Below are 115343 nucleotides of genomic sequence, written 5' to 3' on the forward strand. Positions count from 1 at the left end.
GGTCAGTGGATCACGATAAGAAGCTTCTTTCATGAATTGCAGGGTATTGTTCGCATTCCATTCGGCTGGGATTCGAGTCTCTGCCGTTCTCCCGGAATTCAATGACCACTTTAATATCGTGTCTGTTACGCCATCTGCTGACGTGGATTTCACAAGCGATACATCTTCACCACTCAGAATAAAGACCGTCTCACCACGAGCATTCACTCGATACATCGAAGATTTGGGATACTTCTGATGTATCTGCTTCAACCGTGTGCTAACCTCTTCATCTGAAGCACCATCGAGCTTCTCCGCTTCACGTGACCAGAGGTTACTGATCCGGGTAACGTCACCATATGGTGCCGCTTGATTCGGATTCGTATTATTCACCACCACAACATAAATGATGGATATGATCGGAAGAACGACGGGCACGAATAATACTGCCGCCAGAATCAGGATAATATACCTGGACATCAAGGACCGCCCAAAGCGAAGCTTGCGACGCCCATACTGCTTTTGATCCATGCTTCGTTCTCCCTTCTGTTCTCCCTTCATGATTTTCCGTTCCCTGAACCGCCGAATCATGGCTTCTTCACCCGATATCCCACACCGCGGACCGTCTGAATAACTACAGGATTGGCCGGATCAAGCTCCAGCTTTTCGCGTAGATGCCGAATATGTACCATCAAAGTCTTGTCCCCATCCAGATAGGGCTCGTTCCAGACGGCTTCATAGATCTGCTCTTTCGTTCGAATCATGCCCATATGTCGTAGCAGGTAGGCGAAGATGTGGAACTGTTTTCCCGATAAAATAATCTCATCCCCCGTCTCCTCATTGATGATCCGGTTGTCCTTCTCATAGATGGAGAGATGATCCAGCTTCAGGGCTGTATCCGATGAGACCGCAGTTCCCGCCTTACGCAGTTGAACCTCAATCCGGGCAGCCAATTCATCGGGGTGAAATGGTTTGGTCACATAGTCATCGGCAAAATCGAGACCATGCAGCTTGTCGTCAATGGACGTTCTGGCCGAGAGCATGACAATGGGCACGGCGGGAAGTTCTTTTTTCAGTCGCTGACCCACCGTAAATCCATCCAATCCTGGCAACATGACATCCAGAATAATGAGAGAGCAACCCACAGCAGCCTCCGCTGCACCTTCACCACTTCCGAGCCATTGCACCTCATAACCGCGTTCCTCCAGATCGGCTCTGACCCATGTTGCAATTTCCGTATCATCTTCAATGTATAACAGTTTGGTTTTCATTCGAATGTTCGTTTCCTTTCTGCCCCCATTGGGTTAATGATATATCTGAGCATCATCATGATAAAAGCTGTATATAACCTATGAATTCATGTCTTATTGCAATGTTTAGATCTCTTACGTTAACACGCATTCTAATTATAGCTTATCCATTACCTTGGATAATGTCATATCCATCAAGTCTATCAAGTACATATTATACCTACACCTGACGGGAGGAATTTCATTATGCTGCTGGAAGCCATCTATCATCAACCGAAACGGAACTGGGCCTATGCCTATGACCAAGATACAATCCATCTGCGCCTGCGTGCCAAAAAGAATGACCTGACCGAGGTACATGCCCTGACTGGGGACAAATATGCGTGGGATGCAACCAAAGCGCTGGTTACCTTAACCAAGTTTACCTCTGACTCCATGTTCGATTACTACGAGGGCGAAGTGAAACCTCCTTACCACCGACTGAAATACTCTTTTCTACTCAAAAGCGGAGACGAACAGATCTGGATGACCGAGACTGACTTCCAGGAAGAAGAACCGGACGATCCGGGTCGTATGTTCCAGTTCCCTTATATTCACCCCGGAGCCGTCTTCACACCCCCTGCATGGGTTAAGGATGCGGTGTTCTATCAGATTTTCCCCGAAAGATTCGCCAATGGTAACCCGGATATTAGTCCGGAGAAGGTTGAGCCGTGGGGCGGTGAGCCGACCCCTTTCAACTTCTTCGGTGGTGACCTTCAGGGCGTGATCGACCATCTGGATTACATCAGCGAGCTGGGCATTAATGCGATCTACTTCACACCTATCTTCGAAGCCACCACCAATCACAAATACGATACCGAGGACTATCTGCGGGTAGATCGTCACTTTGGTGACGCAGATACCGTAAAACGACTGGTTGAGCTATGCCACGCACGCGGAATTCGCGTACTGCTGGATGCTGTGTTCAACCATTCCGGGAAGACGTTTGCGCCGTTTGTAGATGTACAGAAGAACGGGGAGAAATCCAAATACAAGGACTGGTTCCATGTACATGAATATCCGCTGGACGTGAAGGATGGCATTCCTACGTATGAGACCTTCGGATTCGAAGAACACATGCCGAAGCTGAATACGGAGAATTCCGAGGTGAAGGCCTATCTGTTAGAGGTTGCCGAGTACTGGATCAAGGACGTAGGTGCGGACGGATGGCGGCTGGATGTCGCAGACGAAGTGGATGATGCATTCTGGCGCGATTTCCGGCGTGTAGTCAAGGCCGCTAATCCGGATGCCTATATTCTGGGCGAAGTATGGAACGAGTCTTCCTCCTGGCTGCAAGGCGACCAGTTCGATGCGTCCATGAACTATCCGTTTACCGATGCCGTGAATGCTTTCTTTGTGAAAAATACAATGCACGCCGAACAGTTCGCGAACTCCATCGGGCGACAACTGTCCCGTTATCCGCTTCAGGCCAGCGAAGTGGCGTTCAACTTGCTGGACAGCCACGATACACCGCGGCTGCTCACACTGTGTGAAGGCGACCAGCGCAAGATGAAGCTGGCTGCGTTATTCCAGTTCACTTATATGGGCGCTCCGTGCATCTATTACGGAGACGAGATTGGGATGGACGGAGAGCATGATCCAGGCTGCCGTAAATGCATGGAATGGGATGAAGCGAAGCAGGACCGGGAGCTGTTCGACTTTTATCAGAAGCTGATCTCCCTGCGTCATGCTCATCCTGCCCTGCGTGCAGAAGGCACCGTTCGTTTCTTGCAGGCTCGTCCCGATGGCAGCCAACTGGTATTTGAGCGGCGAAATGAGGAGGAACGCATTCTGATTCTGTTCAATCGCTCAGAAGAGACGGCTATTGTCGAGCTGGAGGCTGGTGACGAGGAATGGACTGAGTTATTCGGCGGAAACCATCGTACCGCCAAGGAAGATGGCGTACTCGCGATTGAATTGCCCGCGTATGGATATGCCGTACTGAGTACGGCTGTGGGCCAGGACTAGATTCATAATACACATACATCTGAAGTCACTTATAAGTAACCTAGCTTCGTATCATTTGGCAGCATAAAACAAGCGTCCAGCAGAACCGGGATTCGGTTCGCGGACGCTTGTTTTTGTATCGCCGTTATACATCATAATCTCATTGCTTATATCTAGGTGTTCCCGGTTCAGATTACACCTGAGGTTCCGTGTCCACGTGAGCATTGTCCGCCCCACTTGTAGTTGTGTCAGAATTCGATGTGTTCGACTCCGTCTCTGGCTCTGCACGCTTTGCCTTTGGTTTAGCCAACTTCTGCATCATTTTACGGCCTGTTGGCGTCTGGGCCAACCCGCCCTGGGCTGTCTCCCGATGGCGGCTCGGCATCGCACTGCCTACTTCCAGCATGACATCGATGACTTCATCTGACGGAATAGCACTACGCACTCCGGCCAGGGCCATGTCAGCCGCAGCCAGCGCCGTAACTGCACCCAGTCCATTACGGACGATGCACGGGATTTCAACAAGGCCTGCGACCGGATCGCAGATAAGGCCCAGTGTATTTTTTAACGCCAAACCAACGGCATGAACGACCTGTTCCGGTGTACCTCCACGCAGTTCAACCATGGCACCTGCAGCCATGCCAATCGCGGAACCCACTTCCGCCTGACAGCCACCTTCGGCACCGGAGATAAATGAATTGTTGGCAATAACATAACCAATCGCTCCCGCACAGAACAACCCGTTCACCAAATGTTCGTCCGTCCAGCCAAACCGCTCCTGTGAGCTGATAAACACCCCCGGGATAATGCCGCAGGAACCAGCTGTTGGTGTTGCCACGATCCGACCCATGGAGGCATTCACTTCAGATACACACAGGGCATAAGCCATGGCAAGTGCGGAAGCATCTCCCGAGCAAGTCTCACCCTTGCGAATGTATTCAGCCATTTTTTTGCCGTCTCCACCCGTTAATCCACTGCGTGAAGTGGTATCTTCCGTTAACCCCTTGCGTACCGCTTCCTTCATCACTTGATAATATTCAGACATCTGCTGCACAACATCCGCTTCAGGCGTATTCGTTTCTTGGACCTGCTCCTCAATCATCAGCTGAGCAATCGTTTTGGATTCCGCTGTACAGATCGTGTTCAGTTCGTGCAGATGTTTAAACCGCATCCGAATCAACTCCTCTCTTCAAATCAATGACACGAATGTCCAGTACATGGTCGAGCGTACGCAGACGCTTCAGCATATCAGGGTTCGGCACGCCGTCCATCTCCATTGCCGTCAGCGCTTCACCATCCCGAGCTTTCCGATCCACCTGCATATAGCCAATGTTAACCCCTGATGAGCTGATCGTGGACGTCACTGATGCTAGCACGCCCGCTTTGTCTGCATGTCGCAGAACGAGTGTTGGGAATTCACCACTGATCTGGACACGAAAATCATTCATCGCATGCACCGATACACTACCACCACCAATAGATGCGCCGATCAATGAGCAGGCACGTTCACCATGCCATAACTCAATCTTGACGGTATTTGGATGAGGAGCAGGCAGGCCGCTTGTATAAAACTCAACCTCCATGCCCGCTTCTTCTGCGTATTGTTCTGCATCCGGGATACGCGGATCGTCTGTGACATAGTCCAGCAGACCGCCGATCAATGCCAGATCCGTGCCGTGCCCCTGATACGTATCTGCAAATGAACCGTACAACGTCAGTCGTGCCCGATCCGGCGTGCAACCAAGCCACTGGCGAGCAATTCTCCCTAATCTTGCTGCTCCAGCTGTATGTGAACTTGAAGGTCCCGTCATGGACGGACCAATAATTGAAAAAACATCTTTAAATCGCACCTTGTAACCCTCCAATTGTATTCGTCATTTCCATCCAGAATCTAATCCATATTGTTCCTTATTTACTGAATAATGACATCAAAAAAGGACAGAAGAAGGCCTCAGGCCCTCTCTCTGTCCTCGATACCTGAGAGTTTCACGATCAGCAGTGTCTCACGACAAGGTACATTGCCTGCAATTAAAGACAAGATCACCGGACTGACTGATCATATACCCCTTGGGTGGCGCAGTTCGCGCACTCTCCAGAGTTGCGTCCAACGATGGTACATTTACCTGAGAGATTAACCACTGCGCCGGGTGCGCAGCAGCTTGCTCCTTCGGTGCCTGAACTCCAGCCATTTTACTTGGCTAACCCAGGTCTCTCCCGCTCGTTATCATCCGCTGTATGGAACCATTCTGAGCTTATGTCAGAACAGTGATGGAAGTCGTTGATTTCTTCTTCATTAAGATTAATCGACCAGAAGATCAGTGTCAACAAACTTAACGATTTCTTTGGGTATATTTCCTTCATTTCCGATTGAACCGATAATAACCAGATTATTTTGTTAGCTTTCATTACATTAATGTGGTAAAAAGAGCTTTCAAACAGGTTATTTCGTTCCACATCAATTAGTAAAGTGCTCACTACTATTTATGATATTGTCCACGAAACCGTTCGGGTATTCAGGCAACCATCTATTTTGAACCACACTACTCAGTAGCCCATCCGGATCTGCGCATCTGGATCATAATTCACAGTTCGTAGAAGATACTATCGTTTTGTACATAAGGTCTGCAATACTTGCTGCATAGCTTCGGCATGCGATCTTTCATCCATTCGTGCCTCGACTCGTTCGCCATCTGGAAAGCATAATAACCCAGCGTAAAGATCAACATGAACCCTTCCATTAATCGGATATCACGATCTGTCAGTGGTGCGATCTGTTTCGTGTAACCGGATAAAAATATGTCACGTTCCTCCCGATTGAACATCAGCGCTGCCCCTCCGGCATCGAAAAGATAATAACCATAACCGTGTAGACAAAAATCAATCATGGAGATTCCCTGATCCGTTATCAGCAGATTGTTGCGAGTAATATCCCCATGAATAACTCCCCATGTCTTTGCATCGTGCGGGTATTTTTCCAGCTGCTCATTAATGTTCTCGAACATCTCTCGAAGCAGATCAAAGTCTTCCGTTGTAAAAATTCCAAGTCGGACGCCTTCCTCCAACTGCCCTAGCATGACCAAATTCTCATGGGTGTTACCATATGCCGGCCGTACCTTCGTTCGATCTAGCTGGCTCATCTCTCTTCCTGTCCGCTGATGATCGTTGCCATCCACCTGTACACGTCCATATTGATGAAGCGTCTGCAGTTGGACACCTAGGTCATAGATTTGCTCTGTTGTCAGGCGTTCTCCCTGCTGGATGTCCCTGCCCTCAATCCACTCTAGTACGGTACAGCAGATTTCTTTACCCGCTTCACTTGTCCATACCGTGACCCAGTCTCCCGACACATTGCGTACCGGATGCTGCACGCGCAATGTTGTCGTTGCATTTAACTCATGAAGCAGGTTCATCTCCGCCTCCAGTGCAGGAAGCGTATGCTGAATGCCTGTCATACTTGCATATGCGGCTTGATGGATACGTAGTAGATACTTCTGCCCACTAGCTTCATCAACGACATGATACGTCAGATTCTCATTGTGGCGAATATAGGAAACGACAGGTTTCTCCATGTTATAGTTCTGTATAATCTGAGCTGCCATATGGTCGTAAGACGTCTGATCCGTAGTGATTATCAACATCTCCTTCGAAGTTATGTAAACGCTATCTTAATATTAAGTATCGTAGCATAATGTTTATCCCGCATACAGAAAACCCCACTAAAATTATAAATAAAAAAAAGCACAACCCCCGAACAACCGTTCAGGCATTGTGCTTTCTTTTGTCTCTATTATTTCTCTATCTCTCTGTCTGTTACTCTATGTGACACTCCATGATCCAATTAACCGAAACGACCCATAATGTATTCTTGCGTCAGACGGTTGTCGGGGTTCGTGAAAATGTGCTCCGTATCCCCGTGCTCAACCATAGTGCCCAGATAGAAATATGCCGTGTAATCCGAGATGCGTGCCGCCTGCTGCATATTATGGGTAACAATGACGATCCGCAGATCTTTCTTAAGCTCGGTAATCAATTCCTCAACTTTACCTGTAGATACCGGGTCAAGTGCAGATGCCGGCTCATCGAGCAGCAGAATCTGCGGGTCAACAGACAAAGCGCGAGCGATACACAGACGTTGCTGTTGTCCGCCGGAGAGAGACAGAGCTGACTCATGCAGTCTGTCTTTCACTTCGTCCCAGAGCGCAGCACGGCGCAAGCTTTTTTCCACAATTTCATCCAGTGCCTTCTTACTCTTCGTACCACGGTAGCGGGGGCCAAACGCGATATTGTTGTAGATGGACTTATGAAAAGGGTTCGGCTTCTGCCATACCATGCCAATCTTCTGACGAAGCTTGATTACATCGGTTCCAGGCTCATTCAGATCGTTACCGTCCATCCAGATATGTCCCTCTGTGCGGGAACCTGCGATCTCATCATTCATCCGGTTCAGCGACCGGAGGAACGTGGATTTACCGCAACCAGACGGCCCAATAAGCGCCGTTACGCTTGCTTCAGGAAACGTCAGACTGATCTGCTTGACCGCCTGGAAATGTCCATAATATATGCTTAACTGTTCCGTACCAAAAGGTATGGCCATGTTGGTTCCTCCTTATTTCGAAGCTGTCATGCGGCGGAATACAACCCGACCGATCCAGCGTGCACTTAGATTGAACGCCAGCACGAGAATGACAAGCACGGCGGATGCCCCTGCTGCCACTTCTTTGGAATCTGGCCCAATGCCTTCACTATTTACTTTCCAGATATGGACAGCAAGTGTCTCTGCCGGACGGAAAGGATTAAGCGGTGATCTTGGACTCGTCGGATTCCAATCTGTAAAGTCCAATGGTGGGCTACTCATACCTGCGGTGAACATCAGCGCGGCTGCTTCACCGAAGATCCGGCCCGATGCCAGGATCGTACCCGTAATCAAGCTCGGCAATGCCACAGGCAGCAGAATGGAAGTGATAATCTTCCACTTGGACAGTCCAAGCGCCAGACCTGCTTCCTTTTGTTCCTTCGGAACGGCCCGGAAGGCCTGCTCCGTTGTCCGTACCATCAGTGGCAAGTTAAAGATCGCCAGAGCCAAGGCACCCGAGATCAGGGAGAAACCAAGACCAAATTGATTGACTAGCAGTAAGAGACCAAACAAACCAATAACGATGGATGGGAATGATGACAATACTTCAACGACCAGACGAATGAAGCTGGTAATCTTACCTGGCTTGGCGTATTCCGCCATGTAAATTCCGCCGCCCCATCCGAGTGGAATGGTAACAATCAAGGTCAGAACAAGCAAGAATACGGAGTTAAAGAGCTGTGGACCAATTCCGCCGCCACCCTTAAGCAACTGTGGTGCGCTCGTCAGGAAGTTCCAGCTAATATGTCCAATTCCTCTATACATGATGAATCCAAGCAGACCGAGCAATAGAATAACAATGAATAGGGCCAATACAACGATAACGGATGTTGCAATCTTATCTACCGTTTTTGCCTTCATTTTCATACCCGGTTCCTCCTTTCAAGCAGGCGAACCAGAATGACGAAGACAAATGTCATCACCAACAGGACAAGCGCCATACTCCACAGTGCATTGTTATGAACAGAACCCATCGTGGTGTTACCCATGCTGAGTGTAATTACACTTGTTAATGTTGAAGCCGATTCGAGCAAGGATGTTGGAACATGCGGTGCATTACCGATAACCATCTGCACAGCAAGTGCCTCACCAAAAGCACGGGCCATACCCAAAACGACACCTGTCAACAAAGCTGGCAAAGTCGTTGGAATAATGACACGGTAGATGGTTTGCCAACGAGTGGCACCCAGTGCGTAGGAGGATTCACGCAATCCTTTGGGCAACGCGGACAATGCATCTGCCATAATACTTGTGACCGTAGGAAGAATCATTACCGCGAGAACAAGACATCCGGCTGCAATCCCGACGCCTGTTCCACCAAAGATACTGCGAAGTAAAGGTACGATGACACTCAGACCGATAAATCCGTACACAACGGACGGAATTCCAGACAAAAGCTCAATCGCAGGCTGCAATATCTTTTTCCCTTTACCTGGTACAATCTCTGTCATGAAGAGTGCTGCACACAGACCAAGCGGACTTGCGATCAGTGCTGCAAGCAAGGTTGTGATGAAAGAACCTGTAATGAACGGCAATGCCCCGTAGAAAGCAGGTTCCCCCGTTGGATTCCATGTTTTCCCACCAAGGAATTCACTTATGCTTATTCCATTTTGGAAAAATGTTGATAGTCCCTTGGACGCTACAAAATAAACAATGGAAAACATGACAACGATCAGGAAAACGACACAAATCGACGTATAGATCCGTCCCGTCCACTCTTCCCAATAATGTTTCTCTTTTAAGGGCCGGCGCGGTTTCAACTTGTTATTCATTACCGTTCCCCCTTCGGTCTGTTCCATAACAACCATCCTTCTATAGTAGAATTAGTGCAAAATATGGGATTATTTCAGAGCAAACCGCGTAAAGAGGCGGGACCTAAGTCCGCCTCTTTCGCTGTATGCGCAAGTCAAAGATTATTGAACCACATTACCTGCTACATCGCGTTTTACTTTCATACCTGACATTGGAATGTATCCAAGTTCAGTCACGTCATTTTGTTGAATTTCGTCACTCAAGATGTAATCCAAGAATGCTTGTGTTGCTGCATCTGGCGTACCTTTCGTATACATGTGCTCGTAAGCCCATACTGGATAAGTTCCTGCTTCCACGTTCTCAACTGTTGCTTCTACACCTTCGTATTTCAGAACGGTCAAGCTGTCATCCAGGTAAGACAAGGCCAGGTAACCAATAGCGCCTGGTGTTTCAGCTACCAATTTTCTTACGTTACCTGAAGAATCTTCTTGAATGGAACCTTGGATATCACCCATTTTTTCACCCAATGCATACTTCTCGAAAGTTGCACGAGTACCGGAACTACTCGGACGGTTTACAATAACGATTGCTTGATCCGCACCGCCAACGTCTTTCCAGTTCGTTACTTTACCAGAGAAAATGTCGATCAGTTGTTGCTTCGTCAAATCTTCTACACCTGTATCTTTGTTGCTAACTGGCGCCATAGCTACTACTGCTACCTGATGGTCAACCAATTCTTTTACTTTGGCTTCGTCCTCCAGCTTCTCTTCTGCAAATACATCAGAGTTACCGATTGTAGCTTGTCCGTCAGATACTTGTGTCAAACCAGTACCACTACCGCCACCTTGAACTTGAACCGTTACGTTCTTATATTCATCAACTGCCATAAATTTCTGTCCAGCTTGTTCTACCAGAGGTAGCAATGCTGTCGATCCGACTGCCAGAATATTACCGCTAAGCTCAGTAGCAGCCTCTCCTGATCCATTGCTTGCAGCACCCTCTGTACCAGCGTCATTTTTCGATCCGCATGCAGCGAGCACCAGTACGAACGTTAAGGTCATCAAAATAAACGGCAACTTTTTAAACATGTTTTGTTTTCCTCCCCCAATGTGGTGATGGCGTTTTGTGAATTTGTTTGTTCACCATCAACTCTTTACTCATTGTAGTTTCGGTATGTCATCTTAAAATCAGTGTTTTGTAAACGCAATGTTAAAAATATCGGCATCATTTTGAAATATTTGGGATTTATTTGGTGCTGAAGTGGCCGCTCCGGGAACGGACGTTGTTTCAATCCGTATTGTGTCCAGATTTCCATGAAAAAAATTTACTTATAGAAATATTAAGTAGCTGATACCCTGAGTGGCCGTTCCGGTTACGGATCGTTCTTCTGATCGCTGTTGTCTCCAAATTTCTTTGATCAATAATTTTAATTGTTGTAATTAGGAGACAAAGGCGAACGCTTCGCTTCTTCAGAATCGATTCCGTCCCCTCCACTACGATTGCGGTTTCCCTGCGTTGTGTCAGCGCTCGTTGGATCTCAGGCATTTCAAGCTCCTGCCTGGGGTGTAGGCAAAGAAGGCCAGCCCTATTGTAGGCTGACCTTGTGTAAATGCTTAGGTGCTTAACAGAGAAACAGAATTTATTTCTTCTATAGAAGATGCAAAAGCAGGAAATAAAAAAAACTGCCTCACTGCCAGTGCGTAGGCACCAGCAGAGAGAGCAGCCTTTTACATTAAAACAGATTATCTTATTACAACTTAATGTAAAACATAATTTTACTAACCCAGAATCCATAACCATAATGCCAATCCGGCCAAGGTAATTAGCAATGTCGGGATCGTCAGGATGATGCCTGCCTTGAAATAATACCCCCATGTTATCTTCACACCTTTGCGGGACAACACGTGTAGCCACAACAATGTGGCAAGTGATCCAATTGGGGTCATTTTGGGACCCAGATCGGAACCAATAATATTGGCATAGATCAATGCCTCTTGAACGATACCTTCGGTATGTGCACCCTGGATGGCTAGCAGGTTAATCAACACGGTCGGCAGGTTGTTCATCACTGATGACAATACGGCAGCGATGATGCCCATTCCGAGGGAGGCAGCCAGTAGGCCATGCTCCGCTATGGCATCGAGCCAACGGCTCAGATGATCCGTTAACCCTGCATTACGCAGTCCATATACGACGATATACATGCCCACTGAGAACACCACAATTGACCACGGTGCTTCCTTGATTACCCGTTTCAGATCAACCGCCTCACTCTTGCGTGCCAGTAAGGCGAATAGCAACGCAACGGAGCCAACGATAACCGACACAGGAATCGGCAGAAACTCACTGGATGCATAGGCCACCAGTAACAGCCCCAGCATGAACCAAGCGATTCGAAACATCCGTGGATCACGTATCGCTTCCTTCGGGTCACGTGCCGCGGAGATGTCGTAGCGAAGGGGTATGCTTTTATGATAAAACAAGAACAGCATCCCCGTACTCGCTACGATTGAGAACAGATTGGGTACGACCATGCGCACCGCATATTCCACAAATGTAATACCAAAGAAATCAGCAGACACAATGTTAACCAGATTGCTGACGACCAGCGGCAATGATGTGGTATCGGCGATAAATCCACTCGCCATCACAAAAGCCAGCACCATGCGCTCATCAAACTTCAATGCACGCACCATTGCCAGTACAATTGGCGTCAGAATGAGCGCCGCACCGTCATTCGCGAACAGCGCAGATACTGCGGCACCCAGCAAAATGGAGTAGAAGAACAATCTGCGACCGTCCCCTCCAGCCAGCCTTGCCATGTGAAGAGCAGCCCATTCGAAGAAACCCGTCTCGTCGAGAATGAGAGAAATCATAATAATGCCGACAAAAGCCAACGTTGCATTCCATACAATGGATGCCACATCCGATGCGTCGTTCAAGCTGACGACTCCACACAGCAGGGCAAGCAATGCCCCACCCGAGGCAGTCCAACCAATACCCAATCCGCGAGGTTGCCAGATCACCAAGGTGATCGTTACTGCAAAAATCAATATTGCTACGTATACCATAGAGCCTCCTGCTGTACCCTGTCTCGATATATTTATACAGGGCCGCAGGAGCAATGTCTATCTTTATTTTGTTTTATAGAATCTGTAGTAAGTTTCGCTATCCAAATGTTAGGATTTATCGTTACCCTTATCCTTCGGTGTATCCTCTACCATCTTGAACATGCCAAGCAGTCCTTGTAATTGTTCTGCCATGCTATTCAGATGTGCCGAGGATGATGCAATCTCTTCTACCGACGCCAATTGCTCTTGTGAAGATGCAGACACGGATTCTGTATTTGCAGCAGATTCCTGAGTCACATTCGAAATATCGCTCATCGCTTTGGCAACGTGGGATGCACCGTTCTCCAGTTGCTTCGTTGTTTCGGACAGGTCATCCAATGTATGAACAGCATCTTCCACTGCCTCCCGAATCTGGGCAAACGATTGTCCGGACGTATTCACGGCCTGAATTCCTTCTCCCACCCGAGTCTGGGCGGCATTCATGGCGATTAGGGCGGCATCCATATCCTGACGGATATTGTGAACCACCTCACCGATCTGTGCTGCCGAGCTACCGGATTCTTCTGCCAGTTTACGCACTTCTCCTGCTACAACAGCAAACCCACGACCCGCATCACCCGCTCTTGCCGCTTCAATGGAAGCATTCAATGCGAGCAAGTTCGTTTGTTTGGAGATGGAGGCAATGACATCAACCATGCTGCCGATCTCTACCGAACGGGCATTCAGTGACTGAACCACTGTTCCCAGCTGCTCCACCGTTTCCTGGATGCTGTTCATCTGCTCTACAGCCTGTCCAGCTGCCTCATTACCAGAAGAAGCTGCTCCAGACGTATTCCGCATATTCGCCGTGATCGATTGCACACGCTCCGACATCATTCGAACATCTTCTGCCATTCGGCTCATCTGTCCAGATCCGTCTTTCACGCTGTTCACCTGTTGCTCAGCACCTTCAGCCAGTTCCTGAATGGCTAGTGTTGAATGTTCAATCGCTTTGGTTGTTTGTTCTGCACTAGCAGACAATTCTTGAGAAGAAGCGGATACCTGCTCTGTCGTTTCCTGTACACCCAGAATCATCATCCGCAGGTTATCAACCATACGCTCGAAATACTTCGCCAGATCACCGACTTCATCTTTACGCCCTGTTTCCATTTTCACGGTCAGGTCACCTTTACTCACGGCTCTGGCAGATTCCTGCAATCGTTTGATCGGACGTAGCATGGAACGAGTAAACCAAATAATAAAGATGAGGGTAAGGAACGTGGCCGCAAGAATAACAGCAAACGTCGCCATGCGAATATCCTTACTTGCATTGGTTATTTCACTCTTGAACATCGTACCAGCAATCTTCCAGCCCGTTACTTCATTCGTTGAGAAAATCATCATTTTCGGTTGCTCGTTGAATTCGTAATCGAATTGGCCTTCTTGACCCTCGTACATTTCATCCAGCAAGCCGCTAGTTTCCTGCGTACCTGCATCAACTACAGGAGAAACGACATAATTTTTGTCGGCATCCATAATGATGACATAGCCTTCTTTACCCACCTTAATGGATGCCTGTTCCTGCAGGTCTGTCAGATCAAGAGACAAACCAATAACACCCGATTGATCCTTTAATGTTTTGGAGATAAATACAACCGCTACCCCATCCGTATTAATGGAGACATCTGAAACAACGACTGTACCTGGCTTCTCCATCGCAAGCGTGTACCACTCCCGCTCCCGTGGATCATATGCATCTCCCCGCGTGCTGCTCGCTGTTGGTTTACCTCGAACCATGACTCCTTCTGTCGTTCCCACAAAAATGTTCATGGCATCCAGATGTAAGCCCAGATATTGCTCCAGCTTCACCTGAACCTCAGGACTATCGTTCTCCCCTTTAATCAGGCTCGGATCAAGGGCATCCGCAAAATAGTTAATGTCATGAATTTTATAACTCACTTGGCTTTCTACAATTGTATTGGCCGTGTTCACACTTTGCTGAGCGCTGTCCACTAGTTGTCCCTGTACGCCACCTTCAGCCATCGTTAGCGTGATCAAACCTATGGCCAGACTCGGCAGGAGTAGAACTGCCAGGAAAGAGACCAATAATTTGTTCCTTATATTCCAGACGAAACCTTTCTTTTTATTCTTCTTTTTATTTTTATTTTGTTTTGGTTTGGCAGGTTTCGCTGCTTTCATTGTTTTAGTATCCTGAGCTTCACTCATGAATTTCTCCCCCTCTAAATGTAAAAATGCCCTCTTTCTTTGTATGTATGAATCAATCTAAAAGGCTTATCTTATATATCGGCTGGGTGAGGGTATTTATTTGAGAGAAAAATGTGCAGGCACGCCAAACAAGCCACTTCTTACTTAGAAGTGACTTGTACAAGGTAAGGGTTACTAATTATTTCATAAATTTAGATCAAGTGTTGGAACATGTACCGTCTGGAGGTTGTGCCGCAGGTTTACCGAAATAGTAACCTTGCGCAAGCTCAATACCGATAGAACGACAGAATTCAAACTCCTCCATTCGTTCAATCCCCTCGGCAAGTACTTGACCCCCAAATCGACTGGACATCTCAACAATATGAAGGATCTTCTGTTGTTTGGTCGAATCTTGATCACAACGGTCAATAAGACTTCGATCTATTTTGACAAAATCCGGTTCTAATCGACTCATCAACTCTATTGTCGAATATCCGGCACCCACATCATCCAACGCAACCGACATTCCGCGTGAACGATACACCTCAAAGATGTGCTGCAAGATGGACATATGCTGAATCTGCTCTGTTTCCACGACTTCAAACACAAAATCTTTAGGGTCAAGTGAAAGACGTTCAATCGCTTCAAACGTATGTGTCAGACAATAGTCGGGGTTATATATGGAGGAAGGCAGGAAATTCACGAAGCGTTTGACACCATGCGGCAGAAAAAGGGCACTGGTCTCAATGGCGGTAATACGCGCCGTTCGATCCAGAAAAGAGTGTAATCCGGTCTCTCGCGCAACTTCAAATAATTCATAGGAACTGAAGGATTTTCCATTCTCAGCAGGACGAAGTAAAAACTCATATCCAATAATCTGCTCCGAGGCATCAACAATGGGCTGCATATGACTGCTGAATTGATGCTCCAAAATAATGGAAACGAGCTCCGCATGCTTGAAACGGGACTCCTGCATGGTTAGACTGATCCAGCCTTCTTCATTAGCCTGTTCGTATAAAGGCGTAATCTGAACGGTTAGGGAATCACGTAAAGTGGGATCAATTATACCGATCTCTTCTATTAAGCTCTGAACCGCCTCAATATCCGTAAAATGCATCCACATCATGTCATCCGACGTCTCGATATGTCTTCCCGGCGTTTGCAGCGCTTCCAGCAAAGCGGGGGAAATGGGACGCAGGTACAAGGTACCTTCACCCTCTATAGGATAGATTGGACTGCAGCCACTGCAATTCATGTAGGACCCCCTTGCCAATTTATGATTCCATGTCCATTAATGTTCACTGGTATATACCCAAAGTTTGTAAATATTATATCATGGGTCTAGAAATTAATCTCTACTGTTTTGATGACTTCCTGTATGACGGTTATTGAAACAAATATATTCAAAATTGCAGAAAAAAAGACCGGCAGTCTGATGACTGTCGGTCTCCCCCTCACCGCTTATTAAACTTAAGAAGCGGGAATCACGATTTTCTGTCCAACTTTCAGGTTATGCACATTTGAGATTTTGTTCGCTGTCGCAAGCTTGCGCCAGTCCACACCATATTTCAAACCGATGCGGTACAGGTTATCCCCTTTTTTCACCACATATACAACCTTGTTGTTGGTTGCCGGTTTCTCAGGTTGTGGCTTAGGTGTCGGCGTTGGTGTTGGTTTAGGCGTCGGAGCTGGCTCCGTACCTGTTTCAGGTGTTGTCGTTGCTTCACCTGTCAATTTCAAGCCGTACTCTGCAAAACCTTCTTTGTTCGTACCGATAAATGACATTGCCGGATTCGCTTCAACCAGATCTTTCGCATCTGGAGAAGAAGCAAACACAACTTCAAGATCGTTCAGCGCTGCTGCAGTTACACCAGCAGAAGGTTTGATTGGTGCAAGGGACCAGTTGCCGTCCGCTGCTGGATTAATCGTTTTATTCTCACGGATGTAGTCGATGATCACTTGACGGTTCTCATCCGGTGCAGCCAGAACGATGCGTTTGCCGTCCGGGTTAGCCAGTTTGGATGAAGAAGCACGGTAGTTATTCGTCGCTACAATGAATTTTTGCGCTGGGTCAATTGGTTTGCCGTTAAAGCTCAGATCCTTGATCCGGCTTGCGGATGCATTAACGATCGTAGCTTTGCTATCGTATTTGGCTGGTTGAGTTACATCAATCTGATACGTTACGCCATCAATAACATCGAAGTTGTACGTTGGGAAGTCATTGTTGATCAGTTGTTGTTGTCCACCTTTGGCCGGGTCGATCTGGTTGAATTGGCCTGCAGACCATTCCAGCCATTCTTTCAGTTCTGCGCCGTTAACCATTACAGCATGTACCGTATTTGGATACACGTACAGGTCAGCAACGTTTTTGATTGCAATGGTGCCTGTAGGAATATTCGTGTAATACGAAGCGCCTGAACGTCCACCGGCTTTGAATGGAGCACCTGCGGACAATACAGGAATTTTCTCATATTCCGTACCTTGCATATGTTTTTCAACATACCATTTCTGTGCATTCGTTACGATCTGAATGGATGGATCATCCTGAACCAGAGCGAAGAAGCTGTTGATTGGTGCAGTCGTTTCGCCCACCGGACCACGAACATACTCCAATGTGCCTTCATGCTCTTCGTGAACCGCATCAATGATGTCCTGATCCGCTTCTACCAGTGCCTTTTTGTTGGCTGTGTCATAGATTGGGCGTGCTTCCGTTTTGGAATCCACCACTTTCCATTTACCATCCACTTGTTCTAGATCCAGATCAATAATTCCCAGGTGATCCCCCCAGAATCCTGGCTCAACCGCAGGAACGCCATTGATTGTACCCTTCTCCAGGTCTACCCCTTTTTTGCCAGCAAAATCAGCACTTGGGAACACTTTGTGGGCATGTCCAAACAAAATGGCATTAATGCCTTCAACTTGGCTCAGATACAATACGGAGTTCTCCATCAGATCCGTTTGAGGAATTTCCTCAAATCCGGAGTGAGGAATAGCTACAATAATGTCGGCACCTTTTGCTTTCATCTCAGGAATGAATTTTTTCGCAGTAGCGATAATATCTTTGGCGATGACCTTACCTTCAAGGTTAGCACTGTCCCACTGCATGATCTGTGGCGGCACGAATCCGATCACACCCACTTTGATCGTATGTTCCTTACCCGTTTCGTCCGTTACTTTCTTATCCAAAATCTCATACGGTGTGAAATAATTCTTGTCATTTGTCTCATCATCATCACCATCGTCTACATAGACATTGGCATTAATGTAAGGGAAGTTTGCTCCCTCCAGCGTCATGTCCAGGAAATCCAGACCATAGTTGAATTCATGGTTACCGATGTTCCCTGCATCATAATCGAGCAGATTCATCGCTTTATATACAGGGTGAGTCTCACCCTTTTTCAGTGGATCAATTTTGGCAGCGTAGTCTCCCAGCGGATTCCCCTGAATTAGATCCCCGTTATCAAACAGCAGGCTGTTCTTCGCTTCGTCACGGGCTTTCTTAATCAGTGTTGCTGTTTTGGCGAGTCCATATTGGTCTGTCTCTTTGTCGGAATAATAATCATAGTTAACCAGATTGGTATGAATGTCTGTGGTCTCCATGATCCGCAGTTTAACTTTGGCAGCATCCGCAGCCGACACAGGTACCGGAAATACCGCAAGCACGTTTAATGCAACCAAAGCGGCAGTCAGGCTTGATAATACTTTTTTTCTCATTTTCAAAATAACCCCTCCCGGTTATGTACATTGAATCATGCATTAATGGGCAAACGAAGAGCGCAGAAAAAAGATAGATTTCATGGGTTGTGCGTACTGACGCTCTGATGACATGCATCGGAATTTCAGGTAAGTTTATCTCACATGAACATCTATTTATGTCTGTGCTTGTCGTTTACATTCCAAATCATAACGCAATGTTCAGCCATTGAAAAGCATTATTTTTTACATTACCCGCACATACCAGGCCGAGTTTACATTATCATGCGTGATTTCGACATTTTTTTCAACATTTTAGTAGGTATTTAGTGCTTATTCGTTTCAAAATACGTATATTACATACGCCTTACATCTATATCCAATTCAGCGTTCTTCATTCACAACAAAAACCGTGAAGCCTGAACGGCTTTCACGGTTGGATTGAACTCTGCGCGATTTTCCGCATAAGGACGCTACTTCGCAGAGGTTATTTTCATATTCGACTTATTGTTCCCACACGTGATGTTCATGATCTTTGCCCGTATACTCAATACGAGCAGGCGTGATATCCAGGATGACATAGTTCGGATCATTAGGTCCATCGAACCAGGCCTTCAGTTCGTCGTTCCACACTTGCTCACGCAAACCTTCGTTCTTCGTCACTTCACAGGTTCCTTCAATCTCAACCACTTCCTTGGAACCACCAGCCTCATAACCAAGTAGTAGGCTAACATTCGGATTATTCTCCAGTTCCTCTACTTTGTGTGTACGGCGGTTCGTTGCCAGATGAATGTTCAGTCCATCGTTGAAAAGCGCCATATAGCGGGATTTCGGTTTACCATCCTCCACAGTGGAGAAGCTGCAAAAAGGGTTGTTTTCCAAAGCTTTTACAATGTTTTGTTCCAATTCAGTCTGGTTCATGAGAAGTGCTCCTTTCGGTTTTGGGGGTATATTGGAAGGACTCTTGTAGGCGGCCGTTTCGGGTACGGATCGTTCTTTGGATCGCTGTTATCCCCGGATTTTTTTGATTCCCTTTTCTCAAAGGGAAAATCCGTTGATAGCGTATGCTTCCGATGTAGCTTTCTTTCAGAAAGCTTTTAGGCGAACGCTTTGCTTCCTCAGAATCGATTCCGTCCCCTCCACTACGTCTACCGTTCTCCCAATTTAGTGTGAATAATAAAAGTACAAAGAGTAGTGTAGTTGTTACTACCTCTTTGTGTTTAATGACAGCTCATTATTCTCGTATTACTATAAACAGCTTAATGCAAATGCTTTTGTAATAAGCCTGTACTTATAGTGTACCCACCTCACCTATGGTGAATCCAATGAACCTGTATGCAAACGTGACAAAAATGGAAAAGTTCTTTATAAAAATGTTTACATAAAGGGATTAGTACGAAATTTCTGCATGGCTGATTTAATTCAGATCTCCAAGATAGATTGATGAAGAATCTGATTTAAGCAGCAGCTCACCTATGGTTTTTGGATATAAACGAATCTTGGACAGGTCTTCAAGGGCAATCCATTCCACGGCAACTTGGTGGTCGTCTGGATTAGAGCCTTCAAAAACGGTTGCCTCCGGATCTATCAGGCTGCACGCAAAATAAAATTCAACCTGGTGGATATCTGCATCCCACTCGGCGAATTCATGATTTTTTCCGATATACTCTCGGATATGTAACAGCTCTCCCACGTTCACAGCCTGACCAATCTCCTCCAGACATTCGCGTGCGACCGCATCCTTGAGTTCTTCACCTTTCTCCTGTCCTCCACCCGGGAACACATAAGCGGTACCATATTGGTCTTCCAGCCGGATGACCAGCAATCGTCCATCCTGCACAATAACGGCTTTCGCCGAGTTGCGTATGGGTTTCATTCTGTTCATTCACTCCTTGTCATTCTAAATTTCAAAGTTCAATTTAACAAAACAATGTATAAACTGTTGTTCTGCTGAACAGGCATATCATCCAGCTGTATGAGCGGATAATTTAATGTCTTCCGATTCCAGCACACGACGAATTTCTTGAGCAAATGCGAGAGCGTTCGCTCCGTCACCGTGGATACAGACCGTCTCTGCCTTAATGGGAACTAGCGTACCATCCATGGATACAACCACGCCGTCTTTCACCATCTGGAGCACTTGCGCAATCGCTTGTCCCGACTCTTCAATGATGGCTCCGGCTTGGCTGCGAGGGGTTAGCCTCCCATCCTCCCCATAGGTTCGATCCGCAAATACCTCGCTCACACTACGCAGACCGATGCGATCCGCAGCGTGAATCAGCTCACTACCCGCCAGACCATACAAATACAGTTCAGGCTGTACTTGATAGATCGCCTCTGCAATCGCTTCAGCAAGCTTCGCATCTTCTACGGCCATATTGTATAAGGCACCATGTGGTTTCACGTGATGCAGATGCCCTCCGCTTGCCCGGACAAAGGCATTCAGCGCTCCGATCTGATACACAACCATGTCATATGCTTCCCGTGGCGTAATGTCCATACGTCTTCTGCCAAACCCCTGTAAATCCGGCAACCCGGGATGGGCTCCAATCGCAACCTGATGCTCCAATGCCATCTCCACCGTCATCCGCATCGTAGCGGGGTCCCCTGCATGAAACCCGCAGGCTATATTGGCTGACGTAATTAAGGGCAGAATGGCTTCATCGGATAGCGTGCGATATATACCATAACTTTCGCCCAGATCACAATTGATATCCAAGGTTTTCGAGGTATTCATTAAGCGCCCCCCATTCCTGCCATTCTCCTGCGTATCAGTTTATCGATGAGCTGCATGTTGCGTTCCTGTTTCATATACAACTGTCCGGCTTGATCATGCGTAATCTGTTCAAAAGCAATTCGAGTTCCTGGCTTAGCCTGAGCCAAAATTGGCATATCCACCCGGGCTACCTGTGCAATCACAGGGTAACCTCCAATCGTCTGATGGTCTGCCATCAAGATGATGGGTTGCCCATCCGGAGGCACTTGCACCGTGCCATAGGTAACGGCATCAGACAGCCGATCCAGCGGCTGTTCCAGCTCCAATCTTGAACCTTGCAATCGATAACCCATCCGATCCGATTGCGGAGAAATCACGTATTTTTCCACGTAGAACTGCACCAGACTTTCTTGGCTGAACAGCAAACTGTCCTTGCTCTCCATCACACGAATAACAGATCTCCCATAATAGTCAGGTCTTTCCCGCTCAGACAAGAACCACGCAGGCGCCAACATTCGGTGGTCCAGCGCACTCTCCTCAACTTTTCGCTCCATACGCTGCATCCAACCTTGCGCTTCACCAGAATTTTCACCTGTAGATAACAGATCCCCCACGCGCAAGGCTCGCCCCTCCACACCGCCAAGACCTGTCTTGAGATCCGTACTTCGACTGCCCATCACTTCAGGCACAGCTATTCCGCCCGCAATCGCCAGATAAACACGCAAGCCATGACGACATGGGCCAAACTTCAGTACACTTCCTGCCCGCACCAGCACAGGACGCCACAAAGGTACAGGCATATGATCCACGGTTGCCGTCAGATCGGCTCCACATAATGAGACTAGCTGGCTCTCCTGAAATCGAAGCTCTGGCCCCGTCATCGTCATCTCCAGTACTACCGCATGTCGGGAGTTGCCCACAAGCATATTGGCTGCTCTGGCTGCAAAGGTGTCCATGACCCCGCCAGGATGAATACCATACCGGCGATAGCCGGTTCTGCCTTCATCCTGAACGGTAGATAACAGACCAGGGCGAATCACTTCAATACTCATCGTTCGCCCTCCTTCCGCTTCAACGCCAGATAGTCCTGCATCGTAATCTGTTTGAATCGAACCCGATCACCTGCTGCCAGCAAACTCGGTACGTTCTCTTCCGGCCGAAACAACCGGAGTGGCGTTCGTCCAATACATTGCCATCCTCCGGGTGTGTCCACCGGATAGATTCCCGTCTGTTTGCCACCGATACCTACTGTGCCCGCCTCAACCCGGAGCCTCGGCGTCGCTCTTCTGGGCGTAGCAATCCGTTCGGATAACCCGCCGAGATAAGGAAAACCCGGTGCGAATCCAATCATGTGCACAAGATAGTCCACAGATGTATGAATCGCAATAACTTCCTCTGCGGTCAGTCCATGTTCACTGGCAACATAGTCCAGATCAGGGCCCCACTCACCACCGTAACATACGGGAATCGTGACCGTTCTGGGCTTGTTTTGTACGGATTCCTTCATTTGATTCAACTGCTGAAGCAGAATCAGGCATAACTCGGGGTACGAGGAGATGAACGGATCATAGAACAGCGTAACCGACGTGTAAGAAGGCACCCATTCGATCATGGCTGGCAAAGTGCTTCTTTCCAGCAAAGCACAGACAGACATCACTCTGCGCTGCACAGCGTCAGACAATTGATCCCCGCACTGGATGATAACCGCTGCCTCACCCAGCGGAGATAGGATCTCTTCCGTCCATGCATACGTCTGTTTGGTCATGCGCCATCTCCACCTTTGTCCACAAAGTTTAGCGTATCGTTATTTATCTCTCTCCAATGCCTGCAATACCAGTGAACGAGCCGCCGGAAACGGCTCATCTTCTTCTGTACGCATCACAAGATACAGTGTCTGTAAAAACAGACGCACATTCAGATTCCTATGACTGGTTTCCAGAAGTGATCTGTTCATCGCCTGGTCTCCTTGATGAAGAGAATCGATCCACGCCGTAATATCCTTTGGCTCCAACAGATTGCGACGAAGAATGGTAATTACAGCATGCGCTATTCGCTGATCTTCATCATGGATGTAAACTACACTTGATTCCGTTATTTTTACAGCGAGTGCATGCAGAAGTTCCAGCAGATCCGTTCGCTCCAGATATGGCGATTGTGCCAAGTCTTCAACCGCATCCGCCGCGTGTGCCGGAGCATGCGCCCAGCCCTTATCATCGGCGTAGCCGCGAACATCTTTTTCACGTTCCAGATATGTAGTCAACCGATGATGAATCCCTGCGATATCCTCTTTGTCCAAGAAAGGCCGCTCACGATCCACATTCAGAATGGGAGGCAGTAACAATACGGAGAACGTTCGCGTAAACACACTATCCGTTCCCTGCTCTCCGATCCCATAGAACAGGTGCTGATCGTCCAGCGCCAACTGCAACACATCCCTTAGCTGATCTTCCGAAAATACACCCTGTCCAATCCAGGTTGCAAACGTAACATAGATCAATTCATCCCGCAGGACAGGATCAGTACTACCAATATGCTTCATCATATGCAGTGCCAATTCGTAGGGCTGTTCATCGTGATCAATGGAATGATTAGACGACTGAATATGCTGTAATTTTTGTTTTAACGTCAGAGCATCCATCTATTGAGACTCCCTTGACGAATCCAAATGCACGCTGCAATTGTACAGTTCGCATTGCCACGCATTCTCATTCTTGACGATCCGGGTAATGGATGTGTTGGACAGCTTCACGCTGATATCAAGCTCAGGCACCAGACCTCGCAGTGTATTCCGCAGGACAGCTCCATGACTGACAACGATCACTCTTCCATCAGGGTGCTGCTGTACAATATCCTCAAGCACCGCACTGCCTCGAACAGTCCCTGCATCTGCAAGCTCCCGTCCCAGATCCAGAGTACTCCAGTCCGCTCCCCACTTGGCTAACCGTTCCTCTTCCGTTGTTCCTTCGACCTGTCCCCCGCCCATCTCGCGAAGCCTAGGGTCCAGATGAATCTCCTGAATGCCCAAGCGATCACCAATGATGCGAGCCGTCTCACTTGCACGCTCCAAGTCACTTGCATAGATGGCATCCCAGGATTCCTCGGCCAGTCTCGCAGCAAGCAATACCGCCTGTTCTCTTCCATCCTGATCCAGCGGATTATCCGTCTGTCCCTGCGAACGTTTTTCCTTATTCCACGCTGTGCTTCCATGGCGAATCAATGCGATTTCAGTCATTGTTGCTCCTCACCTTTTTCTATATGAAGTTCATCTTCTGTAAAATGTTTGCGTGCCTTCGGCTTGGCAAATTTGCCGCCATTATATTGAGAAGACCCGTTTCTCGGAATGGAGAGACTGTCCCAAGCTGTTTCTTTAAGCATTTTCGCGGCAAATACAATCTGCCCGACATGATACGGATAATGCGCCAATTGCCTAATAATTGCCTCCATGACGGTATGACCTTCATTCCGAATATATATGATATGAGACAATTGTTCCGGGGTAAACGAACGAATGGATTCGAGTAGACAATTCCAGCCTTCCTCCCATTTGGCGAGCAACTCTTCCCGGGATGCAATATCATTCACGAACTCGGCGTCCCGTTCACGCCACGGTTTCTCACCATCTGTCGTCAGTACATCCGTCCAACGGGACAGCATATTGCCCCATAGATGTTTTACGATTACCGCAATGCTGTTCGCGTCTTCATTCCAGGATTGAAACAATTGCTCAGACTCCAGTTGTGCCATGGCTTTTTCCCCGAGCTGCTTGTAATACAAGAATTGCTTCTCGGCTGTCTCCAGAAAAACCTGATTCATATCCATCCGTTAACCACCCTTCGAAAAAGTATAATGTCCCCAGATCACGTCCAAATAGAAGCGTCACATGTTACTTTATTCAGGAAATGAGAATGTACCGTCTGCATTCGGTTCAAATGGAATGACTTTGCGAACCGCATCCAGATTGAGCTCTCCATAGATATGTGGATATAGTTCATTTAATTCGTAGAGATCCTCATACACCAGTTCCGGCTTCAACGACTTCTCATCAATACTAAGTAATAACAGATCCGTGCGGCCTGCATAGTATTGCCCGGCTACCCATGGAATCTGTTCCTTGGTGGAACAATGAATGAATCCGTCTGTCTCCAGGCTATCTGGTGCATACTCAGTCCCCTTTGACACTTGCTCCCACAACGAACGGGAAATAATACTATAGATCATGGTTCCGCCTCCTTCAATTTCTGCGATGTACCCTATGTGGCATTGGAAGTATTATAGATCATCCCGGATACGGGAGTACAATTTTTGATCCGTGAATACGCCTTTGATCTTCAACTGTTTGCGTAGCAAACCTTCGTACGACATGCCCAGCTTCTCCATTACGCGTGCAGAGCCTATGTTGTCTGCATTACATTTCCCCTCCAACCGATTGCAGTCCAGTTCCCGAAAGCAATAATCCACGATAGGTTGCATCGCTTCTGCTGCGAGACCCTTACCCCATTGACTGCTGGCTATCGCGTACCCTAGTTCAGCACTCTGCATGGGTTCGTTGAGATGAAAAATGCCACCCCTCCCGATCAAGGTCCCTGTTTCCTTCAGGATAAAAGCCCAGATATAGACCATTTTCCTTTCATAATTATCCAGTACCCGCTGAATATATTGAATCGAATCCTCCGTCGTCTCATGGCATTTCCACAAGCTTTGCTGACTCACTCGTGGATCAGAGGCAAACGCATAATATTCATCAAGATCATCCATCGCAAGGCGTCTCAGCTTCAGCCGATGGGTTTCGAATTCGGGCGATTCGGCAAAAAGTTTCTCTCCATTCACTCAGAACACCTCCATGACTCAAACTGAGTGCATCATCTAGTCATCTTATTTCTCAGGAAATAACGATCGATTACAGCCATACACAGAATACCGACCGTATATCGAATCAGATCGCTCACCAGAAATCCATGTCCTAAAATAAGAGCACCTAATACGGTAGAGCGTAACTCAATCAGCCAAGGCGTCTGAATCAACTGCGAGAACTCAATCAACCAGCTGAATATACAGCTAAAACACATCGCCCATACCAAGCTGCAATGAGGCCATATCATGCGAACTCCGAAATAAATCATGCCTGCCCAACATGCATCACCGAAATGTTCATGCACCCAATCCGGCAATCGTTCACCATAGTGTCTGGATGCCAGTCCTGCCGCCATGGTCATCATGACTGCGAAGAAATAGATCATCCTGTCTCTGATGAGTACGCTTTTCAATCCATCACACGCCTTCATCAAGTACTTGTAAAATAAATTGCGTTTTGGCAGCGGTATACGATTCCCTATCTTCTTTATTCTCATCAGCAAGCTTCGTCTTAAGGGCGGCATATGTTTCCACCAGATCTGGGCGTTTTCTCAGCACATCCCGAAACCGAATTTGACGATCCCAACGGTCCTCTCCCGGACGCATCAGATGAAGGTGTACAGCTCTCTTCCCATCCTTAACCCTGACCCAGAATCGCCTATAATCCCGGCCATCGAGTTCAGGCGGAACGTAGTTCCAGCCCAATGGATTCAGCTGATCTGCAATCAGATCCATGTCATCCCATGACTGTACCTCTGCCATCAGATCAATAATGGGTTTGGCGGGTAACCCTGGAATGGACGTGCTTCCGATATGTTCGAATTGATGGATATTAAACTGCTGCAAGCTGTGTTTGAGTTGCCGAATTTCTTCCTGAGCCTGCGCATTCCAATTGGGGTTGGCCTGAGCAATCTCTACCGACTCCGTCGCCCAGGTAGGCCAGTTTTCCGGTTGCATTGGATCTGTCATTAACAAGCTCCCTCCTTGATTTCGTCAGAGTTCTATATATCCAAAAAAGAAGCGTATGTCTACGCCCCTTGGTTGTCTGTTACCTTGATGATATTGATGATTTTAACCATGTCATGTACTGAATTAATCTTTGGATTGATACAGAATGCTTCATTATATAAATATTTATTTTACCGTAACAGGTATGGTCACTTTTTTGTTGCCCCACTTGGCCGTTATGGACGTTTTACCTTTGCCTACAGCTACGATCTTGCCATTTGTTACTGTTGCTACGCCCGGCTTTGTGCTACCCCACACCGCGCTGTTAGTCACAACAGTGGTTTTGCCTGTATCATACTGAGCCATAACACTCAGCGTTGTACTTCCCTGCGGAGACAAGACCAGTTTTTTCTGGCCTGTAATCAGCTTTTTAAGCAAAGGCACAACGGTAACCTCTGCCTTTATTGTCTGATTTTGATAAGTTCCTGTCAAGGTCGCTTGTCCTTCTGTCAGCGTCTTGACTGCTCCATTTTTCACAATAGCTACATTTGTATTGGAAGAGGTCCATATGACCTGTTTCGAAAGGTTAATTGTTTTGCCGTTCGCGTAGGTCCCGATAACCTTCAACGCCTTGGACTTCTTAATGTTTAGCTGCATTGTGGCAGGAGTGACCTCGACTTTGGTAATTTCGTCCGTCACAGCAACAGGGACTTTCACAATCGTTGTTCCGTACTTGCCTTGCAGCAATACTCTGCCGGGTGTAACGCCTTTGATTTTGCCGTTTTCCAGCACAGCCGAAGAAGTGGATACGGACCACACAATCTCAGACGTCACATCCTCTTCCTTACCATTTGCACGGGTAATGCTTACTTTGGGAAGGGTGCTTTCACTGCCTTTAACGAAACTGTAAGAGTTCGGTGAAGCTTTGATGCTTTTGATCTTCTCCTGCACCTGCACAACCAACTGAGCTTTAGCCCCGTCTACCTCTGCATAAATGGTTGCTTCGCCCGTGGCCACAGCCTTGACTTTGCCTTTCACCATCGTGGCAACTGTTGCGTTACTGGTAGACCATGTTACGCCTTCGGTAACATCCTGTTTGTTATCAAAACCTTCTACCGTTGCCATCACCTGAAGCGTAGCTGTTTCGGATACACTCATCTTCTGTGGACTGCTATTGGTTATTTCAATCGATGTCACGTCACCTGTAGCCGCCAAGGCCAACGAAGGGACCAGTACGGTTAATGCAATAATTAGAGCAAGTGTGCCTCGAAGCGCCAGTTTGATTCTATTCATCTCTATCTCCATCTCCCATAATCCAATATTTTACTTCTATTATATTATATCGGATATGAATTGCATAAAGTTGAATAACATGAGTGAGAGTCTTGGAACAATTCATGATTTTCATTGTATAATATGGGAAGGCCGCGTAATACTGTTTTAATAAACCTAAAAGATGGGGGTGGGGTATGTATGATCGAAAAGAATTTGCTTGATATGGTTTCACCTAAAAATAACCGTAAACGTATGAAAGCTATAGTCACTTCGACATCCACCAAGATTCGTCCTGAAGACGAAATGGTTCTATTGATGAAAACAGCCCGCAATCGTTTTAAAAAAGCCCTTGAATCTGGACAAATTGAAATCATTAACGAGCGTGAATGGAAGCTGCGTTAAAGAATATAGGTGAACCATGGAACGTATTCAAACACCAGAAATGCAGGAAAGAATTAAATGGGCTAAACGAAAATTGAAGGAACTTGCAGCTGATGTGACCAAAAGTGATTTAAAAGAGTTCTATGTGATGGGTATTATTACTCCTATTCTTGATGAATTAGATGCAGATCCGGCCATTATTGTTGGAGGACACGCTGTTGAACTATATACTTCTGGAAGTTACAAGACAGCTGATGTTGATCTGGTCATGATCAGAGATGATTTGGCCCGCAGTTTATTTGATCATCTGGGTTTCGTCCGCGAAGGAAGACATTATTATGTCTCTGAAATGGACATCCCTATCGAAATACCTTCTGATACTCTGGAAGGTTCAAAAGACAAGATTATCAAATTATTAACACCTGAAGGCTACTGTTACGTAATTGGAATAGACGACCTAATTTTGGATCGATTGAGAGCCTCCGAGTACTGGACAGATGCCCGAAGCTTGGAGTGGGCACGTTACCTGATTTACAGTCAATTTGATACGATTGATTTAACATACATGAGAAAAGTTGTAGCCGAGGAAGATCCCAAATTGGCTGCTCGACTCGAACAAGAGTATCAGTGGGTAACAGATCATATGTTTAATTAGAAGGAACCCCGATCAAGGGGTTCCTTTGCTGATTCTTCACTTCCTAAAGCGTTAACTAACCTCTCTACTTCACTTCATCCTGCTCTGGCAAAATCAAGCTCTCGGCCCCGCCCATATATGGCCGCAGGGCTACCGGAATGCGAATGCTTCCATCCTCCTGCTGATGATTCTCAAGCAAAGGAATCAGGATACGCGGCGACGCCACCGCCGTATTATTCAGCGTGTGACAATAGGCCAACTTGCCTTCGGCATCCAGGCAACGAATGTTTGAACGGCGAGCCTGAAAATCATGCAGATTCGACGACGAATGGGTTTCTCCATAGGCATCGCGGCTCGGCATCCAGGTCTCGATGTCATACTGTTTGTACGTTTTTTGAGACATATCTCCGGTACATACAGCGACAACACGATACGGCAGTTCTAGTAATTGCAGCAATTCTTCGGCGTGTCCCGTAATCTCTTGCAGCATGCGCTCCGATTCTTCCGCATCAGGAGCACAGAGAATGACCTGCTCAACTTTGGCAAATTGGTGCACACGATACAATCCGCGTACATCACGTCCGCCGGAGCCAACCTCACTGCGGAAACAAGTCGATACCGCGGCCAGCTTCACAGGCTCTTGAACATCGACAATCTCATCCGCATAATACGAGACCAGCGGCACTTCAGAAGTTCCCACCAGCCACTTGTTCTCCCCTTCGAGTTCATAGACCTGATCTCGACCGGTTGGGAAGAATCCGGTGTTCACCAGCGCATCCTCTCTGACCATCAGCGGAACCTCCATTGGTGTAAACCCGTGCTTCAGTAACAGATCAAGCGCAAGTTGCTGTACAGCCCGATGAAGTAACAGGCCAGCGCCTTTTAATACATAGCTTCGCGTCCCGCCAATCTTAACTCCACGGGGAATATCGATCAGATCATGCAACTCCCCAAGTTCCACGTGATCTTTGGTGTTATACTCGAACGTTGGCACCTCTCCCACACGTCGCAGCTCTACATTGTCTGCGTCCGACGAGCCATCGGGGGTATCCGGTGATACGATATTGGGTACCAGCCATTGCAGCTTGGTTACTTCCTCCTGCACAGGGGCGAGCCTCGCTTCCACATGTTCCAACTGTTCATTGATCTGTTTCACCTGAGCCCGCAAACCCTCGGCCTGTTCCCGATTCCCGGATTGCATGAGTCTGCCAATGTCCGCGGATAACGTATTGCGCAATCTGCGTCCTTCTTCCGATTCCTGCAAAAGTGCTCTGCGTTCTTCATCCCGCTCTAACAATGTGCGAATGTTGATCTTGATTTTTTTCCCGTCTGCTGCGGCCTGAACCTCTTCTGCATGTGCCCGAATCCATTTCATTTCTAACATGGTCACCGTCTCCTTTGGCTGTAAAAATGCAAAAAGCGCCCTCATCCCTTGGGACGAGGAGCGCTCTGCTCGCGGTGCCACCCAACTTGCTGAATCAGGATATCCTGCTTCCAGCCTCTTGGTCCGCGATAACGGGCGGTTCCGGTTAACTTGGGGAAATATCGCTCCCCTGACGAAAACGCCTCCGAGTTGGATGCTCTTCAACGGCATGGTCCGATCTGTAATTGTTGTGTCTCAGTATATACGAACGTCAGACCAAATTGCAACCTTCTGTATCTATCCGGAATTCATGGCACAACTTGACATGTCCTGTTATGATAGACTTTGTCTCCATGATTACGCTTTATTGTGATTCTCAATTTATGTATATATGTAGAAGGAGTTCGTTATGAAAAAATTACTGTGGATCGGGTGTCTATCCTATTTCCTGATTGGACTGGCACACGTTGTACTCGGCTCCATTCTGCCGGTTGCACTTGAACATTACGGGAAAGATTATAGCCAGGGCGGGACGCTGATCTTCGCTCAATTTGCCGGATTCCTGGGTGGTGTATTGTTATCTCCATTCCTGAACAGACGCTTCGGTAAACGGGGAGGCCTGTTAATTGCCACAGCATTACTCTGTATTGCAGAATTATCCTACATGCTGTTGCCACCGTGGGGTTGGATGTTCGTCATTGCACCCGCAGCCGGCTTCGGATTTGGAATGGTTGAAGCTGTCATCGGCACCATTATCATCGCTGCGATCAAAGACAATACAGCCGTTGCCATGAGCCGACTGGAAGTGTTATTCGGGATCGGGGCAATGGTCATGCCGCTCATTGCCAGCGGTCTGATTGCTGCCGGCTACTGGCGTCTGTCATTTCTCGTTGTTGCGATCTGCGCGGCGCTGACTTTTGTGTTCTGGGCGAAAGGATCATTCGGTGAGCTAGATCAGGTGCTGGATCGACGGGGTTCAAATCATGCTTCGGTACACACGCACAGTGCTGGGGCACCAACTGAACTGCATTCCGCAGCTGACAGTACATCTAGTCCAACCTATCGCGGACGTAACCTGACTCTTCTGATACTATTCGTCCTGTTCTTCTTCCTATACGTTGGCACCGAGATGAGTCTTGCGAACTTCATGCCAGCGATCCTGATTGAGAAAATGAACATGAAGGAAGCCGGAGCAGCGCTTAGTGTTACCTGTTTCTGGATTGCCATGTCCGTGGGACGGCTCTTCGCCGGATATATCGCAGAGAAATTCCAATACCGCGTGTATGTCCTGTACAGTTGTCTCGCGTCTGTTCTTTTGTTAATGGTATTCCCTTTCACAAACCAAATCTGGTCTGCATTTCTCATTATCTTGCTACTTGGACTTGCGATGTCGGGAATTTTCTCCATTGCCCTTGTCTTCGCCAGTAAACTGCTGCCTGGAACCGAAGAATCCACACCCAGCATATTAATTGCCTCAGGCGGAGTTGGCGGTGCCATTCTGCCTTTGACGACGGGATGGAGTCTTGATCATCTGGCGGTTAATCAGTCTGCATGGATGCTTGCCATCTTTGCAGTTGGCCTGCTTGTCATTAGCGTGATCACATATCAATGGCAGAACAAACATGTGGTCGATCCAGCAATTTAACAGTTATGCATCAATCCAGTTCTGAGAATTAGAATTACCTATTAAAAAAATGAAATGTCTACTGTCATGACTTGACGGTGGACATTTTTTTGTACCGTTACTCTGTTCTAACGAACTTGGCACACGCTATTCATCTCCATTTCTGTATGTTTGAAATCTAACGAATCCTAGAAACTTTATTGTTAGGTAGTTATCTAAAATTTAAGGTCTCGTTGCAGTTTTTTTGCATAATAACGCGTTCTTGATTCGTTAACGCTATAATACGATTTATTCATTTGCACAAGATTGCCCAGGAAATACTTTCTCCACTGCAAGACATTGCTGAACACCTTAGAAACCAACATGCCTTATTCCATTTTTAAGACACGACGACAGTAGCCTTTTCCCTAATGAATTTACCGAATACATACCGCACGAGTGGTCCCAGAATAATTAACTGATATGGAAGCGCCAGGATGAAGTTACGAGCGATCGTATGAAGGTACGTATGGAATATGGAACCCCCACTTAACTGATTCGCAAGATAAGCCGAAATCATCCCATACAAGGACATGATCAGAACCATGCCAATCACCATGAAAAATGACATGGCGAGCACACCAAGAATTTTGTTGGACTTGTCAAAGGGCAAGGAGAATGCAATCTTTCTCGCCACAGGTCCTACAATGAAAGACTCCACGAGAAACGCGATGACAAAACATAATATGAATTGAAGCAGTATTTCAAGCGGGGACATCTTACCGAGTAACCCACTGTGCCATAGATTGAAGAACATCATGACCACGACCATCCCTGTACACATCATTAATCCGAAAATAATTTGTTCCTTCTTGCTTGTTGGCAATTCTCTCATCCTCTCTGTTTACTTTGACAATTATAGAGATCATGGATACTCCCACATAAGTGAACGTTCTGTGAACTACAAAATCATTGGATGGTTACTACAGCTCAATTTCACACGTGCATATATCAATAATCCCCACTTGACAACTAGGTTTTATAAATCTATCATACTCCTTATTATGTAAGGGAAATATTGGACGAATACATTCACGGATCATAAGGGGGATTACTTCGATGAGTTTTCAAAAGCGCATCGACCACGTCGGCATTGCCGTTCGTGATCTGGATACTACACTCCGTTTCTATACGGAGGTTGTTGGACTGGAACTGAAAGACCGGGTAACGCATACAAACGGCGTCATTCAGCTTGCCTTTCTCGGCTTCAATGGCAGCAATGAGACAGAGATTGAGTTAATTCAAGGGTACAGCGACAAGCTTCCTGCCGAAGGAACTGTGCACCATTTTGCCATCCATGTGAATGACCTTGATTCTGAGTACAAACGCATCCAAGCCACCGAAGCCGAATTTATCGATGGAGAAATCATTACACTGCCTAACGGTTACCGTTATTTCTTCATCTATGGTCCGGAGAAAGAATGGATCGAATTCTTCCAACGTTAAGTACATCAGCTAGAGCGTGAACAATTAGGACGGTTCAATAGTTGTCGGTGTAATCACTTTGATGGATGGCAATCTCCACTCGACCGCACGCTATCCAGTTCCTGACTGGACACGTTCCACCCACTGGCCTATAATAACACCTAGTAATGCCCGTAACTTCATAGTTTCCCAGGGGAGTCGGAATTGGCCGGCTGAGAGTGTATCCCACCAAGATACTAACCCTTAGACCTGATCTGGATCATGCCAGCGTAGGAATCGGAGTATATCGAAATGGCACAGCCCTATGGCTGAACGCCACCTCTCTAACGCCTGCACGCGTCCCGGAATACGGGGCGCTTTTTTTGTTACTATCAGAAAGTGTAAGCTTCGAAACATCACCTTCCTGATACGACAAGAAAAACTGCCGCTAAACGCGGTCTGGCTTCCTTGAATGACATCGATGGACGTTTTACTTACGTTCAAAAATAACGTCATCCAGATCTCAACTGGTATAAATCTGTCGATTTATGCAAGATGATTGGATATGAAGCCAAGGAGTACCCCGTGCCAATCGGCCGGACATACCGAAGGAGAGAATCAAAGATGAATTGGCGTAAAACAATGGGACTGTTGCTCTTATGCGTACTACTGGTGACGGTAGCCGCATGTGGCGGCAAAGAAGCTGCCCCGGCAGCACAGAACAGCAACACCAATACGGAAAGCAGCAACGAAGGTGACACTGCCGCCCTGAAAGATATTAAAGTGGTGCTCGACTGGACACCGAATACGAATCATACCGGCTTGTATGCGGCCGTGGATCAAGGTTTTTACAAGGCCGCAGGCTTGAATGTTGAGATTGTTCAACCAGGTGCCGGTGGCGCAGATACGATGGTCGCATCGAATGAAGTGCCTTTTGGTGTAAGCTATCAGGAGAGTGTAACTCAAGCCCGCACACAGGGTGTCCCACTCGTCTCCATTGCAGCAGTTATTCAGCATAATACATCCGGGTTCGCTGCTCCGGCGGATCGGAATATCAAATCGCCGAAAGATTTTGAAGGTAAAACCTATGGCGGTTGGGGCTCTCCTGTCGAAGAAGCCGTGATGCAATCCATTATGGAAGGCGAAGGCGCCGATGTATCCAAAGTAAAAAACATTAACATGGGTGACGCTGACTTTTTCACCGCAGTAAAACGGGACATTGATTTCGCGTGGATTTTCTACGCTTGGACAGGTATTGAAGCCGAACTGCGCGGGGAACCGATCGACATGTTATACGTGAAAGATTATTCAGATGCACTGGATTATTACACGCCTGTCCTTGTGACAAACGAACAGACGATTCAGAACGACCCTGAGCTGGTGAAAGCATTCCTGAAAGCCACTTCCGAAGGGTATCAATATGCGATTGATCATCCCGAAGACGCAGCGAACATTCTGATCAAAGCTGTACCGGATTTGGACAAGGAATTGGTACTGGCAAGCCAGAAGTGGCTCAGTCCCAAGTACACAGATGACGCCCCGCGCTGGGGAGAACAAAAGCAGGAAGTGTGGCAGAACTACACCGACTGGATGTTTAGCAAAAAACTGCTGGATGAACAGATCGATGTGAGCAAAGCATATACGAACGAGTTTTTACCCCAATAAAGATTGCTTAAGTTTAACTTTTTTACACAGGAACGAAGAGTGCAGAACCCATCTGAAGAAGCGAAGCGTTCACCTAAAAGCTTTCTGAAAGAAAGCTGCATCGGAAGCATACGCTATGCCCGGATTTCCTCCGTTAAAATTCATTAAAGAAATCCGGGGATAACAGTGATCGGAAGAGGGTACTGCAATCGGAGCGATAAGTGTAAATCTGATTTAACTACTGCAATTTAACCCGAAAGGAAAAGTGATCTCTCATGGCAAGCACATTACTTAGCATTCAAGTTATTCCGAAAACGCCAAATGGCGAGAACTCTTATCCTTACGTAGATCGCGCCATTGAAGTTATTCAACAATCTGGCCTGAAGTATCAGGTGAACGCGCTCGACACCACGATGGAGGGGGAACTGGAGGAACTGCTGGAGGTTGTCCGTAAAATGCACGAGGTACTCGTGGAGGCTGGGAGCCCAAGCATCATCTCCCAGATCAAGATTGCCCATAGCCCTTCTGGCTTCAGCATGGATACCCTGACGGAGAAATATCGCTAATGCATGCCTACTTCAAAAGCGTATGGCCGCCCATTGTGGCGGTTATTCTCTTTATAGCGATATGGCAGGGAGCCGTCTCCCTGTTCCATATTGAGAAATGGATGCTGCCCGCACCGTCCGATATCGCCCGCGAAGCGGCAACACAGGCCGAGCGACTTGTCATGCACGCCTCTGCTACCATTCAGTTAACCCTGATCGGATTCGCTGCTGGAACGACGGTCGGATTACTGATCGCGATGGTGCTGCATTTAGTCCCTTTTCTCAAGTCAGCCCTGTACCCTTTACTTATTCTTAGTCAAAATATTCCGACCATCGCGCTCGCGCCGCTCCTGTTAATCTGGTTCGGATTCGGGCTGTTGCCCAAACTGATTACCATCATCCTCGTCTGCTTCTTCCCCGTTGCGGTGGCGGCCATGGATGGCCTGACACGCACTGACGCGGCCATGATGAACTATATGCGCATGGCTGGTGCCAAACGTCGTCAGATCTTCTGGAAGCTGGAGTTACCCCATGCCCTGCCATCCGTGTTCTCCGGTGTCAAAATCGCCGCTACCTATAGCGTGATGGGTGCCATCATCGCCGAATGGATTGGTGCAGACAAGGGTATTGGTTATTATATGATGCTGCAAAAGTCAGCTTATCGCACGGATCGCCTATTCGTGGCGATCATGATTATTGTCGCGCTCAGCTTGCTGCTCTTCCTGTTCATTGCGTTGCTGGAGAAGCTGCTCGTACGCTGGCGACCACAGAAGCGGTAGTAAAGCATGTATTCTGTATATTAGGAAGTGATGATCATATGAATCGGCAACAGGACGAACAAGTCCAGCTTGGACGAGGAACAGATGTATTGGAGCCAAAGCACGGTGAAAAACCTCACACAGCTACACCCGATCGGCCTGCCAATTCTACTCCTGCTCCGGTTCCACCTGCACTGGACGTCGTTGATGTTCATGCATCATTCCGCGAGCGACGGAGTAGGCTATCGGTTCTGGACGGCCTGTCCCTGACTGTCGAGCAAGGTGAGTTTGTCGCTATCGTTGGTCCTTCTGGCTGCGGCAAAAGCACCCTGTTCCATATCGTCGGCGGTCTGCTGAAGCCACAGGAAGGGCAAGTGCTGATGAATGGTCATGATGTGACGGGACAGCGTGGCAAGATTAGTTATATGCCTCAACAGCCCGCTCTTTTCCCATGGCGTACCATTGAAGATAATGTACTACTTGCTGGTGAAGTAGCGATAAATGCTCCCCCTAGGGCAGAAGCACTTGCAGAGGCTCGAAAGTGGTTAAGCAGCGTGGGTCTTGCCGGGTTCGAGCAGGCCTATCCTCATATGCTGTCGGGCGGAATGCAGCAGCGTGCTGCCTTTTTGCGTGCCCTGCTCAGTCCGCAGGAACTGATGCTGCTGGACGAACCTTTCAGCGCGCTGGATGCACTGACACGTAGTGACATGCAGCGCTGGCTGCTCGATATCTGGGAACAGAACCGCCGCTCGGTGCTGTTCATCACCCACAACATCGAAGAAGCATTGCTGCTTGCGGATCGGGTCTATGTGTTATCCAACCGACCTGCAACGGTGTTGCATGAGGTACATGTTCCTTTTGATCGCCCAAGACGAGAAGAAATTACGGAGGAATCCGCATTCCTTGAACGTAAACGGCAGATTGCACAGTGGATGAGAGAAGAACAGCAGAAAGCCCGCCTATCATAATAGCGCGGGTTTTTAAGTTATTATTTTCCTTTAATGGGTGATCCACCATGAGATATTCTGCGTAACATAGTTAAAATACATATGATCCTAAGGAGGAATTCCCTCATGCATTCTCAAGCTTTTGCACCATTGATTGACGCTCACATTCACTTCGATCAGTATACCCCTGACGAACAACGTGAGATGCTGCTATCATTCCCGTCTCAGCAAGTCGAAGCAGTCATCGCCGTGTCCATGAACCTCTCTTCTGCCCACGTCAATCTGGAGCTTGCAAAGCAACATCCACGCACCATCTATCCGGCTTTCGGTTTCCATCCGGAACAGGAGCTGCCTTCCACTGCAGAAATGGATCTGTTCTTTCAATGGATCGAGAAGCATATGGGACAAGCCACAGCCATCGGAGAAGTCGGTCTTCCCTATTACAACCGTCAGGAGGCTGAGCAGGCAGGGCAGCACTTCGATCAGAGCGGGTATATCGAACTGCTCGAACGTTTCATCCAACTCGCCAAAAAGCATAACAAACCACTTGTCCTGCATGCGGTATACGAAGATGCGGATATCGTCTGTGATCTACTGGAGCAATACCAGTTCCGACGTGCTCATTTCCACTGGTTCAAAGGATCTCGCGAAACCGTAAGGCGCATAGCGGACAACGGCTATTTCATCTCCTTCACGCCGGATATTCGGTATGAAGAAGAGATTCGTGAACTCGCCCGGCAGTATCCAGCGGAACAAGTGATGGCCGAGACTGACGGACCCTGGCCCTTCGAAGGACCTTTTCAGGGAAGAATGACACACCCGGCCATGACCAGACAGGTCATTCAGGCTTGGAGTGAGATCACCGGCATGGGAACTGAGCGGGCCGCCCGTCTCTTTTATCAGAATACGAAGCGTTTCTACGGCTTAACTTAATTCAAAATTAGGTAGAAGCAAGCACACTCGCTTGCCCTGCCAACTCAGCACAACACATTACAGCTCAGCACAAAGAAGCCAGTCGGCTGCGCACCGACTGACTTCTAATCTATATATAAATCTTAACGCTTCAAAAATCCTTTGCCTTCCAGGAACGGTCTCACCTGCAACCGTGTTGGCTCAGTCAGGCGCTTCGCCATTAGCTCGGACCATGGGGTCGTTCGTTCTCCATTGGTCCGTTCTTTCATATACGCTGTCGTAGTCTCATCATACTGCTCAACACCTTTAATGCTCTGCTCGGCATTATAGCGATTATGATGCAGGACTGCATCCAATGGCAGACGTGGTCGAATTCCCGTTTCCTGATCTGCAACACCAATGCACATGCCGTACACCGGATATACGCCCTCCGGCAATCCCAACAGCTCAGCGACTTCCTCAATTCGAGTACGAAGCCCGCCAATATATACAATTCCAAATCCCAGTGACTCTGCTGCAAGAGCGGCATTCTGGGAAGCCAGTGCGGCATCAATTGTGGCTACCATGAAATTCTCTGTGGAATCGGCATACGATTCCTTCTCAGGAAGATGACGTTTCGCAGCATCACTCAACCGATACAGATCGGCACACCATACAAGAAACACCGGACATTCATTGACATAGGCCTGGTTGCCTGCCAATTCAGCCAACTTGGCTTTTTGCTCTAAGTCAGTCACAGCAACTACGGTATATGCTTGCACACTACTTGAAGAAGAAGCCATCTGTCCAGCCGCTACGATGGCTGCAAGCTGCTCATCACTTACTGGGTCTGGCTTGAATTTGCGTACAGAACGGTGTTTCATCATCAACTCAATGGTTTCATTCATGGCTGTTCACTCCCAATCCTCGAAGTACGAACTCAATCGTCTGCTCAGCGAGCTCGTCTGTATTCATATCCTGATAATCAAAGCCAAATCGTGAATTCTTGGCCCGTTTGTGTGCCAAAGCCACTCCCATAACCTGAAGCATTGCATAAGATACGGACTCGATCTGGAACAAGCCCTGGTCTTTTCCTTCTTGCAGCAGTTCTCTCACTCGGGTCCAGACAGGGTCCAGAAAACGAAATACGGTAGCTGTGCGATGTGTACGCAGTGTAATTTCAAGCTGTACAATATCGCTCATCTCCCGGTCCGTCATCGTGAACTTCACAACTTCACCAATAATTCGCCGGATACCTTCCACAGGCGAGGACATGGACTCTTCAGCCAGCGAATTCATCATATGATCCGGGAAGAAATGCTCAAATAATGCTTCGAACACCTTTTCTTTTCCGCCAAAATGGTACGAGACCAGTGACACATTCGCACCCGCCTCATCACAGATTTGACGAACACTCGTCCCGTCATACCCCTGCTGTGCAAAAAGCTTCTTGGCTGCAAGCAGTATCCTCGTTTTGATATCCAACTCCGGTTCCGTCATTCCGTCCCGCTCCCTCTTGTCCGTTCATTTCAATCGCTCCAGCTCAAGAGCTGTAATCAGGTAATCTATCTGTCTATTATATTACACCAAGCACCCCGATGAAAATCATCGGGGTGCTTGTCCTATCCTATGAAGCAATGATGTGCATCTTATACAACTGCTGTATTAGCTGTTCGCTTGAGCCGGGCTTGGCGCCCCAGCTGGCATGCGTTGTTTTTTCAACAACGTCACGACCAGTGATAAAGCAACTGCAACCAACAATACAATCACGATAGAGCCCGCAGCAGACTGAACTCCTGGGCCTCCCAACTGCACGCTCAGAATACCCTGAACGGCGTATGTTGCAGGCAGGTACTGCCCGATGCCGCTATAGAAGCTGTTCAGCAATTCACGCGGTACCATTGCACCGGAGGATACCAGTTGCAAGGACAGTGAGATGATGTTGAACAGACTTCCTGCCGGTCCGAAGCAGATCAGGAAGAACTGGGAGAAGAACATGAACGTGCACAGGAAGAGCGCCTGGAACAACCAGAATGCGACGAATCCTTGTTCAATCTGTCCGCCCAATGCCACGATCAATGATGATCCCAGCAAGGAAACAACCAATGCAGAACCCACGTTAATGACTACTCTTGCGCCAAACAAAGTCAAGCGGGAATAGGTAGAGGACAACATGCCCATCGCTGTCTGGAGATTCATCCCCATGATCATGGCTCCTACATACGAAGCCAGTACCATCATCATTGGCACCATCTGATTATTCATCCCGTTAACCGGGTTGATGGACGTTGTCGTTCCTTCGACTCGGTTAGTCAGGTTCGTAGCAGCTTCAGCAGCTTGATCCGCAGGTGCACCTGAAGCGGTCAACACTGTCTGCACGCCTTGTGCTGTAGCTTGTTTGTTAATCGTGTTTGTCACACTTTGTGATACACCTTGCATCATGCTTTTAATCGTAACCGGGTTCGCTTCATTAATGGTGTATTTAATCTCAGCGGTGGAGCCAGCCGTTTGAAGCAATTCGTTAAATCCAGCCGGGATATCCAGCACCATGTGTACTTTGTGATGATTCAGCTGATCCAACGCTTCAGCCGCACTCAGATTGGATACGGTGTGGAAAGGTAGTGTTCCTGCGAGTGAATCCACGATTCCTTTGGACATTTCGCCGTCCTCGTTCACAATCGCGACCGTCAATTCTTTCGTACGGTCATTTACTCCAGAATATGCGGTCATCCAGATCACGCTAAAGATCACTTGGAACATAAGTGCTGTTACGATCCCTACAATCACTGGCGGTTTTTTAAACAATGTACGTAAAGCCTGTAACATAAAAGGTGTCCTCCATTACTCAATTAGTTCTAATTTGATTTAAACAGTTGTTTGAATCAAACGATCGTTTAAATTTTATGTGAATATGACCATAATGTCAACTGATTTTTGAAATATTCAGAAAACGTAAGCTTTATTCATGAATACAATCGATCTATTTTCACAAAAGAGCATTATGCTATCTTTTCCCGAAGGAAATAACATCTATACCAGCGATTCAGAGCTTACTTTTTAGCGACGTTACTTTATTTTTCTAAACAAAAAAAACACGGTCCGCCGCAGCGAACCGCGCATTTGTATATCCACTCTTTATTACAATGAGACGTTAAATATATCTCCAAACAAAGGTCGGTCAGTCATTTCTCTTCAGCTTCATGCGTTGCAAACGCAGGGAATTCAGTACAACCGATACGGAGCTGAACGCCATCGCCGCCCCTGCCAGCCATGGAGCCAAGAAGCCAACTGCCGCAATCGGAATACCAATAACGTTGTATCCGAGTGCCCAGAACAGGTTTTGTTTGATGTTACCCATCGTGCGCCGGCTCATCTCAATCGCATCTGCAATGCTGTTCAGATCACCACGCATCAAGGTAATATCCGCCGCTTCCATCGCTACATCCGTTCCTGTTCCGATGGCCATCCCAATATCCGCTGTAGCGAGTGCCGGAGCGTCATTAATTCCGTCACCTACCATCGCAACTTTCAGGCCACTCTCCTGAAGTTTCTTCACTTCCGCAGCTTTACCTTCCGGCAGCACCTCAGCCAGTACTTTACCGATCCCTGCCTGTTCTGCTACAGCGCGAGCTGTTCGCTCATTATCTCCCGTGATCATGATGACATCAATCCCCATCGCCTGAAGACGACCGATGGCTTCACGAGAGGTATCCTTGATGGTGTCAGCCACAGCCACGATCCCTGCCCACTGACCATCCACCGCTACCAGCATCGCTGTACGCCCTTGTTCCTCCAGACGGTTCATCTGCTGAACGGTTTCCTCAGAGACATTTACCTGTGCATCCGCAAGCAACCGACGTGTACCGACCAGAATTTCCTGCCCTTTTGCTGAAGCTCGCACACCGTATCCCGGTATGTTCTCGAACTTCTCTGTTGGGGCCAACTCCAGACCCTTGGCACGGATACCTGCAACAATCGCCTCTGCCAGCGGATGCTCCGAACTCTGTTCGGCCGCTCCCACGCGCTCAAGCAGATCAGATTCCGTCCAACTTGGAGCCGTGATAACATCCGTAAGCACCGGTTTACCTTGGGTTACTGTACCTGTTTTGTCGAGCACCACGGTCTGAATCTGTTGTGCCGACTCCAGATGTTCGCCACCTTTGAACAGAATGCCATATTCAGCGGCACGTCCCGATCCAGCCATGACGGAGGTCGGCGTTGCTAGCCCCAGTGCACATGGACAGGCAATGACGAGTACGGCAATCGCTTTTTCTAGGGAACCGGCGAAGTCACCCGGACTTGCGAACAGATACCAGATCAAGAATGTCAGCGCGGCAATACCCACGACAATCGGAACAAATATACCGGATATGACATCTGCGATCCGCTGGATCGGTGCTTTGGAGCCCTGAGCTTGCTCCACCACTTTGATAATTTGGGACAAAGCCGTGTCCGATCCCACTCGGGTCGCACGAAGTCGTAATACCCCGTTTTTGTTCAGCGTAGCACCTGTAACGGCATCTCCCGGTTTTTTATCCACGGGAAGGCTCTCGCCGCTTAGCATGGATTCATCCACAGAGGATTGCCCCTCTTCAACGATACCATCCACCGGGATGCTGTCCCCCGGCTTCACCAGGACCAGATCACCCACCGCAACATATGTGGCAGGAACCATAACTTCCTGTCCATCACGAATGACACGGGCTTCACGTGGAGCCAGTTCAATTAGGCTTTTGATCGCCTGTGAAGAACGACCTTTCGCCACAGCCTCGAACCATTTTCCCAGTAAAATTAACGTAATTAGAATTGCACTTGTCTCATAATAAAGTTCTACCGAAGGCATGGCGGCTGTGCTCGTTCCCATTGCCCCATGATCCATTGTTGTAGAAGGTAAGTACCCACTGGATAGCGTCAGATACAGACTGTAGAAAAACGCTGCGCTGGTACCCAGTGCGACGAGAACGTCCATATTGGCGCTGCGGTTGCGCAGTGCTTTGTACGCACCCACATAGAACTGCCACCCAATCACGAACTGTACCGGCGTTGCCAGCAGCAGCTGGAACCAAGGGTTCATGAACAGCTCGGGGACATAGATTCCGGATGTGAACGAGAAATGCCCGACCATTGCCCACAGCAATGGAATCGATAACAAAGCAGATATCATCCATTTCCACTTTTTGCGTTGCAGCTCACGTTCACGAACAGATTTGGTCTCTTCTTGCGTCAATTGCAGTTCGGCACCGTAGCCCATCTGCTTGATCTTGGCGGTAATATCCGAAGGTTTGAGTGCGCCAGCGGCATATTCGATATGCCCTGTTTCCAGCGCCAGATTCACATTCGCCTGTGATACCCCCGGTAGTCGGGAAAGACCTTTTTCAATCCGGGCAGAACATGCAGCACACGTCATACCCGTGATGTTCAGATCAACTGATTCGGACACCGTACCGTAGCCAAGCGCCTCTACTTTATCCCGCAACGCATTCACGTTGGTTGTCTTCGGATCATAAGAAACGGTTGCCTGTTCGATCGCAAGATTCACATTGGCCTGCTGCACCCCTTCCATACGGGACAAGCCCTTCTCAACTCGTGTGGAACACGCAGCACAGGTCATCCCCGTGATGTGCAGTGTTGTCTTTAGTCCTGGTGCTTCTGCCATAGGTGGCATTGGTGTGGGTTCAGATGATCTATCCGTTGGTTTATTCGTTGAGTTATCCATCATGTCAGCTCCTTTCATATCGATTCAATTTATTGTATGTGCATTAACATACCCCTTAGGGGTATATATTAGACAGAAAATTAGGCTTAAACCTGGCTCGTGGGAAAGGCCTTTGACCTCTTTTTCACCCATGAGCATGTTCGGTTTAAGCCTGTGATGCCGTTAGACTACATCGTACCCCTGATCTTCAATCGCTGCCTTGATCTGATCCACGTTCACCGTCTGCTCATCATATTCCACAGCTACCGTTCCCGCTGCCAGATCCACCTGACCACTCGCCCCAGCATTCTTCACAGCTTCTTCAACCGATTTCACACAGTGATTGCAAGACATTCCAGTGACACTCAGCGTAACATTAGACATTGTAAATTCCTCCTTGGGGTATATTAAAATGATAACTTGATTTGGTAAATTGATATAACTTACTTCATTAACTTCCGCATCGTAACCAGCAATTCATCCACAACCTCATGTTCACCAGCCTGAATACGCTCAACGATACAGCTCTTCATATGTCCTTCAAGCAGAAGCTTGCCTACGGAATTCAGAGCAGACTGAGCCGCCGCAATCTGCGTCAGCACATCATCACAGTACGTATCCTTCTCAATCAATCCCTTGATCCCGCGAATCTGACCTTCCACACGGTTCAAGCGAGAAACCAGGTTACCCTTCATCTCCTGCGAATGGTGACTCTTGCGCACATGCTTCCCATCACTGCCCTCGGAATGACAAGATACCGCTTCTTGAACTATATCCGAAGCTTCAGTTGTTGAATCAGTTACAGAGGATTGCAAAGGTTCCTCGGGATGGCTCTGATGATCCATCATGAACACCCCTTTTCTTTCGTTCTTTTCTAAGATTAACATACCCCATGGGGGTATTCAAGAGTATTCTGATATTTTGTTTAAATTGGATGAATTCTTCCTGATTAAATAAAGCATGAGCCAGCTCAGCTGCTTCGAATGACATCTCTTTCTGAATAGTTATGATCTGGGCACGGGTACTTATTTTCTGATCAAGCTCCTCATTAATATCTGAAGCAGTACATGACTGCTCCACCCATTTTAACCACTCAGGAACTTCCCACATACTTCGAGCTGCAACTGCAACACAGTAGCCATACCTTGCAAGTTTTTCATCGCCCATCCACCCTGCTGTCCGAAGTCCATATATGTAGCGATCGAACACTTCTTCTTTAACTGTAAATATGTCCTCTGCTAAAATATGCCCAAAACTTGTGTTAACCCCAAATAGCTTCCCTAATTCTTCACCAACACCAGAAATACTCATGAATTGCCAATCAATGAGAGTAAGTACGCTATCGTCCAGACGTTCTGATGGCAAAAATATATTGCCTTTACCCAAATCCTGATGTGACAGAACTCGTGGCAATTGTTCAAGTGTAATTAAAATCTTGTCCATCTGTTCGCTATATTGGTTGAACCACTGCCAGATCGAATGGGCCTGCTCCTGTTTACTTCCCCCACTGGCATTCCTCTGCGAATCTCTTATGCCAATATGCCTTCCTCCAGCTCTAGTACCATCAACACCATGTCCACTTTCCAATTTAGGCTCTTGGATTGAAGGGGCATACTGACGACACCCCCTAACCCAAGATTTGAGCCAATACGGACAGATCCATTCTTGTTGAGGTAGTGAAGTTCCCGTGAGATAAGCTCCGTGAAATTCACCAAGGCGTTCGGCGATCCATCCCCAATCATCCAGATGCCAGACATGATCAAACCTCGAATGACGAGACACATCTTCCATCCACAACCCAATGGTGTAGTCCGGTCTATCCTGTATAGCGAAACAACGCGGAGCTATGATACGCCCCGGTAAATGATCGAGTAGCCCTGATGAGAATATCTCTGCTTCTCTTTTCCAATAGTTATGGTATGTAACATCTTCCTTCTCTTCTGAGTCCGGTTTAATGCATTTCAAAATAAGTGACCATGACAGTGATGCTCCAACTATGGTAGCCGTTCCACGTATTCGATAAATACCTGATGTGGTGAAATTAAGTAGCCCCAGATTGATGCGTTCAACTTCCCATGATTGTATTACTGCGTCAGGCTCCTCCAACAGTTTTTGCACACTGCCAACAAGATATTCCACATCCTGAGAAGATTGCAGAATACTATTCTGGCTCAGTTGTTCTTGTTCATTAACGCTTCCCATATTCTTCACTCACCTCCCACCCCTCCATGCCAATGTTCCTTTCACTCTACTGGTCCTGCCTTACAAGGTATACTCCATCCTGCTGCTGCGAACGACCAGACCCATCTGTTCATAGAAAGCCTGTGCGCCAGAGTTAAACGTCGACACGGATAATTCCACACTGTTTGCCTGAAGCTCTCTCCCTAGTTCGATGAATGCTTGTAGTAACTGTTTGCCTGTTCCTTGTCCCCGATGTTTGGTATCCACTACAAGTTCATGGATGTACAGCATCTTGCGATCCACCATCAACGAGTTATCTTGAATAACACTTAACTGGGCACTCCCGTAACCCAGAATCAAGCCCGTTTCCGAAGACTCAGCAACATACAGGTAACGCTTGTCCGTTTCCAGCAGTTCGGTGAACTCCTTTTCCTCCATTCTGGTCTCTAACGCTCTGTATAGATCCGGGCGTGCCTCGACATGCATTTGGTGCAGCTCATTCATCATCAATGACACGCCCGAGTAGTCCCTCAGTTCTGCCTTTCTGATGTTCATCGTACCCGTACTCATCCCCATCACTCTTTCGTCTACTGAATTTTACATTATTATACAACCAAAAAGCAGATACCATAAGGGTACCTGCTTCGCTAAATTTATCTGCATACCATCAAGTTCATATGATGCTCATTTTGTTTATTTTTTCGAAGAAGCATTTCCTTCATTAAAGGCAACAGGTGATGGCTTGGCTGCCCATTCGTCCGCCTGCGGCTCAATGTCCACTCCGCTCAAAATCTTCTTTTTCTCCATCAAGGAATCCCCGTCTTCATCCAGCTTGTTGCGAATTTCCGCCTCGTCCTGAGGTTGATTGTTCTGTGTCATCGTAGAGTCCTCCCTTGTTTTCGTATTCATGTTGCTGTTCCTTTATATAACGTGCCCACTTTCTGCATTATCATTCTCCATGAGGGACAGGCGTCAGAGCTAACGAATCGTACACACCTTATACGGGCAAATATAGGCGCAAGAAAAATGTAATGAATCTCAGACAAGTTATATCACAGTAATTCATCGAGTTGGTTGGAAAAAAAGGGGCCTATCCAGGCTTTAGCGTGCCTAAGATTCGTTAGGATTTCATACTTGCGATTTCCACCCGAATAAGATGTGCTGAGTTCGTTAGAAAATATAAAATACAGATAGCTGTATCGCTTGTCTGGCAGTGTTGATTATTGTCCATCATAACCAAGTGGATACAACACATCATTTATGTCCCACTCTTCCTTAAACTCTCGCTTTTTTAGAAAAGTCCATATTCACCTAAAAATCTTAACTGTACTGTTCCAAGCACTCCTTTCAGCACAAAAAAGGCATCCCGTAAGGTCATTTTCATGACCTTACGGGATGCCCTCTTTCCTTATGTCCACCTCAGGTGGACGTTTAACCGATTAAATTACTAGCTTCGTCCTACGCCTGATCCTGACGAGCAAGCACCGCTAGCGCACGCAGAGCTGCATTAATCTCGTGCTCTACCGCTTGTCCAACCGCATCCGTATGCGGATCATACTCGGCAGCCAGATCGCTGTCCGCGAATCCATCAATTGCGACAATCGCTCCGGCGCGAGCACCACGCAAGGTGCTGACGATGTAGAGTGCCGCAATTTCCATCTCAGCCGCAAGTGCTCCAGCCTGCTTATACTTGCGGTGTGGAATCTCTTCCACCCCTGCAAAGAACGCATCCAGCGTTACGGTGATACCAACGCCCACTTTGCCTGCAAACGTTGCAGTATCTGCGCTCCCTTGCTCACGAGCAGCCTCGATCAGTGCTTGCGTCACCCCAATGTCCGCTACCGCTGGGAAACCATCCGGCACCAGTTGGCGAGTCAACCCGTCCGTACGAACGGCCGCTGTACTCACAATCACACTGCCTGCCGGATAATCGGCTGTATACGATCCCGCTGTACCTACACGAATCAGAGTCGTTACACCCGCCCGAATCAATTCCTCGAAGCAGACAGCTGCTCCAGGTGAACCTACACCATGGCTGACCACAGCGATCTGTACCCCTTCATACAATCCAACAAATGTGCGATACTCCCGACTGAACGCCAGCTCTCTCGCCTGCTCCAGCTTGCGGGAAATCTTCTCCGCACGTGCCGGATCACCACAGACGATAGCGTATGCGGGCATGTCTTCCGAATGAATCTGCAAAATAGGCATCAACATATCAATCAAACTCCTTCTTCGTCCACTCGTCTTCCGGAATCGGCAGATCTTCACCCGAGAAGCGTTGTTCCTTGAACGGATCGGCAAAATGGTGGAAACCATTCACTTCCCAGAATCCGTTACGGTCTTCTGTCATAAACTCCAGACCACGTATCCACTTCGCACTCTTCCAGAAGTAGAGTTGTGGCACGACCATACGCAGCGGAAAACCATGCTTGGGTGTCAGTGGCTCGCCGTTATATTTGAATGCAAGCAATACATCATCATGCATCAACTCTTCGAGCGGTACATTCGTTTCATAATCATGATCCGCGTGGATCATGACGTATTTGGCTTCCGGTTTAACCCCTAGAATCTTCACAAAATCAGAAAAGCGAATACCTTCCCACGGCGTATCAAATTTCGACCAACGGGTAACACAGTGAATATCACTCACCGTGTTCACCTGAGGCATCGCCTGAAGCTCAGCTAGGGAAAACACCTTCTGCTCTTCCACTTCACCGAATACCTTCAAGTCCCACGTGGACAAGTCATATTCCGGCACTTCCCCTTCATGCAGAATCGGGAACTTCTCCGTCAGCATCTGTCCCGGCGGCAGACGATCTCCGTGATCGTTGCCTGTTTTGGGTGCCGGGGTTTTACTTTTTTTCAAACGTTCAGCCTTGTTATGCAAGTGGAATCCCTCCTTCTTTTACTGTCTCTAGCATAGACATTCATGAATTAACGCGAGCTTCCGCCCGCTTTCAGTGCATCCTGTGCATAGGTACGGTCTTTGAAAAAGAACATCGCGACCAGCGTCACAATATACGGCAGCATCAACGTGAAATGCGTTGGCAGGGAGAATCCTTGCAGACGAATACTCAATGCTTCCATGAAGCCGAACAGCACACTGGAGCCCAGGACACCAAGCGGATTGGCTTGTCCAAGCATCGTTGCCACCAGCGCGATAAAACCACGCCCAGCGGTCATGCCTTCGGTAAACATCGTCACCTGACCGAGCGACAACTGTGCCCCAGCCAGAGCACACAACACGCCGCACATCAGAACGGCACCATACTGGATGCCGCGTACTTTGATTCCGATGCTCTGTGCTGCAATCGGGTTCTCACCGACCGAGCGCAGACGGAAGCCGGATACACTTTTGAACAGATAAAATTGCAATGCAATCACGAGTACAATGCCGAGATAGACCAGCGGACTATGTCCAGATATGACATCGCCCACCCACGGAATGTCCTTGATCAGCGGAATATCCCACTTGGGAAGTCCCACCATGTCTTTATCGTAGTATGCACCTTTTACATCAAAAATCGCACGCAATGCAAAGGTAGTCACCCCCGCAGCCAGAAAGTTCAGCGAGATCCCGACCACGATGGCGTTCGCCTTCAGATTAATACTTATAAAGGCAAAGAGCGCCGAGAATAACATCACAATAATAATCGAGAACAGTACAGCCAGCAGCACATTACCAAACAGATAATTACCGACAATAGCGGAGAACGCACCGATCAGCACCAGTCCTTCGAGACCCACGTTGAACAGACCTACACGGGAACATAAAGCCCCACCGAGCGCTGCAAGCAGGATTGGAGTCATAATCCGCAAGGTTGAGCCAAACATGGCTGCATCAAACAGTTGTTGCATTGGACTTTTTCTCCTTTCTCCGCTTCAGGAATGAATAACCGATCTGAGCTGATACAAATAACGTCAATACCGCCTGGATGACACTGCCGACTTCCAGCGGCACATCCGTGTTCCGTTCCATACCCATGGCACCCGTCTGTAACGCAGCCAGCAAAATAGCTGCCACAGCTGTACCGAGCGGATGCGAGCGGGCAAGCAGCGTAGCCATAATACCACTCCATGCATAACTTGCCGATGACAACGAGCCATCAAGGAAACGGTATTGTGTACCAAGTACTTCCCCTGCACCCGCGAGTCCAGCAAGTCCGCCACTAATGACCATGGACAGCATCATCATGCGAATGCGGCGAACACCGCCATAGGTTGCAAAGGACGGGTTGCTGCCGAGCATGCGGATCTCATAACCGGTCACCGTTTTATGTGTGAACCAGTAGATCAGAATAGCCGCTACAATGGCAATAATGAAGCCGGCATGCAGTCCCATGCCTTGGAACAACTTCGGCAACCAGATACTCTGATCAATCATCGGAGTCTGTGCCATTGCTGCCGATCCAGTTCGATCCTTGAATGGATAAGAGACCATGTATCCGCCAAAATAAATCGCAATATAGTTAAGTAATAAGGTTGTGATCAGCAGGTTCATACCGAAGCGTGCATCCAGCCAGCCTGCAAACAGGGACCAGATTCCCCCAGCAAGAATACCTGCCACAATCGCAGCAATACACACGAACCAGCCTGGCCCTGGCAGATAGAGCGCCGTGAGCGCAGCACTGAGCCCGCCAAGAATCATCTGGCCTTCGGCTCCCATGTTGAAGAATCCCGCACGGAATGCAAGCGCCACACCCAGTCCTGCCAAGATGATTGGTGTGGAACGAGCCAACGTATTGGTGAAGAAGTAGAAGTTGCCGAAGGCCCCTTTCCACATCTCCGCATACGTATCCACCACATTACCGCCAACGATCAGAATCGCCACAGCCCCTGCAAGCAGACCGATGAATACGGCAAGCAGCGGCTGTACGAGTCCGCGAAGTGTTTCTTTTACCCGATTCATATCCGCTCTTTCCCTCCTGCCATTAACAAGCTGATCTGTTCCTCAGTCGCTTCCTCTGCTCTCAGTTCTCCGGCAATTTCGCCTTCATACATGACAATAATCCGATCAGATAATTGCAAAATTTCGGACAACTCGGATGAGATAAGCAGAATGCCCGCACCTTCACTACGTTTGCGCAGCAATTCAGCATGAATCGTCTCCATCGCTCCGATATCCACACCACGAGTCGGTTCGGCTGCAATCAGAAACGGTGTATCTTGTGCAAATTCACGGGCAGCAATCAGCTTCTGTAAGTTTCCTCCCGACAAAAACTGTGCCTTGGTCTCCGCAGAACCCGTCTTGATGCTGAACTGTTTGATCCAGCTCTCTACCATCGTTCTTGCTGCTTTGGCTTTGATAATGCCACGTGATTGCAAGCGATGATGATGTCCCATCAGTCCGTTCTCACGAACGCTTGCATCCTTGGCCGCTCCCCACATGTAGCGATCTTCCGGGATATGAGCAAGTCCATGCTCCCGAATGCGCCGCACAGGCCAGTTCGTTGTATCCTGACCTGAAAGCACGACACGACCACTTTCCGCCTTACGCAGTCCAGCAATGACCTGAATCAGTTCCGACTGGCCGTTACCCGAGATGCCTGCTATACCCACGACCTCACCTTTTCGTACCTCCATGTGGATGTCCTTGAGTGCCGAACGATCCTTCGCTCCGGACAGATTAACCCCTTCGACCTGAAGCACCGCCTCAGCCGGAACCGATGGCTGCTTGTCCATACGCACAAGTTCACGACCAACCATCAGACGAGACAATTCCTCCACATGTGTATCTTTGGCTTCCAACGTGCCTGTCACCTGACCATCCCGAAGAACCGTGATCCGGTCAGCTACATCCATGACTTCTTGAAGCTTATGTGTAATCAGTACAAAAGTTTTGCCCAATTTGGCGAGCGATTTCATGTTCGCCAGCAGTTCCTTCACTTCCAGCGGTGTCAGTACCGCCGAAGGTTCATCCAATATAATGATGTCTGCGCCCTGATGCAGCACCTTGAGAATTTCAACACGCTGCTGCATGCCAAGCGGGCACTCGGACACTTTTTTCCATGGGTCAACTGGCATGCCATATTGTCTGCCAAGCTCGTTCACCTGGGCTGCTGCTTTTTTGCGGTCAAATGCACCTGCCTTAGCCGGTTCGCGTCCGATCACGATGTTCTCCGCCACCGTAAAGGAAGGGAACAGCATGAAATGCTGGTGCACCATGCCGATGCCACTGGCCATCGCCTGGGACGGCGTGGCAAAGCTCACCTCACGTCCGCTGACTTTGATCGTGCCTGACGTGGGCTGTTCCATACCGTACAGCATGCGCATCAGGGTTGTTTTACCGGCTCCGTTCTCACCTACCAGGGCATGAATCTCTCCCTCACGCAAATTAAAACGGATGTCCCGGTTAGCGGTGAAGTCGCCGTACTTCTTCGTAATCTGCTCCATCTCCAACAGCATATCTTGCGTTCGCTCCCCTCGGTCTCGGTCATTTAATAGCAGCAAAACCGGCTGCCTGATCGGGCAGCCGGCTGATCCATTCCATCACTCATTCATTGTAAAGAACATTAAAAACATTCGTAACTATTGTTGTAATGGATCTTTGACTACGATTTTACCAGATACGATATCATCGTTGATTGCTTTAACTTGGTCGATCACTTCTTGTCCAACAAAAGCATTCAGCGGAGATTCGCTATCACGTGTAACGTAAGTCAGGCCTACACCGTCTTCTTTCAAACCGTAGTTAACAGCGCCTGCTTTGAAGTTGCCTTCTACGAAATCTTTCACGGTCTCATAAGCAACGGTATCCGTTGATTTCAATTGAGACAATACGATATGTTCTGGATCTTCAACTGTGCGGTCCGTATCCTGACCAGAAGTGTAGAAGCCTTTTTCTTTTGCTGCTTCGAACACGCCGAGATCGCCTACAGCAGATGCGCCAGCGATGAAATCAGCGCCTTTGCCGAATTGTACCAGCGCCAATTCTTTCGCTTTGGCTGGGTCATTAAATCCACCTACATAGTTCACGAAGAATTCTGCACTCGGATTCACGGATTCCAATCCAGCTTTGAAACCTTCCGTATATTTCTTGATCAATGGCACATCCATTGCTGCGATCATGCCGACTTTATCTGTTTTGGTGGACAATCCGGCAGCTGCACCAAGTAGGTACGCCCCTTCATATTCACGGAAACCAACGCTACGAACGTTAGGCAGATCAACGGTTGTATCTACAATCGCAAAGGACTTGTCCGGATTTTCTGCAGCGACTTTCTTCAATGCATCTTCTGCCTGGAAAGTTGCTGTGATAATCAGATCATAATTCTCGGCAACTGCAGCACGCAGATTTTGTTCAAATGCTGCCGGGTCTGTTGATTCAATCGTTTTGGTATCTACTTTGAATTCTTCGCCTGCTTTTTTGAAGCCTTCATCCATCTGTACAAAGAAAGGGTTAACCCCTATTTTTTCGGGAAGTACGAGGGCCATCCGAAGAGTTTTCTCCGAATCACTGCCTTGGGCGGATTGTTCGTCTTTGGAAGCCGAAGTTCCACAAGCTGCCAACAAAATAGCCAACATGATGATCGATAAGACGAACGATAAACCTCTTTTCATTTTGAAAATACCCCTTTTCAACATTCTTTTTTTCTTATCCTAGCGGATACTGTCGATCCTTGTCAATAAATCTTTGAGCGTATACACTTAATTAGAATATAATTGACGATTCGCTTTCTTCCAAGCTCTGGAAACCGCTCTGTATCAAGCTTTTTTTTCGTTGACATCCAGCGCGTCTCCGTGCTAAAGTCAATCCAATTATTCTATTCATATAGGATTTGTCAGAATTATAACCCAAAGCTGATTATTTTCCAACCCATTTTAAGGAGGCTATTCATTTGAAAAAAATCACCCAGATCACGCTGGCGGCCCTGCTCGCCGCTCCGGTAACACTCGGCAGCCTAAGCTTGCCCGCTTCTGCTTCTGCAGCATCTGCAACTCCGGCTAAAACAACCACCTCACAAAGTGTCAAAGGACCAGTAGCTCAGGCTCCAGTTGCTTATACGGAAAGCGCAGCGGATTTTGCTCAATTCTTGCAAGCGAAATACAGCATTCAATTGCCGCAACAGATTACCAAAGGTGATTTCATTCAAGCCATTGCAGCCATCACGACAGCAGCTCAAGCAAGCGACAGCGCAGCTGAGGCCCCGGCCTTTACCGATCTGGCGTCTGGTGATTCTTCCTATGATGCTGCCGTATCCTTATACAATAATGGGGTTCTTACAGGTACAGAAGTACGTGCCAAGGATCAACTGAGCGCCTATGCAGCAGTTTTCATCGCTGTGAAAGCAGCTGGATTCAAGGAACTCGCCTATACGTATCCTGCTGAGAAAACAGCCAAAGCGCTTGCCAAAGTTGGCATTAGCCCGAACCGTGTTCAGGGACAAGCCGCACAGGAGCTGGCTGCAGCGATTGATACAGGTCTGATTCCCGAAAGCCTGTACCCTGCTCTCCTTAAGGGTGGCGTAGCAAGTAAAGATTTTGCTAATACATTGCTTGGACGCGTCCTGATCAGCCAAGGAAAATATAAACACGAGATCGGACGTTCCGGCGATGCAGACATCTACTCCAAATTGTATGCTGCATATCGCACAGCGGATCTGATCGAGTCACCTGAACTGAGAAAAATTGTGGATCAGGCCCTTCGAGATGATCTCGTAACAGGTTACAACTTGAAGGATAGCCGCTTTGATTCCAACTTTATCGATGAGCTGACACTTACTTACGGCCACGATAATATCCAGCATGCTGTACAGTTGGTTGGTCTGCTGCGTAGCGAAGGCATTGACGCCGATGTGCAATTCCAGCCGAAGACATCTGCCTTCATTTATTTGAAGGAATGGGGCGAGCCGAAAGAAACGCCTGACTATAAAGTGACACAGATCGAGAATGGCAACTATATTGCTTCTGCGAAGGAATATGACATTCAATTCGAGTTCAACAATGTAGCTGACAAAGTTCGCTTCAACGACATTGTTCTGAAATATGCCAAGAAGAACAGCGACAGTACATCTCCACTGATTCTCAGCTCCTGGTGGCAGCCGCTGTATTATTCACCAACTGCTTTGGCGAACTATCCGGTCATTTCCAATAATAAGATTGCGCTTGGGAATTACTATGCTCAGTCCTTCTCTCTGAAAGAGAATGCTAAAGCCATTCGGGAAGGCTTCCTGAAGCTGGCGCCTGATGCGGATATTACGACGTATGACTTCTGGGTGGACCAGCCTTTCTTCAATTATCTGAACGGTGGTTCCGAATAAAATAATTTTCATCTTCAACCGAATTAAAACTCATATTTTAGCATCATAAGTAGCCGTCTTTACCGAATCTTACAAGGGTTTCGACCCATAGGTTCGTAAAGACGGTTTTTTATTTAGTATATTGCAAATTTCTTCCTAATATTCATTTTCCCCATGCAGGAATTACCAATATCAAGTCGAATGTCTTAAGTACATAAACACGCAATCAACTTGCACATTTCCGAACGAACAGGAGTTACACATGGTATACGACGGTATTCTTCTAAGCTTAATCGTTGGATTTTTTCGGGGCGGGTTGCGGCATGGGCTCAATCAGTTTGCAGCACTCAAGCTGCGAAGTGGTTGGATTTTCCCTGTATTGCTGCTAATCCAGTTCTTTATTTTCTATTTGCAGGAACGATTCGAATGGGTGGCATCCATTAATGGTTATCTCTTTGCTGCCGTCTACATTACAGGTCTCGCATTTCTGTGGCTAAACAGGCACCATACCGGTTTCATGCTCATCTGGATTGGTGTATTTCTCAATTTTGCCGTAATGGCTGTAAACGGTGGGCGCATGCCGGTTTCTGTGGAAGCTTCCGCTGTATTGGGACCCTATTATGTAGACATGCTCCGGGAAGGCGGCGCCGTATCGAAGCATTTCATGATGGATGCGTCTACACACCTGCCCTTTCTCGGTGATATCATCCCGCTGTCCAGCCCATATCCACGGACTCAGGTGATTAGCATCGGTGATGTGGTCATGAATGTTGGCATATTCCTGTTCATCCAGTACATGATGGTGAATCGGGACAAAAAGGCTGTTCAACCAGCTAAAACTCATCAGGCTTGAAGAAGTTCAGTCAGACTCCAAGGAAGGGAGGTCTTCTCCATGAAAAAATTTGAAGGTGTGAAATATTCCCGCATTGTCATCAACGCAATCATCGTGGCTTCTGTCGTTGTGGCATTAACTTCAGGATACAAGCTGGGCGGCTAGTATCCATACCGCCAAACAAGACAAACAGGCTGCCCGCGGCCTGTTTTTTCTTTCTGGATTTTTGGTAGGCAACTTGATATGTTATACATCTATATAGTATACCTCAATACAATAACACCAATTATATATTGAACTGAACATTTACACGAGAACGGAGAGGACAGAAATAACCTGAAGAAGCGGAGCGTTCGCCTAAAAGCTTTCTGAAAGAAAGCTACATCGGAAGCATATGCTATCCCGGGATTTTCCCTTTTGGAAAAAAAATCAAAAAATCTGGGGATAACAGCGATCGGAAGGTTGTTCTGTCATCGAAGTGTAAGTGTTAATACCTATCAGCTCAATTTATATACACATCAAGAGTAGACTAAACCCAAGCAGGAGATTTTTTATGAACTTTATTCGTAACCTTATCCATAAGGCAGATCGAAGCAGTCTGTATGTTATTTTGCTTAGCTGCACCGGTATCGGTGTTTTTCTGTACATGAACAAGTGGTCTTATCTTCATCTATCCACGGCAGATTGGGTTATGGTCTACACCATGCTGGGTGCAGCGTTGATTCTGGATTATTTTACGTTCCAGATTCCACCCAAAGGCAATCAGCAATCCATGGACTCATCGGTATACCTCGCCTGTATATTCATGTTTGGCGGGGCTTTCAGTCTATCGGTGTTGCTGCCTGTCTCCATCATCCTGCTAATCAAAGAGCGTAAACTCACCTGGTGGAAACATATCGTCAATTTCAGCATCTACAGTCTTATGATTACGGGAGCAGCTGCCGTGTTTGAGTGGACGGGTGGTCAATCGGGTACGTTGAATGGATATAACCTGTTTCCTTATTTCGCAGCGCTCGCAGCCTACTTCATTATTAACACGATCACGCTCGGCTTGTTCTTTCATTTCTCGACGAAGGATGCATTACAGCAGATGAAGCGGGCATTCGTTACCGAATCCCTGCTGGTTTATCTGTGTACGCTGATTCTGGCGCTGGTCCTGACAATTCTGGTTGTGCACAATGGCGTACTTGGCCTGTTGTTGTATCTGAGTCTTAGCATTCTGCTCTCCCATGCATTCAGGCAGTTGTTCGTGATGTATCAGACGATTGAGGAAAAGGCCAACACGGATCAACGTACGGGTCTGTTCAACCATAGCTATTTCGAAAGCATGTTAGAAAGCGAACTGACTAACGCTCGAACGCAGGGAACGCCGCTCTGTCTGGGACTTATTGATATCGATGATTTCAAAAAGTATAATGACCGGTTTGGTCATCTTCAAGGTGACAGCCTGCTAGCCCTGCTTGGGGATTTTCTGATGCGAAAAACGGAGGGTACACCTGTTACCGCATTTCGTTATGGAGGGGAAGAGTTCACGTTGCTCATGCCGGGCATGGAGTTGGACGAATCCTACAAGTTCATGAACAAGCTGCGCAAACAACTGAACGACACGCCGTTTGAAGGTGTTGAAGTGTTTCCGCACGGTTGTCTCTCCTTCTCGGGTGGCATCGCACCCTATGAGGTGGATATGTATAACAAATCCCAACTCGTGGATCAGGCCGATAAAGCACTGTATTATGCCAAGAAACAAGGTAAGAACAACGTGCACCGTCACGGCAGCAATGATGGCATGGAGCATGAGATTGATCTGGTACAGGATGTTCGTGACATCGAGCAGCAGCTCAATCTGTTCAGATACAAGGATATGGATACGTTCAAACATTCCAAACGGGTTTATAAGTATGCTCTGGATATCAGTGAATTGCTCAAGCTGGACAATGCAGAGAAACGGCGTTTCGTGCTGGGGGCGTTGATTCATGACATCGGCAAACTGGAGATTCCCTGGTCCATTCTGAACAAGAAGGACAAACTCACGGCAGAAGAATGGGAAACGATTAAAGGTCATGTCACTTGGGGCAAAAAAATGGTGATTACGAACGATCGCTTCGCCGATCTGATTCCGTATATTGAACTACACCATGAACGCTATGATGGCAAAGGCTATCCCTACGGTCTGAAGGGTAACGAGATCCCCCGGCTGTGCCGGATGCTGACCGTGATCGACTCCTTTGATGCCATGACGACAGAGCGACCGTATCAGGAGACCAAGAACGTGGAGGAAGCCATTCGGGAGCTACGCGCGTGTTCGGGTTCACAGTTCGATCCGGAGCTTGCGGAGTTGTTCATTCGATATATTGAGAAAAGAACCGCTCAGCAACAGCTGCTGTGAGATGAACGTAGCTGATTCCATATCCCCTAAAAAAGTCAAAGCGCTATCCCCGGTCTGATCGGAGATAGCGCCATTTTCATTTTCATGGAATGAATCGTACACCAGACAACTTCATTCTCGTGCAGATTCTACATTAAGATTTGGTATTCAGTTCATGTGAGGTCTGATGCAGCTCTCTAATCATCTGCTGCAAAAACATGTTGTCTTGGCGACTGATACCGTGCTGATTGTCTTGAACAAGCATCTGATGAATGTTCTTTTTGAGCAATTCACTGCGACGTTCCAATACTTCTTGACTCATGTTGTTGCGTCACTCCTTAACATGTTTTGTAATGAATTCACGTTCTATATTAAGTATAGAGGACCTTCTCCGATAGGGAAAACGGACTCAGCCTTCCTCAGCTGTTCACACCAACCCTCACCTAGCGTGACAACATTTCACCACTTGTTGTTCTTAGATATCCTTCTAAATACTCCCTGATCCTCCCCAAGTTCCTCCAGAGATACAGACTAGGGTCTTGGGCAAGCTTGCGCTATAATGGTCCCATCCCTGCATAAATAAAGTACGTTATTAAGCTAATCCTAGATCAAAGGAGTTCTGCATTCATGTCCTATAAACAAATCAAATGGATGATTCTGCTGATCCCCACTTTCACAGTAGGCATCTGGGAATATATTCGCCATCAATTCCTGATGCCGTACCTTTCGATGGATGCCGGGAACTGGTTAACCCCCGTCATTGTGTACCTTGTCAGCGTGACACTGCTCAGCCGCTTGTTCCGCATGCTCGAAGGCGCCAGGGCTGCTCTGGAGCAAGAGCGGGCTGCCAAAGCCGCACTGGAAGCCCGAGATCAATTGGCCCGGGAACTTCATGACGGCATATCCCAGTCCCTTTTTCTGCTATCGGTAAAGACGGATAAAGCGGGGCGTAGTTTGGCCGGAAGCGGACATGAGTATGAGATCCAGGAGATTCAAAAAACGGTGCATGAAGTCAATACATATGTGAGACAAGCCATTGCCCAGTTGCGCTATGTTCCCTCCTCTACCGCGGCACCCGAGATTATCTCACTACATGCGCAGGTCGAAGTGCTCGTCAAGGAAACAGTACCTGGTGCACAGATTCACTGGGACCTAAGCGGTGTAACGTTCTCTGCCAAGGAGCAAGTGGAGATGCTGGCCTGTATCCGGGAGGGTTTATTAAATGTACGCAAACATGCGCAGGCTACACACGTTCAGGTTCACGCAGAAGGTAACCCGATTGCCTGGTTCATCTATATTCAGGATAATGGGAATGGACTAAGTGGAGATCCTCTTCATCTGAAGGATCGGTACGGACTGCGAATTACGAAGGAGCGTGCTGCCGAGATGGGATGGTCTTTTACCCTCGATTCAAGACCGGGGCATACACGAATGACGATTGGAAAGGAGCATGCCTAACATGGAACATGTACGTGTATTGGTTGTTGATGATCATGCGCATGCGCGTGAAGCGATCTGTAGTATTTTATCCGAGGACAGTCTGTTTGAAGTGATTGGCACAGCTCAGAATGGACAGGAAGCGCTAGAGCTCACCGGACAATGGATGCCTGACCTGATCCTGATGGATGTGCAGATGCCCGACATGGATGGACTGGAAGCCACCCGTCAAATCAAGTTGCGCTTCCCTTATGTTATTATCGTGATGGTCACGGTGTCGGATGATGTGACCTTTCTGTTCGAAGCACTGAAACAAGGCGCTCAAGGCTATTTGCTTAAAAATCTAACGCCTTCCACCTGGCTGGAGTACCTGCGCGCCATCGTCAGTGACGATGCACCACTCAGCAAGGAACTGGCCTACCGGATTTTGCAGGAGTTTCCCGCACCACGCAGTGAAGATGTGCAAGATAACCCGCTAACGGCGCGGGAGCTTGAGATTCTGCAGTGGGTATCCGCAGGATATACCAATCGGGAGATCGCTGATCAGCTCGGCATTTCCGACCAGACAGTGAAGAATCATTTGAAGAACATTTTGCAGAAGTTGCAGCTTGAAAATCGGGTACAACTCACCCGCTATGCACTGGAGAGCGGGCTTGCAGGCCGCAAGCTTCGCAAATAAACTTTTGCTGCTTCGAATCAGGATACATAAGCAACAAGTGACATATCATTCATGCTTTTGTCACATTTATGTAGACTTAATCGTTTTTTATAGCCCAATGTAGTCATACGCAATCATTTTGGACAAAGTTATAATGGGTTAGATTGTGTTTAAAACGCCATGAATGACTACAAATCTATAACCTGAGGGTGATGATTTTTTGATTTTTACAAGCTTTACCCTGAAATGGGGCAAACGGCACTGGGCATTGGTCATCAGCCTGTTGCTCGTATGCTGCCTTGTTATGCCACAGTGGGCATCTGCCCATGCTTATATTGTTAAGGCCTCGCCTGGAGAGAACGAGATACTCGTAACTGCTCCGGAGCGGCTGACGCTGGAGTTCAACGAATCCTTGCAGACGGCCTTTTATGATATCAAAATTACCGGGCCTGACGGCAATCAGGCAGACGATGGAAACGTGCAGATTGATGCGGATCGCCCTCATATTCTGGAGACTGGCCTTCTGGCCGGACTTGGCAACGGAACGTATGCCGTCAACTGGAAGGCTGTATCTGCCGATGGGCATCCTATTCAAGGAGTGTATGTTTTCCATATCGGTGAACCTTCCGGATCGCCTGCCGGGCTGAGTGATCTTACATCCGGTTCCGGTTCAACAGGTGGACCGCTGAAATGGATCGTATCCCTGACCGACTGGATTCAGTATCTCGGACTTTCCATCATTCTGGGTACACTCGCGTTCATGCTGCTGCGGATCGCTCCGACTTCCATGACAAGAGAACCTATGGACGTTCCGGGGAGCTACAGACTGTTATGGATCAGCTATGCTGCCGCTTCTTTTGCCGCACTGGTCAGCCTGCCACTGAACACGTTATATGAATCTGGCGTGGCGCTGGGCGAGTTAAGTTGGGGACTAATCGGAAGTGCGCTCAAGCTGACATCCTTTGGCCAGATCTGGATGGTGCAGATGCTGGTCGTGATGCTGCTGGCAGTCACTATTCTGTCCGGATATGATCGGGATCGCTCCATCCGTGTGCGCATCTGGTCTTCCTATGGCTCACTTGTGCTCGTGCTCGGCTGGTTGTTCACACATGCCATGACCGGACACCCTGCTGCTGCCGATCAACGTGGACTCGCCATTGCTATGGATTTCGTGCATCTGATCGGTGCCGCTTTCTGGATTGGCGCATTGACGGCCATGGCGATATGTCTGCCTCCACTGGCGGATAAGCTACCATCGAAGGTTCGAGGGGAAGTATACTGGGTTGCCATTCGCAGGTTTACCGCCTGGGGGATTGGTGCCGTAGCCGCTCTGGTCGCTACAGGAATATACAGCAGTCTGATTATTCTGCCTGCACCCGTGCTGACCTCCTTGTTCACAACAGCCTATGGTCTTGTCCTGATCGGCAAGATTGTCCTGCTTATTGTGATGCTTGTCTTCGCGTGGCGTCATGCCCGATTGGCAAGAGCAGCAACGGGAAGCAGATTATCCGGTAGCCTAAAAGCCGAACTTGCCACCGGCGCTGTGATTCTCGCTCTGGCCGCCGTACTGACCCATCTGTCCCCAGGACAACCGGCAGCGGTCGGACCGTATCAGGAGACGACGACTACAGAAGATGGCTCAGCGATCACACTTCAGGTGAGTCCCAATGTAACGGGAGAGAACCAATTTGAAGTGGACGTCAAAGGTGCAGATGGCAGTATCGTCAATGATCTAGAACAGATCACCCTGTCACTCACACATCTGGACATGGATATGGGGATCTATGAGATCACCATTCCGAAAAATGACACCGGTGTGTACAAGGCTGAAGATTATATCTCGATGCCTGGACGTTGGAATATCAAGGTACATCTCCTGACCAAAACGTTGGATGCACTGGATGCCGAATTTGAGATCGACACCGCCAAGCCATAGTTACACAACGTTTATATTGAAAAGTGACCCAATCTAAAATTAGTGTTTCTATAAACTGCAAATGTAGTGAAGGAAACGAAATTGATTCTGGAGAAGCGAAGCTAAAAGCTTTCTGATCTACACGAGAACGGAGAGGACAGAAATAGCGTGAAGAAGCGAAGCGTTCGCCTTTATCCCCGGATTTTACCCTTTAAGAAAAAGGAATCAAAAAATCTGGGGATAACAGCGATCGGAAGGTTATTCTGTCATCGAAGTAGCAAGTGTAACCTGCTTTTAATCACTCGAAAGAACCATTCGTAACTGAAACTGTGCTTTGCAGAACGTAGACACTTATTTAAGAAAATGGGCCGCATCATATATGATAAGAACTGAGAGGGGTTTTTTATTTTGAAGAAAACATCATGGATTTCCAAACTAACATCCACTATCGCAACAGGTACCGCAGCATTCATGTTATTCGCCGGATTCGCGAGCGCTCACGTTACCGTTAGCCCATCCGTTGCACAGACAAGCGCATGGCAGACGTACACGATTAAGATTCCATCCGAAAAAGAACTGCCTACAACCAAAATCACAATGAAAGTTCCAGAAGGTGTTGCATTCAAGCAATACCAACCACTGGCAGGCTGGAAAATCACTACAGAGAAGAACGATTCCAATGAAGTAACATCGATCACATGGGAAATTGAAGGCGATAACGAGGGCATTCTGGCAGGACAATTCCAACAGTTCAACTTTGTTGCACAGAACCCTAAGGCTGAAGCTGAGGTGGCTTGGGATGCATTCCAATACTACAGCGATGGTAGTATCGTAGAATGGACAGGCCAACCAAGTGACGCCAACCCACACAGTATCACGACGATTAGCGAAGATCCGGCTGCTGCTGGTAATGCTGCGGCAGGTGGAGGTCATGCCAACGATGGACATGATAGTGCAGGTACAGAAGGAGCAGCCACTGGGGATAATGCAGCTACCGATGATAACAAAGCAAACGATGACACCACGCTGGGTGATGCACTCAATGACACCGTTACAGGTGAGCCGAACAACACGGATACAGACCCGGGTACGCTGAAGCTTCAACAAGCAACATTGATCGTATCCATTCTGGCCCTGATCCTGTCCTTCCTGGGAATCGCTTTGGCTACACGTCGCAAAAAACGTTAAGAACTAACTTCCAGTTTTACGATAACTTGAGACAAATTAAGATCACAAAAAAGCCTATGGTATCGGGATTAATCCCGATGTACCATAGGCTTTTTTTCTGGTATTCATACGTTTTACTCCGCGGTCTATACTTTCAATCATACTATTTGTACTCAAAATTACATACAATCGCGCGACATTTCTCCACGGTTTTACACTCATCTTAACGCTGATGCCATCCGCAATATGGCATCAGCCTTACCACTCTTTAGCGTTCCTGATCCGTCTGGATCATAATCTCAATGTATTGCAGCAAGCTTTTCTTCTGCTGTTCAATGGATTGAATGCGTCTGGACAGGCCCGCAAAAAACTCTTCAATCTGCTGCCTTGTATGATCTGCAGACTGCCCTTTCCAATCGTTCAGGCGACTGTATAGCGCCCTCGCTTCCTGTTCATCGGCTTGCAGACGGGCAAGCAGCTGTGTCAGTTCTTTTTCCGCAATCCGAAGATCATTCAATTCCACCAGCAATTGTCCACCCACTCGCGTTCCCCTCCCCCTATGTACGTGATATCAACGCTAACCACCCAAGAATCCTAATTAAAATGAACCGGACTCTCGTCCGCCTGCCGGAAGGCTTCCGCCTTCTCATCAATAAAGTTCAGGAACTGGCTGGTGTGTTTCATATGCCATGTGCCAAGCTCATGAATGGATGCGTCCAGTTGGGTGACAATCGGCTCCAATCTGCGACTGCGACTCGTATGCAGATATTGCGCCATGCGGGTTCGCACCTGATTCAACTCCGCATTGCACTGTTGTGCATTCTGCTTCCACCGCGAAGCGACACTTTTCAGTTCTTCCGGCGTTACCTGAATCAGACCGGAAGCCGCAGCAGCCGAAGCCATACCTCCACCGCCACCAGACTTGGAACGTAACGGACCGAAGTTCTTGCTGAACGGCCCCATGTGATCCATAAGGCGCGGTGAATAGCGGATTCTTTCTCCAGTAATCGGATCATACAGGTCATTGGATATGTAACCATTTTTGAAATCATATTGATCCAGACTGTGGTAGTTTTCCCCGCCAAACGAGTTCTTGGCTTTATCGATAATGCTCACGCCATCATTCGCCGAATCATAATCGGAGTTGATGTAATAGGTCGATCCCACATGCCGATCATATCCTCCGAGCGTTCCGCTAGCTACCAGATCACTGGGATTTGCATAGTTCACAACCTGCCCGTCAAATGCACCCGCTTCAGCCTGGCGCCGCACTTCTGGCGTCAAATTACCCATTACAGATGGTGCACTAAACGTCACGGCTGGAATTCCGGTATAAGCGGATGCATATTGTGCATTTCCACCGCCCAGGGAATGTCCGGTCATCGAAAAATTCAGATCCTTATGCTTGTTCTGCATGTGATTTGCATAGTCTTCGGATTGATACATCTGGTTGGCCCAGCCTGTAGGGGAGATAGTTTTTTCAATATCTTTTACACGATCACCCGTCCAGTTCTCTACGCCTCTTACCCTGTCACCAGCCCAATCCTCCACTTTGGATATGCCGGTGAAGTCCTTGACGCCTTCGACCCCTTTGTCGAGCCAATCCGGCGTAAGATTATTGACAAAGTTTCCGGCCTCCTGCTGGCCCTTACGAATTAACTCTCCGCCCCCGATGCGCCCATCCATGACAAAGTCAGGTACAGAGCGATCCAAGGACGCACTCCCTTCTGTACCACGATAAGCAATGACAGCTTCCTTGGTCTCGGGATTATAAAATGTTACGGCATCAAAACCGGAAAAATTGTTACTTTCCGTCCCCTCAAGGACCTCCCATCCGGGAAGTTCCGTTAATCGATCTCCAGCCTTTTGATCCTGATAGGCTAGATCAGACATCGTTTTATACGTTTCATCATCAATATTGGACCCGTTACTCAATACCTGCACCTCCCTTTATTTGACGTATGGATCGTGTCCCTTGGCCATCATCACTTCCTCAATTTCAGGGCTGATAACCAGGTTCTTGGTGACCTTCTTTTTGTAGTCGTACGAAATGCCAAAACTCTGATCTTCATGATCTTTCACATGCCCTTTCAGTCCAATCTGGGACACTGCCATTTCCGGCAACAACTCTTTGCTTGTAATCACAACATCCAGTTCGAACTTCTGTTTGAAGTGCTGGATTACGGTTGCTTCAGCCTCTTGGTATAGAGCTTCCTTCTCACTTGCATTCATGTTCTGACAACCTCCCAGAATTATAGTTAACACCATCATCAGTGTGAATAAACTCATTAGCGATCCTGCACGTTTAATACCGATCCCCCCTCTTGGTAGAATGAAGGCACTCACGATATGTGAAGCACGCCCTATTCATCTGTTACCTGCATCATAGTACAAAATCAACATGACCACATCGGCTGAGAGCATCGTTTTCATGTAACTTTCTTCCTATATGATTCAAATCAGACACTTTGGTGTACATTACCCACTTTCCTAATTCTTGCATCATATACATGGTAATTTTTCCTTCCACGACAAAAAGAGCCTGCTCTTCGAAAGAGCGGCCCTTTATTTTACCATGTTGAACTGTTATGCCAATGCCATCTGCAGCGCAGTCAGCGCAATCCCGATAACAAATCCGGTAACGGCTCCGTTGATCCGAATCCATTGCAGATCCTGTCCAACCTTATCTTCAATCATCGAAACCAAAGTAGCATTGTCCATTTTGTCCACATTTTCGCGTACCAGTTTACCGATTTGGGAATGGTTTTTCTCCAGCAGTGTAGTAACGCCATCCACAATCTTGGCATTCATACCCGTCATCAACTCGTGATCTGCCCGCAGATCAACCAATACCCGCTCAATGGCAGGCAGTGCATACGTATCTACATACTGTCCATCTTCCATCGCGGCGAGCGCTTTGTCTCTCAGTTCGGTGAGCTTATTCAGCACGGTTTCCTCGGCGTTCCAGCCATCCAGCATATTGTTCTTCCAGCTGTTGATTCCATCTTGCACACTATCACTTATCGCGAGCCTTATTGTCTGGGTACGCACCAAATCCAGCACTTTGTACCTTAGCGCGCTACCTTCACGTTTCATATCCTCTACCCGATCGAAGAGATATCCTTGCAAAATGCCACCCAGGCGTTCCTCGTTCATGTAACCAAGGAACGCATTCATCGCAAACTGCATCAACCCATTCATCTGAATACCGCTGATGGCTTTCATGCCGCTTTCACCCAAAAACATGATCGTCTCGGGCTTAACGAGCCACTCCTCGGCTTGCTTCAGTCCGTAGTCCAACGCTTTGGCGTCGTAACCCCGCTCTGTCATCTGGTGGGCAGCCCGTTCCAGAATCGGCCCCAGATCGAAGGCACCCGCCTGTGACTTGATCTCACCCGCTACGAGTGGAGCAATCTGCTCTAACGGCAGACCCGCCAGAATTCGTTTGCAGAGCGTATCAATCATCGTCTTGATCCCGTCATTGTGAAGCTCACGCGTCAATGTATCGAGCACCGTCTCAGCTGCTTTGAAATCTGCAATTTTCTCGGTAATACTGTCTTTGTTGAGTAGGTTATTCTCTACTGCGGAGACCAGACCTTCGGTCATTTTATCCCTATTTTTTGGCAGCAATGCTGTGTGAGGAATGGGAATGCCCAGCGGGTGACGGAATAGCGCCGTAACTGCGAACCAGTCCGCCAGTCCACCCACGAGTCCTGCTTCAAATGATCCTACCAGCAACTTGCCCACTGGAACGCCCTGGAACGGCAAGGATGCAGCAAATCCCGCTCCCATCACCACGAGAGACCAGGCTGCTGCTTTTTTGGTTTGTTTAGGTTTAGCCATTGTATTCTTGCTCCTTTATCGTTAATCGCACGGCCGGCGTGTACCCGATTCCGCACTTCTTCGTTTCTTATGTAAAATCTCCAATAGTACAGTCTTGACTTCCATATTTCGTATACTTCATCTTATCACCCACAAGCGTCAAAACCAAACCTCTGGTTGAAGAAAAAGGATAATAGCGGCGTTTACTTCGTAAGATAGATCATGTTATTTTCCAATACAAGGAAGTTTTTAGTATAATCAATCAAGACGGCTCTTCGATATCGATTGGCCGCGGAACAGCAGGGTAATTACATAGTGGAACAAAGGATCAATAAGAGGAGGAATTTCGGATCATGAAACACGTGCAGGACACAACCACGCTCTACAACGGAGTCAAAATGCCATGGCTGGGTTTTGGCGTATTCAAAGTTAAAGACGGAGACGAAGTCGTTCATGCTGTCAAAACGGCGATTCAAGCCGGGTATCGCAGCATCGATACCGCCAAAGCGTATAACAACGAAACAGGTGTTGCCCAAGGTATTCGTGAATCCGGAGTAGCCCGTGAAGATCTGTTCATTACCACTAAAGTATGGAATAGTGATCAGGGATATGAATCCACGTTGGCTGCCTTCGAGGCAAGCATGGAACGACTCGAACTGGAGTACCTGGATCTCTATCTCATCCACTGGCCGGTCAAAGGCAAGTACAAAGATACATGGCGAGCGCTGGAGAAACTCCATAAAGAAGGACGCATCCGCGCGATCGGCGTGAGCAACTTCCAGATTCACCATCTGGAAGACCTGATGATCGATGCCACGATCAAACCTGCGGTAAATCAGGTAGAGCTTCATCCACTACTGATTCAATCGGAGCTTCGTGAGTACTGCAACAAACATCAGATTCAGATCGAAGCCTGGTCTCCGCTCGGACAAGGTAATCTGATGGATCATCCGTTGCTTCAGGACATCGCCGCGAAATACAGCAAGTCCCCCGCACAAGTAATTTTGCGCTGGGATCTGCAGAACGGCATCGTGACGATACCAAAATCCGTTACGCCTGAGCGTATTCACGCGAATGCCGATCTCTACGATTTTGAATTAACTTCGGAAGAAGTAGAGCAGATTAACGGCCTGAACGAGAACAAGCGCTTTGGTTCGGATCCAGACAACTTTAACTTTTAACTACATCATTCAAATAACTCAAAAAAATCCCGATTCAGATGCCCTGAGCATCTCGGATCGGGATTTTCATTTCTCATATCAAGTATTTACTATTCGCCTTTGGATACCAGCTTGAAATCATCAAAGTGGAAACCTGGCGCTACTACGCAAGTTACCAGTACAGGCTCATCGCCCAGCGGGCGTGCTGTCTGCCATACGCCGGCAGGAACGAGCACCTGTGGCGATTGACCTGCTGCAATATCCATCCCCAGAACGAGAACTTCCTCATTCTCCGGGTTCTCCCCGTTGCCGCCCAGCTTCAGTTCAACTGGACTGCCGCTGTGCCACAGCCAAAGTTCATCGGACAGAACCGTATGCCACTCGGAGATCTCATGTGCGTGCAGCAAGAAATACGTGGAACTTGCCGAGAATCGTGGGCCGGAGTATGCATCCGGCAGAACGGATTGAGGAATCTGATAGGATGCCTTCCATTCTTCCTTATACCAACCGCCTTCAACGTGAGGTTGCATATTGAGCGCAGCAACCAATGGCGATAATTCATGTGTCGTCATAACCTGTTTCCTTCCTTCCAAATCATAGTCGAGACACTCCTTAACCAGAGTTTTGCCTCTCTCTCCCTACTCTAAAACATCATTCAAGTTTTGTCACCTTGACAGCGCACATGGGCCATGCCAGATTCGTTCTCCTGGTATTTAACGATAGGATTAAAGAAATATTTCATTTCCAATGATAGCGTTTACAAAAAGATGGATTTTCCGTTATGATATGGATATCGTTGTTAATCCGTGAAGCAGAGGGGTGCTGTACCATGAGTCTCATAGAGGATCGAATTGGGCCCAAATATCGAATCGGGGAACATTCATTTACCATTGAACATATGCGCAGACATGATGGAAACGGTATGCCACAGCCTCACGCTCATCCATTCTACGAACTGTATTACCTGCTTGAAGGAGAGCGGGTCTATTCCATGAATGGTCAGATTCTGTCTGCCCGTAAGGGTGATTTTATTCTGATTAATCCACACGATGTACATACCACCTCCAAAGGAAGCATTCCCGGATTCGAACGGATTCTAATCGGTTTTTCGCCTGCTTTTGCGACGGGGATGGAACTCGGCATATGTGGGCTGTTGCCTTTTAATTTTTCAAGACTCCTTCGCCTACCTGAAGCGGAACAGCCTGAGATGGAGCGCATATTGTGGCAGATGCTGCAAGAGTGCAAAGAGCGCCGTCCTCACTATGAGATCGCGGTACGAAGTCTGCTTGCCCAACTTTTGATCCGTATTCATCGGGTAGAAGAGATCATCCGGCAGTCATGCCCAGGTCCGTTGCATCCGATGCAGGACAAAATCAGCGAAATTGTCACTTATGTAAATAACAACTATACCGAACCACTTACGCTAGAGGGTGCAGCGAATCGTTTTTATATCAGCCCATCCTATCTGAGCCGAATGTTCAGCCGATTTACGGGGTTTCGGTTTAGCGAATATTTGCGTGTTGTTCGTGTCCGGGAGGCACAGCGAAGATTGCTGTCCACACAAGAGCGCGTACAAATGATCGCAGAGAAGGTAGGATTCGAGCATACGGCTCATTTTAACAAAACATTCAAACAGGTCACCGGTACAACACCGCTGCGCTATCGCAAGGAACACCGGTAGATCATTAGATATTATCATATAGAAGCCGAGTGGGTAGCCTTGCTCCAGAGAATACGCCCCCTTATATCGAGAAGCACCATGATTACTGGATCGATGGCTACACCACTATGGCTGAATATGACCAACTTGTATAAACCTTATTACATAACGTTTACCTGCGAATGATCACACCATTTCGTACCTCAGGACCAACAGAGATCTGGCGGCCGTCTGTGTCGGCATCACATTCACGACATATAATGCCTGCAGATTCGTGTCCGGTCACCATCAGAAGGCGACCATCTGCACCCTTGCCTTTAATATCTTCCAGTTCTGCCCCTTTGCACTGATGCAAATGAATCAGCGGACCTTCTATGATCTGAGCATGTAATTCAGCGATATGCAGATGTTTTGCATGAGCACATTGGATACCACTGCGGGCTTGCACGTTGTAGCGTTCGATTCTAACGCCATCCAAAGGCAGCTCCGGCAACCCACTTACGAGCAACGCAGTGTCAGCACCGGCACAGACCACATCCGATATTCGAATATCCCGGAACACTGGCGTCTCTTCGCTAATTTCCTGAGACAGATCACTGCCCCGAGCAGACCCTTCCTGATTCGCATAGAAAAAGGAAAATGAAATAGCTTCCATAATGATATCTTTCATATAGATGCGCTCAATCTGAATATCCTCAACCACCCCGCCGCGTCCACGTGCGCTTTTGAAGCGAAGTCCAATGTCGGTTCCGATAAACGTACAATCAGACACACGCACATGCCGCACGCCGCCGGACATTTCACTGCCAATCACGAAACCGCCATGCCCATGATACACCGTGCAATTCCGAATGGTAATGTACTCCGATGGAAGACCCAACTCACGACCTTCGGCATCCTTGCCTGATTTCAGACAGATCGCATCATCGCCAACATCGAATACACTCTGCTCCACCACCACATGACGGCAGGATTCAATGTCCAGCCCATCTCCATTCTGTGAGAACCACGGATTCCGTACACTCACGTTACGAATAGTTACATGCTCAGATGCCCATGGGTGCAGATTCCATGCAGGCGAGTTCTGGAACGTTGGACCGTCCAGCAGTACCCGTTTGCATCTGCGCAAGCTGACCATGTTAGGGCGCAGAAAGTCTCTGACTTCTTCATAAGATGCCACATCACGTACCTGCTCCTGATGCAAACGATTCGCAATGGTACCGCCTTCACGTGCAGATGCGGACGGCCACCAGATCTCTTCAACTCCATCGGATTGCTCAACAACGCCACCCGAAGCAACCAATCGGTTCCACTGTGAAGTCGTCATTTTGGAGCGTTTCACCGGACGCCAGGCTTCACCGCCTCCATCCCATATCCCCTCGCCTGTAATCGCAATATCCTCCAGTTGATCACCATCAATCGGAGATTGGCAACGAACGACCTGCCAGCCTTCGAAGCTTGATGCAATTAATGGGTATTGATCAAAATCACGGCTAAATGTAACCAGTGCCCCTGCTTCCACATGCAGTTCGATACGGCTGCGCATTACAATCGGGCCTGTAAGCCATACCCCGGCAGGAATAACGATTCTGCCACCTCCTGCTTCGGCACATGACGCAATAGCGAGTCGGAACATCTCCGTATTATCCGTTACACCATCTCCAATAGCACCATAGTCTGTAAGCTGAAAATCCTGAGCAGGAATGACAGGCAAATTAACTTCATAAGCTCGAACATCGGACTGAGCACTTGCTCCTGTCGACATTGGGGAGTGATATGTATTCATCGTGCAAAATCATCCTCTCTACCTGTAATGGAATCGTTATGGGATCAATATTTCGCTACGACCTTCTTTTTTTACGTTCAGACGGGTGCTCTCCGCTCCATCATATCAATGGCAGGATGCACAGGGTTGAGCTTTTTTGCCATGTACGGTTAGAACTTCATGGTATTTGTTTTGTTGATCAGAGTCATAAATCAAACATCACTTTCAGTATACTCTATACACCTATTCCAAAGTTTGGTAAATAACTAGGAGATTAGATTCATTTTTCTGTCAGGATTCGTCACAAGAGATTTAATAACATGACAGATATATAACACAATTACTGGCTATAGCCCTAGAAAGACCATTACTTATGTCATGTTTTATCACAAACCAATTGCCAGAAGCAGGATGACTATGTATGATTAAATAACTAGTTTCAATTAATTCCTTATTATTCCTTTTCCACACAAACGTTGCAGAAAGGATGGGGTGTACTCTTGATTGAATTTAGGGGTGTCCAAAAGCATTTCGGTCATTTTCATGTCCTCAAGGATATCCATCTTCACATTGAAGAAGGAGAAGTCGTCGTCATTATCGGACCTTCCGGCTCCGGCAAAAGCACATTACTCCGCTGTATTAATCGCCTGGAGACCATTACCGAAGGTGAACTTGTCGTCAGTGGGATCCCTCTACATCAGAAAAAGGTGGACATTAACCTCTTCCGCCGTGACATCGGCATGGTATTTCAACACTTCAATCTCTATCCTCACAAAAAAGTCATCGATAACATTACCCTTGCACCCATGAAGGTGCGCAAACAACCCAAAGAACAGGCAGCATCAACAGCAATGAAGTATCTGACCCGGGTGGGCATTGCTGACAAAGCAGACAGTTATCCCTCCCAGTTGTCCGGTGGACAGCAACAACGGGTAGCCATCGCCAGGGGACTCGCCATGGAGCCCAAAATCATGCTTTTTGACGAACCTACCTCTGCACTCGATCCCGAGATGATCGGGGAAGTCCTCGATGTTATGCGCTCCCTTGCCCATAATGGCATGACCATGGTCGTCGTTACCCATGAGATGGGATTCGCCCGCGAAGTTGCGGACCGGGTCATCTTCATGGACGAAGGCCGAATTGTAGAAGAGGCCATCGCCGCTGAATTTTTTGACAACCCCAGAGAAGAACGGGCACAGCAATTCCTGAGCCGTCTGATTCATCATTGAGAATAATCCACTATTCCATTTTGAAAGGGGTCTTTATTCATGAAGAAATTATTGAAATGGCCATCATTTATGCTTGTCCTCATTCTCTCGCTTGTATTGTCTGGTTGTAGCACAGGTACAGATACACCTTCGGCGAGCGGTGGTGGTGACGCCGTGGCGAAAGGCACGATTGAGCAGATTAAAGAGCGCGGCAAACTCATTGCCGGTGTGAAATATGATACGAAGCTATTCGGATTGAAAGATCCCGCAAGTGGCAACGTTGAGGGGTTCGATATTGATATCGCCAAGGCACTTGCCAAGCAGATCCTCGGAGATGAAACGAAGGTCGAGCTGAAAGAGGTCACTTCCAAGACGCGTATTCCCATGCTGCAAAACGGAGACATCGACATCATAATCGCCACGATGACGATTACAGATGAGCGTAAGGAACAGGTGGATTTCAGTGACGTTTACTTTGAAGCAGGCCAATCCCTGCTCGTGAAAAATGATAGTGCGATTACTGGCCTGGAAAGTCTCAGCGGTGTGAAAGTGCTCGCGGTGAAAGGCTCCACATCCGCTCAGAACATTCGCGAGAAAGCTCCCGATGCTGAGGTGCTTGAATTCGATAATTATCAGGACGCGTTCACCGCTCTCAAAGCCGGTAAAGGCGAAGCGCTGACCACAGATAACATCATCCTCATCGGCATGCAACAGACAGATAACAGCTTCCAATTGGTTGGTGGTAATTTCACAAGTGAACCTTATGGTATGGCCATTCGCAAAGGCGACACTGCCTTCGTTGAAGAGGTCAACACACTGCTCAAAAGCTTGCAAGACAGCGGGGAATACGACACATTACATGAGAAATGGCTGGGCGCGAAGCCCGAGTAACCCCGATTAATGATGAGTAAGCGGCGAATTCGTCTGCTGGATGCGATGCATGAGCAGGCGTAATCGCCGTTTCTACATCTCGAGAACGGAGGGTTCGCCTATATGGGCACATTGGATTTCAACGTACTGATGCGACACTCGGATCGTTTCCTGGAAGGTTTCCTGAACACCATTCAAGTGAGCATTATGGCTCTGATCGGTAGTTTTATCCTTGGCGCAATCCTGGCCATCTTTCGGATATCCCCTGTGAAACCACTGAACTGGATCGGTACGGCTTTTGTGGAATTTATCCGGAACATCCCGCTGCTGTTGGTTGTATTTTTCTTCTATCTCGGACTGCCTGCACTTGGCATTTCGCTGGATGGATTTGTCTCCGGTACTTTGGGTCTGACCATCTATACCGCCGCTTTCATTGCCGAAGCGATCCGAGCGGGCATTCAGACTGTACCGCGTGGACAGCTGGAAGCAGCAAGATCCTCAGGCTTGTCCTATGTACAGGCCATGAACCTGATCATTCTGCCCCAGGCCATCAAGATTGTCTTGCCGTCCATTGGTAACCAATTCATCAACCTGGTCAAAAACTCATCTATTCTTGCCGTCGTCGCTGGCATGGATCTCATGTATTTTGCCGACCTCGTTAACTCGGATACGTTCCAGCCGCTAAGTGTGTACACCATTGTTGCCCTGTTCTATCTGGTCCTGACACTACCACTCAGCTTCCTGGTGCATTATATGGAGCGCAGGTTCGGTCAGAGCGATGCAGAGGCGCGTAGCACCAAGGGCAAACCAAAGAAAAACAAACCGGCAGGTCAGGTCACCATGTAACAGATTGACCCTTTTCTCGGCACAGATTTTTTGGGAGATATATCTGATATTTCATTCCTGCACAGAGAAGGAGGCTGATGAAATATGGACTTTAGCGGGGCCTATGCCTGGCCCAACCTTCGTTTCCTGCTTCAAGGATTCCTGATTACCCTGCAGGTAGCAGGGCTATCTATTGTATTCAGCTTCGTGCTCGGCACCGTGCTAGGAACGGTGCGGTTTACCCGTATCCCTATTCTATCTCAGATCGTGGCGGTGATCGTGGATACGATCCGGAATCTGCCGCTGCTGCTCATCATTTTCTTCATCCACATCGTACTTCCACAACTCGGGATCAAAATGTCCGTCTTCTGGTCCACGGTCGTTGGACTGAGTCTGTTCGAAGGCGCGATGATCGCCGAGATCGTCCGTAGCGGTCTGAAGTCCGTTGAGCGTGGCCAGGTGGAAGCTGCCCGCTCCTCGGGCCTGAGCTACATGCAGACTCTCGGTGGTATTATCATGCCACAGGCGCTACGCCGCATGTCCCCACCGATGGTCAGCCAGTTCATCTCACTCCTGAAGGATACATCACTGGCGATCATCATCTCCCTGCCGGAGCTGATGCACAACGTGCAGATCCTTGGCGGTCAAAGTTTCGATTACATCATCCCGGCCTTGCTGCTTGCAGCCGTATTGTATTTTGTCATCAACTACGCGCTGTCCATTGTCGCAAGACGACTTGAGGCACGAATGAATTGAGACAGTCCAAAGACTCCAACCCCACTTCAACGTGGTTTTGGAGTCTTGTTTGTCTTTATTAGCTCTATTGGCTTTTAAGCTCAGAACCGAGCCTTTTTCCCATTTCAACTTTGCTCCGCATACTCTAAATAAAAACAACCGACTGCATCATGCAATCGGTTGTCTATTCATAAATCGGCTCTTATATTTAAAACGATTATACTCATTAATCAGTTCATCCAATAGCATGGATTGTTGAAGGACTTTGTTGTCTTGCATGCCATGATTCTCCGCCAAACGACTCAATTCATGCCTGTTCCGTTCGATTTTATCTGTGATCTGCACCGGTTCACCCACAGCATGCACCCCCTCTTTGTATAACATTTTAGGATACATTGCCAAAAAATTCATATTTTATTCCTTTGCAGAATAAAATATTTATTTACATAGAGATACTTTCAACATCAAGCATTTTGCATAGAGACATGAAGTCTCCTCATCTATACAAGATGTGGGCAAAGAAATTTATAGCATGTCTACATATCGTATTCAAGAAAGCTATAATCAACTAACACCAAAGTGAACCATGGACATATTATCATTTTTGCCTCACGTATTTTGGTACCTTTCTCTCCAAAAAAGTTAATAACTTTATCAGAAAGTAATCTATTCATATAGATAATTATCAGAACCGTTCTGGATACCAAAATAACGAAGATTGTAGCCCTCGCGATAACGAGAACTTAACGGACCAATGAAGCGGTCATTCTCAAACTCAATATGACCTGTTAAATAGAGCAAAATCAGATATTCCTCAAAACGTTGATTACCCAGAATCACCTCGCTCTCTTCCACTCCATAAAATACGCTGATTTCAAGCATTAATAAATATGAAAACCCTTGTACAGTCGATCCGATTATCCATGCAAATTCTAGTGGCTCATGGATATCTTCATCCTTGTTCAGGCTAATTAACTGCTTAGTTCCCCTCTCATCCTTAAATACATAAGCTGCAACCGCCTGATCAAATCCGGCATAAGGGTCGTTACGCAAGTCGGAAAACTCTTCTAAATCTACCTTCTCAGCGTAGTATTTCTCTGTCAGTCGTTCATGGATCTGCTCTAAAGTGAATGGATTAGGAATGTTTAACGTTATATATTTGTCATAAAGCTTCTGTATATCAATCTGCAATGGAGAATCCTCTTTTCGTTAATGAAAGATCTAATGGACATTACAAATAAGCGCCCCATCTCCAGTTCCGGAAATAAGACGCATGTTAGTAAAAACTTTTAACTACTTATCAAAATCTACTAATAGCCACCTGCACCATGATTGAAAACCAGATTTATAATATTGTTTATACCACCTGTAATACTAGAAAACATAATGAAAGAACTAAATAGCGTTAACGCTAACATTGCTTTTTTTCTCATATCGACCATAAACCTCCTTGATAATACTTTTATATTCAGACTCTATTGAATCAGAAGCCTGTGTTCTAAATTCTTCAAATAAACTCACACAATAAATTATAGTTGAGTCATCCTTGATCTTGTGCGCACTACTCAAACAAGTAAGCAGATTCCTGAATCCTTCATGATACCTTGCTTTCGATAACTGGTAGAATGCTAATTCTGCCCAAAATTTAGTGTATCGATCATCTTTTATCTGAGTAATATAACTACTCTCATAGTTACGATCATCAAATAACATATGAATAAACAAATCAAACCTTTTGAGAACGTGGTCAACATTCAGTTGATACAAATTAGCTGCTTCCATAACTTTGACAAGTCCAAGAAGAGTTTCATTGTCATTCGCTTCTATAAAGTCGAGATAGGAGTTAAGTGAATCATAGTCCCCTGTCATCAATTTATACAAATAGGTATTAACTTCAGCCCAATCTGTAAACCGCTTTATAAAGAGTTGATCCTCTGAAGTTGGGTCTTCAATAACAATATTTGAATAAAACGAAGTATACTCTAATGCTTTTTCATACTCTTTACGTTCTCCCCATACTGTTGCCATTAATAAGTAGGCATAAAATTTATAAGTAAATAACGGGTGTTTGGAGATTCGAATAAACTCCAATCCCTTTTTTTTGTTTTTGTATTGTTCCAAAAATTTGACCCGTTGCAACAGTTCATCAGCTAACTGGAATACTTTGTCCCAATGACATAACCCATTGTATGTATTAGCTAACTCCCTTATCGCATCCAGTTGCCGTTCCTCATCCAGCCGATTAATATACGGTTCAAAATGCACGGCCGCACGAAGATTCTCATGCTGGTCCTGACCGAGAGATAGCGTGAAAATGCGATATTGGCATAGAGCGAGACGCTCCGAGTGTTGATACTTCTCACATTCCGCCACACATTCGTACAACATCCGTGCAGCCTTCGTCTGTCCACGTTCAAGCATGCCTTCCGCCATCTCGAACAACTCCGAGATATACGAGCGATCATCCGTCACTTGCTGGATAACCTTCTGAATACATTCCAACTTGTCCAATTCAGCACAACGCTGCAGGAACGGCTCCAGTCTTCTCCAATGGGGTGCCGATTCCACGAAACATTCAGCCCCATAAACCTCGTAGAAATACCCCTCTTCCAGCTTCATGCCTTGGGTAATCAGATCCAGTTGAGCCATAGCGATGGGCCGAGTCCCCTTAATAATTGCACTAAGCGTTCCAGCGTTAACCCCCGATATATCGGCAAAATACTGCAGGGTATATCCCTGTTTCCTGATGTAGTCCTCAATATATGAGCGTATCGTAGTTGTAGGTTCCATGTATCCCACCTCCACAATGAAAATCCATAATTTTGAATTTATATGATATGTACAATTTTAATCCTAAATTTTACAGCGGTCAATAAAAATCGTGGCAATTTCCTTCACATGAATGCTTGGAAGCTTGAATATTCCTGCTTATAGAAAAAATCCATTAGAAGAATTCGTGAGAACGTGATACATTTAATTCAACTTACATATCCTACTATTTCAATAGGATTATACGACACAGATATTATCAATTCAGTTCAAGGAGAAGGTCAGATGAAATTTGCCTTGTTTAGTCTCATGATGAATCTGCCTAATGCAGTAACCGGGGAAGCTCTGACGACTCAGCAGAAATTCCACAATATATTAGAGCAAGCGAAGCTGGCTGAACGACTCGGATTCGATGCCTATGGAATCGGTGAACGACACGGTGCGCCTTTTCTATCTTCCTCGCCGCCTGTCGTATTAACCGCAATAGCCGCAGCAACCACACGCATCCGGTTACTAACCACCGTTACTGTTCTTAGTATACTTGATCCGGTCCGGGTTGCCGAGGATTATGCCACGCTGGATCAATTATCGGGCGGACGGCTGGAGATGATCATCGGGAAAGGCAATGACCCTCGGCACTATCCGCTGTTCGGTATAAGCGAAGAGGAACAATGGGATTCACTCGATGAACGCTATCATCTGCTAAGACGGCTGTGGTCTGAAGAGAATGTAACCTGGCAGGGAACGTATCGCCCTCCTCTTGAGGGAGTAACCACGTGGCCAAGACCGCTTCAGCAATCCATCCCGATCTGGCATGGTAGCGCGTCCAGCACGGTCTCGACCGAACTCGCAGCCAAATATGGTGAGCCGCTCTTCACGTCGAACTCTTTTCACCCTCAGGCCAAATATAAAGCGTTAATTGATCATTATCGGGAGCGCCTCGATTATTATGGTCATGATCCGCAGCAGGCAGTGATTGGCTCCGGTGCCGGCAGTCTCTATCTTGCCGATACGGGTGAAGAAGCCATCCGCCGCTACAAGCCATACTATGAAGCGTTCCATGCCAGTGCCGCTGCACAGCATAACCAGTCTCCATTTACCGATCTTGAGGATAACATCGCACGAGGTCCTGTGTTGATCGGCAGTCCAGAGCAGGTCATTGAGAAAATTCTGGATTATCATGCCGCTTACGGACATCAGGTACTGAGTATCAGCGTAGATGGACTGACGCATAGCGAGCAGCTGGAGCAAGTGGAGCGTTTTGCCAAGGAAGTGGCCCCTGTATTACGCCGCGAACTGCCCAGTTCGGTATGGAATGAACCCCCGGTGTTAACCCAGCACTCATCCTTCCTTTCCTCTAATGCTACAGAATCATGGCCCACAGCCATCTCACCTATATTCCAGGTTTAGTTCCCCCCGCACAATATACACGTGTTCCTTCCAGGGTGATTCCTACGAATCGCCCTCTTCCTTCTTCCCCCCACTTGTATCGCAGCTCTCCCTGTAACTACTTGGACTGAATACCTTCAAACAATGAACTGAGCAACACATCTACAAATGCATCATCCATCGCTTCACCCGTCACTAACATGCGATAGAACAGTGGTCCGTAGATCAGATCAATGTACAATCCAATGTCTATCCCACTCTTCAATTCGCCGCGCTCCACACCCTTCTCCAGAATTCCCCGCGCTTCACGCCGACGTGGTTGGATGTATCTTGTGCGGTATTCTTCGGCAAGCCCTTCATCCGACTGCCCTTCCCCAATAATCTGCGTAATCACTTTTCCTTCACGACTGGTCAAAAAACGAACCAGATTACTCGCATGTATGCGTATATCTTCCAATACCGAGCCTGTATCCGGTACTGGCAATCTTGCCGTTGCGGCAGACATATATCCGTCCATGATGACGGCGCCTTTGTTAGGCCACCATTTGTAGATAGTGGCTTTACTTACCTGTGCACGTTCAGCAATCTTCTCAATTGTAACTGTCCCGAATCCGTGCTCCAACAACAACTCGTACGACGCTGTAAGAATGGCATTCTGGGTTTCCATGTTCCGCGGACGTCCTCTTTTTGCAGTCATTTTGAGCCCTCCTGGTTGTAATACATATATATCATCATCAGTAATATTCATAAAAACGATACGTTCATTATACTAAACAGTGATGAGTACACACAATTCATACTCCGCTTACCTTTTCGTTCTCATTTAAAGTTTCATTAGAATTATGTAATGCCTATTTACAATACTAAACGTTTAGTTTATTATATGTTTGTAATTAGTGAACACAACGTTTAGTAATTAGCGTTTTTAAATATCACTTGTTTATAGGGAATACCAATTTATAATTATGGAGGTTGATTACGATGGATATGAGACAACAAGTGAAGCAGGCACCTGTGCCCACCTGGATTATTTTCTTATTGGCATCGGCTTGTGGATTGATTGTGGCAAACCTGTATTATGCTCAGACCGTTATCGGACCGATCAGTATTACAACGGGTCTGTCTTCTGCCGCTGCCGGATTGATTGTCACGTTAACACAGATTGGCTATGTCATTGGATTGTTGTTCATCGTGCCGCTCAGTGACATTACCGAGAATCGGCGCCTGGTCGTGCTTTTCCTCATCGTACTGGTCGTTGCCCTGATTGCTGCGGCTTTCTCGTCCACGGCTGTTGTATTTCTGACCGCCTCTCTGTTCATTGGCATAGGTTCTGTTGTTGCTCAGATTCTGGTGCCCTATGCGACGTATCTTACGTCCGAGGAACAACGCGGGCGGGTCGTCGGCAATGTAATGAGCGGTCTGCTGTTAGGCATTATGCTGGCTCGTCCTGTCGCAAGCTTCATCACCAGCCTCTTCGGTTGGCAGACAGTCTTTGTATTCTCCGCCATTGTTATAACACTTCTAATGCTGCTTCTGTCACGTGCTCTTCCTGCCCGGAAGCCTGAACCCACCTTAAAATACGGCCAATTAATCGTATCCTTGGGCACACTGTTCAGAACGATGCCTCTGCTACGCCGTCGGGCGTTCTATCAGGCCAGTCTGTTTGGTGCTTTCAGCTTATTCTGGACTACGGTTCCGCTCAGACTCGCTAACGATTTTGACATGTCACAGCAAGGCATTGCCTGGTTCGCACTGGCTGGTGTCGGAGGTGCTATTGCCGCTCCCATTGCCGGGAGACTTGCTGATCGCGGACTAACACGTATTCTGACGGGTGCTGCCATGGTGATCGCTGTTGCTTCGTTCGGTCTTGCTTATGTGTTCCAGAGCCACTCCACGTTAGCACTGATCCTGCTTGTGATCGTGGCGATCACACTGGATATGGCTGTCTCAGGAAACCTGGTGCTGGGTCAACGCATCATCTACTCCTTAGGAAGTGAAGCGAGAGGACGTGTGAATGGTATATTCATGTCGATCTTTTTTGTCGGCGGTGCGATTGGTTCCTCTCTCGGAAGCTGGTCTTATGCTAATGGAGGTTGGAGTCTCACAACACTGATTGGCCTAATCATGCCACTGCTCGCTCTGGTGTATTACTTTACGGAAAAGAAAGCCGTAGTCATCAGCAGTGAATAGAATGAATATGTCATTAATTTCGAGCGACGGAAAATGGGCAGATTGATCCAGAGGATCAATCTGCCCATCATGTTGTACTCATCGCTTGGCTCCCTGTGACAGGAAGTTATCACTATTATTAAGATGGATACATTAGCGTATTAGGCTTTACTGTGAAGGGTAACTTGGTACCCATCTGGATCGGAGAATGTAAAGGTTCGCCCGAATGGTCCATCTATTGGGGCAGATGTAATCTTTACACCTGCTGCAACAAGCTTGTCGTGGATGTCTTGCGTATCTGGGGCATGAAGCCACAGAGCGATACCAAGTCCTGGCTGATTACCTGAACCAAGTTCTGTTCCTGGCAATAAGTCACGAAGAGCAAATGCAATAGGTTTTGTTTCAAAGACCACCGCATGAGGTGGTCCCGCCTGTGAGCGTACCAGTCCGAGATAGTTTTGATAAAATTCGGCAGAGCTTTCAAGATTGCTAACCTGAAGTGAAATAAAATCCGGTCCAATTGCTGACATAATGTAATGTCCTCCTTCGTATTTGTATATCTTGATCATACAAGACCGCTCTTGCCAACAGTATGTCAGTAGTGTTCTTTCATTTTTTTGATTTCTTTGATTTCTTCTTTTACTCGGTTTCTCTCTTACACCAACACGGGCAGATGCGTATTCGCATCATACTCCACCAACTGCTCACCGGCATGCAATTTACGCACCAGATCGGGGTTTGCAATAAACGGTCTGCCGAACGCAACCAGATCTATGCTTCCCTTGCCAATAGCGTGCTCCGCGGTCTGAACATCCAAATCCCCTACACCAATGATGATTCCGTCCCACAGACTTCGAATCTGCTCGTGAAAGGACTGCTCCCCTTCCCACGCTTTCGTATATTGATCTGTTGAGGGATGCAAGATCGTAATTCCCGTCTCGCGGAACAAGTTCAGATATGCATCGATCATTCCGGCTTTGTCCATCCATGCATAGGATGCATCATCATCCTTTTTCTCAGAGAATCGTACCGATATGCGATCCACAGGGATCTCTTTTTTCACAGCCACAATAATATCCCGCAAGAACCGCAATCTGCACGCTGTGTCTCCTCCGTATTTGTCTGTTCTGTGGTTGGTCTTCTCATTGATAAACTGGTCGATCAGATACCCATGCGCAGCATGTAGCTCGATCCCGTCGAACCCTGCCAGAACCGCATTGCGAGCGGCCGTCTGAAAATGCTGAATTGTATCCGCTATATCCTGTGCACTCATCGCTTGAGGAACCTGATACGGCTTATGCAGCTTATGAACTCTTCCCTCTGCCGCAAGGCTGGAGGGTGCCAATGGAGCGGTTCCGATCAGATCGGAGTGGGACAACCTGCCGACATGCCATAGTTGAGCAATAATCGTGCCGCCATGGCTGTGGACAGCAGCCGTTACCCTTTTCCAAGAAATCGTCTGTTCATCTGTATATAAACCAGGGATGCCGTAAGTGCCTTTGCCTTCCAGATTCGGGTTAATGCCCTCGGTAATGATCAGCCCCACACCATCTCGCGCACGCTGCTCATAATAGGCCACCATCTCATCCGTGACGGTCCCCTCCTGATCATCAGCAAATCCCCGGGTCAACGGCGCCATCACAATTCGGTTCCTTAATTGCCACTGATGAATCGTCACTGGGCTCAATAATGTTGAACGTGTATTCATGTTATCCATGTCATATCCCTACTCTCTTCGTCATTAAGGATATTGTAAGGCGACCCTAATATATCGTAAAATGATTGAAATATATAGTTGTATCTCTCCGAGAGATACCTAACATCGGCATCAGCTGAAGCAGTTGAAGTTAATCCACGTCCAGGAGGACATAGCATGGAACTTTCCGATATTAATATTGTTCTCGCGGTGGCACGTTCAGGCAAAATCTCACAGGCTGCCAAAGAACTGAATTACGCGCAATCCAATGTCACCACACGCATCAAAAAACTGGAGCAGGAATATCAGATACAGCTGTTCAACCGATTTCCCAAAGGCGTTGTGCTGACCTCCAAAGGAGAACAGTTTGTTGAGTACGCCACGCGCATTCACAATCTTTTGCACGATCTGAAGCAGGATATGACCGATCCCGGGGAGCCTTCTGGCACGCTGAAAATCGGCATTGTGGAAACGGCAGCATCGAGCCGGTTTATAGAAATTCTGAATGAATATCAAATAACCTACCCGAAAGTGTCCATCTCACTCGTCAACGCCACTTCACCCAAAGTACTGCGCAAGAAAATACAGGACTATGAAATTGATGGTGCTTTTATCAGCGGGGCTTGTGTGAAGGAAGGTTTGAAGGTGGAGTACGAGATGCAGGACACCGTTCATATCATCTCCAAAAAGACAGATGCACCACCCGAAAGCCTGTGCCAAGTATCGTGGGTTGTTTTCCCCGAGGGCTGCCCGTATCGTGAAATAACCGAAGAATTTTTGCAGGAAGAGGGGCTGTCCGCTCGTAATATCATCGAAGTGAGTACGATGGAAAACCTGCTTAGCTGTGTGGAGTCAGGAATCGCATTTACCATTATGCCGTGCAGCGTTATTCACAAGAAACCGAATGATTTCTCCGTATTCGAGCTGGCAGATCGTTTTACACATACCACGACAACCTTTGTCCGCGGTGAGGATCGTTATGTCAGTAGTGCGCTGGATCAATTCATGAAGCTGCTGAATCAGAAGTGCATTACGTTTTGATATAGATAACTTTTATAAGCAGCAGTATAGTATGTACATTCACAGCAGTCAGGAGAAGATCAGATGAAACTCACGAATCTTTTATATAGGCTCATTGATGCCCGGCGTGTCGACAACAATGCAGAACAAGTGTCCTTTCCATCCTGTCCACATCATACGCTGCTTGTTGTGATCAAAGGGAACTTAACTGTCAAAGTCGAAGACAAAATCATCTCCCTATGCGCCCCTCAAGTCCTTTCCGTCCCACCTTCTCACACCTGTAACGCAACTACCGAGGTACAGCCTGATTTTGAATGTGTCACCTTAACCTACAATGTCTACAACGAAGATCCAGATGGCAGCATGCAGCAGGTTATTGATCCACATCTTGAATTCATGGCCGTTGTTGCTCCCTCAGCTCCCGTTCTCGCCATTCAAATCCATGAAGGTGGGCAGAAGGAAGATCCCTGGGCCAGAATGGCACGTCAGATCCTCTTTCAGGAACTGTGTCTTCTCCTATTGAAGCAAAAGAAGCAAAAATCCCAGGAAGGTACCGCCATGGAAGCGATACGACAGAGCCAAAAATATATCAATACACATTATCACGATAGCTTTACACGCGAAAAACTGGCTGAATTAGCTGGATTGAGTGTCACCCGTTATTCCAGATTATTTAAGAAAATATTTGGACAAGGCCCTATCGAATATTTGAACGCCGTACGCATCCGGAAAGCCGGTGATCTGCTACTGGCCTCGGACAACACGATCAAACAAACAGCCCGCCAGGTCGGGTATGAGGATGAATTCTATTTCAGCCGAAAATTCAAAGCAACCACCGGATTATCTCCCATGGTCTATATTAAAAAGCATCGCTCCGTAACACGTATCGCTTCACTTGCCCATCCATATACGGGACATCTGCTTGCCCTTGGTATTGAGCCTTATGCGGCACTGATTAATCCGGCTCATAGAACATCATATGAATTCAAAAATGTGATTCAAGTAGGCAGAGATCAGCCTGATCTGGAACTATTAATGAACGCACACCCGGAACTGATCATCGGGTATGAAGGTACCGATTATGAAGAGCCCAAAAAAGCCGAATTATTCCGGCATATTGCCTCCACCTGTACCGTATCTTTTGCAGGAGATTGGCGTAAACAGATGTATTCCATTGCTCAATCTGTGGGTAAAATAACAGCTGCCGAGGAATGGCTGGAACGTTATGATCTATCGATCAACCGAAAAATCTCCGGAATACAGTATGCCATGGATGACCGTCCTGTGGCTGTTGCGCAATACGAGGATGGACAGTTCCGGGTCTACGGCAACCGTAATCTGGGTACGGTACTCTATGATGATTTGCAGTTATCCGTACCCCAAGCCCTAAACCACGTATCCCATTCCCGATTAATGTCACTGGAACAGCTGGTTCAGTCTGATATTGAACACTTCATTCTGTTTACAAGTGGTGACGCAGAAGAGCGTACGCACACTGTAGCGTCGCTTATGCAAAATTCAATCTGGCAGCAATGGGAGGCGGTTCGTACCAATCAAGTCTATGAATTAGGAGATTCCTCCCCGTACTCCTGTTATACTTCGTTGGCCCATGATCTGTTTCTGAATCGGGTTAGTCAATTGTTCCTGAGCCAAACGTCCATGCATTAAACAGGAATATCCATGGATTACGATTTGGAATGCACCTATAATTATTTTGATAATGATAATCAAAATCAGTTAAAGGGTGTGTACAACGTGTCTTTACCTAACAACCAACGCTTCTCTACCTTTTTCAAATCAGGACGATTCCTTATAACCATTCTTCTTCTATGCAGCATGCTTGCAGGCTGCGGAACTTCCCAGAACAGCGGGAACTCCGCTTCACCTGAATCCAATGGGTCAGAGCCATCAACCGCTGAACAGGGAAGCGAGAATACCCGCACCATCTCCACGATCAAAGGGGATATCGAAATTCCTGCTGAACCCCAAAAAATTGCGGGTATGCTCTACGTCTTTGCAGATCAATTACTCGCTCTGGGCATTGAACCGACAGCCATGGTAACGTATAACGATCTCGGATTCCCTGAATACCTGGCAGATCAGATGAAAGATACCACTGCCGTAGGTTCCGGCGAGTCTCCCAATTTTGAAGCATTGCTCCAGGCTGAGCCGGATCTCATTCTAGCTTCCAAAACTTTAAATGAAGCAAACTATGAGCAGCTATCCAAGATTGCTCCAACGATCCTTTTCGATAATGAAGAAAAAGGAGACTGGGAGCGATTCATGGAAACGGCAACCGTGCTTGGCAAAGAAAAAGAAGCCCAGGAGGTCAAAGATGCCTATGATGCCAAAGTGATCCTAACCCATGATGAGCTTGCCGTAAAAGCCAAAGGCGAAACGGTGGCCTACATGCGAGTACAGGATAAACAGCTTCAGTTGATTAAACCTGATGATAACTTCACTCTGTTTGGTGCACTGGGATTAACCCCTGCTTCAGTAGACAGTGTAGATTTCCAGGGATCATGGAATGTGGCAATCTCCGAGGAAATTCTGCCTGAGCTGAACCCGGATCGACTGTTTATCATTCTTCGTCCAGGTGAAGAAAACAAGGTTGCACTTCATAACATCACCGATACATCCATCTGGGCCAATCTGAATGCAGTCCAGAACGATCATGTATATATCGGTGATGCCAACCTGTGGTTTGCAGGATACGGTCCCATCGGTCTTAGCAAAATTATTGACGAGATCGCTGCTTCCTTCGAGTTATAAGGGGACATGATGAAATCCAAAACAAATCTTAGGCAGGCCGTGATTGAACGACGTACGATTCAGGAATTTAATGGTCTACCCATTCCCTTGGAAACGATTCATGAGATTCTGGGGGACGCGATATGGGCCCCTTTTCATTCCAAAAAGGAACCTTGGCGTTTCATTCTGTTTATGAATGAGGGCAGAGAAACATTCGCGAGCGCTGTATTGAGTACACGCATTCCTGAATTTGTAGCAAAGTACGGACAACAAATCAGAACTGCCTATTGTACACAGACGCCTGTGCATCTGGTTGTGGTCATGGCAGCCAACCTGCCCTCCAAAGCGTGGGAAGAGGCTTTTGCTGCAACCTCGGCACTGATTCAGAACATACAATTGCTCGCCTGGGAACGACGAATTGGTGTCGTCTGGAAGACAAGTCCTTTCAACGAAAGTCCACTATTCTGTGAAGCCATTGGTGTGACATCAGAGGAAAAAATAGTCGGTACACTTCACATGGGATATTTTAACACTGACGATCAGCCCTTGCCCAAACCTCGCACGCCTCTCACTCAACTGTTGCATCTCATTGATCACTAAATGGACTTGGAACTTATTGAATCTAGATCATAAAAAAAGAAGACAAAAGCACTCATAACGTGTGCCTTTTGTCTTCTTTCCCTCTATATCACATTCAACTAACGCTTATTCCACCTTGAATCTTGCGGCCGATTCGGCCAGCTTTTGCGTCAATTGATCGATCGTATCGACCATGTTCGCCAACTGCTGTACCGTCGAAGACTGCTCCATCATGGTTGCCGTTACTTCTTCAACCGATGCAGATACCTGTTCTCCTGAAGCCGACAAGCTATGTGCTGACTCCAGTACGTCGTCCTTGTTCTGCAACATCTCTTGCATCTGTCCTGCCATCGTGGCGATCTGTTGATTAATGACCGTCACTTTCTCCAAAATCACATCAAATGCCTGACGAGTCTGAATGACAAGCTCATCCTGTCTGGAAGAGATGGTGTGAATTTCGGCAACACTTTGGTTGTTCTCGGCGACATCGGCCAGATTCTGCTCGATAATGCTGGAGATTTCCTTGGACTGGCGTGAACTCTGTTCTGCCAGATTGCGAATCTCTTCAGCCACAACCGCAAATCCTCTGCCATGCTCTCCAGCCCGTGATGCTTCAATTGAAGCATTCAATGCAAGCAGATTAGTCTGCTTGGCGATCTGGCTGATGGCTTCCGTGATCTGACTAATACTGCCCGAACTTGTTTGAAGTTTGACGGTAATTTCCGAGATTTTCTCCACTTCCCGTTCGTTCACCTCATTGATACGCATCAGTTCATTGACGACTTCATTCCCGTTGTGGAATACCGTTTCGATCTCATCTGCTCTCGCCTTCACATCCTGGGCACTGCTGTTCATGGCAGCCACTTTATCGCCGAAGCTGTTGAATTTGCCTGCAATCTGCTCGGTATCTTCGGATTGGGCCTCCATCGCCTTCGCAATTCCCATGGACGTCGCCGACGTCTCATCAATGGATCTTGCCGTCTGTCTGGATGTTTCCTCCAGCTCCTGAGTACTGGCCTGAAGGACATGGATCGAACTATTCATATCGGTGATCAGGTTTCTGTTCTGCTCCACCATGCCATTGAAGCTCTCCGCCAGATCCTTGAATTCACTGTTATATCTACCATTGGCCTTGACGGTCAGATTCCCTTGAGCAAGCTGTTGGAACAGCCCGATCAGACGAATGATAGGTCTCGTAATACTACGAGAAATTAACAATCCCACACCAATAGCCAGAGCAATTCCGATCAATGTCACGATAACCATCTGGCGCTGCATATCCTCTAATGGGCGCTTGATATCGTCATAATCGTCAATAATGACCACGGAGAGATCTGCCCCAGGAATCTGATTCACACGATAATAGGTATTATCTCGATCCATCGAAGTGATCTTCACTTTGTCGGTGGCTCTGGCCTCGATAATTCCCATCGCGTCCTTGTCCCCTTCCAGCGTTTTCCCCACAACGGAAGGGTCCAGTGAATCATACATAATGATGCCGCTTCGGCTCAGCACTTCAACTTTACCTTGACCATTGATCTTAATGTCTCCGAGTTGCCCCAGGAAGAAGCTGCTGTCCACCGACATGGCGAACACACCCAGAATATTGCCCTCTTCATCGGTGATGGGCTCAGAGAATACAATTATGAGCTTTTTGCCAGTCTTAGAGACCACGGCATCACTGATGAAGGATTTCCCCTGTATAGACTCCTTAAAATATTCCCGATCTCCCCGTGACTGCCCAATGACTTCTGGCATGGTTCCCGCCACCATGGTTCCTTCCTTATCAAACACGAACAGGTCAGGCTTGGTGCCTACCGTGTCGGATATACTGTCGGTGAGAATCGAATTCGCTCTATTGAAGTATGGATTCTCCTCTGTGAAAAAGGTCTCATCTGTCATTTCGTTGGTATTACGCAACTCCAAGAGTTCTTTGAAAGTATTATGTACGGATATCGCATGACTCATCTGTTGCTGAAGCTGCATCGCTGTCCAGATCCCTTCCCCAAGGCGGTCAGCCATCACATTAATCTCATCCTTGCTTTTCCTGACCACAACATCAGATGAGATCATATAACTTGTAGTCGTTGCACCGAGCAGAACCAAAACAACCAGTACACTGATCATGATGGGCAGCTTGATTTTAAGCGACATATTTTTGATCTTATACCCTATCCCTTGCTTTTCCCCCGTTTTCCCCATTCCACTTCTCCCCATTTCCCTGAACCATCTCCATCTGAACGATGTATTTACTTTATCGGAAAAATGCATAGTAGAATTGATGTATTAGGGAAAAATTGCCACTGTTTTTCTGTTTTTATATTTTGAAAGCATAAAAAAAAACTGCCTGTCAGATCGACAATATCCATCTCTGGAATGGATGTTGCCGTTACCTAACAGACCGTTTTTAGATTATCCGATGAATGGATTATGTTTACTTGCGCAATCTCCGGGAACTCAGTGCGTGATGACCATTCTGCAGGAATGTGCTACGCGTATTCTTCATCTGTTCGATCCGTCGCTCAGCCAGACGATCTGCGGCAACATAGGTTGCGATACCTTCGGTACGTGAGCTTTCGAATATTTTCTCCAGATTGGTATAGATCTCTCCGATCTTGCTCCACGCTCGATCCGCGTTATAACCGTTCAGCTCATCTGCAATGTTAATTACGCCACCCGCATTGATAACATAGTCAGGCGCGTATACGATGCCCATATCATATAACTGATCTCCATGACGGGTCTCCAGCAGTTGGTTGTTGGCACAACCTGCTACGACCTTCGCCTTGAGCGTTTTAAGCGTATCGTCATTAATTGTGCCACCCAGCGCACATGGTGCATAGATATCACACTCCACACCCGTGATGTCTGCGGGATCAACAGCGGTCGCGCCGAAGCGATCCACAGCCTGCTTCACCGAGTCCTTATGGATATCCGTAACGATCAGACGTGCACCTTCCTCATATAGATATTTGCACAGATGCATTGCGACATTGCCGACACCTTGGACCGCTATCGTTTTGCCTTCCAGCATATCCGTTCCAAACGCCTCTTTGGCTGCTGCCTTGATCCCACGATATACACCCCAAGCCGTTGCAGGCGATGGGTTACCGGATGAACCATAGCTTGCCGAGATGCCTGTCACATAATCAGTTTCCTGATAGATCAGGTTCATGTCCTCTTCCGTCGTTCCCACATCTTCGGCCGTGATATAACGTCCGTTCAATCCCTGAATATATCGTCCAAACGCCCGAAACATTGCTTCGTTTTTGTCACGCCGCGGATCTCCGATAATGACCGTTTTGCCGCCGCCCAGATTGAGGCCGGATACCGCATTCTTATATGTCATACCACGGGCAAGGCGCAGAGCATCTTCAATGGCGGCTTCTTCTGAAGCATAAGTCCACATCCGTGTGCCTCCCAGCGCAGGACCGAGTGTTGTGTCGTGTATGGCGATAATTGCTTTTAAACCTGAATTTCGATCCTGGCACAGAACCAGTTCCTCATAATCGTGTTGCTCCATTGCTTCAAACCAACTCATGTGCTAACCGTCTCCTCCAACCATTTTTGCGATCCAATCGCAATGTTCTCTATTTAATTACCATCCTCTATTGTACCCATGAATACCCAGTTTGTGCAAAATCACATCGCAATGTCAGAGAAGCATCGTTTACCATTTAAGATAACGTCTCAACCACATTAATCGGATGCAGATCTCCATCCACCGCAAATGATGCCTGTCCCGTCTCTTCGGAGACAACCAGTACAACGGCGTCCGTCAATTCACTTAATCCAAGCGCAGCCCGATGACGAGTGCCTATCTTTCGTTCATGCACTTCCGCCTGCGATAAAGGCAACACATTACCAGCGGATACAATCTGATTGCCACGAATGAGAACAGCCCCATCATGCAGAGGCGCACCGGGAATGAACAGCGATTCCAGCAGCGCATGCGTCACTCTGGCATCCACTGCCACCCCTGAATGGATAATCGTCTCCAACGGAATTTCGCGTTCAATCACAATCAGCGCACCATATCTCCGGTCAGACAGATGCTGTACGCTTGATGTTAATTCAGCAAACTTCTCGGTAAAAGGTGAAAGATAACAATCCAGATAAAAAGAAGAGGCGAGCACCTCGATCTGCTTAATCTCCGCTCGAATCTCTGCAAATTGTCCCAATAGACAGACACTGTCATTGTCAAAACGGGATAACGTCATGTTCATTCGATCCGCCACACGGTGCAGATCTGCCTTGAGCTTCTGCCTCATCGAGGAACTGTCACAGTCTGCTTGCTGAGTCATCATTCTCCGCCTCCTCTGGTTGCGTTGGGCTTCACGCCGCATCATTAGTACCCATACCTTCCCCTCCGGAGCAGGTATATATGCAATAGCAGCAAGGTTGTATGAGTTAAGCAAGGTCTTATTGTAACTGGTCTGGAAAACAAAATAGAGCCTGTCCGCAAACTTCCACGGTCAGACCCTATTCGCATAATGATTTGATGTTTGCCTATTTCACTTATTGAGCTTTTCCATATGAACCTGTCTTAAATGTAGTCGGGTCATACCACTTGTACCCTGCTGCGGGTGTAGCCCATGGCTCAAGTTGCGGCTCGGTCGATGCAGCCGGAGCTTCCATCGGAAGCAAGCTTGTGGCCGTATCCAATGTCAGTCCTGGCACTTGCGCCAGACTCGTATAGCTCTCTTTGACTGCGAGCCACTTCACGGTATTCACGAGGAAAGTAGCATCGTCCACTTCTTTGAATCCATCATAGGTCTTCTTGGTGGCGCCGGTTTCTTCACGCAAATATTTCGGAGTAGCGTCTTCCACAGGGGAAGAGTCGCCGATAAATGCGGCTTTGCCCGCACCAATCTTCGCAATGGCGGCATAGGCTCCTTCAGCTCGTCCACCACCATTGTATACGCCCTGATCCACGGCATTGCCCCACTTGGACACACCACTTGGTACATACACCAAGCCTTTGGCCTTGTTCGGATCCATAATTGCAATGGTCGATCCGGCATGCATGGCTACAGAATTAACGCCAGCTGTAATGCCGAAGGATTGGGCCGGTGTAACGATATCCGATGCGTTCACATCGCCGAGTGCATTGTAGCGGAAACGAACACCAAAGTTCGTCGCCAGCCAATCGGAGCTAATCACACCTTGCATGGCAGGTGATTCAGCTTCAGCCGAAGACATGCCTTTGGCTGGATTCAGGAAGGCACCACGGCGATAGCCGTTGAATACTTCGGAAGAATCCCAGCGGTTTTTGTTGCGGTCTGCATTGTAGTGATCGGAGATGAAGAAGATACTTCCTCCGTTCTGTACATACTGCACCAGCGCAGCCTGCTCAGTCGCTTTGAACGGCACGTTGGCTTCGCCGATGACAAAGACGTGGTAATCTTTCAATTTATTATAGGTGATGGCTTGCTCACCAAATGTATACGGGATACTGCGTTCCAGCTGATCCACGGCAAAGCCTGCGTTTCGCAAACCATTGGCAAAATCCGAAAATGCCCCGTCGATAATCCAGTCGGCAGCACCTGCTGTCTGGGCGTGGGTATTATCGAACAATACTTTCTTGCCAGTACCATCCGGCAGCGTTGTACCTGGGTTCGGTTCTGGATCAGGATTGGTTGTTCCGGAGGAAAGCGCGATGGACGTTGGGTTTTTGACTCCTGCATAGCTGTTGTAGGCACCTAAGGTTCCGGTTACGATGATCTTTTTGCCTACAAGACTCGGATTGGAAGCCAGTCCATATTGCGAACGGAAAGATGCGGGAACTTGTACATCCAATAATCTCGCGTTGGTTCGCTCTGACGCTGAATCTGCAATCAGAACATTAAAATCATTGGCATACGGAGATGTAAACTTCGCGGTAAGTGACCCGGTAGCATGTCCAACAATGATCCCTTCAACCGTTGCCGTTCCTCCACCGCTCTGGGCAGCGATGGCCTGAGATACCGTAAGTGGTGCTGCAGCTTGTACCGGACTTTGCGAACCCGGCCCGAGCAATGCGGTTGCCATCATGATAAAGACCAGGAATGCCCCGATCCAGTGCTGCCATAACGCCTTCTTCATATTCCCTTTCTCCTCCTCCAAATTACCTGATAATGGGTTATCCTCCTTTAATTTAATGGTTCATATGCTGAATTCCTCTTTCTTTTTGTAAAATTTATGAAAAAGTTTAGAAGTTGAGTCTATTTGCCCATACTGATGATCATACCTTACATATGTCGAAGGAGTAGATGATAGATTATGACGAAGCTTATATTTTTAATACCTTTGTTAATTGTGCCGCTGATTATGGCTTATGTTGCACTTCGTTCTCGGATGGTTACGCGACTGTTTCATATTGTTGCGCTGCTCTGCTTTTATAGTGCGGCAACGGTCATCGCTGGCGATGTGTATGCTACGAATGCCCATATGACCACATTCACCACCGAGATTCACCATTTCCTGCTGAATGGCTGGTTCCTGTATCCAGCTGCTTATCTGGGTGTATATATCCCCTATGTGCTGTGGATGAGCCTATTTTCAGAAAAAAGTTGAATTCATTACGGACTTGGGATTGCATTTTGCCATCGTTCATTGCATAATAAGTATATAACTGTGATAATGATTATCATTCTTGAACTTGTCTCTATGTACCTGTCTACTGCATATGATTTTACGATTTTATAGATAAAGGGGAACGAACATCGAATGAATACACCTCTGCAAAAGGCTGACCTGCAGCTTGACGATTACTTGGATCTTCTGAACCTGGCAACCAATCTGGGTGATACGAAATGGCAAAAGGAAATTATTCGCAAGCTGGCATATACGTATCCCGCAGTTCAATGTAAACAACCGCAATAACATTCGACATACATCATAGATCTACATCATGGCTCATAACCGATTCATTCGTTGAATCCGTTGTGGGCTATTTTTGTTGTACAATGTACATTAAAGTTATTCAACCGTAAAGGAGTGAACAACGATGCAATTGGAGACCGACAGACTGATCATCCGGGACATTCGGGAGACCGACTGGGAGAGGATTCATGCCTATACCTCCATGACGGAAGTTACGCAGCATACAGCATGGGGACCGAATACCGAGGAGGATACACGGGCATACGTGCAGTTTGTGTTGGACACACAGCAGGCACAACCACGGGAGGGCTTTGAACTTGCGATATGTTTGAAAAATGACGACTCTCTCCTTGGCGGAGTGGGTATTCACGTTATGGAGAAAACCAATGCAGAGATCGGTTACGTCCTCAACCCTGCTTACCAGGGGAAAGGTTATGCCGCCGAAGCAGCCCGTGCTTTACTGGGTTTCGGTTTCAACGAACTTGGCATTCACCGCATTTACGCCAAATGTCGTCCGCAAAACACGGCTTCGGAGAACGTTATGAAGAAGATTGGTATGCAGCGTGAAGGGCTATTACGCGAGCATTGGTTCTACAAAGGTTCCTTTCATGACTCGGTACTCTATTCGATTCTCGCCAGAGAATATACTAATGAACAATTTCATGGAAACGCAAAAAGCTGACTCCCATATATGGGACGCCAGCTTTTCTTTTCTTTCTTTTTCTCCGTAACGACCCCAATCGCCAATGGAGGTGAAGCCTCGAAACAAGCTATGTTACAACCGGCACAGCTCTGCCGGGCAGCTTGGGAAAGTCGGACATCCGCACATGCAGCGCAAGGCTGCCAGATCCCGAATCATCAGTTTGCCGTCCATCATATCCAGCGTACCTTGTTCCTTCCATGCCCCCAGCATCCGCGTTACACTCTCCCGGGTAGCTCCAATCATCTCGGCAAGCTCGGTATGGTTCAGCTTCATGTCTAGAACAATACCATCCGGTGTAATCTTCCCATACGAGTTGCTGGCACGGATCAGAGTCGAAGCGAGTGCACCCGCCTTGCCATAGAGCAGCAAATCACGGAATCTCGACTGGGTGATCCGCTGCGACAGTGCCATCCATTGCAAAAATTTCAAGGCAAGGTCGCCATGTTTGCTGAGTATACTTTCCAGATCGCTGAGCGAGATAATGGCCAGTTCCCCTTTTTCCGCCATCTCTGCACTGTAGCTATGATTCAATCCGCCGATGCCGCCGAATTCACCGATGAGATCGCCGCTTTGTTGAATGGATAAAATAATTTCCTTGCCATCCTCCGTCGACTTGGTCATTTTCACTCGTCCCGAACGAATGTAGTACAGATATCCGGCTTCATCGCCTTCGAGAAAGAGACTATACCCCGACTTCACCCGTTTGGGCTGCATTTTCGCTTCAATCAGGTCCCATTGCTCAGGTGTAACGAACGAAAGGATTCCGCCTGTTTCTCGTGTCATTTTGCCCGCCTCCGTTTGTTTCTGCTCTGTTCTTTGGGTTGTTCTTTCTACAAATACTGTACCCATACCCTTCGTCCCCCTCGGTGATTCCTTATGTATCCATCATACCGCGAAAGTAGCTTCAGGGTTATCGGGGGATTACCTGATCATTAACGAGAAACTCCCTGAATTTGCTGTGAGAAAAGTCACATTTCACCGATATGCCTCATCCTTCGCATTTCTCCAATCCCTTGGTGTACCTGATTTAGGAGTCCTCCACGGCCCAGGTTCAGTAGATTATAGAACGGAAATAGGGGTTTTCCCTGAATTACAATGTACGAGAAAGGGTCTACAATAGAACTAACATCGTAATACCCTTACTTTAAGATGATCCTATCAAAGGTTAATGATATTGATTCTACTTTATGTACGTTATAATCCGAAAAAGGAAGTGTCCTCTCATGCATGATGAACTGCCATCTGGCATTCAGGAGATGATCGACGGCCTGCGCCTGAACACATCCAGCGACTTCTGCGGACTTGCCTGTCTGAACGGGACGATGCTACGCTGGAAGTATACTTCTGGGGCTAGTAATGAACGAGTAAAACGCATGGAAATGCGTCCCGGACAAGATCTGGTAGGCACAGCCCTTCGGACTGGACGCACAGCCCGATCTGATGCACAATCCACCGGGGAGCATACACCCGGTCGTTGCCCGTTAATGCTTGCTGAGCGGCTGGTAAGTGCGATAGCGGTACCTGTGTTCCAGGAAGGAAGCGTGCCTGGCGCCGTGTTGCTCGTTGGCAGCAGACTGCCTTGCACCTTCTCACCGGACATGGTCCGGCAGACGGAGCAAGTCGCTCTACATCTTCAGCCGAAGGTGTTTGGATAAAAGTTTGAACTAGACAGTGAGAGAAGCTATTCGGAGATTAAAGCTCTGGATGGCTTTTTTTTTGTTATGATATAGATAGAACTGAGGAAGCGGACAGGGGGAAATGATGTGATTCAACTATTAGTTGTAGACGACCATGTCGTCGTGCGTTCCGGGCTGATCGCCTTACTCGAAGGAAAGAATGATATACATATCGTTGGAGATGCCGCAGATGGCGATGAAGCCATTGCCAAGGCTCAAGAGTTGAAACCAGATGTGGTCTTGATGGATTTCAGCATGCCACCGGGCAAAGACGGTCTGACCGCTACGGCTGAATTGAAGAAATTGATGCCGGATGTCTCCATTTTGATACTAACCATGCATGACGATGAAGAATATCTGTTCCGCGCCATCCACGCGGGAGCATCCGGATATATACTCAAAAGTGCGCCACATGAAGAATTGCTTGCCGCGATTCGTTCCGTTGCAGAGGGTAGCGCCTATCTGTACCCAAGTGCAACCAAACGGCTAATGAGCGAATACCTGGACAAAGCCAAACAGGAAAACGCCGGACCGTATGACACGTTATCCGAGCGGGAGAAAGAGATTTTGTCCTGGATTGCGAAGGGATACGCCAACAAGGAAATCGCCGAACATCTGATCATCAGTGTCAAAACGGTCGAATCCCATAAAAGCAATCTGATGGAGAAGCTTGGCCTGCGTACACGACCGGAACTGGTGAAGTTCGCCATGAAAAAGGGGTTGCTGAACTTTGAGTAGTGCACGCAAGAACAGATTAAGTGGACTCGCAGACCAGCCTGTACGCCTTCTGCTGAACGAGATTGACAATCACATTACCGATAATGAATTTCGCAGCAGATTAAAGGGTTCCCTGCATCAACTGAGTGATCTGAAATTTGCTCTGGATGAGTCCTCCATTGTTGCCCTCACGGACCGCAAAGGGAAAATCCAATATGTGAATGATAAATTCTGTGAGATCTCACAGTATGAGCGCGAAGAACTGATCGGTAAAGATCATCGAATCATTAATTCCGGATACCATGGCAAAACCTTTATGAACAACCTGTGGGACACGATATCCTCAGGTAAGGTATGGAACGGGGAAATTCGCAATCGGGCCAGAGATGGCAGTTATTATTGGGTCAACACCACCATCGTGCCTTTCCTCGATAACGACGGAGAGCCATATCAATACCTGGCTGTACGTAGTGAGGTAACCAAGCTAAAATCCGTCGAAGCCGAATTGCAGAAGATGATGTCTCAAGTGATGAACATTCAGGAAGAAGAGCGACGCCGGATTTCGCGTGAACTGCATGACGGGATTGGACAGAGTCTCTTCTCTCTGGTGATTCAGATGGATCGACTACTGGCAGACCAGCCTCAACCGGGTGTCGAAGCACTGCGCAAGCAGGTCACGGGCATTATGGAAGATGTACGCGGTATGGCATGGGAGCTGAGACCATCCGTTCTGGATGACCTTGGTGTTGTTCCGGCGATTCGGACCTATATCGAGAATTACACCCGTCACTACGGGATCGAAATCGATCTGGAATGTAATTTGCGCAAGCGACTGGAGATGAACCGGGAGATTGCCATATACCGAATTATTCAGGAAGCCTTAACGAATGTCGCGAAGTATGCCGATGTTGCCGAGGCACGTGTTACGGTAGAAGATGCTGAGGACATGACGATGGTTATTATTGAAGACCAAGGGGCTGGATTCAGCGAAGCAACCGCTGGCAATGGCGTGGGATTGTTCAGCATGGAAGAGCGTGCCCGTGGTGCAGGTGGAACATTGAGAGTTTCTTCCGATCCTGGCGAAGGCACAACCGTTACCCTTTTGCTGCCCAAGACAGCACAGGGATAACCGGACATGCTTCGTATCGTGCTTTGCGCTACAATCAAGCTATCTATTATTTAACAGCTGCTCGCTATTGGACTGCGCGAGTGGCCTTTTTATTTTTTTGATTGGTCAAAACAACAAAATGAAAGCTCAAAATCGGTTAAATTCAATAATCATGATAAATAGATTGACTTCAATTACGATTCGTCATTAAAATATGAATGCCACATACACATTGTATGTTTAGTAAAATCTCAATGTTCATTTCATATAGCGAGAGAAAAGGATGGTCAACATGTCAGAGAAACGCTCCTCCAAGGGTGGAGAAATTCCTCAAATGTACAATCTGGACGAGATGGATCGCAAAATCATCGCCGCGCTTCACCACAACAGCCGAATATCCTATACGGATTTGGGTACACAGATCGGGTTATCACGTGTAGCTGTTCAGGCACGCATTAATGCGTTATCTGAAAAAGGAATCATCGAACGCTTCACCGTAGTCATTAACCCTGGCAAGGTTGGGCTTCAGGTCTCGGCCTTTTTCAATGTGGATGTCGAACCGCCCTTCCTGGATGAAGTGGCTGAGAAACTGGACGAAGAACCGGCCGTCACCAGCCTTTATCATATGACAGGCCCGAGTACTCTACACATGCACGGTATTTTTGCGGATATGGAAGAGATGGAGCAGTTCTTGCTGGAGAAGCTCTATAAGATGCCGGGTATCGTCAAAGTGGAATCACAGCTGTTGTTAAAACGTTATAAAAGCCGGATGGGCATGAGACTCTAGGAGGAAATCAGCATGGGTTGGAAAGATTACAACGGTCTCGTCATCGGAATGGTACGAACCGGAATTCTCGGATATGGCGGTGGACCTTCGGTTATTCCGTTGATCCGTTACGAAGCCGTTACGCGTTATAAATGGGTCAGTGATGAGGAGTTCGGCGAGATTTTGGCTATCGCCAATGCCCTGCCGGGTCCCATCGCGACCAAGATGGCCGCATATCTCGGTTATAAAACGAAAGGTGTACTGGGCGCGATTGTGTCCGTACTCGCTCATATTTTGCCGACAAGCATTGCCATTATTGCGCTGCTCGGTTCCATGTACGCCCTGCGCGAGTCGAAAGTGGTCGCAGGCATGGTAGCCGCCGTGCGGCCGGTCATTTTTGTCATGCTGGGCATGATGGCTTATGAATTCGCCATGAAAGCCTGGAAGGGACTCGGCAAAGCTTTTGCCGCACTATTTGGCGTAATTGCCTTTGTACTATTGCAGCTACTGGATATCCATCCAGGGATTGTGATCGCGGTTTTCCTTGGATATGGTGTCTTCCATCTGGATCTGGTCCAGCGCTTCAAATCCAAAGGCAAATCCGATAAGGGGGTGTCCTAAGGATGCTCCAGACATGGTGGGAATTATTTTTGGGATTTTTCGTAGCAAACATATTGGGGTATGGGGGAGGCCCGGCATCCATTCCGCTAATGCAGGAAGAGATTGTGAACCACTACCAATGGATGACCACAGAGCAATTCGGTGATGTACTGGCGATTGGTAACGCCCTTCCCGGCCCCATTGCAACCAAAATTGCTGCATTCGTCGGATATCACGTGGCAGGCTGGTTTGGAGCTTTTATCGCAAGCTTTGCTACAATCGTACCTTCCGCAACCGCATTAATTTTATTACTTCGTTTATTAAACAAACATCGCACGTCACCGAAAGTCAAAGGCATGACCTTACTTGTGCAGCCTGTTATCGCTGTGCTCATGATTCTGCTCACATGGGAATTCGGTCAGCTATCCACCGATTCCATCGGCATCTGGCAGACGTTGATCATTGCAGGCATCTCGCTCTGGGTCATGACCAAGACCAAGCTGCATCCGGCTATTCTGATCGTAATCGCTTTTGCCTACGGTGCGCTGGTACTGTCTCATACGATGTAGTTATAGAACACAAGGAACGTCACAGAATCACTTGGTTATACATCTGCAATGGGTGTATGCAGGGGTTTAGGACGTTTCTTTTTTACATTAGGTTATATACAAAAAAAAGGTGATACCCGCTATTAAGCTAGGCATCACCGTTTTATTATATTCCGCGTTTCAAGCTCATATTGGAATAACCAATTACTTCGCTTCAACCACTACCGTTACTTTGGTTTTCACACCTGCAAATGTCACCGTAATCGTTGCTTTACCTTTACCGTTCGCCTGAATGATTCCATCTTTCACCGATGCTGTTGCAATACGGGAAGATTTCCAGAGAGCCGGTTTGGATACATTGGCTTCACTGCCATCGGCATACGTTGCAGTAGCCGCTACAGTTACCTTTTCACCAGGTTTCATGGTCAACGTCACTTTATCTGTCTGCAAATATTTCAGTGTATCTACATCTACAGCAATGGTGACAGACTTGCTACCGTATTTTGCAGTAATTTTGGCTTTACCAGAACCTGTAGCTTTGACTTTACCTTTGGTCACTTGAGCTACTTTGTAGCTGTTGGTTTTCCATTCAGCTTTGTCCGTAACATCACGCTCGCTACCGTCGCTCAAGAAAGCAGTTACCGTCAGATCAGCTGTATCGCCTGATTTCAGGGAAAGAGCTGGTTCGGAAGCTTCAATACGTGAGATGACATCCACTTCGACCTGAATGGTCACTTTTTTGGAGCCGTATTCTGCCGTGATGTTGGCTTTACCACTGCTGTTACCTGTGATCACACCTTTTTTCACGTCAGCTACACGTGCATTGCTGGATTTCCAAGTTGCTTCGGATGTAACATCCAGCGTATTGCCGTCCTCATCCGTACCTGTTAGAAGGATCGTCTGTGTTTCTTTGGCGGACAGAACAACGAAGTTCACATCTGCTTCCAGCCCACTAGCCATACCCACTTCGACAGGCAGAGTCAGCGTTTTGCCTTCAATTTTTGCAGTAATGGTTACTTTACCTGTAGCAACACCTGTGATAACCCCTTTGCTATCTACCTCAGCGATTTTCTCGCTGCTGCTGCTCCAGGTTGCATCTTCGGATACATCTTTGGATGTTTCACCATACAACGCCAGTACTTTGGCAGAAGTCGTTCCACCAACAGCTACTGATGCTTTTTTCTTATCCATTTCATACTTGTCCGGAACGTCTACATTTACTGTAAATTTAACCGTTTTACCACCATAAGCTACAGTGATTGTAGCTGTACCGGATTTGTACGCGATCAGATCGCCGTTCGATACATATACAACATCTGCATTGCTTGAAGTCCATGTTGCTTTGGAAGTTACAATTTCTGTGCTTGCATCAATATACTCTGCATTGGCTACCAATTTTTTGGACTTGTTCTCACCTGTAACACTCATGGCGAGCTTGTCAGTCACATCTTTGATATCCAAATATCTTGCCGTATCTACATCCACAGCAACCTCTACGGTTTTGCCACTGTAGGTTGCTTTAATCGTTGTTGAACCTGCACTAATCGCTGTAACCTGTCCCTTGAATACCGTTGCAACCTTCTCGTTGCTAGATGTCCATGTTGCTTGATCAGTTACATTCACATCGCTGCTGTTTGGATAAGAAGCCGTTACAACGACATTAGCCGTTTTGGTTGTATCGCTCAAACGGAAGAAAATACTTTGTTTCACCACACTCAGTTTGCTAGTCAGATCCACATCCACGTCAACGGATACTGATTTCGTACCGTATTTGGCTGTGATCTTGGCAGAACCTGCCGAGTATCCTGTAATTTCGCCTTTAAGAACGTCAGCAACCTTCTCATTGCTGGATGTCCACTCCGCCAGATCCGTTACATCTTTGGTTGTGCCATCTGGATAAGTAGCCGTCACTTTTACACTTTCACTTTTGTTCAACAACAGATTAACCTGTTGTTTATCTACATCTACACGTTTTACCACTTCAACGTTAACATCTACCGTCACGCTTTGGCTGCCAACTTTGGCTGTGATAACTGCCGTACCTGCGCTTTGTCCAGTTACTTTACCATTCACAACGGTAGCAACCTTCTCATCACTGGTAGACCATTCTGCGGTACTTGCTGCTGCATTATTTGTTTCATTGTCACTATACGTTGCTGTCAAAATAATGTCTTTCGTATCTCCCGTGCGTAAATCCAGACTTTGCACGTTTTTCGAAAGGGCTTTGACCTTCTTCGTCACTTTCACTTGAACGGTCTGGCTCTGACCCTGGTAAGCTGCCGTAATGGTTGCTTTACCTTCCTTTTTGGCTGTAATTGCACCATTATATACAGTTGCTATCGAAGTATCTTCGCTACTCCAGGTTGTACTAATCGTCACGTTAGCCGAGGTATTATCTGAATAAACCCCCGTCACCGTAACAGACCCGGAATCACCAACTTCGAGCGACATTTCATTCTTGGAAACCACAATTTTGGACAGTTCTTTATCTGCCGCAGCGGCCAAGCCTACGTTGGATATACTCAGTATCAACACCAGCATCATCACCATGTACTTGGTCAATCTTGGCTTTAACATCATTTCCCCCCGATTATCATCATTTTTTTCCTTATGTTTAATGTCGGCAAGTTCTTTCCAGATGTTTAGACTTTCAGGAAATTTTCAGGGAATTCTGTGGAAATTAATTCATTTGCTCCTGCTGTTCTAACTAATTCATACCTGCGAATATTGCGCATAACCTATGTATAGTGACTGTCTTGAACTTCATTTCACAGGATCGGGGGAAACATATGCGTCAGCCTTTTGATTACAAAGGATATTGGGAGGAAACATATCGTTCGGGTGAAACTTCTGGGAGGGGTTCATACGGGGTTTTGGCTGAATTCAAGGCCGAGGTCGTGAACGGACTGATTCAACGTGAAGGTATTCATCGTGTCATTGAGTTTGGATGTGGGGATGGCAACCAGTTGCAATACATGAACTATGAGGATTATCTCGGCGTTGATGTGGCTGCTTCTTCCGTAAAACGCTGTGCTTCCCAGTTTGCCAAAGATTCATCTAAAAGTTTCATGCTGTATACACCAGGTCTGTGGATTAACCGAGGTTTCCTGCAAGCCGATCTGACGGTCTGTCTGGATGTGTTATATCACATTACGGATGAAACAGATTTTCGCAATACCCTCTATGATGTTCTGCACTCTTCCACAGCATGGGTGGTGTTATACACGCGTTTGAAAGAAAACGGCAACCCGGGGATCGATACAATCCAGGACCGTAATCTGTTCGATTATCTCTTCGACTACCCTGATTTCAAAGTTCATGAGATTATTCCGCAGCGCTATCCGGATCAGTCTTCTGCCGACTTTGTTATTCTGAGACGTACGCCTTCGAAGTGAGATAAACTATTTCTTCTAAATAGAACATAATAATTAAGCCTGCAACCCAACGCGAACCGCACGAGTGGGATCTTCGTATCAAGAGAATCTTCTCTGATCTTTCTTCTATTAAACGTCATCATCCTGTCCGCCCATCTCGCCTTCAATAGAAGGGATATCGTTCCTAATACTGGAGACAGCCTTACGCGGACAGGTGATGATCGTTGCAAATATTACTACTAACTATCTAATACCGAATATATAACTGATTTATGAATTGGATCTAATGAAACAACTTGCAGGCTAATAACACGAGCACAACCCTACTGATCAGTTCTCACCTTCAGTTCCTTCAGCACGTAGTTCTCAATTCTTCTTTTTAAAATAACCCCTCACGCCCACGCAGCTTCGCCAGCGCTTCCATATAGAAATAATCGCCGTATATAATCGGCACATTCAGCCCTCGCCCTTCCGGGTAATGCACCGTTCCCTGCATAATCAGACCTTCTTCCGCTGCCGAGTCGCCGGAGCTATAGTTCTCATGCAAGCCGCGGACGATACGTTCTCCTGCGGCGGCATAGGTTTCCCCGCGTGGCGACAGCTTCGCCAGCTCTAGCAACCCGCTCGCGGCAATCGCCGCAGCGGACGAGTCCCACGCCACCTGATGCTCCGCAGGTGCGCGGAAATCCCATACCGGCACGATCTCTTCGCCAAGCATGGCGAGGAAGAAATCGGCCGCGCGCTCCGCTGTCTCCAGATATCGGGCTTCGCCCGTATACCGGAAAGACAGCGCAAACCCGTGCAACGCCCAGGCGGTGCCCCGCGCCCAGGCCGAACCTGGAGCATGGCCCTGTCCGCCATGCTCTCGCAGCTTCTGCCCCGTGTGTGGATCGAACTCCACCACGTGGCAGATGGACCCGTCAGCGCGGATGAATTCGCGCGCCACGGTGTCCGCATGTGCTTCCGCCAGCCAGCGGAAGCGAGGATCGCCGCTCTGCTCGGATGCCCAATAGAGCAGCGGCAGGTTCATCATGCTGTCAATGATGGCTACGCCGCGCGTATCCATTGCTGACGAGCTGAAGTTCCAGGCGCGGATGAACTCACCGCGCACGTGGAAGCGGGCAACGAGCAGGTTGGCGGCAAGCATGCCACGCCGCCGTCCATCCGTGCTGCCCGTCTGGCGGTAGTTGGCTACGCCACTAAGCAGCCAGATGAACCCCAGATCGTGATCCACCGATTCGGGATCACGCAGACAACCTTCCAGTTGCCGCTCACAGCTTTCGGCAACGCGATGTAGCGGAGCCACCGCTTCACTTTCCGGCTCTTCCCCATAGACCAGCCATAACAATCCAGGCCAGAAACCTGCTGTCCACCACTCTGGATCATTCTGGTCATAAGTCCCCTGTGGGGCAATATGTGGAAATGTATCCTTGATCCGCTTTGCATTCCGAATCGTTTTGGCAGCTCCCTGTTGCCACGCTTCCTCGAGCCATTTTACCGACGTTGATGTGTTCATGAACATATCCCTCCTCGATTCAATACCGGACATCTTTCCTGATGCTCCAGCTCAACCTCAACTTATATATAGCGTCGTATGCCGTAACTGCATAACAATCAGTTAAATATCACTAACCTCACCCAATCGGATCGAAAATGTCAGACTACGGGCTCCGCTCACTTCAATCCGTGCTTCTTTCAGCAATCCATTACGGAAAGCCACAGCCTGCTCTTCCAGATGAATAATAGCTCCCTCATCCAGCGCTGTGGATTCTACATACGCCCCCCGATACTCCGTTCGCACGCTATGATCCGTATGGGTAATCACCGCCTGTTCGCGACCATCACTGAACATCAATGGAATGACTGCCCCTGCTGCCGCGATCTCACCTTCGAAGTCATACGTTATCGTCAGCACATCCGCCTGTTGCACGTAATGGGTACGCAATGTTTCAATTCCGGGTAACGGACCAACCCATGTCACGGCAAATGAATTCTCCGAGGCAGCTATGCCATCTTCTGCCGCTCTTTCCGCCAGATGCTGCTCCACTTCATTCCGGGTATCATGGTCCAGCTTCTCATACACAATAGAACCACCTCCCTGAGCAGGGTCTAATCCAACATCCCGATCATATGCACCACCGGATGGAATCCCCTCTGCAAGACTGTGCCATACCCCCTCTGGTGTCTTCCAGGCAGGACAGTAGCTGAGCGGACGGACCTCCCCTTCGGAAAATTCCGTGAATCCGGCCTGCACATGGCTGGCAGCGGACGGACCAATCAGACCAGGTAACCCCGTCTGTTGAATCCGTACCAAACCAGGGATCGTATACGGATCATTCATCGCCGTGTGCAACACCAGTTGCTGACCAGGTACGGAAGCAATCACGGTTTCGAACCACCCATCGGTCTGCAAAACTCGGCTGCCCACCTCGGAAGGAAGGTACACTTCGCTCACATCGTCTCCCGGATCACTGAGACAAGCGTGAGCCAGTGCTCCTGCAGTCCACAGGTTGTAACAAGTATGGTTGGTATAGATTTCGTACCCATGGCGATCTTCTGGCGCGTATTCATTGCGTACAATTTTCAGGCGCCCATCATCCATTTTCCAGCGCTCTACAGCAGCAAAACACCGATTAGCCGTACGTGCAAAAGCACCCGCCATCACCCTATCTCCTGCCTGCAAAGCTAGTTTTGCATGTGTGGAGCATACATAAGCCGCGGCTGCTTCGTTCCACTGGTGCTGGGAGCTGCGACCACGCGGTGGAATCTCACCTAGCGGTGAGAGCGTCAGTAGCGAGCTGAACGCACCATGTCGCAACTGCTCACGTAACGTATCGGCAGTAGCTCCCTCGTAGCCAGCTTCAAGCATCACCCCAAGGTGATACCGGGTGGCAATATCATAGGAAAATGGACAATTGGGTCGATCCAGCGGTCCATCCTGATACAACCCAAGTGCCGTAAATCGGGGCACATGATAGGCTTCCAGATAACGATCCATCCACCTGGTATCCTCACTCGCCAGCTGTTCACGCCAGCGCAGATATTCGCCAGAGATCATAATCGCGTTCCAGTTAATCATGCGGTTGGGATTGTTCATCTTGCTCATCGTAAATATATAATCTTGTTCTGGATCAATCGTCATGAGTGCCTCAGCCCAGATCTGTGCTTGTTCAGGCAGATGTGACTTCAACAACATATAAGCTCTCATCATAAGCACCGGATAAAAATCAGGGTGATTGTCAGGTACACTACCTTTGACAACAGCATCAATGCTCTGTGACAGGGCTGCCGCTGCGGAATCAAGCAGATCTGTACGCCCCGCATCAACCAGAACTGCTGCAGCCATCGCATAGGCTGGTGTTGAATAATACCTCTCCACACCCGAGAACGGATCTATAATTGCACCATCACTATCTTGATATGAAGTGTAAGCGCGAACAACACTCTCAACAAGTGCTAACTTGCGATCACGATTCCAGCCGTCTGCCGGAGCAGGGCCCACTTGTTCTGCCAATGTACGGTAACGTTCGAGTTCATCTTTCCATGGATACGTGGACGCGGATGTATATTTACTCAATCATGTTCACCTCAGTTTCTCCCATTTTCGGTTCAATGATGAAGATTACCTCACATACCGTTTCAATCAGATCGGAACTTTCTATCCGAACATCCGTCTCATCAATCGCACCTGTCCATGATAGTGACGTCCGATAGAATGTGACTGGAACATTGTCATGATCGACTGTGTGTATTGCCTCCGTATGGACATGCCACTGGTTCGCATCATACGTCATATGGACCGTTCCATGTGCACCTTGCCAGTGAAGGTCACCGCTCTTCATCACTTCAGGCTGCACTCTGCTCATCCATCGCTCCACAACACTTGAATACTCTGCATGTGAATCGTTCACCGAAGATGATCGTTCAGCTGAAGACATACTCCTGCTCTTCCATTGAAAACGGTCAATCAGACGCAACTCTGCTCTATCTCTGCTACCGTCAGGAGACATTCTCCAATGAAATTGGCGCGTATACCGAGCCAGTGAAGCAGCCCCAGAGTATGCGGATGTCAGATCCAAAGTAGTATCCAGCTCACCGCCACCCTCTGCCAACTTTGCCTCTAACACATGGGCTTGCGCTTGCCGACCGGAGCTTTGCTCCTGTCCTTCAATGAGCGGAACGCTATGACCGGATGATGAGATGTGGAACAGTCGCTCTCTGCCTGGTGCAAAATACGCCTGGGTATACAACCCTGCTCCGGGATCACATAGGATGTTCTCACCACCGCAATGGATAATGAACTGTCCCAGATCATTATGATTGTGAGGTTCATCGTTATGCCCGCCTTTAATGGAAATAGCCACATGAAGGGGTGCGCCATTCGTACGTTTTGTATCCGGAGAATCGAGCGAACCCTTTGCAATCATCCAGCCCATATTTTGGAAAATAAATCCTCGTTCCGCTTGTGCATAGGCACCTTCATCACCATACACTGCCGGATCGCTCCACATGACGTTCCGCAACAGATGAGCCCAGCGATGACAAGGATCATCGGTCAGCAGTGGAATATGAAGCGGCAGATCCACCTGCAACCCGATCCGGGATACGAGCAGCGACAGCAATCCGGAAGGGATCTCTTCCTGCTCGGCACTGTCCGAATAATTCACGAATGTGCCTCCCGACAGGTGAACTCGCAGCGGGAAGGCTGCGATTGCTGAGATTTTTGAACCCGCCAGCAGATTTAGTTCGCCCTCACTATACTCACAAAGCATCTCGGCATAATAGGTGAAGTAACCAAAGCCATATACCCAATATCCAATGCCCTCAGCACAGCCGCCATCCTCGCCATAACCGCTCAGGAATGCGTTCATACAGCTGACCGTATGGGAGATCGACTCCGTCAGCGTGGTCTCATCCTTGAGCAGCAATAGCGCGGCCATACCACAGCACCCACCACAGACCGCCGACCAGTTGTGATCCGCTGTCTGCCAGTGGTACTTCCGTTGATCCCGGTAAAGCGGAATGAAGATTCGCCGCTCTGCTTCAGACCTGATCCGCTCTATGATAAGGCGATCCAGCCGCTCAGCGTGAATGGTCACAATCTCAGCCAGCATATGTACCGTCTCTGCGGCGAACAGATCGATGTTTCCATCCACCTGCTTGATTTCACCTGTACCCAGATGCGCTGGCAAGCACCACGTATACTCCCCGCATACGTCCCACAACATTTCTCCCAGCACTTGCAGTGCATCCGGCCTAGCCGTGTCCAATGCGAGCATCGCCACAGCAGCCAATCTGCCCCTTCGATCGAAATAAGCCTCTTCATAGGCTTTGCGCTCACCCGTATCGCTGAACTGTCGATATAGACGGAACGACAAGGAAGGCATGGGTTCATTCAAAGCGCGTTCACCATAAGCCTTCAAGTCTGTGTATAGCGTAGACAATTCAGGTTGGGATAACTTCTCTCGGAGTCTGTCAGCACTTATGGAACTCACTGCTTTGCTCTCAGTTCCACGTCTGTTTATGTTTTCATTTTCGACTTCGTGAATGGAATCTTCCACTGGATTCACCACTCTTCGTTAATGGATTGTCATACCAATATTATAATGTAATCGATTTCATTTTACCGGATATAATAGCACTTTTGAAGAATTATCCATTAGAACCCTTTCCACGACGTTACGTCCTTCTCCTTCCCAACACAAAAAAACGAAGAACCTTCGTCAGGTCCTCCGTTGCTTTCTGCCTGTCACCACAGGCTTTTATGGCTATCTCATATTCTTAGATATCTTATGTCCTCAACTAATCCTGAACACCTTTAATGCTGCTGCCCATATCGCAACTGTCCGCTGTTGTTATTACACAATCGCAAGCGGAGAATTCTGTACAACAGACAACCATTGGCGTGCAATCAGCTCATGACCTGCTGCGGTTGGATGTACGCCATCCCATAACCAGTACGCTGCATCCGCCTGCTTCAGAGCATCATTAAACGTCTGCTGCAATGGCACCCACACCGCTCCGAATTCCTCAGCAAGACCTTGGGCCAGTTTCTGATATTGACCGATATACTCTTCCCAGGCTCCCCATTTCTCCGCGGTCGCTCCGGTTCTCAGAATAAACGGCTCCAGCAAAATCAGCCCCGTATCCGGCATCACTTCCCGTGTTTCTTCGAGCAAATGGCGATACGCTCGTCCAAAACGATCCGTAATTCCGCTAGGTTCACCATTCATCGTGCGCCAAGCATCATTAACCCCAATCAGGATGCTGATCAGATCCGGTTTCAGACTAATCGTATCCTCATTCCACCGTGCGTACAGATCGGATGCCCGATCTCCACTTATGCCTCTGTTATAGAACGTCTTTTGCTTGCCCGCCAGTTCCATACCCAGTTTGCTTGAGATTAGATACGCATACCCGTGGCCGAGAAAATGATTCGGATCATCATTGCGTGATCTTCCCCCATCTGTAATCGAGTCTCCTTGAAACAATATAACGGATGGACTTGTACTCATGATTGAAATCGTTCCTTCCTCTTGTGCAAAATGGAAACACTGAACACCTCATTCTCCATTTTATCCCTTTTGGCCACAATAGAAAATAGCGTTTTCATCACTATATAAGTTGAACTACATATATTTACACTGACACTACGATGACAGAGCAACCTTCTGTCATCGAGTGGTTAGTGTAAATATTCTTTAGCTCAACTATCCCATCAAGTACCGCAGAATCATCATAGCCACAATACCAACCAGTACGGTTCCAAGCAGACTACGTGTCCAGATCGCTACTGCAATCGTAGGCAGGGATGCCCACAGAGCTGCATTGTGCGTAATCGGCACTAACTGGTTGTCCGACATGAACAGTTCCTGACCGATCAGTGCTGCCATGACTGCTACGGGTACATACTCAAGCCAGCGCAACAACCACATTGGAATCTGTATCTTGCTGAACAGCATCAGTGGCAGTACACGCGGAATAAATGTTAACAGTGCCGAGCCCATAATAATCCAAAATACATCCCATCTTACTTCCATCGTTCCATGAACACTCCCATCGTTGCCGCAATGACCGCAGCCACAATGACACTCATGCTGCCAAGTGAAGCCATGTTGGCGAAGATTACACAGACAACGGCGATAATAGCCACATTAATGTGTATTTTTTTGTTTTTACGATGCACCAACTGGAGTACAACCAGTCCAATAAACATCGCTGGCAGGGCATAATCCAGACCCAATCGTTCCGGGTTAGTGATCCAGCGTCCAAAGTACGCTCCCGCCATATTGGCCATAAACCAGTTCAGGTACGCGGTAATATTCAGACCGTGCATCCAGCGTTCACTGAGCCTTTCCCTGCCGATCGCACGTGTCATCGCCACACCGAAAGACTCATCGGTAAGCAGTGAACCAATCCACATATTTTTAAGTGGGGTCAGATGACGAAAATACGGTGATACAGCTGCACTGAGCAGCAAATGACGTAGATTCACGAAAAATATGGTGAACATGATGGCTAGCGCTGACCCATTCGATGCGAGCATGCCTGCTGCAATGAACTGAGCCGATCCTGCATATAGAATCAGGCTGAGCAGGGCCGTTTCCGCCAAACTCAGACCTGCGGTCATTTCAATGACACCCGCAGCAAAACCAATACTCAAATAACCAAGCAGCGTTGGAATACAATCTTTGACCCCCTGCATGAATGTAGCCTGATCCTGAATCTCTTCCGTGTTCTCTTGTCCAGATATTTGTAATGTACTTTGGTCCAACTCTGGTACATCCCCTCTCCAATTTTGGTCTCCATAAACCGATATATATCGATGTATATCCATTCAGGTTCATTTTTCGTGTCACATTAATTCAGAAATATACCACAAGATGTGCACTAAGGGAGAGACAGATTACTTTTTATAGAACAGATGTAATCCTAAATACCTACAAATCCGAAAAATATTTTCGTAAAAATCATAATTCATGTTGAATAAACTCGAATTTTGTCATACGATAGCACCAGAAACATCTGGAAAGGATGGAATGAACTATCTTTTACCAGATTGACTTGTCCACCAGACATAGGGATGGGTTACACAGAGGGGGAATGTGTATGAAGAAGATTCGTAAACAAGGGACCACAAGAACGCTGCAGATGAGAGAAAAACTGATTTTATCATTTGCCATCGTGCTACTCATTCCAACAATCAGTCTGGGCATTATCTCGTTCCAAACAGCCGATGCCAAGGTTGAAGAGAAAATGTATGAGAACGCAATCAGCAGTGTTACCGTACTTAACCAGACCATTGACCAAATCATTGGTGCAACTCGCAAAAATGTTGATTTCCTGGCAAGTCAGCTGGACGCAGGCAATGTCGGACCCAACCAGGGTGACGAAACGGAGACCATCCGTACCTTGCTCGACGCGTATAAGGAAACCCATGATGACGTGGAACTTGCCTCCATCGGTACCGATCAGGGTGTGTACATTAACTCCCCTGTAACTGCAGTGAACAAAGAAGGGTACGACCCGCGGGAACGCCCGTGGTATCAGGCTGCTACGCAGAACAAAGATGTCCCTACCGTAATTACACCCTACATATCAAGCAATACCGGCAATGTTGTTGCTTCGGTAGCTCAGACCTCAGCAGATGGCCATGGTGTCGTCTCTGTCAGTTTGTCGCTTGAAGCCCTCTCCAAGACGGTTAATTCCACAAAGATTGGCGAGAAGGGTTATGTCTATATCATTGATAATGCCAACAAAATCATTGTACATCCTACCGAAAAACCAGGGACCGAAGGAACTATGGAACCTTATAAAGATATTTTTGCACAGAAAAACGGAAGTCTGACTTATACACTAAATGGAAACCAGGAACACGCCTTTTTCTCCACCAATGAAACGACAGGCTGGACCGTGGTCGGTGTCATTGACAATGGTGAAGTGACAGCGTCTGTTCGTCCGATCCTCTATACCACACTTGTCGTTATAGCGATTGCAATTGCGGTAAGCTCCATCATTATTTTCTGGATTGTACAGTCAATCACCAAACCACTGAACCGCTTGGTGAAGGCATCTGATGAAATTAGTAATGGTAATCTGACCATTGAGGTTGCTGTATTGGGACAGGATGAATTCGGCAAGCTGAGCACCAGCTTCAATAAAATGAGCGAATCCTTGCGAACCGTTATTCAGGACGTGCGACACACGGCTGATGAGCTAACTGCTTCTTCAACACAATTGGCAGTCAACTCATCCGAGACAACCAAAGCAACAGAGCAAGTTGCCTTGATCACGGAAGAATCCGCAGTTGGACTTGAGAAACAAGCCAGCAGCCTGAAGCATACAGCACAGCAGATGAATGAGCTAGCTGGAGGTGTGGGACAGGTAACACACAGTACTCAACAAGTATCTGAAGCTGCCATGCAAGCAAGTGAGCTCGCGGATAAAGGAAATGCCACCATGCAGACGGCCGTATCCGAGATGGATTCCGTCAGTCGCTTTGTGCAGGGTATGGCCGATACGGCTGGACGACTTGAACAGCATTCCACATCCATTGGCGAGATGGTATCTGTCATTACAGACATCGCTGCACAGACTAATCTGCTTGCACTCAATGCTTCGATTGAAGCAGCACGTGCAGGTGAGCATGGACGCGGCTTCTCCGTTGTTGCCAGCGAAGTCCGCAAGCTCGCGGAACAATCCAGCCTTTCCGGCCAGAAGATTGTAGAGATGGTTGGAGCGATTCAACAGGAGATATCGATGGCCAATCACAATGTACAGATCGGGCAACAGGATGTAAGCAACGGCATTCGTGCCGTGCAGTTTGCAGATGAAGCCTTTGCCCAGATTAGTCAGGCTGTGGGTGTCGTCAATCATCAGCTTGAGAATATTGCAGCTGCCTCGGAGCAGATGTCTGCAAGTACAGCCGAAGTGGTGCAATCCATTGATCAGATCCACACCATATCGGAAACGAATGCAGATGGAACAGAGAACATCTCTGCAGCGACAGAGGAGCAGGTTGCTTCCATGCAGGAGATATCATCCTCTGCTGACTCGCTCGCACATCTGGCTCACAAGCTGCAGAAGCTGGTGGAACAATTCAAGCTGTAATCGTTGAACCAAAGATTATTTACACTGACACTACGATGACAGAACAACCTTCCGATCGCTGTTATCGTGTAAAAGATTAGTTCAACTTATATAATAATAAGTAGTCTGTAACACCCAAAGCCCCTTTGCCATCATATTGGCAAAGGGGCTTTAGTTTATAAAAGGGCAGGTATTTTAGAGAGGAAAATGTCCCGCCTATTCAGCAGATGGCTTTTTATCTCCGTGGTACCCTTGATCTCCGTAGGGCTCTAACTGTTCAAACCAGCGGTTCAGACATTTGGCCAGTGCATCTTTGGGATCGTAGTATGGGCTATCGTCTTGCTTCAATGTCTCCAGCACCTCGATCACGAAAGCATTTTCTCCATATTCATTCCATTCAGCCTGCAATCTTCGATTCAG

109 protein-coding genes and 3 riboswitches (2 of these 112 running past the window's edge) are annotated in these 115343 nt (G+C 47.7%); of the genes, 40 read left to right on the forward strand and 69 right to left on the reverse strand.

The annotated features are described in order from the left end of the window. Together HF638_RS14515 and HF638_RS14520 are read right to left on the reverse strand one after the other, a co-directional pair. Nucleotides 1–510, reverse strand: the 5' portion of a protein-coding gene (locus HF638_RS14515) for a hypothetical protein (protein WP_169480834.1). 15 nt of this gene lie to the left of the window's left edge; only the first 510 of its 525 coding nucleotides appear in the window; it begins with the start codon at nt 508–510; its stop codon lies beyond the left edge, outside the window. Between the two features lie 56 nt (nt 511–566). After that, entirely contained in the window at nt 567–1250 is a 684-nt protein-coding gene (locus HF638_RS14520) for a response regulator transcription factor (RefSeq protein WP_169480835.1), read from the reverse strand. 225 nt (nt 1251–1475) lie between these two features. On the opposite strand from HF638_RS14520, the gene HF638_RS14525 reads away from it, so the two are divergent. Continuing rightward, nucleotides 1476–3236 carry an alpha-glycosidase gene (locus HF638_RS14525; protein WP_169480836.1) on the forward strand — a complete coding sequence of 587 codons (1761 nt, stop codon included), beginning with the start codon at nt 1476–1478 and terminating at the stop codon, nt 3234–3236. 172 nt (nt 3237–3408) lie between these two features. Here the strand turns inward: HF638_RS14525 and sdaAA are convergent, their stop codons facing one another. The 24 genes from sdaAA to HF638_RS14645 all read right to left on the reverse strand — a co-directional run bounded on the left by sdaAA (nt 3409) and on the right by HF638_RS14645 (nt 28356). Further along, the gene (gene sdaAA / locus HF638_RS14530; RefSeq protein WP_248278142.1) at nt 3409–4386 is read right to left on the reverse strand and encodes an L-serine ammonia-lyase, iron-sulfur-dependent, subunit alpha; all 978 of its coding nucleotides are present in this window, start codon (nt 4384–4386) and stop codon (nt 3409–3411) included. Continuing rightward, nucleotides 4376–5065 carry an L-serine ammonia-lyase, iron-sulfur-dependent subunit beta gene (gene sdaAB / locus HF638_RS14535; protein ID WP_169480837.1) on the reverse strand — a complete coding sequence of 230 codons (690 nt, stop codon included), beginning with the start codon at nt 5063–5065 and terminating at the stop codon, nt 4376–4378. The genes sdaAA and sdaAB overlap by 11 nt, the downstream gene beginning before the upstream one ends. A 112-nt stretch (nt 5066–5177) precedes the next feature. Beyond that, a riboswitch (glycine riboswitch) is annotated at nt 5178–5313 on the reverse strand. 4 nt (nt 5314–5317) lie between these two features. Then, a riboswitch (glycine riboswitch) is annotated at nt 5318–5442 on the reverse strand. Between the two features lie 355 nt (nt 5443–5797). Further along, nucleotides 5798–6850 (reverse strand): phosphotransferase enzyme family protein, encoded by a 1053-nt coding sequence (locus tag HF638_RS14540; RefSeq protein ID WP_169480838.1) that lies wholly within the window; start codon nt 6848–6850, stop codon nt 5798–5800. A gap of 203 nt (nt 6851–7053) precedes the next feature. After that, complete coding sequence (pstB, locus tag HF638_RS14545) at nt 7054–7809, reverse strand: phosphate ABC transporter ATP-binding protein PstB (protein WP_169480839.1); 756 nt, start codon at nt 7807–7809, stop codon at nt 7054–7056. A 12-nt stretch (nt 7810–7821) separates the two neighbouring features. Continuing rightward, the gene (gene pstA, locus HF638_RS14550; RefSeq protein WP_026081329.1) at nt 7822–8709 is read right to left on the reverse strand and encodes a phosphate ABC transporter permease PstA; all 888 of its coding nucleotides are present in this window, start codon (nt 8707–8709) and stop codon (nt 7822–7824) included. A 2-nt stretch (nt 8710–8711) separates the two neighbouring features. Continuing rightward, a complete protein-coding gene (gene pstC, locus HF638_RS14555) occupies nt 8712–9647 on the reverse strand; it encodes a phosphate ABC transporter permease subunit PstC (RefSeq protein WP_017690972.1) in 936 nt (311 codons plus the stop codon). A 114-nt stretch (nt 9648–9761) separates the two neighbouring features. Then, nucleotides 9762–10688, reverse strand: a complete 927-nt coding sequence (locus HF638_RS14560) for a phosphate ABC transporter substrate-binding protein (protein WP_169480840.1) — start codon at nt 10686–10688, stop codon at nt 9762–9764. A 690-nt stretch (nt 10689–11378) separates the two neighbouring features. Further along, nucleotides 11379–12671, reverse strand: coding sequence for an arsenic transporter (locus tag HF638_RS14565; RefSeq protein WP_169480841.1), 1293 nt, complete (start codon nt 12669–12671; stop codon nt 11379–11381). Nucleotides 12672–12779: 108 nt separating this feature from the next. Next, complete coding sequence (locus HF638_RS14570) at nt 12780–14876, reverse strand: methyl-accepting chemotaxis protein (RefSeq protein WP_211175656.1); 2097 nt, start codon at nt 14874–14876, stop codon at nt 12780–12782. Between the two features lie 196 nt (nt 14877–15072). Beyond that, complete coding sequence (locus HF638_RS14575; RefSeq protein WP_169480842.1) at nt 15073–16110, reverse strand: EAL domain-containing protein; 1038 nt, start codon at nt 16108–16110, stop codon at nt 15073–15075. 215 nt (nt 16111–16325) lie between these two features. After that, the gene (locus tag HF638_RS14580; RefSeq protein ID WP_169480843.1) at nt 16326–18575 is read right to left on the reverse strand and encodes a bifunctional 2',3'-cyclic-nucleotide 2'-phosphodiesterase/3'-nucleotidase; all 2250 of its coding nucleotides are present in this window, start codon (nt 18573–18575) and stop codon (nt 16326–16328) included. Between the two features lie 477 nt (nt 18576–19052). Further along, nucleotides 19053–19469 carry a pyridoxamine 5'-phosphate oxidase family protein gene (locus HF638_RS14585; RefSeq protein ID WP_062837223.1) on the reverse strand — a complete coding sequence of 139 codons (417 nt, stop codon included), beginning with the start codon at nt 19467–19469 and terminating at the stop codon, nt 19053–19055. A gap of 496 nt (nt 19470–19965) precedes the next feature. After that, nucleotides 19966–20424 carry an NUDIX domain-containing protein gene (locus HF638_RS14590; protein WP_169480844.1) on the reverse strand — a complete coding sequence of 153 codons (459 nt, stop codon included), beginning with the start codon at nt 20422–20424 and terminating at the stop codon, nt 19966–19968. Nucleotides 20425–20511: 87 nt separating this feature from the next. After that, nucleotides 20512–21285 (reverse strand): LamB/YcsF family protein, encoded by a 774-nt coding sequence (locus tag HF638_RS14595; protein ID WP_169480845.1) that lies wholly within the window; start codon nt 21283–21285, stop codon nt 20512–20514. After that, entirely contained in the window at nt 21285–22316 is a 1032-nt protein-coding gene (locus HF638_RS14600; protein ID WP_169480846.1) for a 5-oxoprolinase subunit C family protein, read from the reverse strand. Before HF638_RS14600 ends, HF638_RS14595 begins: the two co-directional genes overlap by 1 nt. Further along, complete coding sequence (gene pxpB, locus HF638_RS14605; RefSeq protein WP_169480847.1) at nt 22313–23029, reverse strand: 5-oxoprolinase subunit PxpB; 717 nt, start codon at nt 23027–23029, stop codon at nt 22313–22315. Before pxpB ends, HF638_RS14600 begins: the two co-directional genes overlap by 4 nt. Nucleotides 23030–23068: 39 nt before the next feature. Next, nucleotides 23069–23902 carry a DUF2785 domain-containing protein gene (locus HF638_RS14610; protein ID WP_169480848.1) on the reverse strand — a complete coding sequence of 278 codons (834 nt, stop codon included), beginning with the start codon at nt 23900–23902 and terminating at the stop codon, nt 23069–23071. Next, complete coding sequence (locus tag HF638_RS14615; RefSeq protein WP_169480849.1) at nt 23903–24496, reverse strand: histidine phosphatase family protein; 594 nt, start codon at nt 24494–24496, stop codon at nt 23903–23905. After that, on the reverse strand, nt 24493–25083 hold the full coding sequence (locus tag HF638_RS14620; protein ID WP_169480850.1) for a DUF1572 family protein: 591 nt from the start codon (nt 25081–25083) through the stop codon (nt 24493–24495). The genes HF638_RS14615 and HF638_RS14620 overlap by 4 nt, the downstream gene beginning before the upstream one ends. Before the next feature lie 69 nt (nt 25084–25152). Further along, complete coding sequence (locus HF638_RS14625) at nt 25153–25482, reverse strand: DUF952 domain-containing protein (RefSeq protein WP_169480851.1); 330 nt, start codon at nt 25480–25482, stop codon at nt 25153–25155. 51 nt (nt 25483–25533) lie between these two features. Beyond that, the gene (locus tag HF638_RS14630; RefSeq protein ID WP_169480852.1) at nt 25534–26091 is read right to left on the reverse strand and encodes a GNAT family N-acetyltransferase; all 558 of its coding nucleotides are present in this window, start codon (nt 26089–26091) and stop codon (nt 25534–25536) included. Between the two features lie 32 nt (nt 26092–26123). Continuing rightward, a complete protein-coding gene (locus HF638_RS14635; RefSeq protein ID WP_169480853.1) occupies nt 26124–26528 on the reverse strand; it encodes a ribosomal maturation YjgA family protein in 405 nt (134 codons plus the stop codon). Between the two features lie 4 nt (nt 26529–26532). Continuing rightward, nucleotides 26533–27084 carry a GrpB family protein gene (locus HF638_RS14640; RefSeq protein ID WP_169480854.1) on the reverse strand — a complete coding sequence of 184 codons (552 nt, stop codon included), beginning with the start codon at nt 27082–27084 and terminating at the stop codon, nt 26533–26535. A gap of 165 nt (nt 27085–27249) precedes the next feature. Further along, nucleotides 27250–28356 carry an Ig-like domain-containing protein gene (locus HF638_RS14645; protein WP_169480855.1) on the reverse strand — a complete coding sequence of 369 codons (1107 nt, stop codon included), beginning with the start codon at nt 28354–28356 and terminating at the stop codon, nt 27250–27252. A gap of 180 nt (nt 28357–28536) precedes the next feature. Between HF638_RS14645 and HF638_RS14650 the strand changes: the two genes are divergently transcribed. Beyond that, a complete protein-coding gene (locus HF638_RS14650; RefSeq protein ID WP_076253873.1) occupies nt 28537–28740 on the forward strand; it encodes a hypothetical protein in 204 nt (67 codons plus the stop codon). A gap of 16 nt (nt 28741–28756) precedes the next feature. Further along, a complete protein-coding gene (locus tag HF638_RS14655) occupies nt 28757–29374 on the forward strand; it encodes a UbiD family decarboxylase (protein WP_169480856.1) in 618 nt (205 codons plus the stop codon). A gap of 64 nt (nt 29375–29438) precedes the next feature. Here HF638_RS14655 and serS read toward each other — a convergent pair whose 3' ends face one another. Further along, complete coding sequence (gene serS, locus HF638_RS14660; protein WP_169480857.1) at nt 29439–30737, reverse strand: serine--tRNA ligase; 1299 nt, start codon at nt 30735–30737, stop codon at nt 29439–29441. A 388-nt stretch (nt 30738–31125) separates the two neighbouring features. Here serS and HF638_RS14665 point away from each other — a divergent pair, with 388 nt between their 5' ends. Further along, the gene (locus HF638_RS14665; protein ID WP_169480858.1) at nt 31126–32361 is read left to right on the forward strand and encodes an MFS transporter; all 1236 of its coding nucleotides are present in this window, start codon (nt 31126–31128) and stop codon (nt 32359–32361) included. Between the two features lie 358 nt (nt 32362–32719). Here HF638_RS14665 and HF638_RS14670 read toward each other — a convergent pair whose 3' ends face one another. Next, the gene (locus HF638_RS14670; RefSeq protein WP_169480859.1) at nt 32720–33205 is read right to left on the reverse strand and encodes a DUF2798 domain-containing protein; all 486 of its coding nucleotides are present in this window, start codon (nt 33203–33205) and stop codon (nt 32720–32722) included. A 233-nt stretch (nt 33206–33438) separates the two neighbouring features. On the opposite strand from HF638_RS14670, the gene HF638_RS14675 reads away from it, so the two are divergent. The 6 genes from HF638_RS14675 to HF638_RS14700 all read left to right on the forward strand — a co-directional run bounded on the left by HF638_RS14675 (nt 33439) and on the right by HF638_RS14700 (nt 38610). Continuing rightward, nucleotides 33439–33825 (forward strand): VOC family protein, encoded by a 387-nt coding sequence (locus tag HF638_RS14675; protein ID WP_169480860.1) that lies wholly within the window; start codon nt 33439–33441, stop codon nt 33823–33825. A 160-nt stretch (nt 33826–33985) separates the two neighbouring features. After that, a riboswitch (TPP riboswitch) is annotated at nt 33986–34098 on the forward strand. Nucleotides 34099–34407: 309 nt separating this feature from the next. Continuing rightward, nucleotides 34408–35448: an ABC transporter substrate-binding protein gene (locus HF638_RS14680; protein WP_169480861.1), complete on the forward strand. Its 1041-nt coding sequence runs from the start codon at nt 34408–34410 to the stop codon at nt 35446–35448. A gap of 254 nt (nt 35449–35702) precedes the next feature. After that, a complete protein-coding gene (locus HF638_RS14685) occupies nt 35703–35993 on the forward strand; it encodes a thiamine-binding protein (protein ID WP_090904115.1) in 291 nt (96 codons plus the stop codon). Continuing rightward, a complete protein-coding gene (locus HF638_RS14690; protein WP_169480862.1) occupies nt 35993–36751 on the forward strand; it encodes an ABC transporter permease in 759 nt (252 codons plus the stop codon). Before HF638_RS14685 ends, HF638_RS14690 begins: the two co-directional genes overlap by 1 nt. Before the next feature lie 38 nt (nt 36752–36789). Next, nucleotides 36790–37698, forward strand: a complete 909-nt coding sequence (locus HF638_RS14695; RefSeq protein WP_211175657.1) for an ABC transporter ATP-binding protein — start codon at nt 36790–36792, stop codon at nt 37696–37698. 105 nt (nt 37699–37803) lie between these two features. After that, entirely contained in the window at nt 37804–38610 is an 807-nt protein-coding gene (locus HF638_RS14700) for a TatD family hydrolase (RefSeq protein WP_169480863.1), read from the forward strand. Between the two features lie 122 nt (nt 38611–38732). Here the strand turns inward: HF638_RS14700 and nfsA are convergent, their stop codons facing one another. The 15 genes from nfsA to HF638_RS14775 all read right to left on the reverse strand — a co-directional run bounded on the left by nfsA (nt 38733) and on the right by HF638_RS14775 (nt 54007). After that, on the reverse strand, nt 38733–39476 hold the full coding sequence (gene nfsA, locus HF638_RS14705; RefSeq protein WP_169480864.1) for an oxygen-insensitive NADPH nitroreductase: 744 nt from the start codon (nt 39474–39476) through the stop codon (nt 38733–38735). Then, on the reverse strand, nt 39469–40068 hold the full coding sequence (locus HF638_RS14710; RefSeq protein WP_169480865.1) for a TetR family transcriptional regulator: 600 nt from the start codon (nt 40066–40068) through the stop codon (nt 39469–39471). Before HF638_RS14710 ends, nfsA begins: the two co-directional genes overlap by 8 nt. Nucleotides 40069–40233: 165 nt before the next feature. Next, nucleotides 40234–41394: a YhgE/Pip domain-containing protein gene (locus HF638_RS14715; protein WP_169480866.1), complete on the reverse strand. Its 1161-nt coding sequence runs from the start codon at nt 41392–41394 to the stop codon at nt 40234–40236. Nucleotides 41395–41746: 352 nt separating this feature from the next. Further along, nucleotides 41747–44233, reverse strand: coding sequence for a heavy metal translocating P-type ATPase (locus tag HF638_RS14720; RefSeq protein WP_169480941.1), 2487 nt, complete (start codon nt 44231–44233; stop codon nt 41747–41749). Between the two features lie 213 nt (nt 44234–44446). Continuing rightward, a complete protein-coding gene (locus HF638_RS14725; protein WP_169480867.1) occupies nt 44447–44647 on the reverse strand; it encodes a copper ion binding protein in 201 nt (66 codons plus the stop codon). A 59-nt stretch (nt 44648–44706) separates the two neighbouring features. Then, entirely contained in the window at nt 44707–45108 is a 402-nt protein-coding gene (locus HF638_RS28605; RefSeq protein WP_248278159.1) for a metal-sensitive transcriptional regulator, read from the reverse strand. Continuing rightward, nucleotides 45059–46474 (reverse strand): protein kinase family protein, encoded by a 1416-nt coding sequence (locus tag HF638_RS14735; RefSeq protein ID WP_169480868.1) that lies wholly within the window; start codon nt 46472–46474, stop codon nt 45059–45061. Before HF638_RS14735 ends, HF638_RS28605 begins: the two co-directional genes overlap by 50 nt. Before the next feature lie 51 nt (nt 46475–46525). After that, complete coding sequence (locus HF638_RS14740) at nt 46526–46999, reverse strand: GNAT family N-acetyltransferase (protein ID WP_169480869.1); 474 nt, start codon at nt 46997–46999, stop codon at nt 46526–46528. Between the two features lie 138 nt (nt 47000–47137). Continuing rightward, nucleotides 47138–47323, reverse strand: coding sequence for a hypothetical protein (locus HF638_RS14745; protein ID WP_017691007.1), 186 nt, complete (start codon nt 47321–47323; stop codon nt 47138–47140). 579 nt (nt 47324–47902) lie between these two features. Further along, nucleotides 47903–48661, reverse strand: coding sequence for a nucleoside phosphorylase (locus tag HF638_RS14750; protein ID WP_169480870.1), 759 nt, complete (start codon nt 48659–48661; stop codon nt 47903–47905). Nucleotide 48662: 1 nt separating this feature from the next. After that, nucleotides 48663–49334 (reverse strand): sulfite oxidase-like oxidoreductase, encoded by a 672-nt coding sequence (locus tag HF638_RS14755; protein WP_169480871.1) that lies wholly within the window; start codon nt 49332–49334, stop codon nt 48663–48665. Nucleotides 49335–49381: 47 nt separating this feature from the next. After that, nucleotides 49382–50305: an ABC transporter permease gene (locus tag HF638_RS14760; RefSeq protein ID WP_169480872.1), complete on the reverse strand. Its 924-nt coding sequence runs from the start codon at nt 50303–50305 to the stop codon at nt 49382–49384. Continuing rightward, nucleotides 50289–51356 (reverse strand): ABC transporter permease, encoded by a 1068-nt coding sequence (locus HF638_RS14765; protein ID WP_169480873.1) that lies wholly within the window; start codon nt 51354–51356, stop codon nt 50289–50291. The genes HF638_RS14760 and HF638_RS14765 overlap by 17 nt, the downstream gene beginning before the upstream one ends. Then, on the reverse strand, nt 51353–52852 hold the full coding sequence (locus HF638_RS14770; protein WP_169480874.1) for an ABC transporter ATP-binding protein: 1500 nt from the start codon (nt 52850–52852) through the stop codon (nt 51353–51355). Before HF638_RS14770 ends, HF638_RS14765 begins: the two co-directional genes overlap by 4 nt. A gap of 123 nt (nt 52853–52975) precedes the next feature. Next, a complete protein-coding gene (locus tag HF638_RS14775) occupies nt 52976–54007 on the reverse strand; it encodes a BMP family lipoprotein (RefSeq protein WP_169480875.1) in 1032 nt (343 codons plus the stop codon). A 278-nt stretch (nt 54008–54285) separates the two neighbouring features. On the opposite strand from HF638_RS14775, the gene HF638_RS14780 reads away from it, so the two are divergent. The 3 genes from HF638_RS14780 (at nt 54286) to HF638_RS14790 (ending at nt 58904) form a co-directional block, all read left to right on the forward strand. Further along, complete coding sequence (locus HF638_RS14780; RefSeq protein WP_169480876.1) at nt 54286–55707, forward strand: hypothetical protein; 1422 nt, start codon at nt 54286–54288, stop codon at nt 55705–55707. A 241-nt stretch (nt 55708–55948) separates the two neighbouring features. Further along, nucleotides 55949–56539 (forward strand): DUF5317 domain-containing protein, encoded by a 591-nt coding sequence (locus HF638_RS14785; RefSeq protein WP_169480877.1) that lies wholly within the window; start codon nt 55949–55951, stop codon nt 56537–56539. Nucleotides 56540–57071: 532 nt separating this feature from the next. Further along, on the forward strand, nt 57072–58904 hold the full coding sequence (locus HF638_RS14790; RefSeq protein ID WP_169480878.1) for a bifunctional diguanylate cyclase/phosphohydrolase: 1833 nt from the start codon (nt 57072–57074) through the stop codon (nt 58902–58904). Between the two features lie 133 nt (nt 58905–59037). Here the strand turns inward: HF638_RS14790 and HF638_RS14795 are convergent, their stop codons facing one another. Further along, the gene (locus HF638_RS14795) at nt 59038–59205 is read right to left on the reverse strand and encodes a hypothetical protein (protein ID WP_169480879.1); all 168 of its coding nucleotides are present in this window, start codon (nt 59203–59205) and stop codon (nt 59038–59040) included. A 305-nt stretch (nt 59206–59510) separates the two neighbouring features. Here HF638_RS14795 and HF638_RS14800 point away from each other — a divergent pair, with 305 nt between their 5' ends. From HF638_RS14800 to HF638_RS14815, 4 genes are all read left to right on the forward strand, one after another. After that, a complete protein-coding gene (locus tag HF638_RS14800; protein ID WP_169480880.1) occupies nt 59511–60341 on the forward strand; it encodes a sensor histidine kinase in 831 nt (276 codons plus the stop codon). 1 nt (nt 60342) lies between these two features. Continuing rightward, nucleotides 60343–60999 (forward strand): response regulator, encoded by a 657-nt coding sequence (locus HF638_RS14805; protein ID WP_169480881.1) that lies wholly within the window; start codon nt 60343–60345, stop codon nt 60997–60999. Between the two features lie 199 nt (nt 61000–61198). After that, nucleotides 61199–62914: a copper resistance CopC/CopD family protein gene (locus tag HF638_RS14810; protein WP_169480882.1), complete on the forward strand. Its 1716-nt coding sequence runs from the start codon at nt 61199–61201 to the stop codon at nt 62912–62914. A 387-nt stretch (nt 62915–63301) separates the two neighbouring features. Further along, complete coding sequence (locus tag HF638_RS14815; RefSeq protein WP_248278143.1) at nt 63302–64081, forward strand: YcnI family copper-binding membrane protein; 780 nt, start codon at nt 63302–63304, stop codon at nt 64079–64081. 247 nt (nt 64082–64328) lie between these two features. Here the strand turns inward: HF638_RS14815 and HF638_RS14820 are convergent, their stop codons facing one another. The 4 genes from HF638_RS14820 to HF638_RS14835 all read right to left on the reverse strand — a co-directional run bounded on the left by HF638_RS14820 (nt 64329) and on the right by HF638_RS14835 (nt 67903). After that, on the reverse strand, nt 64329–64601 hold the full coding sequence (locus HF638_RS14820; RefSeq protein ID WP_017691024.1) for a hypothetical protein: 273 nt from the start codon (nt 64599–64601) through the stop codon (nt 64329–64331). 53 nt (nt 64602–64654) lie between these two features. Further along, complete coding sequence (locus HF638_RS14825) at nt 64655–65995, reverse strand: Tle-like phospholipase domain-containing protein (RefSeq protein WP_248278144.1); 1341 nt, start codon at nt 65993–65995, stop codon at nt 64655–64657. A 15-nt stretch (nt 65996–66010) separates the two neighbouring features. Then, on the reverse strand, nt 66011–66292 hold the full coding sequence (locus HF638_RS14830; RefSeq protein WP_169480883.1) for a hypothetical protein: 282 nt from the start codon (nt 66290–66292) through the stop codon (nt 66011–66013). A 354-nt stretch (nt 66293–66646) separates the two neighbouring features. Next, entirely contained in the window at nt 66647–67903 is a 1257-nt protein-coding gene (locus HF638_RS14835; protein ID WP_169480884.1) for a DUF445 domain-containing protein, read from the reverse strand. A 332-nt stretch (nt 67904–68235) separates the two neighbouring features. On the opposite strand from HF638_RS14835, the gene HF638_RS14840 reads away from it, so the two are divergent. Then, on the forward strand, nt 68236–69063 hold the full coding sequence (locus HF638_RS14840; protein ID WP_169480885.1) for an aldo/keto reductase: 828 nt from the start codon (nt 68236–68238) through the stop codon (nt 69061–69063). 89 nt (nt 69064–69152) lie between these two features. Here the strand turns inward: HF638_RS14840 and HF638_RS14845 are convergent, their stop codons facing one another. Beyond that, a complete protein-coding gene (locus HF638_RS14845; RefSeq protein ID WP_169480886.1) occupies nt 69153–69614 on the reverse strand; it encodes a cupin domain-containing protein in 462 nt (153 codons plus the stop codon). A gap of 257 nt (nt 69615–69871) precedes the next feature. Between HF638_RS14845 and HF638_RS14850 the strand changes: the two genes are divergently transcribed. After that, nucleotides 69872–70723 (forward strand): helix-turn-helix transcriptional regulator, encoded by an 852-nt coding sequence (locus tag HF638_RS14850; protein ID WP_169480887.1) that lies wholly within the window; start codon nt 69872–69874, stop codon nt 70721–70723. Nucleotides 70724–70874: 151 nt separating this feature from the next. Here the strand turns inward: HF638_RS14850 and HF638_RS14855 are convergent, their stop codons facing one another. Further along, nucleotides 70875–72488 carry a glycoside hydrolase family 28 protein gene (locus HF638_RS14855; protein ID WP_169480888.1) on the reverse strand — a complete coding sequence of 538 codons (1614 nt, stop codon included), beginning with the start codon at nt 72486–72488 and terminating at the stop codon, nt 70875–70877. A 455-nt stretch (nt 72489–72943) separates the two neighbouring features. Here HF638_RS14855 and HF638_RS14860 point away from each other — a divergent pair, with 455 nt between their 5' ends. The 4 genes from HF638_RS14860 (at nt 72944) to HF638_RS14875 (ending at nt 76126) form a co-directional block, all read left to right on the forward strand. Then, complete coding sequence (locus HF638_RS14860; protein ID WP_348982109.1) at nt 72944–73696, forward strand: amino acid ABC transporter ATP-binding protein; 753 nt, start codon at nt 72944–72946, stop codon at nt 73694–73696. Nucleotides 73697–73735: 39 nt separating this feature from the next. Beyond that, nucleotides 73736–74566: a transporter substrate-binding domain-containing protein gene (locus HF638_RS14865; protein WP_169480890.1), complete on the forward strand. Its 831-nt coding sequence runs from the start codon at nt 73736–73738 to the stop codon at nt 74564–74566. A 102-nt stretch (nt 74567–74668) separates the two neighbouring features. Continuing rightward, the gene (locus tag HF638_RS14870; protein ID WP_076332614.1) at nt 74669–75391 is read left to right on the forward strand and encodes an amino acid ABC transporter permease; all 723 of its coding nucleotides are present in this window, start codon (nt 74669–74671) and stop codon (nt 75389–75391) included. Between the two features lie 84 nt (nt 75392–75475). Beyond that, entirely contained in the window at nt 75476–76126 is a 651-nt protein-coding gene (locus tag HF638_RS14875) for an amino acid ABC transporter permease (protein ID WP_169480891.1), read from the forward strand. A 147-nt stretch (nt 76127–76273) separates the two neighbouring features. Here HF638_RS14875 and HF638_RS14880 read toward each other — a convergent pair whose 3' ends face one another. The 3 genes from HF638_RS14880 to HF638_RS14890 form a co-directional block, all read right to left on the reverse strand. After that, nucleotides 76274–76462, reverse strand: a complete 189-nt coding sequence (locus HF638_RS14880; protein WP_248278145.1) for a Spo0E family sporulation regulatory protein-aspartic acid phosphatase — start codon at nt 76460–76462, stop codon at nt 76274–76276. Between the two features lie 309 nt (nt 76463–76771). Then, on the reverse strand, nt 76772–77296 hold the full coding sequence (locus tag HF638_RS14885) for a pyruvate kinase (RefSeq protein WP_169480892.1): 525 nt from the start codon (nt 77294–77296) through the stop codon (nt 76772–76774). Nucleotides 77297–77500: 204 nt separating this feature from the next. Further along, nucleotides 77501–78895, reverse strand: coding sequence for a helix-turn-helix domain-containing protein (locus HF638_RS14890; protein ID WP_169480893.1), 1395 nt, complete (start codon nt 78893–78895; stop codon nt 77501–77503). Nucleotides 78896–79159: 264 nt separating this feature from the next. Here HF638_RS14890 and HF638_RS14895 point away from each other — a divergent pair, with 264 nt between their 5' ends. Next, the gene (locus tag HF638_RS14895; protein ID WP_169480894.1) at nt 79160–80284 is read left to right on the forward strand and encodes an LLM class flavin-dependent oxidoreductase; all 1125 of its coding nucleotides are present in this window, start codon (nt 79160–79162) and stop codon (nt 80282–80284) included. A 97-nt stretch (nt 80285–80381) separates the two neighbouring features. Here the strand turns inward: HF638_RS14895 and HF638_RS14900 are convergent, their stop codons facing one another. Then, entirely contained in the window at nt 80382–80960 is a 579-nt protein-coding gene (locus HF638_RS14900) for a TetR/AcrR family transcriptional regulator (protein ID WP_169480895.1), read from the reverse strand. A 284-nt stretch (nt 80961–81244) separates the two neighbouring features. On the opposite strand from HF638_RS14900, the gene HF638_RS14905 reads away from it, so the two are divergent. Further along, nucleotides 81245–82453: an MFS transporter gene (locus HF638_RS14905; RefSeq protein ID WP_211175658.1), complete on the forward strand. Its 1209-nt coding sequence runs from the start codon at nt 81245–81247 to the stop codon at nt 82451–82453. Between the two features lie 140 nt (nt 82454–82593). On the opposite strand, the gene HF638_RS14910 is transcribed toward HF638_RS14905, so the two are convergent. Both HF638_RS14910 and HF638_RS14915 read right to left on the reverse strand, forming a co-directional pair. Next, nucleotides 82594–82962 carry a VOC family protein gene (locus HF638_RS14910; protein WP_169480896.1) on the reverse strand — a complete coding sequence of 123 codons (369 nt, stop codon included), beginning with the start codon at nt 82960–82962 and terminating at the stop codon, nt 82594–82596. Nucleotides 82963–83087: 125 nt separating this feature from the next. Then, nucleotides 83088–84149, reverse strand: a complete 1062-nt coding sequence (locus HF638_RS14915; RefSeq protein ID WP_169480897.1) for an alkene reductase — start codon at nt 84147–84149, stop codon at nt 83088–83090. Between the two features lie 156 nt (nt 84150–84305). Here HF638_RS14915 and HF638_RS14920 point away from each other — a divergent pair, with 156 nt between their 5' ends. The 4 genes from HF638_RS14920 (at nt 84306) to HF638_RS14935 (ending at nt 88499) form a co-directional block, all read left to right on the forward strand. Then, complete coding sequence (locus HF638_RS14920) at nt 84306–85169, forward strand: LysR family transcriptional regulator (RefSeq protein WP_169480898.1); 864 nt, start codon at nt 84306–84308, stop codon at nt 85167–85169. A gap of 63 nt (nt 85170–85232) precedes the next feature. Continuing rightward, complete coding sequence (locus HF638_RS14925; RefSeq protein WP_169480899.1) at nt 85233–86816, forward strand: AraC family transcriptional regulator; 1584 nt, start codon at nt 85233–85235, stop codon at nt 86814–86816. Between the two features lie 87 nt (nt 86817–86903). Further along, on the forward strand, nt 86904–87920 hold the full coding sequence (locus HF638_RS14930) for an ABC transporter substrate-binding protein (protein WP_169480900.1): 1017 nt from the start codon (nt 86904–86906) through the stop codon (nt 87918–87920). 6 nt (nt 87921–87926) lie between these two features. After that, on the forward strand, nt 87927–88499 hold the full coding sequence (locus tag HF638_RS14935) for a nitroreductase family protein (protein WP_248278146.1): 573 nt from the start codon (nt 87927–87929) through the stop codon (nt 88497–88499). 105 nt (nt 88500–88604) lie between these two features. Here the strand turns inward: HF638_RS14935 and HF638_RS14940 are convergent, their stop codons facing one another. The 4 genes from HF638_RS14940 to HF638_RS14955 all read right to left on the reverse strand — a co-directional run bounded on the left by HF638_RS14940 (nt 88605) and on the right by HF638_RS14955 (nt 94511). Next, the gene (locus HF638_RS14940; RefSeq protein ID WP_169480901.1) at nt 88605–90680 is read right to left on the reverse strand and encodes a methyl-accepting chemotaxis protein; all 2076 of its coding nucleotides are present in this window, start codon (nt 90678–90680) and stop codon (nt 88605–88607) included. 232 nt (nt 90681–90912) lie between these two features. Then, the gene (locus HF638_RS14945; RefSeq protein WP_169480902.1) at nt 90913–92019 is read right to left on the reverse strand and encodes a Glu/Leu/Phe/Val family dehydrogenase; all 1107 of its coding nucleotides are present in this window, start codon (nt 92017–92019) and stop codon (nt 90913–90915) included. 136 nt (nt 92020–92155) lie between these two features. After that, nucleotides 92156–92785, reverse strand: coding sequence for a sporulation-specific diadenylate cyclase CdaS (gene cdaS, locus HF638_RS14950; protein WP_169480903.1), 630 nt, complete (start codon nt 92783–92785; stop codon nt 92156–92158). A 211-nt stretch (nt 92786–92996) separates the two neighbouring features. Further along, on the reverse strand, nt 92997–94511 hold the full coding sequence (locus HF638_RS14955; RefSeq protein WP_248278162.1) for a DUF6359 domain-containing protein: 1515 nt from the start codon (nt 94509–94511) through the stop codon (nt 92997–92999). Nucleotides 94512–94739: 228 nt separating this feature from the next. Between HF638_RS14955 and HF638_RS14960 the strand changes: the two genes are divergently transcribed. The 3 genes from HF638_RS14960 to HF638_RS14970 all read left to right on the forward strand — a co-directional run bounded on the left by HF638_RS14960 (nt 94740) and on the right by HF638_RS14970 (nt 96024). After that, the gene (locus tag HF638_RS14960; protein WP_076332602.1) at nt 94740–95033 is read left to right on the forward strand and encodes a hypothetical protein; all 294 of its coding nucleotides are present in this window, start codon (nt 94740–94742) and stop codon (nt 95031–95033) included. Between the two features lie 153 nt (nt 95034–95186). Beyond that, nucleotides 95187–95342, forward strand: coding sequence for a hypothetical protein (locus tag HF638_RS14965; RefSeq protein ID WP_167350941.1), 156 nt, complete (start codon nt 95187–95189; stop codon nt 95340–95342). A gap of 124 nt (nt 95343–95466) precedes the next feature. Further along, a complete protein-coding gene (locus HF638_RS14970; RefSeq protein ID WP_169480905.1) occupies nt 95467–96024 on the forward strand; it encodes a GNAT family N-acetyltransferase in 558 nt (185 codons plus the stop codon). A 93-nt stretch (nt 96025–96117) separates the two neighbouring features. Here HF638_RS14970 and HF638_RS14975 read toward each other — a convergent pair whose 3' ends face one another. Further along, complete coding sequence (locus HF638_RS14975; RefSeq protein ID WP_248278147.1) at nt 96118–96894, reverse strand: Crp/Fnr family transcriptional regulator; 777 nt, start codon at nt 96892–96894, stop codon at nt 96118–96120. A 374-nt stretch (nt 96895–97268) separates the two neighbouring features. On the opposite strand from HF638_RS14975, the gene HF638_RS14980 reads away from it, so the two are divergent. The 6 genes from HF638_RS14980 (at nt 97269) to chrA (ending at nt 101481) form a co-directional block, all read left to right on the forward strand. After that, nucleotides 97269–97700 (forward strand): GAF domain-containing protein, encoded by a 432-nt coding sequence (locus HF638_RS14980; RefSeq protein WP_076332600.1) that lies wholly within the window; start codon nt 97269–97271, stop codon nt 97698–97700. Nucleotides 97701–97808: 108 nt separating this feature from the next. Beyond that, nucleotides 97809–98459: a response regulator gene (locus HF638_RS14985; RefSeq protein ID WP_017691068.1), complete on the forward strand. Its 651-nt coding sequence runs from the start codon at nt 97809–97811 to the stop codon at nt 98457–98459. Beyond that, complete coding sequence (locus HF638_RS14990; RefSeq protein ID WP_169480906.1) at nt 98452–99567, forward strand: PAS domain-containing sensor histidine kinase; 1116 nt, start codon at nt 98452–98454, stop codon at nt 99565–99567. Before HF638_RS14985 ends, HF638_RS14990 begins: the two co-directional genes overlap by 8 nt. A 271-nt stretch (nt 99568–99838) precedes the next feature. After that, nucleotides 99839–100333 (forward strand): chromate efflux transcriptional regulator ChrS, encoded by a 495-nt coding sequence (gene chrS / locus HF638_RS14995; RefSeq protein WP_036616550.1) that lies wholly within the window; start codon nt 99839–99841, stop codon nt 100331–100333. Between the two features lie 12 nt (nt 100334–100345). Further along, a complete protein-coding gene (chrB, locus tag HF638_RS15000) occupies nt 100346–100933 on the forward strand; it encodes a chromate efflux transporter ChrB (RefSeq protein ID WP_062837150.1) in 588 nt (195 codons plus the stop codon). Between the two features lie 2 nt (nt 100934–100935). Then, on the forward strand, nt 100936–101481 hold the full coding sequence (gene chrA, locus HF638_RS15005) for a chromate efflux transporter ChrA (RefSeq protein WP_169480907.1): 546 nt from the start codon (nt 100936–100938) through the stop codon (nt 101479–101481). Between the two features lie 183 nt (nt 101482–101664). Here chrA and HF638_RS15010 read toward each other — a convergent pair whose 3' ends face one another. Continuing rightward, complete coding sequence (locus tag HF638_RS15010; protein ID WP_169480908.1) at nt 101665–104037, reverse strand: Ig-like domain-containing protein; 2373 nt, start codon at nt 104035–104037, stop codon at nt 101665–101667. A gap of 212 nt (nt 104038–104249) precedes the next feature. On the opposite strand from HF638_RS15010, the gene HF638_RS15015 reads away from it, so the two are divergent. After that, complete coding sequence (locus HF638_RS15015; RefSeq protein WP_169480909.1) at nt 104250–104855, forward strand: methyltransferase; 606 nt, start codon at nt 104250–104252, stop codon at nt 104853–104855. A 358-nt stretch (nt 104856–105213) separates the two neighbouring features. Here HF638_RS15015 and HF638_RS15020 read toward each other — a convergent pair whose 3' ends face one another. The 6 genes from HF638_RS15020 to HF638_RS15045 all read right to left on the reverse strand — a co-directional run bounded on the left by HF638_RS15020 (nt 105214) and on the right by HF638_RS15045 (nt 112539). Beyond that, nucleotides 105214–106350 (reverse strand): glycoside hydrolase family 88 protein, encoded by a 1137-nt coding sequence (locus HF638_RS15020; RefSeq protein ID WP_169480910.1) that lies wholly within the window; start codon nt 106348–106350, stop codon nt 105214–105216. Nucleotides 106351–106452: 102 nt separating this feature from the next. Beyond that, entirely contained in the window at nt 106453–108411 is a 1959-nt protein-coding gene (locus HF638_RS15025; RefSeq protein WP_169480911.1) for a glycosyl hydrolase, read from the reverse strand. Next, on the reverse strand, nt 108404–110329 hold the full coding sequence (locus tag HF638_RS28905; RefSeq protein ID WP_169480912.1) for a heparinase II/III domain-containing protein: 1926 nt from the start codon (nt 110327–110329) through the stop codon (nt 108404–108406). Before HF638_RS28905 ends, HF638_RS15025 begins: the two co-directional genes overlap by 8 nt. Before the next feature lie 363 nt (nt 110330–110692). Continuing rightward, nucleotides 110693–111349, reverse strand: coding sequence for an SGNH/GDSL hydrolase family protein (locus tag HF638_RS15035; RefSeq protein WP_169480913.1), 657 nt, complete (start codon nt 111347–111349; stop codon nt 110693–110695). A gap of 195 nt (nt 111350–111544) precedes the next feature. Beyond that, entirely contained in the window at nt 111545–111874 is a 330-nt protein-coding gene (locus HF638_RS15040) for an AzlD domain-containing protein (RefSeq protein WP_169480914.1), read from the reverse strand. Then, a complete protein-coding gene (locus HF638_RS15045) occupies nt 111865–112539 on the reverse strand; it encodes an AzlC family ABC transporter permease (RefSeq protein WP_169480949.1) in 675 nt (224 codons plus the stop codon). The genes HF638_RS15040 and HF638_RS15045 overlap by 10 nt, the downstream gene beginning before the upstream one ends. 404 nt (nt 112540–112943) lie before the next feature. Here HF638_RS15045 and HF638_RS15050 point away from each other — a divergent pair, with 404 nt between their 5' ends. Further along, nucleotides 112944–114944, forward strand: a complete 2001-nt coding sequence (locus HF638_RS15050; RefSeq protein WP_169480915.1) for a methyl-accepting chemotaxis protein — start codon at nt 112944–112946, stop codon at nt 114942–114944. A gap of 195 nt (nt 114945–115139) precedes the next feature. Here HF638_RS15050 and HF638_RS15055 read toward each other — a convergent pair whose 3' ends face one another. Next, nucleotides 115140–115343, reverse strand: partial view of a DUF2087 domain-containing protein gene (locus tag HF638_RS15055; protein ID WP_169480916.1) — the 3' end only. It continues 993 nt past the right edge of the window; the window shows 204 of its 1197 coding nt (coding positions 994–1197); its start codon lies beyond the right edge, outside the window; its stop codon occupies nt 115140–115142.

This window comes from Paenibacillus sp. SZ31, assembly GCF_012912005.1.
GTDB lineage: Bacteria > Bacillota > Bacilli > Paenibacillales > Paenibacillaceae > Paenibacillus.

What these genes read in the sequence shown, in the direction of transcription:
- HF638_RS14520 (WP_169480835.1), bottom strand. Translation starts at nt 1,250, where the DNA reads ATGAAAACCAAACTGTTATACATTGAAGATGATACGGAAATTGCAACA.
- HF638_RS14525 (WP_169480836.1), top strand. Translation starts at nt 1,476, where the DNA reads ATGCTGCTGGAAGCCATCTATCATCAACCGAAACGGAACTGGGCCTAT.
- sdaAA (WP_248278142.1), bottom strand. Translation starts at nt 4,386, where the DNA reads ATGCGGTTTAAACATCTGCACGAACTGAACACGATCTGTACAGCGGAA.
- pstB (WP_169480839.1), bottom strand. Translation starts at nt 7,809, where the DNA reads ATGGCCATACCTTTTGGTACGGAACAGTTAAGCATATATTATGGACAT.
- pstA (WP_026081329.1), bottom strand. Translation starts at nt 8,709, where the DNA reads ATGAAGGCAAAAACGGTAGATAAGATTGCAACATCCGTTATCGTTGTA.
- pstC (WP_017690972.1), bottom strand. Translation starts at nt 9,647, where the DNA reads ATGGAACAGACCGAAGGGGGAACGGTAATGAATAACAAGTTGAAACCG.
- HF638_RS14560 (WP_169480840.1), bottom strand. Translation starts at nt 10,688, where the DNA reads ATGTTTAAAAAGTTGCCGTTTATTTTGATGACCTTAACGTTCGTACTG.
- HF638_RS14565 (WP_169480841.1), bottom strand. Translation starts at nt 12,671, where the DNA reads ATGGTATACGTAGCAATATTGATTTTTGCAGTAACGATCACCTTGGTG.
- HF638_RS14570 (WP_211175656.1), bottom strand. Translation starts at nt 14,876, where the DNA reads ATGAGTGAAGCTCAGGATACTAAAACAATGAAAGCAGCGAAACCTGCC.
- HF638_RS14575 (WP_169480842.1), bottom strand. Translation starts at nt 16,110, where the DNA reads ATGAATTGCAGTGGCTGCAGTCCAATCTATCCTATAGAGGGTGAAGGT.
- HF638_RS14585 (WP_062837223.1), bottom strand. Translation starts at nt 19,469, where the DNA reads ATGAACCAGACTGAATTGGAACAAAACATTGTAAAAGCTTTGGAAAAC.
- HF638_RS14590 (WP_169480844.1), bottom strand. Translation starts at nt 20,424, where the DNA reads ATGAAACCCATACGCAACTCGGCGAAAGCCGTTATTGTGCAGGATGGA.
- HF638_RS14595 (WP_169480845.1), bottom strand. Translation starts at nt 21,285, where the DNA reads ATGAATACCTCGAAAACCTTGGATATCAATTGTGATCTGGGCGAAAGT.
- HF638_RS14600 (WP_169480846.1), bottom strand. Translation starts at nt 22,316, where the DNA reads ATGAGTATTGAAGTGATTCGCCCTGGTCTGTTATCTACCGTTCAGGAT.
- pxpB (WP_169480847.1), bottom strand. Translation starts at nt 23,029, where the DNA reads ATGACCAAACAGACGTATGCATGGACGGAAGAGATCCTATCTCCGCTG.
- HF638_RS14610 (WP_169480848.1), bottom strand. Translation starts at nt 23,902, where the DNA reads ATGGATGCTCTGACGTTAAAACAAAAATTACAGCATATTCAGTCGTCT.
- HF638_RS14615 (WP_169480849.1), bottom strand. Translation starts at nt 24,496, where the DNA reads ATGACTGAAATCGCATTGATTCGCCATGGAAGCACAGCGTGGAATAAG.
- HF638_RS14620 (WP_169480850.1), bottom strand. Translation starts at nt 25,083, where the DNA reads ATGGATATGAATCAGGTTTTTCTGGAGACAGCCGAGAAGCAATTCTTG.
- HF638_RS14625 (WP_169480851.1), bottom strand. Translation starts at nt 25,482, where the DNA reads ATGATCTATAGTATTATTTCCCGTTCGTTGTGGGAGCAAGTGTCAAAG.
- HF638_RS14640 (WP_169480854.1), bottom strand. Translation starts at nt 27,084, where the DNA reads ATGACAGATCCAATGCAACCGGAAAACTGGCCTACCTGGGCGACGGAG.
- HF638_RS14645 (WP_169480855.1), bottom strand. Translation starts at nt 28,356, where the DNA reads ATGAATAGAATCAAACTGGCGCTTCGAGGCACACTTGCTCTAATTATT.
- HF638_RS14650 (WP_076253873.1), top strand. Translation starts at nt 28,537, where the DNA reads ATGATCGAAAAGAATTTGCTTGATATGGTTTCACCTAAAAATAACCGT.
- HF638_RS14655 (WP_169480856.1), top strand. Translation starts at nt 28,757, where the DNA reads ATGGAACGTATTCAAACACCAGAAATGCAGGAAAGAATTAAATGGGCT.
- serS (WP_169480857.1), bottom strand. Translation starts at nt 30,737, where the DNA reads ATGTTAGAAATGAAATGGATTCGGGCACATGCAGAAGAGGTTCAGGCC.
- HF638_RS14665 (WP_169480858.1), top strand. Translation starts at nt 31,126, where the DNA reads ATGAAAAAATTACTGTGGATCGGGTGTCTATCCTATTTCCTGATTGGA.
- HF638_RS14675 (WP_169480860.1), top strand. Translation starts at nt 33,439, where the DNA reads ATGAGTTTTCAAAAGCGCATCGACCACGTCGGCATTGCCGTTCGTGAT.
- HF638_RS14680 (WP_169480861.1), top strand. Translation starts at nt 34,408, where the DNA reads ATGAATTGGCGTAAAACAATGGGACTGTTGCTCTTATGCGTACTACTG.
- HF638_RS14685 (WP_090904115.1), top strand. Translation starts at nt 35,703, where the DNA reads ATGGCAAGCACATTACTTAGCATTCAAGTTATTCCGAAAACGCCAAAT.
- HF638_RS14690 (WP_169480862.1), top strand. Translation starts at nt 35,993, where the DNA reads ATGCATGCCTACTTCAAAAGCGTATGGCCGCCCATTGTGGCGGTTATT.
- HF638_RS14695 (WP_211175657.1), top strand. Translation starts at nt 36,790, where the DNA reads ATGAATCGGCAACAGGACGAACAAGTCCAGCTTGGACGAGGAACAGAT.
- HF638_RS14700 (WP_169480863.1), top strand. Translation starts at nt 37,804, where the DNA reads ATGCATTCTCAAGCTTTTGCACCATTGATTGACGCTCACATTCACTTC.
- nfsA (WP_169480864.1), bottom strand. Translation starts at nt 39,476, where the DNA reads ATGAATGAAACCATTGAGTTGATGATGAAACACCGTTCTGTACGCAAA.
- HF638_RS14710 (WP_169480865.1), bottom strand. Translation starts at nt 40,068, where the DNA reads ATGACGGAACCGGAGTTGGATATCAAAACGAGGATACTGCTTGCAGCC.
- HF638_RS14715 (WP_169480866.1), bottom strand. Translation starts at nt 41,394, where the DNA reads ATGTTACAGGCTTTACGTACATTGTTTAAAAAACCGCCAGTGATTGTA.
- HF638_RS14720 (WP_169480941.1), bottom strand. Translation starts at nt 44,233, where the DNA reads ATGCCACCTATGGCAGAAGCACCAGGACTAAAGACAACACTGCACATC.
- HF638_RS14725 (WP_169480867.1), bottom strand. Translation starts at nt 44,647, where the DNA reads ATGTCTAATGTTACGCTGAGTGTCACTGGAATGTCTTGCAATCACTGT.
- HF638_RS28605 (WP_248278159.1), bottom strand. Translation starts at nt 45,108, where the DNA reads ATGGATCATCAGAGCCATCCCGAGGAACCTTTGCAATCCTCTGTAACT.
- HF638_RS14740 (WP_169480869.1), bottom strand. Translation starts at nt 46,999, where the DNA reads ATGAACATCAGAAAGGCAGAACTGAGGGACTACTCGGGCGTGTCATTG.
- HF638_RS14745 (WP_017691007.1), bottom strand. Translation starts at nt 47,323, where the DNA reads ATGACACAGAACAATCAACCTCAGGACGAGGCGGAAATTCGCAACAAG.
- HF638_RS14750 (WP_169480870.1), bottom strand. Translation starts at nt 48,661, where the DNA reads ATGTTGATGCCTATTTTGCAGATTCATTCGGAAGACATGCCCGCATAC.
- HF638_RS14760 (WP_169480872.1), bottom strand. Translation starts at nt 50,305, where the DNA reads ATGCAACAACTGTTTGATGCAGCCATGTTTGGCTCAACCTTGCGGATT.
- HF638_RS14765 (WP_169480873.1), bottom strand. Translation starts at nt 51,356, where the DNA reads ATGAATCGGGTAAAAGAAACACTTCGCGGACTCGTACAGCCGCTGCTT.
- HF638_RS14770 (WP_169480874.1), bottom strand. Translation starts at nt 52,852, where the DNA reads ATGCTGTTGGAGATGGAGCAGATTACGAAGAAGTACGGCGACTTCACC.
- HF638_RS14775 (WP_169480875.1), bottom strand. Translation starts at nt 54,007, where the DNA reads ATGAAAAGAGGTTTATCGTTCGTCTTATCGATCATCATGTTGGCTATT.
- HF638_RS14785 (WP_169480877.1), top strand. Translation starts at nt 55,949, where the DNA reads ATGGTATACGACGGTATTCTTCTAAGCTTAATCGTTGGATTTTTTCGG.
- HF638_RS14790 (WP_169480878.1), top strand. Translation starts at nt 57,072, where the DNA reads ATGAACTTTATTCGTAACCTTATCCATAAGGCAGATCGAAGCAGTCTG.
- HF638_RS14795 (WP_169480879.1), bottom strand. Translation starts at nt 59,205, where the DNA reads ATGAGTCAAGAAGTATTGGAACGTCGCAGTGAATTGCTCAAAAAGAAC.
- HF638_RS14800 (WP_169480880.1), top strand. Translation starts at nt 59,511, where the DNA reads ATGTCCTATAAACAAATCAAATGGATGATTCTGCTGATCCCCACTTTC.
- HF638_RS14805 (WP_169480881.1), top strand. Translation starts at nt 60,343, where the DNA reads ATGGAACATGTACGTGTATTGGTTGTTGATGATCATGCGCATGCGCGT.
- HF638_RS14830 (WP_169480883.1), bottom strand. Translation starts at nt 66,292, where the DNA reads ATGAATGCAAGTGAGAAGGAAGCTCTATACCAAGAGGCTGAAGCAACC.
- HF638_RS14835 (WP_169480884.1), bottom strand. Translation starts at nt 67,903, where the DNA reads ATGGCTAAACCTAAACAAACCAAAAAAGCAGCAGCCTGGTCTCTCGTG.
- HF638_RS14840 (WP_169480885.1), top strand. Translation starts at nt 68,236, where the DNA reads ATGAAACACGTGCAGGACACAACCACGCTCTACAACGGAGTCAAAATG.
- HF638_RS14845 (WP_169480886.1), bottom strand. Translation starts at nt 69,614, where the DNA reads ATGACGACACATGAATTATCGCCATTGGTTGCTGCGCTCAATATGCAA.
- HF638_RS14850 (WP_169480887.1), top strand. Translation starts at nt 69,872, where the DNA reads ATGAGTCTCATAGAGGATCGAATTGGGCCCAAATATCGAATCGGGGAA.
- HF638_RS14855 (WP_169480888.1), bottom strand. Translation starts at nt 72,488, where the DNA reads ATGAATACATATCACTCCCCAATGTCGACAGGAGCAAGTGCTCAGTCC.
- HF638_RS14865 (WP_169480890.1), top strand. Translation starts at nt 73,736, where the DNA reads ATGAAGAAATTATTGAAATGGCCATCATTTATGCTTGTCCTCATTCTC.
- HF638_RS14870 (WP_076332614.1), top strand. Translation starts at nt 74,669, where the DNA reads ATGGGCACATTGGATTTCAACGTACTGATGCGACACTCGGATCGTTTC.
- HF638_RS14875 (WP_169480891.1), top strand. Translation starts at nt 75,476, where the DNA reads ATGGACTTTAGCGGGGCCTATGCCTGGCCCAACCTTCGTTTCCTGCTT.
- HF638_RS14890 (WP_169480893.1), bottom strand. Translation starts at nt 78,895, where the DNA reads ATGGAACCTACAACTACGATACGCTCATATATTGAGGACTACATCAGG.
- HF638_RS14895 (WP_169480894.1), top strand. Translation starts at nt 79,160, where the DNA reads ATGAAATTTGCCTTGTTTAGTCTCATGATGAATCTGCCTAATGCAGTA.
- HF638_RS14900 (WP_169480895.1), bottom strand. Translation starts at nt 80,960, where the DNA reads ATGACTGCAAAAAGAGGACGTCCGCGGAACATGGAAACCCAGAATGCC.
- HF638_RS14905 (WP_211175658.1), top strand. Translation starts at nt 81,245, where the DNA reads ATGGATATGAGACAACAAGTGAAGCAGGCACCTGTGCCCACCTGGATT.
- HF638_RS14910 (WP_169480896.1), bottom strand. Translation starts at nt 82,962, where the DNA reads ATGTCAGCAATTGGACCGGATTTTATTTCACTTCAGGTTAGCAATCTT.
- HF638_RS14915 (WP_169480897.1), bottom strand. Translation starts at nt 84,149, where the DNA reads ATGGATAACATGAATACACGTTCAACATTATTGAGCCCAGTGACGATT.
- HF638_RS14920 (WP_169480898.1), top strand. Translation starts at nt 84,306, where the DNA reads ATGGAACTTTCCGATATTAATATTGTTCTCGCGGTGGCACGTTCAGGC.
- HF638_RS14925 (WP_169480899.1), top strand. Translation starts at nt 85,233, where the DNA reads ATGAAACTCACGAATCTTTTATATAGGCTCATTGATGCCCGGCGTGTC.
- HF638_RS14935 (WP_248278146.1), top strand. Translation starts at nt 87,927, where the DNA reads ATGATGAAATCCAAAACAAATCTTAGGCAGGCCGTGATTGAACGACGT.
- HF638_RS14940 (WP_169480901.1), bottom strand. Translation starts at nt 90,680, where the DNA reads ATGGGGAAAACGGGGGAAAAGCAAGGGATAGGGTATAAGATCAAAAAT.
- HF638_RS14945 (WP_169480902.1), bottom strand. Translation starts at nt 92,019, where the DNA reads ATGAGTTGGTTTGAAGCAATGGAGCAACACGATTATGAGGAACTGGTT.
- cdaS (WP_169480903.1), bottom strand. Translation starts at nt 92,785, where the DNA reads ATGATGACTCAGCAAGCAGACTGTGACAGTTCCTCGATGAGGCAGAAG.
- HF638_RS14955 (WP_248278162.1), bottom strand. Translation starts at nt 94,511, where the DNA reads ATGATGGCAACCGCATTGCTCGGGCCGGGTTCGCAAAGTCCGGTACAA.
- HF638_RS14960 (WP_076332602.1), top strand. Translation starts at nt 94,740, where the DNA reads ATGACGAAGCTTATATTTTTAATACCTTTGTTAATTGTGCCGCTGATT.
- HF638_RS14965 (WP_167350941.1), top strand. Translation starts at nt 95,187, where the DNA reads ATGAATACACCTCTGCAAAAGGCTGACCTGCAGCTTGACGATTACTTG.
- HF638_RS14970 (WP_169480905.1), top strand. Translation starts at nt 95,467, where the DNA reads ATGCAATTGGAGACCGACAGACTGATCATCCGGGACATTCGGGAGACC.
- HF638_RS14975 (WP_248278147.1), bottom strand. Translation starts at nt 96,894, where the DNA reads ATGGGTACAGTATTTGTAGAAAGAACAACCCAAAGAACAGAGCAGAAA.
- HF638_RS14980 (WP_076332600.1), top strand. Translation starts at nt 97,269, where the DNA reads ATGCATGATGAACTGCCATCTGGCATTCAGGAGATGATCGACGGCCTG.
- chrS (WP_036616550.1), top strand. Translation starts at nt 99,839, where the DNA reads ATGTCAGAGAAACGCTCCTCCAAGGGTGGAGAAATTCCTCAAATGTAC.
- chrB (WP_062837150.1), top strand. Translation starts at nt 100,346, where the DNA reads ATGGGTTGGAAAGATTACAACGGTCTCGTCATCGGAATGGTACGAACC.
- chrA (WP_169480907.1), top strand. Translation starts at nt 100,936, where the DNA reads ATGCTCCAGACATGGTGGGAATTATTTTTGGGATTTTTCGTAGCAAAC.
- HF638_RS15010 (WP_169480908.1), bottom strand. Translation starts at nt 104,037, where the DNA reads ATGTTAAAGCCAAGATTGACCAAGTACATGGTGATGATGCTGGTGTTG.
- HF638_RS15015 (WP_169480909.1), top strand. Translation starts at nt 104,250, where the DNA reads ATGCGTCAGCCTTTTGATTACAAAGGATATTGGGAGGAAACATATCGT.
- HF638_RS15020 (WP_169480910.1), bottom strand. Translation starts at nt 106,350, where the DNA reads ATGAACACATCAACGTCGGTAAAATGGCTCGAGGAAGCGTGGCAACAG.
- HF638_RS15035 (WP_169480913.1), bottom strand. Translation starts at nt 111,349, where the DNA reads ATGAGTACAAGTCCATCCGTTATATTGTTTCAAGGAGACTCGATTACA.
- HF638_RS15040 (WP_169480914.1), bottom strand. Translation starts at nt 111,874, where the DNA reads ATGGAAGTAAGATGGGATGTATTTTGGATTATTATGGGCTCGGCACTG.
- HF638_RS15045 (WP_169480949.1), bottom strand. Translation starts at nt 112,539, where the DNA reads ATGCAGGGGGTCAAAGATTGTATTCCAACGCTGCTTGGTTATTTGAGT.
- HF638_RS15050 (WP_169480915.1), top strand. Translation starts at nt 112,944, where the DNA reads ATGAAGAAGATTCGTAAACAAGGGACCACAAGAACGCTGCAGATGAGA.